Origin of the sequence: Leptolyngbya sp. GGD (assembly GCF_026735145.1) — a bacterium.
Classification (GTDB): domain Bacteria; phylum Cyanobacteriota; class Cyanobacteriia; order Leptolyngbyales; family Leptolyngbyaceae; genus Leptolyngbya; species Leptolyngbya boryana.
Map to the genome: position 1 here is coordinate 228,342 of NZ_JAPQKE010000001.1, position 115,343 is coordinate 343,684.

Below are 115,343 nucleotides of genomic sequence, written 5' to 3' on the forward strand. Positions count from 1 at the left end.
CGGTTTGCTCGATCGCAGACAACGCTTTTCTGCGTGCAGCTTCGATCTGATCGCCAGTCCGAGCAATTTCTCTGGTAAATGTTCCAAACTGATCGGTGTTGAAATCAGGTGGAACGATGATTTTGAGATCGAATTCAGATTCTAAGATGGGCGCGATCGCTTGTTCTTTGCAGTGCATTGTGGCAAGGACAGCCGTTCGACCTTTGAATAAATCCATAGCTCATTCATCTGCTTTTAGCGTTCATATGGTTGTTCGGTTACAAGCCCCGGAACAACTCGGTAATCTTAACTCTCTGCCTACTGCTCTCGCGTTTCAGCTTCAGCCCGCAGCTTTCGGACGTAAGTTTGGCTATCAATGATATCAGGTCGCGAATTAATGACTCCTTCACGCTGCCAGTAAGCAACTAATTCTGCACCTGTTTTAGGTAGGTTTTCTGGTACTTGCCTTGTTGTAAGAATACGCAGAACATACTCAGTTAGGGGCAAGTTTAACCGCGAAGCTTCCGTACAGAGTTCGTGCTCTAGTTCTAGTGGTAGGTAAGGTTGAGAGGCATTTTTGCGCTCCTGAGTGGGCTTTGCTTCTACATTGATAGTAGCTTGAGCAGAAGACGGAAATCTTTACAAAATCAGCCAGTCGCGATCACACAAGCAGCTATCGGAGACAAAATCGCAGGTTTTTGAATTGGGCTTTGCCTTAGAAGGTTCCTATAATTGAGGCAAGACTTTTCTGGATGGAGCGGCTCATGCCTAGCCTAGTGGTCAAATCGGAACAGATGCCATTACCGATCGATCTTTCTTCGCTCACATCAATGCCAAAGCTGAGTGATCAGCAGTTCTATAATTTTTGCCGAACCAATCCAGACCTAAGAATTGAGCGCAATGCGAATGGAGAGATTATTGTAATGCCGCCAGCTTTTTCCGATACAGGAAACCGCAACGGTAGAGTTTTTGGACAGCTTTTTGTTTGGTCTGAAGCAGATGGAACTGGCGAAGCCTTTGATTCTAGTGCTGGCTTTACTTTACCGAATGGTGCAGTGCGATCGCCTGATGCATCCTGGATTTTGTCTGAACGTTGGAATGCGTTACTTCCAGAAAAACAGGCATCTTTTGCAGAGATTGTGCCTGAACTTTGTTGTGGAATTGCGATCGAGCAGCGCTACGTTGGCGAGTCTGCAAGAAAAGCTGGAGGAATATATTGCCAATAGGGTGCGGTTGGGGTTGTTAATCGATCGTAAGAATCGTCAAGTTCATGTTTATCGATCGAATCGAGAACCAGAAATTTTAGATCATCCCGATTCTGTTAGCTGTGAACCCGAAATGCCAGGATTTGCGCTGAAAATGGCAAAGATTTGGTAAGAGTAGGTTCAATTTGTTCAGTTTAGGTTATTCAAGCTAGTTTTCAAGTGTAGACAATTTTCTTTCCTGCTAGCTCTAATTTCATTGCATCAGCTACCTCCACAATTAACAATACAACATCCATAAGAATGCGTACAAAAAGATATTCAATTAGAATAAACAATGCTCCAAGCTCTTTCCATTTTAGATAAACAGCACGTTTCTCCTCGTTGGTATGTGCAATATCTCCATAGACGAAGGTATCAAAAATATTTCGGTTGGTTAGTTCTTTGCCATCCCAAACGCCTTGTATTTCTCCAAAACTATCTAGATAAACATTTAGCTCTTTACGTCTCTCGTTAAAAAAGGCTATGAATGTCTGCGATAGACTGGGATCACTCAATAAACTAGCAATCTTTCTGAATGAGATGCGATCGTTATCTTGATAAAACATTCGCACTGTCACAACCACAGATTCTATAAATTCGCGATCAGAGATGTTATGCTTGATTTGGCGAGGCGAACCAAATTGAATATTAAGATTCAAGCCGTTTGCAATACTATTTTTCACAAACGTTTTCTCTTCAAGTAGGTTGGCTTTTTCTATAAATAATTCAAAGGTTTCACGAGTTTTATCTTTCATAATCAGTCATCCTGAATAAATATCCTAGCTATTACGTCTTCTACTTGGTTAATCGAATAAGTTTATTGTTCGGTTTATTCTTGAGCAATCGTCTCAAAATTGCCATAGCTATAAATTCAGAATCTTGAGTAAGTTGACTGTGTCCTGCAAGAGCGGGGAAATTTTTCTTACAGCGGGAACGTACCAATTTCTGTAGTGCAAGATTAAGCAATCCTTGTCGAGGAGAAAGGTTAGTCAATTAAAAATCTTGAATTAGAGCGTCATCTGGGTTCAGCGTAATTTGCATAGCGACTCAAAAAGTAGCCTTGAAATTTGTCCTCATTATAGCGATTACCCAAAATTAATCGTCAAAAATCGCTTGCCTCAGCGATCTCTAACCGTACTAAGTCATTTTTGAATCTTAAGTTCATCCATTACTAACTTGCCTTGTCGCTTGCCGACTGTGGCATCGATTCAATGAGCGCTCTCAATACTTTATTCACTGATTCTGGCGTTGTAAAAACTTGAGCCACATCTTCATCCAAAACAACAACCGTTCGCCTTTGATTTGCAGCAAATCGGTTGGGTTTCGCCTGCTTGTAATCAAATTCATATTCAGGCAGAAGCTCGTCTTCAGAATCTTGTGGATGGTCAGAGGGCATTTTGCTCATAATCCTCACGCTCCTTGCGAGTAGCTAGGCGGGCACTGATGATACGAATATTACTTGATCGTTCAGTAAAAGCGATTAACAGCAATCGATTTCGCTGAGAATGACCAATGATGATTTCTCTCTGCTCATCAATAGAATGAATCTCATCATCAAAGATCACTGCCAAAGGATTATCGAATACGGTCTTGGCTTCTTCAAAACTAACACCGTGTTTCTTGAAATTGGCAGATGCTTTTGACGAATCCCATTCAAATTCCATATTTAAATCATAAGCCCAAAATTAATCGTCAAAAATCGCTCTAGGCGGATTAGCATAGAGGAGTGATAGATTTTAACTTGCCTCAACGATCGCTAAATCAAGGGCACTGGTTCAAACTTATCTGTGGAGCCAGTTTCCAACATCTGCCCGCCATTCGCACCTTGTCACTGGTCTATGCGCTTGCGGGGGCGGATTGTGTCGATGTCGCTGCCGACCCAGCCATTGTTTCAACAGCAAGAGAAGCATTTGCAATTGCTCATCAACTCGCACCAGAAGCCATCCAGCGCGGATTCACCCCCTCAAATCCCTGGCTCATGGTTAGCCTCAACGATGGCGAAGATCCGCATTTTCGCAAAGCAGAATTTAACCCAGAACTTTGTCCTCCAGACTGTTCAAGACCTTGTGAATTGATTTGTCCAGCCGATGCGATCGATCAGACAGGCGTAATCGACGAGCGCTGTTATGGCTGTGGGCGATGCGTGCCCATTTGTCCCATCAACCAGATTGTGACTCGATCGTATGTCTATACTCCCGAAGTGATCGCGCCAATGTTGTTGCGATCGGGCATCGATGCGATCGAAATCCATACTCAGGTTGGTCGATACGATGACTTTAAACGAGTGTGGAATGCCATCCAACCAGGACTCGATCGCTTGAAATTAATCGCGATTAGTTGTCCAGAAGGCGAAGACTTAATTGATTACTTATGGGCACTCTATGAATTAATTCATCCCCTACCCTGTGCCTTAATCTGGCAAACTGATGGTCGTCCGATGAGTGGGGATATTGGCGATGGCGCAACCCGCGCCTGTGTGAAATTGGGTGAAAAAGTTCTCGCTACAGACATACCCGGATATATTCAGCTCGCAGGAGGAACAAATCGGCACACTGTACCAAAGTTAGAAGCATCAGGGATGTTGCACAATAGAGATAGTACACCCGCTTCAAGGTGGGTTTCTGGAATCGCATATGGCAGCTATGCCCGCAGTTTACTTTCACCCGTTCTCACTCAACTAGAAGCAAAGGAGATGATGCCCCTGAGCGATTGCTCGAACCTTTCCCCAGGCGCGATAGAAACCTTTCCTGATTTACTCTGGCAAGCCGTTGAACTTGCATCTGAACTTGTCCACCAAATCAAATCCCCAAATCGAGTTCTGCAAGTGATTTAGCATACACAGAGATAGATCAAGATCCCGTACTCTAAACACCAGATAGGTCTTTTTTCCTATCGTTTTCTCCCATTCTTAGAACACATGGTAGAACAAAGTTTCGTCCCTTTCGAGTCCAATGCCAGTCAGTCTTCTGACCCCGTGACCATGACCGCTTCAGAACATAATCGGATGCAAACAACTGACGACTTAACCAAACTTTTAGACATTCTGCCGACTCACTTGCGCGATCGTTTAATCGAACATCCTGAACTCGATCGCTTAGTAGAAGTGGTGATGGATTTAGGACGATTCCCCGAAGCCCGTTTTCCAGGTAAAGCGGAATACCTCTCGGATACACCGATTACCAAAGAAGACCTTGCAGAAAGTACGCAAAAAGTCGGTGATTTTGGTGGGGACAACCGGGCAGGAATCGAGAAAACCTTGCACCGAATTAGCGCAATTCGCAATCGGCGCGGTGAAGTGATTGGCTTGACTTGCCGAGTTGGACGAGCCATCTTTGGCACGATCGGGATGATTCGCGATTTGGTCGAAAGTGGTCGATCGATTCTCATGTTGGGTCGTCCTGGGGTGGGTAAAACGACAGCACTGCGAGAAATTGCACGTGTGCTAGCCGATGAACTCGATAAGCGTGTCGTGATCATCGATACGTCGAATGAGATTGCGGGCGACGGAGATGTGCCGCATCCTGCAATTGGTCGAGCAAGACGCATGCAAGTTGCACGCCCTGAATTGCAGCACCAAGTTATGATCGAAGCAGTGGAAAACCACATGCCAGAAGTGATTGTGATCGATGAGATTGGAACTGAGCTAGAAGCTTTAGCCGCTCGAACGATCGCGGAACGCGGTGTGCAATTAGTCGGCACAGCACACGGGAACAAGCTGGAAAACTTGATTAAAAACCCGACGCTTTCGGATCTCGTCGGTGGGATTCAATCCGTAACCTTAGGGGATGAAGAAGCTCGCAGACGAGGGTCGCAAAAGAGTGTTCTAGAACGCAAAGCACCGCCGACATTTGATATTGCAGTCGAAATGGCTGAGCGGCAAAAGTGGGTTGTGCATGAAGAAGTTTCAGACACGATCGATTTGTTACTCCGAGGCAGACAGCCTAGTCCTCAGACTCGTGCAACCGATGATGAAGGCAACATCACCATCACGCATGAGGCTCCGCAACCAGAGCCGGGAAAGACCCGCTTAAAAGCGCTTCCTGATAGTGGTGGCTATTCTGACTCAATGCAGGCGCGCGGTTGGCGATCGACGGGTCGAATGAAAGCAGTTGCCAGTTCGACGAATGTTCGCACCTTAACGCCCGAACAGCAATCGTTTGAACGGATGCTGGATGAATCGTTAGGACGCACTTTTGATTCGATGGAATCGGAATCTTTTCCGGGTCCGAATGGAGAAGAATTGCCCCTGCATGTTTATCCGTATGGCGTGAGTCGGCAACAGCTCGATCAAGTGATTCGGACGTTGAATTTGCCGATTCATTTGACGAAGGATATGGAGGGAGCAGATGCGGTTTTAGCCCTGCGATCGCATGTGAAAAACCATGCAAAACTGCGTCATTTGGCGAAGACTCGTCAGATTCCGATTCATACTGTCAAATCGAACAATGTGCCTCAAATTGCGATCGCGCTGAGACGATTGTTGAACATGGAGGAGCCAGGTTTGCCGAGCGAAGCAGAATTGAGCCTGATTGTGCGCGGGGACAATGAGGACGAGATGGAAGCTTTAGAAGAAGCACGGCTAGCAGTCGAGCAGATTGTGATTCCGAAAGGGCAGCCTGTCGAGCTACTTCCGCGATCGTCTACGGTGCGGAAGATGCAGCATGAGTTGGTCGAGCATTATCGCTTGACTTCTAGAAGTTTTGGCGAGGAGCCAAATCGCAGGTTGCGGATTTATCCTGCATAGACTGTTTGATTGACGAAACGATCCGAACTCTGAGAAGTGACAGGCTCAGAGTTCGGATCGTTTTACTATGCACCTTCTCGAAGTTTCTCCAACACACTGCGATCTTCTAGCGTCGAAGTATCGCCTGAAATCTCAACGCCTGCCGCGAGATCTCGGAGCAATCGGCGCATGATTTTGCCCGATCGTGTTTTCGGCAAGGCATCTGCAAAGCGGATTTCACCGGGACGAGCGATCGCACCAATCTCACCGACGACATGCTTCTTCAACTCTTTCGCTAGGTCTTCGCTCGGCTGATAGGTTCCTTCTAGCGTCACAAAGGCGACAATGTCTTGTCCTTTAATTTCGTCAGGCTTGCCGACGACTGCGGCTTCTGCAACAGCCGGGTGAGAAACCAATGCAGATTCGACTTCCATTGTGCCTAAACGATGTCCGGCAACGTTGATCACATCATCAACGCGACCCATGACCCAGAAATAGCCATCTTCGTCTCGACGTGCGCCATCTCCAGCAAAGTAAATGTACTGGCCATCTTGGGGTGGAATGTGTTCCCAGTAGGTTTTGCGGAAGCGATCGGGGTCTTTATAAACCGTCCGCATCATGCCCGGCCAAGGATAACGAACGGCAAGATAGCCTCCTTCATTGACTCCAGCAGAATTGCCATCCAGATCGACGATATCTGCCAAAATTCCAGGGAAAGGCAAGGTGGCTGATCCGGGCTTGGTTGGAATTGCACCCGGTAGAGCCGTAATCATAATGCCGCCCGTTTCGGTTTGCCACCAGGTATCCACGATCGGGCATTTTTCCTTACCAATAATCGTGTGATACCACATCCAAGCTTCAGGATTGATCGGTTCTCCAACTGTTCCCAGTAAGCGCAGAGAAGAGAGGTCGCGCGAGTTGGGATGCTCATCGCCCATTTTGATAAAGGCACGAATCGCAGTCGGAGCGGTATAGAAAATAGAAACTTTATGCTTCTCGATCACATCCCAGAAGCAGCCCGGATTGGAGGCACGCGGCGCACCTTCATACATTACAGTCGTCGCACCGTTGGACAGAGGCCCATAAACAACATAGCTATGTCCTGTAATCCAACCTACGTCAGCCGTACACCAGTAGACATCATTCTCTTGCAGATCAAAGATCCACTGAGCCGTCATGTGAGCGTAGAGGTTATAACCGCCAGTGGTGTGAACCACGCCTTTTGGCTTGCCTGTACTGCCAGAGGTGTAGAGAATGAACAGCATATCTTCACTGTCCATCGGTTCAGCTGGGCAATCAGCGGAAGCGTCTTGGATCAAATCGTGCCACCAGAGATCGCGATCGCTCATGGCGATGTCTTGAGCGGTTCGCTTGACGACGACGACTTTCTCAACTGAAGTCGTGCCTTCTGCCAACGCTTTATCGACTTGGGGTTTGAGGGGCACGATCGCATCTTTGCGCCATCCGCCGTCAGCAGTGACGACAACTTTGACTTCGGCATCGACTAAGCGATCGCGTAAAGCCTCTGCACTAAATCCTCCAAATACAACCGAGTGAGGCGCACCGATGCGGGCACAAGCGAGCATCGCGATCGCGGCTTCGGGAACCATCGGCATGTAGATGCCAACCCCATCGCCTTTTTTCACGCCTAAACTTTTTAGAACATTGGCAAATTTACAAACTTCTTGATGGAGTTCTGCATAGGTTAACGTTTTAGAATCGCCCGGTTCTCCTTCCCAAACAATTGCGGGTTTGTTGCGGCGATCGCTGTCTAAATGACGATCGAGGCAATTGTAAGAAAGGTTAATTTTTCCATTAACAAACCACTTGGCGAAGGGTGGATTGCTCCAGTCGAGCACGGTGTCCCACTTTTGGAACCAGTGCAGTTCTTGTTCTGCCAATTCTGACCAAAATTTTAGAGGGTCAGCTTTAGCGCGATCGTAAAGCGATTTATACTCTTCCAGACTCTTGATGCGAGCTTGCGCGGAAAACTCCGCAGTCGGGGGAAAGAGGCGTTCTTCTTGTAGGATAGATTCGATCGTCGGTTGTGACATCGCAGTATTTCAAAGTAGCTGAGACAAATTGAGAGATTGATCCCTCATACAAAACGATACTGGCTTCTCGCAATGGATCGGTAAATTTGTGAATTTATTAAACTCTTTTTAGATTTTCTACGTCGATTTAATGGTGTTCTTCTAATTTTGCTATGGCTGTCGATATTTTGATTTTGTCGAATGCACCCGGAGAGTTGGCAACTTGGGTAAAGCCAGTTGTGCGAGAATTACGCGCTCAGCTTGGTGATGAACCGAGAATTTCTGTGATGCTCTCGCCTTGCCCGAATGCGAGTGGACAAGAAGCAGAGATCGCGCTGAGTTATCCGGAGGTCGATCGCGTTCAAGCCGCAGAACATTTTTTCTCGTTTCTCTTGTGGGGCAAGACGGCAGACGATTGGGATTGGCACGATCGAGGAGTTGTGATTTTTCTCGGTGGCGATCAGTTTTTCCCCGTTGTGATTGGCAAACGATTGGGATATCGAACCGTTATTTATGCGGAATGGGAAGCGCGCTGGCATCGCTGGATCGATCGCTTTGGGGTGATGAAATCAGAAATTCTCGATCGCGCTCCGGCTCAGTTCGCGCACAAAATCACGGTTGTCGGAGATTTGATGGCAGAAGTTCAAACCCAACAGGTTGCCAGTGCAACTGAAGAATTGATTGGCATTTTGCCTGGGTCGAAGCCTGCAAAATTAATGCAAGGTGTACCGTTGATGATCGCGATCGCAGATCAGATCAAACTCCATCGTCCTCAGACTCGATTTGTCATTCCCGTTGCACCGACTTTAGATTTACCGGATTTAGCCAAGTATGCTGATCCAAAACAGAATTCGCTTGTGCCCTTGCTAGGGAATGTTTCAGCTCAGTTAGTGGGCGATCGCTTAGAAACACCAAATGGTTTGTCAGTCGAGCTTTGGCAATCCAAAACTGAGCGAGTTCCGATGTATGAAGTACTCTCACAATGTTGCTTCTGTTTGACAACCGTGGGTGCAAATACTGCTGAACTCGGTTCTTTAGGGATTCCGATGGTGGTTATCGTTCCGACTCAGCAAATGGATGCAATGCGGGCTTGGGATGGCATTCCAGGATTGCTTGCCAATCTTCCTGGAGTGGGGGGATGGTTTGCGAAACAGATTAACTCCGCGATGTTAAAGCGGTTAGGATTACTCGCTTGGCCGAACATCTGGGCAAAAGAAATGATTGTTCCAGAGTTAGTCGGTGAGCTAGACCCCAAAGAAGTTGCTAAGTTTATGATTGATTATCTGGATCATCCAGAAAAATTAGCAGCAATGCGCGATCGCTTACGTCAAGTGCGCGGAGAACCTGGAGCCGCAAAGAAATTAGTTGAGATCGTGGCAGAGGAACTCAACCTAATTTCCGGGTAAAAGGCTCCACAGCGATCGCACAATTTGCTCGACTTCAGCAAGAATTTTGTCGGAGCCGATTCCAAAAAATTGTAGAGCAAACACGATCGCAGCAATCAAAAGTGCAGTTTTTAGCGTTGCTTTGAGAACCCGTACTAGCCAGAGAAAGACTAAAACGGTGATGACGATTGAGCCGATTAGCAGAAAGAGATTCATGATGCTGAGCGGAAATTGAGCAAATCTTACTTTAGCGCACTGGCTCCAATGGATTTAGAAAAATCAGTATTTCGTAAATCCGCGTATGCAAAGCGCGCATGTGTTAATTCTGCACCTCGGAATGATGTGCCGATCGCATGTTGTAATTCATACACAATCCAATTGAGTGATACAAACGTCAATCCTAAATACATCAATGTAATGATACTAAAGACAATGCCAAGCGAAAAGTTTGAATTACCAAAATAAGCATTTGCGATCGTACTCCAGAAAAATGTCGCAACATGGCTTGCGATCGCGCCTAACAGACTCACACCCACTTTGAAGCTCGTTCGATACTGAAAGCGCGACAAAAATAACATCATTACACTGGTCAGGACAGTCAGCCCTACTGCAATCTGGATATGATGTTCATCCAAAGACAACAACAGTTGATGCAGCCATTCTGAAGTACTTGGGATGAATACATTCGGTGGAAAGATCAGAGTTTGAATCAGACCCGGATAAAAGAATCCCACTCCAAATCCCACGATCGCGCTAACCAGTACCGCTGTTACGCTCGTTAAAAAATCTCCTAGCTCTGATTTTCGATTGACAGCCGCGATCGCAGAACTGACTCCCGCTAAACTTGTAGCAGCATAGAAAATCGGAACATAAATCGTCCGCGAATCCAGAGGAGATTGTCCGATCGTATTAAAGAGCAATCGCACCATCACATCGCCTACAAATAGCGAAACGAAGATGACGAAGCCACCTAGATAAAATCTTTGCCGCAGCGATAGCCCTGCTTTTGTATCTGAGAAATCTGCTCCACTCAAGATCGCGCCTGTGAAATCGCACCCCCGAATATCTGCGCCTCGGAAATTCATGAATGCCAAATTCTTCCTGCGAAATGAGCGATTCCGGAGATCGTGATTAATATAGTGAGTCATAGGGCGTGAAGAATGACGCACATCTAATTTAATCGGTATGACACAGCGCGATCGCTATAATTTCGGAAAAATTCTTAGCGTTTTTATTCTTTTACTCCTGACGATTCCAATTTTGATCTATGGAGTGCGGCAAAATTCTCGCCCACCGCGGATCGATGAAACGCGATCGCTCTTTCCTGGAATTGCCTACGAACGGCAAGCGCTGTCCAGTCCGCGCCCGATCATGGTGCACAAAATCTCGATCGATCTGACGACTCCAGGCATTCGTCCTTTTGTTAATCCAGGCATTACTTCTAATGATGCAAAAAATTCTCCTAGAAATCGCGAAACAATCGCACGAACCGTAACAGAATTCGTTGACGAATTTGATCTTCAACTTGGGATCAATGCAAATTTCTTCCATCCATTTCGCGAAGAAACTCCTTGGGATTTTTATCCTCATGCAGGGGATGTGGTGAATGCTTTAGGACAAGTGACCTCTAACGGAAAAACCTATTCGGCTGCTGAAGAAGGTTGGTCTGCAATCTGCTTCTTGGCTAAAAATCGAGTTGTAATCGATGAGAAAGGAATTTGTCCAGCAGGCACAGAACAAGCGGTTGCGGGCAATGATCTGCTAGTCAAGAAGGGTCAGCCTTTAGCACCCCCAGATTACGAAGCTGTGAAAGATAAGCCTTATCCTCGGACAGTCATTGCGATCGACAAAACTGGAAAAAAACTCTGGCTTGTCCTGATCGATGGCAAACAGTTCCAATACAGCGAAGGAATGACCCTAGCCGAGACATCCGCTTATCTACAAAAACTAGGTGCAGAAACCGCACTGAATTTAGACGGCGGCGGCTCTGTCACGATCGCAGCCCAAACTCCCAAAGGTGCAAAAGTTCTCAACGCCCCCATTCAAACGCGCATTCCCCGACGCGAACGCCCTGTTGCAGTTCAGCTCGGCTTTTTTGCCCAAAGATCCTGAACTCCCCACTCCCCACATGCCAAAAATTGCTGCTAAATTGGGATCTCAATCGCCATCATTCTCCAGATTGAACTTAAATTTTTGCCCAAAGCCCTACCTTCACTGTGATTCACAAGCCCACGAAAGCAGAAATCGCTGCTGCATATCGTCAAACTCTTCCTGATGTCATCGCGCCCGATTTGAACATTCTCTTTAGCGGAATCAATCCCAGTCTTTACAGTGCAGCTGTTGGACATCATTTTGCCCGCCCTGGAAATCGATTCTGGAAGGCAATTCATTTAGCTGGGTTTACAGAGCGATTGTTGTCCCCGTTTGAAGATCGGACGTTACTCGATCGCGGATTCGGTCTAACGAATTTGGCGGAACCTGCCACCGCAAGAGCCGATGAACTGACTTCTGAAGATTTCATTGCAGGTCATGAGAAACTTGCCCAAAAGCTCCAGCAATACAAACCAAAGTATTTAGCGGTTTTAGGTGTGAGTGCATATCGGATCGCATTTAATCAGCCAAAAGCTCAGATGGGACGACAACCAGAGCCTTTGTTTGACACCACAATTTGGGTCTTGCCGAATCCCAGTGGACTCAACGCGCACTATCAAGTCGATGGGCTGGCGCAGATGTACAAACTTTTACATATGGCAGCCCTAAATCAATTGTGATCTGGGGTGTGAGATGGTGTTGCCTGACTAGCCCCCACTCTCCACTCTTTTTAGCCTCTGAAACTCAAACAGATTGCTACCTTTTCGTAACACAATCTTAATATCTGTCATCTAAGCTTTATGAAGTTTTATGATGAAGGTGGCAGCTATGGCATTAGCCCAATCGTTCAAGCCTAGATTGAATAACGCTTTCAAGCAGTTGATGTCTGTTCACTGGTGGATGAGTGGTGCGTATCTTGTCTTGTTTGTGACGGGCACATTTATGTCACAACTCGATCGTTCTGTGGCTTATCGAGGTTCACTTTACGATTTTCATAAATCGATCGGTGTTATATCGATGGCATTGCTGACTTGGCGAATCTTTCTACTGCTGCAAGTTTGGTGGAAGAAATACACCAAGCGATCGCCCAAATTTACAACTGCTTGGTTTAAGACAGTTGCACTCCATAGCAGTTTATATCTGTTGATGTGGGCAGTTCCGATCGCTGGATTTTTGCTGTCAAATTCATTTCGCCCGAACAACGTAAAATTCTTTGGGATTGTTCTTCCTGATCTCTTTCCGCAGAATGAAGCGATGGTAGAGATTGGTCGAAGTGCGCATTTCTGGCTGGCTTACACGTTCTTAGCGTTGATTGTTCTGCATCTGGTTGCACAATGGAAAGTCGTGCGTGCAAATTGGCGACGATTGAGCAACTTACTAAAACCCAGAACCGCATGAAGAAACTGATTGGGAGTACGGCATTATTTTTACTTGTGGGCTGTACTCCGGTTTCGCAAGTCGATGGCGCGCAGTCAGGCATTCGCATCATGCCGCTGGGAGATTCGATTACTCAAGGCGATCGCAATCACAATAGCTATCGGCGATCGCTCTGGCTGAAACTGCGGCAAGCTGGATATGACATCAATTTTGTCGGTTCAACGCGATCTCACTATCTGGGCAATCCGCCAAATTCTGATTTTGACCTTGATCATGAGGGACATTGGGGTTGGCAAGCCGATGAGGTTTTAGCGCAAATTGATGGCTGGACAGAACAAGCTAATCCTGACATTGTGCTGATTCATTTAGGCACGAATGACATTCTGAGAGGACAGAGTTTTGCAAGTACGATCGCGGAATTACGATCGCTGATTCAAACAATGCGAAAACGCAATCCTAATCTGAAAATTCTGCTGGCTCAATTGATTCCTTCTCAAGGAGGAGAAACACTGACGCAGCAATTTAATCAGCAGATTTTTGTGCTAGCTCGATCGCTAAATTCCAACACTAGCCCGGTCATTTTGGTCGATCAATTTAGTGGATTTAATGTCAGTCAAGATACTTACGATGGCTTGCATCCAAACGAATCAGGCGAACAGAAAATGGCAAGTCGTTGGTTTCAAGCCTTACAGACTGTAATCTCGAAAAAGCCCTAGCGATTCCAGGCATCTCTGAAGAGAACATGTCCTAAAACGAACAATGTAATGCCTACACCTAGAAATAGAAATTGTAGAAAACTTCCGACTCGAAAGCTTAAGCCAACGGGAATAAAAGCCGAGCCGAGCATCCATAATACGTAGGTAAAACTGCGGCGTGTTCGCGATTCATAATCCATAGGTTTATACCCCAATTTAGTGATTCGATTGTGAACATTTCGCTGATTTTCTGCCTCTCCCTTCTGTTAGAAATGCAAGCTTGATTTTTTGTTCCTCGTCCATAAGAATGATCAACAGAATGCTGAATTGTGGAGAAATGGCATGGCTTCTGAACCACTCGTTTCCGTTGTAATTGCCGCTTACAACGCAGAAGCATTCATCTCAGACACAATCAAATCTCTGCAAGCACAGACCTATCGAAACTTTGAAGCCATCATTGTCGATGATGGTTCACAGGATCGCACCGCAGAAATTGTGCGATCGTTTGCTCGAAATGACGATCGCATTAAACTGATTCAGCAACCTAATGCTGGAGTTCCAACGGCTCGCAATCTTGCCATTCAGCATTCTTCTGGCGAATATATTGCTCCAATTGATGCTGATGACATTTGGTATCCAGAACGCTTAGCAAAGCATGTTCACTGCTTAGAAACGGCTGATGCGACTGTGGGACTGGTTTACTCTTGGTCGGTTTATCTCAACGAAAAAGGCGAAATCAAAGGCTATTCTCCGTTTGGACAGCTTGGAGCCGTTGAAGGGAATGTGCTTCCGATGCTGGTGTTTTATAACTTTCTCGATAATGCGTGTTCGACGACCTTTCGGCGAGAATGTCTCGATCGAGTCGGTTACTATAATTGTGAATTTGAAACCTGTGAAGATTGGGATCTCTATCTGCGGATTGCAGAATCCTATCAGTTTCGGATTGTGCCAGAGTATCTGATTGGCTATCGGCAATACAGTGGCAGCATGTCTACAAAATGCGTCACGATGTCGAAATTTTATGAATTGATCATGTCTCGCGTTTATCAACGCCACCCAGAATTGCCTCAATATGTGCGGCATTGGGCAAATACAGCGTTCTATAACAATCTGTTGAGTAAGAGCTATTTAGCAGGGGATTATCGATTGATGTTTCGCTGGATGTTTTGCAGCTTGAGAAATGATTATGCGCTGTTGCTGCGTCCAGGAATTTATAAAGTGACTTTGATCGCGATCGTGAAAACGCTGCTCAAACCCTTCTTGATGTCATCAAAATCGACTGCGATCGGGTCTCGAAGTGCCATTGATCAGAATCAGCCCGATTCATCTCCTGAACCGAATTTTTGGAAACCTTATGATCTCGTAATCCAACGCCGCTGGCAGCACGTACTCAAAACGACTCAGATTTAACATCAAACTTTAGGGACGGAGAGGGGGGGATTCGAACCCCCGTTGAGTTGCCCCAAAACGCATTTCGAGTGCGCCGCATTCAACCACTCTGCCACCTCTCCCGATGACATGCCTACCTAATATACTACAGGAACGAACCGTCTGACTCATCAACTTCTAAACTTGTTTGAAACCCTTGATTTTTCGTCCATTGCAGCGCTCCATCTGCCTCGGTTTGATAAATCTGGACACGATTTTGCTGCAACTGCGTCAGGGTTTCGGGATGAATGGTTTTAGAATAAGCGATCGCGGTTTTCGGCTGCAATTTCTCAATCAGCTTAGGGTGCAATTGCCGCCCAGACCACCAAAGAATTTCATTTCCGACTAATGCACTTCCCAATGCCTGGGACTGCGAAACGTTCGGCGCATCTCTGAGCCATAACCATCGCTGCTGCGCGATCGCAATCTGCACGATCGTTGGTTCAACGCTTAAGAATTGCATCTTGATCGTCCCAGATTCAATCTTCTGCCCAGGCGTAATGGAGACATACTTGCCACTGCGCTGCGCTAATTGCTCGACCACGTTCAACGAAATCACCTGCTGCTTTTTCCCAGAAAAATCATAGAGTGCGCGAATCGGCATCGCTTCTAAAAGCGCCTTCCAACCGTCTGACATCGAGGGAGAAGCCGCGATCGCCCAATCGATGTGATTGATGCCTTCTTTGCGCAAAAACGGCAAAACTGTGAATTTTACGGCTTCGGCTTGACCGCTATTGATGAGTCCCACTCGTCCGTGATCTTGCACTACGATTACAGGCTTTGCACCCGCAGAAAGCGCCGTAATTTGAAGTAAGTTCGATCGCGTATACCAAGCTGGAATAAACACTAAATTCATTCCAACTAGCAAAAAAGCCCACCATTGCCGCCGAAACTTAGGAAACAACCAAGGCGTACAAATCAGCGCATATAAAGTAATCAGCAACCCGGTCGAGATGGTTCCAACGGCAATCGAGTTTCCGGGCAGTTGGCAGAAAAACTTGACTAGCTCAATCAACCAGTGAGTTGGATAGTAGAGAATTGGAGACGCGAACTTCGTGATCGCTGGAAGCACAAAGCTCACCCCCGCGCTGACAATCCCACCCAAACTAATAAACGAGATCAATACAGTGGTGAGCAGATTCGCCAGAATGCAGTACGGCGAAACGATTCCGAATGAAAAAAGCTGAAGTGGCAGCGTCCAAAGTAAAGCCGAAATTGGAACTGCGATCGCGGGAACAATCACTGTCGGCAACCAATCTAATCGTTTTGACAAGGCTGGAACTGTAATCAATAAACCTAACGTGGCGAGAAAGCTAAATTGAAAACTTAAACTCCAGATCCATAATGGATTCCAGATTAATAAAATGATTGCAACGATTAATAGCGATTGTAATGGCTTAACTTTTCTCTCAAACGCTAAACTAATCAAGATTGCAAATCCCATCAAAACTGCTCGCATCACTGAAGGTTGCAGTCCTGTTAATCCCGCAAAACAGATCAAACCTGCTCCGCAACAGCTAATTTGTATCACTTTCGGCAATCGTCGCGTCAAAGCGAGTAACACACCTAAAATTAGCGTCACTTGAAATCCAGATGCAGCAAGCGCGTGAGAAAGCCCAATTTTAGAAAAAGCTTCTTTGACATCAAAAGGAATATCGACAACTTGTCCGCCAATCACCATTGCAGCAACAATCGCACCTTCTGCTTGTCCAAGTTGTTCAGTTTGCGATCGCACAATCTGTTTCTGCACCATCCACCAACCCCATTCTGGTTTCTGATTCAGATCAAGTAATCGAATCGATTTGCCACTCAATCCTGCAAAACTACCTTCTTGTGCCAAGTACTTCTGAAAATCAAATCCACCCGGATTCATCTTGGGCTTTGGTTTGTAGAGATTGCCCGTAATGGCGATCGCTTGTCCTGGAAATAAGTCTTTTCCTTCGATTTCCGGCAATGTGACATAAAGCTTCCCCTCTGCTTTCTGCTCCCCGACTGCTGCTACATCGAACCAGACTTGTAACTTCCCACTCTGCGTCAGTTTCGGCAATGCTGCTACTTTTCCAGAGACAGTAACTTCCTGCTTTTCTTTGGGAATAAAGCGACTAACATCAATCTGATTCGGCTGAGGTGTCCGAAACTGGAGATAAATCCCTGCAAGTAAGCCGACGCATCCAGCGATCGCAAAAATTCGCGCATACTTTCGGCTCTTTTTCAGCGCAACGATCGCACTGATGACTCCGCAGCCCAATACGATCGCTCCTCCCATCGGAATTGCTGTAAGCAACAATCCCACAATGTAAGCCAAGCCCCAAACCACCACAGGCTGCATATTTCCTCTCTATCCGTTACCATGCTCCCTAGAATTCCCAACTCCCCTACGCACAAACTGATCTGCCCTCTCTTCCAAGCAGATGCACGCTTCTCAATCTTTTCCAACAGATTTGTACGCCACTGCATAATCGTGAAAACCGCAACGTGTCATTGATTAGCGCGATGAGCTACTCAACTCAAACTCGCCATCATCCAACTTCATCATTCAGGAAAATGACACCATGCCTCAAATCACGACCACCATCTCAGAAGAAACGGTCAAAGAGCTTAATGCTCGACTCAGTGCTAAAAATAGCCCCTATCAAATTTTGGTTCAGCAATATCCAGGTATCGAATATAGCACTGACATGCAAGTTGAAACCCCAATTCAACAGCCTCAGCCCTTTATCGTTGGCGAAGTGATTCATACGAACGATTCTGCAATCAATCAAAGCTTTACCGATGTGGTCAGCCAATCGTATGAAGTGGCTCAAACCTTCTCAATTACCGCAGGCTTGAAGTCTAGCTTTTCTATCAAAGGAAAGACTGATTTTTTGATATTAGGCGCAGAAACAACAGCCTCAGTTGAACTGTCCCTCACGGCTGGATTCACTCACAGTACAAAAGAGACTATCACTCTCCAAAAAAGCATTCCGCTAATCGCTCCGCCCCATAGCAAAGTGACGATGCAAGTGATTGGACAAATCTCGAAGGTTAGTAATGTCCCCTTCACGATTGATGTCACAGTTGGCAATGGCAATTGGAAGATTTACACCACTGACATGTTGCCCGTCTATCGAAAATTTGCCAGAGGGAATCATTTCTATACGACGACTCCGCAAGAAGGAGAAGTGCATGGCTATGTGAATGAAGGAATTTTGGGCTTCGTTTATGTGACTCAGCAACCAGGAACAGTTCCGGTCTATCGCAAATTTGGCGGTGGCGATCACTTCTACACGACTAATCTACAAGAAGGTAAGGATCAAGGCTATCAAGATGAGGGCATTTTAGGCTACGTTTACCCCAAACAAGTAGATAAAACGATTCCGGTCTATCGCAAATACAATGGGAAAGACCATTTCTACACGACTAATCTACAAGAAGGTAAGGATCAAGGCTATCAAGATGAGGGCATTTTAGGCTACATCTATCCGCAGACTGGACTCAATCAATCCCTAGATAGCATCTTGTCTGAAAGCGATCGTACTTTTCGTTCAACGGGCATCTTCAATGGAACGCTGATCAATCAGAAAACTGAAATTGCTATCAAGCAAGAAGAGCGCCCCCCTGTAAAAATTCCAGCCCATGCGGCAATCTCATCTCAAGGCAATTCTCTGGTTTCGACGGAAAGGACACCAGCTGCTTTGCTATCTACCTCAAACATCATTGAGGTGAGTCGAGTCAGGTAATTCTGAAAATCTAGTTGTTAACCGCATGAATTTTGCGAAGTGGGGATTTGCGAAGTGGGGAGATGGGGAGAAGCCAGATTTAGATTGATCTCTATCTCCCTATTCGATTGATTGTGGGCAATGACTAGCGATGTCAAGCATGTGCGATTTGAGCTAAAAAAGCGGGATAGAATCACCCCGCTTTTTCTCATGATTTGGGCGTGAGTTAAATGGACAGACCCAACTTCAGTCCAAACACTCCATGCAGAATCAAAATTCCTGCGATCGCAGTTCCTAAATAAGCATGGAACAAGCGTAATCCAGGTTTGTTGCCTGCAAAATTGAACAACGAAATTGCGCCATTCAAATACAGCAGCGCTAACACCGCATTCGCCGTCCAAAAATGCGGACTCTCCAAAATGGGCTTGTGCTGCATCACCAGCGATAGCACGCCGCCTGTGTATCCCATTGTCAAAAACACCACGACCCAAGGCATAATCTTGCGATGATCTGCCCGACTCTTCTCGGCGACTTCCTTATCTTGCGCGATTCGGCTCTGCCAGCCCGCCCAAGCACCATAGCCTCCCATCACCAACACCACAATACTCATCATGGCTGGATGACCCCAATGCACGATCGGTTCCGGCACATTCAGCGATCGAAAAAACGCAGCGATCGGCTCTAGCATCTCCGTCAAGCTCATTTCTCGCTCTCCCGTAAAGAAATATGAACATATTGTACGGAAAGTAACGACACGAAATGAATAAATTCTTCAGCAAAGTGTCAGGGTAAGCAGATTAAAGAATCAATCCGCCTCGCACCCTTGTACCTGAAACAAAGTGCCCATTCTACGAGATACTTTTGTGAGGGCAAACGCGATTTATCCCGCCGAGTCCGCAATTCGTTTAATAAAGAGAGAGATAGAGAGAGTCCAATGGACGAAGACAGCATGGAAAACATGGATGCTCCCACCGTAACCCTGACGGATGACGCAGGCTTAACGCTGACCTGCTATGTCGAGCATTCTTTAGACGTGGAAGACCAAGAATACGTGCTGCTGCTTCCCGTTGACTCGCCGATCGAGATTTTCGCTTGGCAAGAAAATGGCGAAGAAGATGAAGCCGTATTAGTCGAAGATCAGGAAACTATAAACCTCGTTTTTCCGATCGCCAAAGCTGTTCTAGAAGAACAGAATCTAGCGCTCAAGCAAACCGCAGTTGTTTTAACGGTTGAAGGCGACTTGCCAGATCTCGACGACGAAGAAAGCTGGGAAGGCGTGGAATCTGACGGTGAGGATGACCAAGAAGAACTGCAACTCCTCGCGAGCTTCTGGCATGAAGAACAAGAATATGCCATTTATACCCCGCTCGATCCCTACTTCATCTTGGCGCGGCTGGATGACAACGGAAATCCGCATCTCCTTTCCCAAGAAGAACTGAAAAAAATCGAGCCAATGCTACCCATGATCGAAGATCAGCTATTCGATGAAATGGAGTAATTACCCGGACAGTTGGGAACGGGGGATTGATTTGATCCGAATCATCCCCGCCCACTTTCTGAAGTTAAGAAAAAAGTTTTTCCTGATCTGAAATAAAGGCTAAAATTACTGATTGGGTTTGATCCCCCGGCATCAAATTTGTTAAAAATCTTGCTATAAAACTTTATTCAAAGCGGTTGACAGGTTGACAAACTGAATTAATATTTGTTCTGAACGAAGGCATCAGCTGCAGTTCTCCGCATCTCACATTCATTTACTGATGAAAATCGCTAAAAGCTTTGCAAGATTTTCGTTTTTCCTAGCTCTCGTCGGGGTTGCACTTGGACTCTCTGCATGGCGCGCTCAAGCCTGGTGGAGTTTTGCGAGTTCGCCTATGACCCCGCAAGCGACAGCAGACCAAGGAAAACGAATCCTGATCCAAATTCCCCAAGGAACTTCGGCTCAACAAATTGGACAAGAACTCGAAGCTGCTGGGCTGATTCGTTCAGCGAAGGCTTGGGATGTTCTGGCACGCTGGATGATGTGGCAAGACCCAGATGGCGGATTCCAGGCTGGAAATTACGAACTCTCGACCGGAGATTCTCTGCAATCGATCGCGAACACGATCTGGAACGGGCAAGTTGCACAGCGCAGCTTCACCATTCCTGAGGGTTGGTCGATGAAGCAGATGGCAAATTATTTTGAGAAACAAGGCTATTTCAAAGCGAAAGACTTTCTAGCAGCCGCGAGCGAAATCCCGAATTCTGATTATCCTTGGCTGCCTGCGAATCTGCCATTTCTGGAAGGATTTTTGTATCCAGATACCTATCAGATCGAAGCGGGGAGCGCGATTACCCCAAAACAAGTGATTCGCCAAATGCTGAATCGCTTTGAGCAAGTGGCGCTACCGCTCTACAACAAAAACCGAGCCAATACTAATTTGTCTCTGCTGCAATGGGTCACGCTCGCTAGCATTGTTGAGAAAGAAGCCGTGATTCCGTCTGAGCGGGGAATTATTTCTGGAGTCTTTCACAATCGGTTGAAGAAGAATATGACCTTAGGCTCAGACCCCACGGTAGAGTATGCGCTTGGTGTTCAACAAACGCCTGAAAATCCGCTGACCTACGCTCAAGTTGCGACTCCTTCTCCGTATAATACTTACGTCACGCCAGGCTTGCCTCCGACCCCGATCGCGGCTCCTGGGGTTGCAAGTTTAAAGGCAACCTTAAATCCTGAAGCGACCGACTATCTCTATTTCGTGGCGCGATACGATGGATCACATGTGTTTAGTCGAACGTTAGCAGAGCATGAATCTGCGCAGGGTAAGATCCGCGATCGCGTCGATGCCCAAGCGCAGAAAGAACAGCAAAAAACTCCGCAAAAAACGGGAAATTAACGCAGCTTCACAATTCGATCCGTGGTCTTCAGGTATGAGATTATAGCTGCAACGTTCTAGACTAGAACCTAGAGCGTTGTTTAATAAACTGACAAAATGCGCAAGAATGTAATTGATTCTACGAATTGCAGCACTTACGCGAGTCGTCAGTATTTTTTCACTTTGTTCTGTCCAATCTCACCCGATAACCTGCTATGACTTGGGGCAAACTCCTTCAACCCGATCTTCTTCTCGATACCACGATTTTAGGTTTGACACCTGAAATGCTATCTGAGCGCAATTTGCGTGGTCTTGTGTTAGATGTCGATGAGACGCTGGTTCCAATTACGACCGCGCAGATTTCAACCGAGTTATTGCCTTGGGTTGAGCAGGTGCGCCAAGTGACAGAGATTTGGCTTGCAAGTAACAATATTAGCGAGAATCGCATTAAGCGCATTGCGGATATTTTGGGCGTTCCTTATATTATCGGAGCAGGCAAGCCTTCTCGACGTAAGCTGAGACGAGCTGTAGAAGCGATGAATTTGCCACCGGAGCAGGTGGGCATGGTAGGCGATCGCTTATTTACAGATGTGTTAGCAGGCAATCGGTTGGGAATGTGTACGATCTTGGTACAGCCGATGGTCGATCCGGCGGCTGAAGTGGCGCGAAAATATCCAGTTCATGCGCTCGAAGTTTGGCTCTCTCAAGCCTTAGGTGCGACTTTGACTCCTTACAAGCCGTAAATCTGTAGAAAAGATTATGAAACTCGAGGGTCAAGAAAATTGCTGGCATTCTAGATAAAGATCAAATGGAGCCAGCCAATTTAAAGGCTCTAAAGTATAAATCTCAGTGAATACTAGCGAAGTGCCGTTCCGAAAGGAGTCGGCACTTCGTTTATGTGAGGCTTTTCAATTGACAGAATTTGCTAGCAGGATGCAAGGGCTGAGCTAAGCCCAATTTGTTTGGAGATTGCTAATCTAGATTTCGCCCGGTCAACTCTACAAAAATATCTTCTAGATTCGATGGGCGCACCATCATGCCTGTTTTATCGGGCTGTTGATCCAAAAAATGATTCGCATCTTCGACGGTTGGAAAAAACTTGTAATCCCAAGAATCGCTTGCCTGCTTCATCACAATGCCTTTGCCATGCTGCTGCCGCAATTCTTCTAACGTGCCGAGTGAAATCAGTTTGCCGCTGTCCATGATGCCAATGCGATCGCACAAATATTCCACTTCATCCATGTAGTGCGTGGTCAGGAGGATGGTCATTCCTTGCTTGTTCAAATCGCGAATAATTTCCCACAAGCGGCGACGCGTTTGTGGATCAAGTCCAACGGTCGGTTCATCCAGGAAAAGAATTTCAGGTCGATGTAATAAGGCGCGTGCAATTTGGAGACGGCGCTTCATCCCGCCAGAAAGCGTCTTCGCAGGGTCATTTCTGCGATCGTTGAGTTCCACATATTCCAATGCCTGATCAATCTCTTGCTGGCGGACTGGATTGGGAATGTGATGTAAGCGCCCGTGGTATTCCATGTTTTCCCAGACAGTCAGATCGCTGTCGATGCTGATTTGCTGAAGGACGACTCCAATGCGGGACTTTACAAGCGATCGCTGACGAGCCACATCATATCCAGCAACTTGAATCTGGCCATCTGAAGGCTTGGTCAACGTGGTTAACATCCGAATTGTGGTTGATTTTCCTGCACCGTTCGGTCCGAGCAATCCAAACATCTCTCCTGCTTGAATTTCAAACGAAAGCCCATTCACGACTGGAACTTTGTTGTAAAGCTTATGCACATTTTGAAGCGAGACAGCAGCAATCATTGATCTTAGCGTTTTAGAAATATTAGTTAACAATATCGTATGGAGTCGGAAGGTGGGGAGTGGGGAGTAGAGAGGGGTTTTCTGATGAATGGTTGTGAACTACCTGTAAATCTGGAAACTTGCCGTCAAATTCGACTCGTAATCTTACGAAAGGTATCGAATTGTGACTAGAAGGGGATGCCTGCTCATTTCCTCATCAATTCCTCAATTTTGAGGCATAGTGTTGAACTTAATACCTCTGCTGACCCTATTTCTCATTCCGACAGAATTCCGATTCTATACCCGAGATAAAAAATGTCTAATTGTCCTTGCTGCTCAGATCGACTTCTCCGCCATATTCGACGCGGATCTTTGTATTGGTTCTGTCGCTCCTGCTGGGCAGAAATGCCTAACCTTGAGATGGATGATCCTGTGACCACAGTCTCTTCTCCTATACTAGAACCTGCTGGATTAAAACCTTTTGTGATTCACTCTGGGCGAAGTGCAGCGCTTCAGCCGATCTCTCATTTTGCAAAAGTCATTCAACATCATCGTTCTGACAAGCCGAATCATCTTCTAGTGAGTTGATCTTCTGATGGTTGATCGCTTTTTTTGACAGCACAAACGAGGAAAATAGAAGATGGAGAACCTGTCTCTCGTTTAGAAACTTCAAGCACATGAGAAAACGCATCTTAGTCGTGGATAACGAAGAGTACATTCAAGAAGTGACAAAGATCTGCCTTGAAACTGTTGCAGGTTGGGATGTGCTGACCGCAAGTTCTGGCTTAGAAGGGATTCAAACCGCGGAACTTGAGCAGCCGGATGCGATTTTGCTCGATGTGATGATGCCAGATATGGATGGTATTGCAACATTTAATCGGCTGCGGGAAAATCCTGCTACTCAGCACATTCCAGTTATGTTCTTCACAGCTAAAGCTCAAGTGAGCGACTATCAGTACTACGAAGAACTCGGAATTAAAGCTGCGATCGCAAAACCATTCGAGCCGATGGTACTTGCGAAGCAAGTCGCTCAGGCTTTGGGCTGGAACTTTGTCCCTTGCTAGACTGCGCTTAGGTATGGATCAGATAGTTCAATTCGGTGGTTAACCATTCATTGAACATACGATCGAGGATTTCTTGCTGACGCTCAGGAGTAAACTCGGCTGGAATGAACTCTTCGACGAGCAGTAAATGACTGGCTTGATCCATCTCGATCGGACCAATCACCTGTCCTGGAGTCGCACTAAAGACGCGTGCAGAAAGTTCGGGTTTGAGGTTCCACCGATAGAGCTTGCCTTCATACCCACATTGAAATCGACGCTGATCATCTGAATCATACAGATGGGCAGCTTCATAAAAGCTGATTTCGTCTTCTTGGATTTGATAGGCAATCTCTTGAGCAAGTTGCTGATACGGAACCACAATCCGGTAAAGCAGCACTTGATCGAATTCGCGCTGATTTTCTGTGAAAAAGCGATCGGCTTCTTTTGCAAATAAAGTTTGAGCGAGTTTTTTAGTCAGCAAGCGATCGCGAATGCCTGCTTCCCATTCTTCAGGCGTCACGAGTTGATCATTGAGCCACGCGAAGGTATCAGCCGAGCGGAAGAGCCGATTTTCATAGCGAATGTGGTCTGCTTCCGCTTGGATTTCTTCAGGAGTGACGGTGATCTCACGCGACTCGATCGCTTGATCAATGATTTTCTGGTAAGAGATGTTGCGGCAAATTTCTTTCAGTTGCAAAGTTTTTTTTAGCGTTGCAATGATGGTTTCTGAGTGAATCGTTTCCCCCTTAAAGCTAGTCATTTTCTTAGTCCTTTGCGCGTATTACCAAAAAATTTGTCCGTCCCCAAATTGGTTGATCACAATGAAGATAGGCATCGAAATATTGGTTGAAATTGCAGTATTGCCGATGGAATTGCCACCGAGATTGGCAATGGTAGCTGAGGCTGCAGGATTGATATTTAGGGATTGTAGAAGGGGTTGAAATAACGAGAAGAGAGAGAGATTACTTTGTCGTTTTTTGCGACGGCGACCTCCTTGAATCGTGGTGGAATGTTCTGCGATCGCGTCTTCTGTATAGTCGATATCTGCAATGATCATAAAATCGCTCCTTGGCTAGAGATAGAGGGAGTTAGAACTCCGATCTCTTCAAAGAAATCGGAGTTCGAGAGTTTGGGAGCATAGAGTTTCACAAGTTCACATCAGGCAAGGGTGTGAACTTATTGGGCAGTCAATTAAAGACCTAGAACAATCCCGCCAAAGCCGGACGTATCAATTTGCAAGCTACCACCGGTTGCAAAGGAAGTACTTCCGCCAGGACCAGATGTGGAACCTGTTTGCATCAAAGTTGTGTGTTGTTGAAATTGAGTGTAGTTCAGAGAGAAGTCAACTCCGCCTTCGAGTTCGTTAGCTTCGGTTGCGATTTCTTGATAGGTCAATTCGTTGATAATCATGATGGTCTCCGTTGTGGTTGAATGTTTTTTTTGAGAGTAGCAACTGCTGTTTGAGTTGCTATGTATATAAGGTATCTGCTGAATTTCTGGGATGGGGGAATTCTTGCTGTATATGTAGCCAATTTGGCGGACTTATTTTTGGGTTGAAAAAGGCCCCCGAAGTTGTCAAAATTTCGGGGGCCTCAGAACACGATTAAAAGCGGAGAATTTCTCGATCGTAGCCTTCACTCAGCGGCTCAGTCTCCCAGACAATGCCTTCTCCGGGGTCTAGCGCGACCTTGATCGAGAGCGATTCAACGCTTGTTTGCGCGATCGCTTCATTGCCTTCAAAGCTCTGCAAATCTTCTGTGAGTAAACGCAGCTTAAAGCCACCTGGAACCATTCCACCGGGTGAAAGATTGTGCAGTTCAAATCGCCAAGTCTGATCTGCTTGTGGAATGACCTGCAACTCATATTGCTGTCCTGCAATCTCTAGCACACGAGACAGAACATTCGTTGGTGCTGTCAGATCTGCACTTCGGGCTGCTGCATAGCCGGGTTGGAGTTCGAGCCGTTCCCAGTTGAAGAGTTGAGAAACCCCCGACTGTAACCATTCGAGAATCGAGGGTTGAGTGATTCCTTGGCGCGATTGATATAAGCGTTGTCGCCAGCCACCATGCTCGATCAATGCTCCCCACGTCTGAAAGGGAAGTGCTAAGCGTGGAGAAAGTAACTCAGGATTGCTCAGCCGAGTAATGAGATTGTTCGCTTGTTCGATCGACAATGCAGGTAGTGCTGCAAGCTCGGCTCGAAGTTGGGGCTGACAAAGTTCTGAAGTTAGCCAAATCAGTTCAGGATTGGCAAGTTGATCTGAGGTGAGGCAATAAGTACGATCGTTGAAATCTAAGTGTCCTTGCGTTTTAACAGTATGGTGAGTCGCATAGCCCCAAACGCTGACGCGCCCTTCGTCTGGTTCAACTTGTGCTGCTAAATAGTAATCGCCTGCCCAAGTGGGTAGATCAATCCATTCTTGAGGAATGCGAAGTTCATCATGGTCGATCGATTCAGTGGGAATCACAACGAATCGCAATCCGTTGACGGTGAAAGCTGTTCCATTTACGAATTCCCAAAAGCTAGAAAGTGCGTTGGTGTTGACCCAGGTTCTAGCACTGGGCGTTTCGGATTGAAACCAGGGAAGTAGAGCACTCAAACAAAGTTGATTGAGATAGGCTGTCCAATTGGGTTGCCAGAGTTGGGTCGGATCAGTTTCGAGAAAAAGGTCGAGAGACATGGCTAGTTCTCCAGGTTTTTGTAGTGGGTTTGTAGCCAGTCTTCAAGGACGGCACTCATGCTTTGAAGTAGGGCAGGGGTGAGGGAAATATGCAGTGTTTCTTGACTCCAGGTAGCAAGGCTCTTGAGGAGGAGTTCTTTGGCTTTGGTGAGGCGACGAGAAATCGTGTATTGCTTGATGTTCAGACGAGTTGCCATTTGCTGCTGAGTACAATTTTCGGCATAGTACAAGCGCAAAATTGAGCGCAGTTCTTCGTCTAGCTGTGCGATCGCGGTTTCTAAGACTTGGTTGAGGTTCGATCGTTGGGCTTGACGTTCTTGTATTTCCTCTTCTGCAATCAAATCTGCGATCAGAGATTCTCTTGGACTTTCAGGCACATCGTCGAGGAGTTCCCCGGAGTCATATCCAGGTTTCGGTGTATTGATAGAAACTAAAGTGGGATTCAGATAATTTCGGGCAGCATTCGCACAAGTGATGAGCCATTTCTCGATCAGAGTGGGAGTTGCTTCGAGTAGAGCTTCGCGATTTTTGTTGTACTGGTGTGCGATCGTTGTCCAGGTCTGATCATCGGGTCGAGGTAATTTTCGCGTACCTGTGGCTTGAGTCGGAACATACAAGGTTTTGAAACAGTTCCACGCAAGGACATAAGATGCGATCGTTTCTGCGCTCAATCCAGCATTTTCCAGCGATTCGACTAAACGCTTTTGGCTGACTTTCCGAAGCAGTGCCCAGTTCGTGCAGATATCAACTTCTTGCCGCTGACGTAAGGTATCGCGAATCGTACTGGAAAAAATTGCACTGGCGTAGTTTTGTAAGTTGAAGCCTTGTTGGGCGTTGAAGTTTTGGAGAATTTTCTCAACTTTGACGATCGCGACTTGGAAGCAATCTGGCAATGTATATTGCACTGCTGCGAAATTCAGCAGCATCTTATGAGCCGACCAATAGCAGGTTTCTTGCAAATAAGCGGTCAAATGATCAACTGCACCGCGATCGCTCTTTTCCTGCCAAATTTTCAACCAATAGAGCGACCAAAAATTGAGGGAGCCAGAGGCAGATTCTAAGCATTTCTGCATTCTGCGGCGCAATCGGGCATCGGTTGCCCAGGTGGAAGCGCGATCGCCTTCAAATTGCAGGAAAGTGGAAAAGGTTTCTAATGGGTCTTGGCGCGATCGCATAAATCAAAGAAGTGATTCCTATTGAATCAGTGTGATGACTTCTCAATTTTTTAACTCAGATTGAGGCTTCTGATTCAGTTCTCAAAAGGAAATCGACATGAAACGTAAACTAATTGCTTTGATAATCGGTGCTGTTGCCTTGATTCCCGGTACGGTGAAAGCTCAAGAGTATGGCATTCCGCACAGTATGCTTGACTCTTTTTCAGATGATGCAGATAGCCAAATTGTGATTCGAGTCAGGAAACCGGGCGATCGTTCAAATCTTTGTGGCAGAAGAATGGGAATGATTGACGATGGCTATACTTTCCCGCGTCCGGGAAGTGCTGCTAATAATTACGATTATCCGCGTCCAGGCGGCTCGAACTATTTTCAATTGCCGACAGGGGCGCGTAATCCTGACATTATTGGCTGTGTCGATCTGTCGCGAAATATCTTGTTTATCAATATTTTTAAGGTTGTCGAACAGGTGCAACCGACATCTGAACCTACGCCTTATAATCCGAATCAGATGCCCATTTATGCACCGAAACGTTAATAGTTATGCAACTCACCCAATTTTTACATGCTGCGATCGTGGTTTCTGACTTGGAGAAATCAAAGCAGTTTTATGGAACCGTGTTGGGGTTGAAAAAGATCGATCGAGTGTTGAAGTTTCCGGGGGCTTGGTACGAGATTGGAGCGTTTCAAATTCATTTGATTGCAGATTCGGCTCCTGTTTCGGAAACTCTCGCTGAAAAGTGGGGTAGGAATCGGCATTTGGCGTTTTCGGTCGAGAACATTGAAACTGCTAAAGCAACATTGATTCAGGCAGGATGTGAGATTCAAATGAGTGCTTCGGGGCGACCTGCTTTATTCGTTAAAGATCCGGATGGAAATATGATTGAATTAGGAGAAGCATAACCGCATGGTGATTGCTTATCTCTACTCTGATCCATTGCTAGAAGAATCGTCAGAGTTAGTATTTTCGGAATACAACGTTGATCGCATTTATCAAGATTTCACAACGCGAAGAACTCAATTACAGCAACTCATCGACGATCATCAAAATGAACCCGTTCAATTACTAATTCGACAAGTCGAGGATCTCGGAGAATCGATCGCTGAAATCCAAACCCGACTTGCTCAACTCGAAACTCTGAATATCGAACTGATTACGCTTGAATCTGAAACACTCTCTGCGACGACACTCGAACAATTACAGAACTTACAGTACAACCAACGCAGCCGCAAAATTCGGCAAGGTCACGCCCAAAATCGAGTCAAAACCCTCGCTCCACCCGGAAAAGCCCCTTACGGCTATCGGCGCAGTCGAAATCGCTATATTCTCGATCGCACAACTGCCCCAGTCGTGAAAGAATTCTTCGATCGCTTTCTCCTCTACGGTTCTCTACGCGATGCTGTCCGATTTTTAGAAAAGAAATACGGCAAAAAAATTTCAGTCTCGACCGGACAACGCTGGCTCACTAGCCCTGTTTACCGAGGGGATTTGGAGTATCAAACTGGCGAAACGATTCCCGACACTCATCCTGCTATTTTGTCGCGTGATGAAGCCGCACAAATCGATCGCTTACTGCGCCGCAATCGTCGCTTACCTGCTCGGACTGCTAGCGCACCCCGATCGCTTGCAGGTCTCGTCACTTGTCATGAGTGTCAATCGGGAATGACGGTGACACGCGTGACATCTCGAAAGAAAGGACAAAAAGAGTACTTATATCTTCGTCCGATGCAATGTCCGAAACAATGCAAAGCGATCGCATATGATGACATTCTTCAATCCACGATCGAGAGAATTTGCGAAGATCTTCCGCGTGCTGTTTCAGAAGCGGGAATTCCTGATCTTGATGCCATCAAGCAAAGAATTAACGGTGCGATCGCCCAAAAGCAATCAATTCTTGAACAAATTCCACCTTTGATTGAAACTGGAATTTTAGACTCAGAAACAGCAGATTTGCGATCGTACAAATTGCGAAGTGAAATCGCTCAATTACAAGCGCAACTGTCTCAACTGCCTCCGGTGAATTTGAAAGCGATCGCTCAAACGGTTTCGATTCCTCAATTCTGGTTGGATCTTTCAGAAGCAGAACGCCGATTTTATTTTCGAGAATTCATTCGACAAATTGAACTGATTCGCACAGAAACAGGCTGGCAGTTAAAACTGAACTTTATTTTCTGAACCGATTATCAATCTGTAACGCGATCGTGATCATCTGAAAAAACTGCATCTAAGATACTGACATCTCTTGTGTTAGGAGCAGTTTACTGTGTCGCGTCCTCGTCAGTTTGTCCAACCCCCACTTGAATTTATCCCGCCCGACCTGAACATGAGCATCCTGCGCGGAATGCGATCGATTCTCCCGTTCTGGATGCGACACAGAACTGCGATTTCCCGAATCGAAGCGATCCAGGTCGAAAAACTTGTTGATCTGTACGAACAATTTCAATCCGGCAAAATCCGCTTACTCATGGCTTTTCGGCATCCGAGTTCGGATGATCCGTTTTGCCTAATGTATTTGATGCACTATCTGCTGCCTCGGACTGCTCGTCGCCAAGGCATTCGGCTCAGATTACCGACTCACTCTCACTTCATGTACGATCGCGGCATTCCGTTATGGGCAGGGTCTAGAGTTGGCTGGATTTACTCGAAACTGGGCGGAACTCCGATTCATCGCGGCAAGCTCGATCGCGTTGGATTGCGCTCAGCCCGCGACCTTTTAGCCAATGGACAATTCCCGCTGATGGCTGCCCCTGAAGGCGCAACCAATGGACATAACGAAATTGTCAGCCCGCTGGAACCCGGAATCGCACAGATGGGTTTTTGGTGCGTCGAAGACTTACAAAAAGCAAATCGCAATGAAGAAGTGATCATTGTTCCGATCGGAATTCAATATCACTATGTCAAACGCGATTGGACTCCGGTTGATCAACTGTTAGGTGAATTAGAAACCGATACAGGAATCACACCGAAAAATCCTGATCGCTATGCAAGACTGTATACGATCGCAGAACATATGCTAACGGTGATGGAATCGTTTTACAAGAAGTTTTATCATCAAGATCTACCCTCAGTCGAACATGCTGAACCGAATGCGAGACTGGCACTGCGGCTGCAAGTCCTAATGGATTCAGCTTTGACTGTTGCAGAACAGTATTTTGATATTCAACCGAAAGGAAGCGTCATCGATCGCTGTCGCCGCTTAGAGCAAGCAGCCTGGGATTTAATTTTCCGAGAAGATCTGAAATTAGGCGAACTCTCTCCGGTCGATCGAGGACTTGCCGATCGCGTTGCTGAAGAAGCCAGTCTGAGAATTTGGCATATGCGACTCGTCGAGAGTTTTGTTGCGGTCACCGGAAGATATGTGATCGAAAAACCTTCGCTCGATCGCTTTGCGGAAACGACTTTACTCTTATGGGATATGATTACCCGCATCAAAGGCGGTGATGCATTCAAACGTCCCAAACTCGGGAAACAATCGGTCTTAATCACCGTGGGCGATCCGATTTCAGTCAGCGATCGTGCGGCGGCTACCAAAGGCGATCGACGTGCTACAAAACAAGCCGTTGCAGATCTCACTCAGGACTTGCAGACTGCAATGGAGAAAATGATCTTGTAGTGCTGAATGATCGGGTAGGTGCTTAAATAAGTGAAGCCAATTTTGCCGTATTTAATGTGACTGAAACACAACCCAAACCGAAACGCTCTCTTGCAGGAATCGCAGGAATCGTTGCGATCGCAACTCTTATCAGCAAAGTCGTTGGACTGGTCAGACAACTCGCGATCGCCTTTGCATTTGGAGTCGGTACGGCAAAAGCCGCTTATGATATTTCTGCCATTATTCCGAGCTTTTTCCTCATTCTGCTTGGCGGAATTAATGGGCCTTTCCATAGTGGTATGGTGAGCGCTCTAGCCAAGCGGAAAAAAGAAGACTCTGCTCCTTTAGTAGAAGCAATTTCAACCTTAATTGGCAGTATTTTTCTCGTTGTTGCGATCGTCGTTTTTATCTTTGCACCGTTCTTTATTGATCTACTTGCCAGTGGATTGCAGCAAACGGCACAGGGACTTGAGACGAGAGCGATCGCCATTCAACAATTGCGAATCATGGCTCCGATCGCTTGGTTCGCTGGAATGATTGGCATCGGATTTGGCACATTAAATGCTGCTGATCAGTACTGGCTGCCGTCGATTAGTCCTTTGCTGTCAAGCCTGACGCTAATTGCGGGCATTGGAATTTTTATCCTAACTGCGGGATCTGCAAGTACCAATCCGAATTATGCATTGATTGGAGGAATAGTACTGGCACTCGGAACGCTGATTGGAACAGTTCTGCAATGGTTAGCTCAGTTCTGGGCACAGCGCCAATCGGGATTAGGACGATTCCGAATGCGATTTGTCTGGAATGATCCGGGCGTTCAAGAAGTGCTGCGAGTGATGGGTCCCGCTTTATTCTCGTCTGGAATGCTGCAAATTAATGTGATTACAGACTTAACGTTTGCGGCATTTTTACCGAATGCTGTTGCCGCGATCGCGAGTTTGGATTATGCCAATCTGCTCGTTCAAACGCCGTTGGGGATTCTCTCGAATATGATCCTCGTCCCGCTGTTACCGACATTTTCTAGATTGGCTGATCCGAGTCAGGCTGACCAATTAAAACAGCGGATTCGCCAAGGGATACTTGGAACTGCGGTTGTGATGCTGCCGCTAAGTGCATTGATGATTTCACTCGCAACTCCGATCGTGCGAGTGGTTTACGAAAGAGGTGCATTCAAACCTGAAGCATCTCAGCTTGTTGCGTCTGTCTTAATGGCATATGCGGTTGGGATGTTTGTATATCTCAGTCGGGATGTTCTTGTGCGGGTGTTCTATGGCTTGGGAGATGGCGACACCCCGTTCAAAATTAGTATGGTCAATATCTTTCTCAATGCCTTGTTCGATTTTCTGTTTTACAAACCGTTTGGCATTGTTGGGATCGTACTAGCAACCGTGAGCGTGAATATTCTCTCAGTTTTCGTACTGCTCTATTTTCTAAACCGTAGATTGGGAGGCTTACCGTTGTTCCAATGGGGGTATTCGATCCTAGGCTTAGCGAGTAGTAGCATTCTTGCTGGAACTGCAAGCTGGTTTATTTCTAACGCGATCGCCAATTTATCCGGGTTTAAGGGATTCTTCTTAGCGCTGGCTCAAACGACGATCGCGGGCAGTATCGGTCTTGTCGTCTTCGCGCTCTTAGCGACTCAGCTAAAATTAGAGGAAGTCGATCAATTTGTCGATCGTATTCGCCAACGTTTTAGCCGATGAAACCTTACACCGTCATTTACGATGGGCAATGTAATCTTTGCTCGAATCTCGTTCAAGTTCTTGAACAAATTGATCAAGGCAAGCTCTTTCAATATCTCCCCATGCAAGACGAAGCTGGATTAGCTCAGTTCAATGTCACGGCTAAAGATTGCGAAATGGGAATGATTGTGATCGATAACAACCAGCCCGATCAACGCTGGCAAGGCAGTGATGCCGCAGAAGAGATTGGCAGACTCTTACCGACAGGTAATGTATTTGTAACGGCGTATCGAAATTTGCCGGGAATGAAATGGGTTGGCGATCGCGTCTATGCCCAAGTTCGAGATAATCGATATGCGCTGTTTGGTCGGCGATCCGAGACGTATCAAACCGCTTATCCTGCTTGCGACTGTAACTTTCCCCAATGATTTCTCGAATTCAACAGGCTCAACGCTTGATTACAAGCTTTCAGCATTGGACAGGTAAACCGTTAATCGAAACGCCTGAAGCATTGTTTGAAGCGCCCTTTGTCGTGGTTTCGCATGGAACCGAATCTGATCCCATTTTTAACTATGCGAATCGGCAAGCGTTAGACCTCTGGGAAATGGACTGGGACACCTTTACACAATTGCCATCGAGATATTCCGCAGAACCGATCAGCCAAGAAGAGCGATCGCGTCTGCTCGCGCAAGCAAAAGCCCAAGGCTATATCAGTGACTATCGGGGCGTTCGGATTTCTAGCACCGGGAAACGATTCTGGATTGAAAACGTCATCCTCTGGACGGTTTTGGATGAACTCGATCAACCTTGTGGACAGGCTGCAACCTTCTCAAGTTGGAAATTTATTTGACGATCCCTAATTCTGTGGTTAGTGTGGGTTATTGTTTTTGCCCCGTTAACCGAGACTAAGGAGCGGATCGACATGCGGAATGTTACTCTTCACGCTTTCAATTGGCGGTATACCGAGATTATTGAAAACCTCGATGCGATTCGTGCGGCAGGTTATGGAGCAATATTAATCCCGCCCCCTCTTTACTCTGATCCCAAAGGCGATCAATGGTGGCAACGCTATCAGCCAAAAGATTATCGGGTCTTGTTGTCTCATCTGGGAGGCAAGCGAGATCTAGAAAATCTGCTTGAAGCTTGTCATAGTGGAAGTTCTAGAATTCAGGTCTATGCAGATTTAGTCATCAATCACATGGCAAATGAAGCGCGCGCGGATCATCTTAACTTTCCAGGAGAAGCCGAGCTTGAGCGCTACAAAGCGGAACCTGCTTTATTCGCAGAAAATCGATTGTATGGGGATTTGAATGAGGGCTTGTTTTCGCCGTGGGATTTTAACCAGGCTGGAGAAATTGAGGGGCACGAATGGGGCGATCGCGGAACTGTTCAGTCTCAAAATCTGTCCGGGTTGCCGGATCTCAAAGATTCTGATTGGGTCTTAAAACAGCAGTATTTAATGGTCGAAGCGCTGGTCGAGATGGGATTTGATGGGTTTCGAGTTGATGCAATCAAGCATATTACAGAACATATGATTGATAATCTTGCAGATGCTCCAGCGTTTCACGATCGCTTCTGGTTTGGTGAGGTGTTAACCGGGAGTGAGAACGACGAAAAGGTGTTTCTCGAACCCTTTCTGCGAGAAACCTGGATGTCTGCCTATGATTTCCCGCTGTTTCAAACGATCCGCGAAGCCTTTGGATTTGGTGGTTCATTGCGGGCTTTAGCCAATCCTCAAGATCAAGGCAATGCTTTACCTTGGAATCGAGCTGTTACCTTTGTCGTGAACCATGATATTCCTCACAATGATGGCTTTCGCTTCTGGCTGCTCGATCCGCAAGATGAACATTTAGCTCATGCTTATATTTTGGGTCGAGATGGCGGTGTGCCGCTGATTTACTCGGATCATAATGAGTCAAAACATGATGTCGATCGCGATCGCTGGCTCGACTTCTACAAGCGTCCCGATATTGTTGCGATGATTGCTTTCCACAATGCAGTTCAGGGAGAATTGATGCACATTCTCTACGAAAGCGATGTTTTGCTCGTCTTCCGAAGAGGAGAACAGGGAATGGTTGCGATTAACAAGAGTGGTACAGAGCAACGAGTAGATTTGAGCACTTGGGGCTTAAAGAATCCGGGTCAGTATCGCGAGCTGATTCAGGGGCAAACGATGACACTTTCAGGCAATCAGTTCTCCCTGAGTGTGCCAGCTCGATCGGCTCAAATGTGGTTGCTAGGCTGAATCGCGTTCAATAGTTTACTGAGTCTGTTGAGACGGAATTGAGGTAGCGGGGAGATTTTCGAGTCCCCATTTGATCATCGATCGTAGAACAGGCTGCAAACTTTTCCCTTTTTCGGTCAGTTGATAGTCCATTCGACGGGAATGACTACTGTAAGGTTGCTTTTCAATTAATTCGGCTTCTTCAAGTTTGCGAAGTCGATCGCTCAAAATATTGGTAGAAATTCCTTCCGGCGATTCGAGAAATTCATCGAATCGTCGTTTTTTCATATAAAGCATGTCGCGAATGATGAGAAGTGTCCAACGATCGCCAATGAGATCTAACGTTGAGGCGATCGGACAATGCGATCGAGCAGTCATAATTGATTTCCTCCGATTACTTGCATTTTACAAGTCAATTTGTTACTTTTAACTTGCAATTTACAAGTAATGAGTCATGCTCGAACCCAAAACCGGAGAAAACTTTGCAGTAGTTGATTTAGGTAACTTAGAGAATTTAGATCAATTCAAATTTGAAGCGCCCAAACTCCAAGTAGACGGAAAAATCTTTTTAAAAGATCTCCTTCAGCTGACGGGAGCAGAACTCTCATTCAATAAGTTGCCGGTAGGGAAATCCGTGCCCTTTTATCACAAGCATCAGCAGAATGAAGAAATTTATATTTTTATCAAGGGGAAAGGCGAATTTCAGATCGATGGTGAGATTTTCCCGGTTCAAGAAGGTTCGATCGTGCGAGTTGATCCAGCAGGAGAACGGTGTTGGCGCAATTGCGGAGATACTGACCTCTATTGCGTTGTGATTCAGACTCGATCAGGTTCTTATCAAGGCGCAACAATTCAAGACGGAGTTGGGGTGAAGAAGCAGGTTACATGGAGTCAGGATTGAGAAAACTCTATCATCGGCTAGGTGTAATTTCGCGATCGAAGTTCTATAACGAAATTAAGTAGTTGTGGCTTGATGGCGTTGGGTTGGAATTCTTTTAGTGGTTTTTAGATAGTCCATCGAGTCGCGAGTCAGAATCGATCGAACTCTAGGTACTCGATGGATAGTTCTATGCAACAGTTAATTGAAGCAGTTTTACATCATGCTGATGAGCAAGCAGTTTTACAGCAGTTGATTCAAACCCTGAGTCGCTCTAATCAACGGTATTTCCTGAAAAATGAGATCATTCATGCGTTTGCTGATTACTGTCATGAAGCCCGCAAACCGGCTCATTTTTTCCACTCTTCACACCTCGGAACGTTGATTCAATACAGCCATGAGTTGCTGTTAGAAGAAGATTGTATTTGGTTGCTGCTACGCCCTTGGATTGGAGGACAGCAAATTTGGTGTCTCGATTCAGAACTAACTAAAGCTCAGGTCATGCCACCGAAAGCTTTACTCGAAGCGCGCGATCGCTTTGTGGGCCGGGCGCAAGATCAACTGTTTGAAATCGATGTCACACCGTTTTATGAGCATACGCCGAAGGTTGACGATCCCCGCAATATTGGTCAAGGCTTAGCGTTTCTCAATCGATATCTATCCAGCCAGGTTCTCAACGATCGCTCCTATTGGCTCGAAACCTTATTTGATGTGCTGCATCGGCATCACTATGACGGAATTCCGCTGCTGATTAATGATCAAATTGAATCGGGAGAACAGTTAGCCGAGCAGATTCGGCAAGCCATTCAAATTCTGAAATCGAAAGCTTCAGACGAATCATATCAAAGCGTACATGCAGAATTACAGCCTTTAGGATTCGAGCCAGGATGGGGAAATACGGTTGAGCGCGTTCGCGGAATGATGGAACTCGTCGATCAAATGGTGAACATGCCGCAGCCTGCGATCTTAGAGGCATTTGTTGCGAGATTTCCATCTGTGTTTCGAGTTGCGCTCTGTTCCATTCATGGCTGGGTGGGACAAGACTACTTAGGGCGATCGGAAACGTTGGGACAGGTTGCCTATGTGTTAGATCAAGCCCGAAGTCTCGATCGCAAACTCCAAGAAGAGATTCATCTAGCTGGATTAGACATGCTGAATATCCAGCCGCAAGTGGTGATTTTGACACGACTCATTCCCAATTGCGAAGGTACGCAATGCGATTTACCGCTTGAAAAAGTAGATGATACGAACAATACTTGGATTCTGCGAGTTCCGTTTCGAGAATTTAATTCTAAAATTACCGATAACTGGATTTCTAAATTTGAGATTTGGGGATATTTAGAAACTTTCGCGATCGATGCTCAGTCTCGTCTCTTAGAACAATTAAACGGAAAACCAGACTTAATTATTGGCAATTACAGCGATGGCAATTTAGTTGCTTCATTGATCGCACGTCAGCTTAACGTGACGCATTGTAACATCGCCCATTCGCTCGAAAAGCCGAAACATTTATTTAGTAATTTATATTGGCAAGAGTTAGAGCCGCAGTATCATTTTTCCGCGCAATTTACCGCAGATTTAATCAGCATGAATGCGGCAGATTTTATTGTCACTTCATCGTATCAAGAGATTGTTGGTTCCCCAGATACGTTCGGACAGTATGAATCATACAAATGCTTTACGATGCCGCAGCTTTACCATGTGATCAATGGAATTGAGCTTTTTAGCCCCAAATTTAATCGCATTCCACCTGGAGTCGATGAACGGGTATTTTTCCCGTATTCGGAAGCACGATCGTCAGAACACCGCGATCGCTTGACTTATCTCTTATTCGAGCAAGAAGCGTCTCATATTCTCGGCAAACTCGCAGATCCAAGCCTCACGCCTATTCTGGCGATCTCGCCCTTAACAGCCGTGAAAAATCTTTCTGGGCTAGTTGAATGTTTTGGGCGGAGTCCAGAATTGCAGCAGCGTTGTAATTTAATTCTCGTCACTAGCAAACTCAGTGTTGATGCTGCAATTAACGCGGATGAAGCCGAAGAGATTGAAAAAATCCATCGCCTGATTGATTATTATCAACTGCATGAGCATGTGCGCTGGATTGGTGAACGCCTGTCTAATCCTGCTCTCGGAGAAATGTATCGTAGCATTGCCGATCGCAGAGGTATTTTTGTACATTTTGCTCGCTTTGAAGCATTTGGACGAGTATTACTCGAAGCAATGGTTTCTGGATTACCCTCTTTTGCCACCGAATTCGGCGGAACGACCGAAATCATTGAAGACGACAAACACGGATTCTTGATCAATCCGACGGATCTCGACGGTTCAACGCGCAAGATTTTAGATTTTCTCGATCGCGCTTACGCTGATCCCAACTATTGGGAGCAAATCTCTGCGAAAAGTATTCAGCGCATTCATGATGAATACAACTGGCAACATCACACCCGACAGCTTTTACTGCTCACCAAACTATATAGTTTCTGGAACTATGTTCACCGAGAAAGTCGCGAGTCTTTGTTACACTATCTCGACGCTCTATTTCACCTGCTGTATAAGCCTAGAGCTGAATCAATTTTAGAAGAACACCAGAAAATTTGATCTTCCCGATTTCCCGGAGTACCTGCATCATGACTCAAATCGACCGCTCGCCTTTGGTCTACACAGATTGGACAGTCATCGAAACGGAATTTGTCCCCGAATTGCTCAATTCGCGCGAAACCGTTTTTACGATCGGCAATGGCTATCTTGGAACCCGTGGCAGTTTTGAAGAGGGCTATGCTCAATCTCAGCCTGCTACGTTAATTCATGGGGTGTATGATGACGTTCCGATTGTCTATACCGAACTGGTCAATTGTCCGGATTGGCTGCCACTGCTGATTATTGTCGATGGCGATCGCTTTCGTTTAGATCAAGGCGAAGTTCTGAGTTACGAGCGTCAATTAGATGTGCGCCGAGCCGTTTTGAGTCGAACGATTCACTGGCGCAGTCCGAGTGGCAGAACCATCCGGCTGCATTTTGAGCGATTTGCTAGTCTTGCCGATGAGCATGTGGTCGGGTTGCGCTGCCAAATCACTGCGTTAGAAGCAGATGCGATCGTGGAAGTGCAAGCGAGTATCAATGGCTATCCAGAAAACCAAGGCTTCAACCATTGGGAACAGCTAGGACAGGGGAAAACCGAGCATGGCGTTTGGTTGCAAGTCCGCACGCGAACGTCTCATATTGAACTAGCAATGGCATCGAGTTTGTCATTGAGTGGCGCACAGGGAAATGTGCAAGTCACGAATGTTCCGGGCTATCCCACGTTGACGACGACCTTTACGGCTCCGGCTGAGCAAACGATTACGATCGAGAATTTGATCACAATCTACACTTCTCGCGAGGTGGAAGCTCCGGTTCAATCGGCTCAAAGTAAGCTCGCCGCTTTGACCAACTATCAAGACTTGTTTGATGCTCACGAACAAAGCTGGGCAGAAGCGTGGCAGCAAAGCGACATTGTGATTGAAGGCGATCTCCGCGCTCAGTTGGCGGTGCGATATAACCTATTTCAGTTGTTGATTGCCGCTGCGCGCCATGACGATCGAGTGAGCATCCCCGCGAAAACCCTTTCAGGCTTTGGCTATCGCGGTCACGTTTTCTGGGACACCGAGATTTTTATTCTGCCGTTCTTTACCTTCACTCAGCCGCATCTTGCTCGCAATCTATTGACCTACCGCTATCGAACCATTCAAGGGGCGCGTCGGAAAGCGACTTACTACGGCTACAAAGGCGCAATGTACTCTTGGGAAAGCGCGGATACAGGTGATGAAGTCACCCCACGTTGGGCATTGCCAAAAGATCCTTATGGCGAAGATATTCGGATTTGGTGTCGCGATCGCGAAATTCATATCAGCGCAGACATTGCCTATGCGTCCTGGTACTACTGGCAAGCGACTCAAGATGATGAATGGATGCGCGACTATGGCGCAGAAATCATTCTCGATACTGCTGTGTTTTGGATGAGCCGTGTTGAGTGGAGTACTCGCTATGAACGCTATGAAATTCGGGAAGTAATTGGTGCAGATGAGTACCATGAGCACGTGAATAACAATACATTCACGAATCGCATGGCGCAATGGCATCTGGAAAAAGCGATTTATATTTATGATTGGCTGAAACAGACGCAACCTGAGAAATTAGGCGAATTGTGCGATCGCTTAAAAATTACCTCCGAACGGCGATCGCGCTGGCAAGACATTGCAACGAATATGTTTATTCACAGCCATCCCTCGGGCTTGATCGAGCAATGCGATGGCTTTTTTGATCTCGAAGATATTAATCTGGAGGACTACGAGCCGCGCACGAAATCGATGCAGGAAATTTTAACGATCGCGGGAGCCGACAAAGCTCAAGTGCTCAAACAACCGGATGTCTTGATGCTGCTGTACTTAATGCGGCAATCTCAAGAGTCTCCTTATTCTCTCGAAGCGCTAGAGAAAAATTGGAACTACTATGCGCCTCGCACCGATATTACTTACGGCTCATCTTTGGGTCCTGCGATTCATGCCATCCTTGCGTCGGATTTGAATAATACGGTTGAAGCCTACGATCGATTTATGCAAGCTGTGATGGTCGATCTTGAAGATACTCGCGGCAATGCGGACGATGGCATTCACGGCGCGTCGGCAGGCGGAATCTGGCAAGCTGTTGTTCTCGGTTTTGGAGGCGTGCAATTTGGCGAAGAACCCTTTGCTCATCCTCACTTACCTCCGGGCTGGACACGGTTGAAATTCCGCATTCACTGGCGCGATCAATGGCATGAATTTGATTTGAGAGCAGATCCTACAACCCCCAAAAGAACTATGACTTCTTCTGACATTCAAGGCGTGATTTTTGATCTCGATGGTGTTTTGACCGATACGGCTGAGTATCACTATCGAGCTTGGCAACGATTAGCGGATGAAGAGGGCTTGCCTTTCGATCGCGAAGCCAATGAGGCGTTGCGAGGCATTTCACGCCGGGCTTCTTTGATGAAGATTATCGGCGATCGTGTTTACAGTGAAGCTCAGATCGAAGACATGATGGAGCGCAAAAACCAGTACTATGTTGACTCGATCGACGCAATCTCACCGACTGATTTACTCCCCGGGGTTTTAGATTTCTTGAAAGAGATCAAACAAGCTGGAGTCAAAACTGCGTTAGGCTCTGCGAGTAAAAATGCGCGTCCGGTGATTGAGAAGCTCGGAATTGCAGAATACATTGATGTGATTGGCGATGGACATAGTGTAGAGCGTCCCAAACCTGCACCGGATTTATTTTTATTTGGGGCAAACGAGTTAGGAGTTGATCCTGCGGCTTGCGTTGTGTTTGAAGATGCGGCAGCAGGCATCGAAGCAGCGCTGGCAGCAGGCATGTGGGCAGTCGGACTCGGACCCGTTGAGCGGGTCGGTGAGGCTCATGTTGTTTTATCGAGTTTGGAAAATGTGCATTGGGCGGATCTGCGGGGAAAGTTGCAGCAGCTTGCAAAGGCGGAGCGGACGGCTGAATTGATTCGATAGCACACCCGAAATATGAGTGTTCAATTTGCCTAGAGAACTAAAAAAGCGCGATCGACACATCTGTCGATCGCGCTTTTTAACTCAATTTCTCAAATCTACTTGTTCGCGTAAGACTTGAACGATTGATAAGCCTCTTCAGGATGATACAGATGACATTGATCTGTGATCTCCTTCATCAATCCCCAAGAGAACTGATATCGTCTCAACTTCGATCCCCAAATCTTCATCAAACTGCTGTCTGCCAATCGCAAATTGTAAGAAGGAATCGCAGTGGAAAGATGATGCGGGATATGCACATTGATGTCGTGGCAGAGAAACTCAACCCACTTCGGATAATCACAATGCACGGTTCCAAATAGTTGCGCCTGAGCTGCATCCCATTCTTCTGGCTCTTTGAATTGGATATCTGGCAAAGTATGGTGAACCAGTGTGAACGTACTCATCCAGAAGTGATAGACCAACCAAGGCATCAACCAGAATTTCACAAAGCCCCAAACGCCAACCGTGAGGAATAAAGTTGGGAACACGATCGCTGCAAATGCAACCACAACCGCGATCGACAATTTCACTTTGCCGTGGTCGCGAGTTTTATAGTTCGACAGCTTAAAGTGAACCAAAGCCCAATGCAGAATCGAAGCGAGCCACCATAAGCGTCCGCGCGTCGTGGTGTAGGCGGTCTTCGTAATCGGATCAAGGTTGTCATAAACCTCTGTCCGCCAAGGCTGCCACGCATTATCCACATCCATTTTGTTGGTGTGATTGTGATGCTGGTTGTGCCCAATCCGCCAGCAGTGGAAGGGATAGATCAACGGAGCCATAAAAATGTGACCGACGAGATCATTGACCCATTTGCGCTGTGCAAACGATCGATGTCCACAGTCATGCCCAATCACAAAAAATCCGGTCAACGCAGTTCCTGTAAAAATCCACGCGATCGGCAAAAGAAACCAAGGGGAAGCAGCAATACTCCAATACCCCAGACCAACCATCAAAACATTGACCACAACGGCAGTCCAAGCTTTCCGCATATCTTTCTGAAAGCATTCGCGGGGCAAAGTTTTGATAATGTCTTTTAGGCGAAGTTTCGTGTCGGGACTGGTGAGGGTCGTGTAATCGGGCGTGAGCGATACCGTCATGAGCGATTCTTCTCTCCGGGAGGACTGTAATAACCACAATAAGTAGGGCAAGTTTCGACCGAAATTTGCCACTAAAAATCAGGCTGAAATCCCCAGCCCGACTTACTCTGTGAGTCAGTGTTGTTTTCTGTAAAGAAACCTTAATTGTTATATCACGATTCTGGGATCGAGGAGGAGTGATCTCAAGCCGCGATCACTAGGATTCGGGAGGAAATTTGTGCGCTCGTACCTCTTCCCCAAACTCTTGCACCGCTTGCGTAATCAACGCATTCAGATCCAAATAGGTCTTGGCAAACTTCGGTTTCCAAGTTCCTAATCCCAAAACATCTGAGGTCACTAGCACTTGTCCATCGCAATGAATGCCTGCGCCGATTCCAATCGTAGGAATCGTTAGACTCTCCGTAATCGTTTTGGCTAAATCCGCTGGAACATGCTCGATCACAACCGCAAAAGCCCCTGCCTGCTCCAGCGCGATCGCTTCGGCTACGATCTTTTCTCCCGCCTCGTGCGATTTACCTTGCTGACGAAATCCCGTCTGTCTGACTGATTGCGGTGTTAATCCTACATGTCCCATGACAGGAATGCCCGCTTGAACTAATCGAGCGACAGTTTCCGCGATCGCGGGATAGCCGCCTTCTAATTTGACTGCACCTGCATTCGTCTCTTTCAGAATTCGCCCTGCTGAATGCATCGCCTGCTGCCAGCTTTCCTGATACGTCAGAAACGGTAAATCGACGACTAACAAGGCTTCCTTCACGCCGCGCCGCACTGCTTTTGCATGATGAATCACTTCATCCAGCGTTAACGGCAAAGTTGTCTCATGCCCAAGTGCCACCATGGAGAGCGAATCCCCGACCAGAATCACTTCGATTCCAGCGCGATCGAGAATTGAAGCGATCGCATAATCCCAAGCTGTGAGAACTGCGATCGCTCTATTTTGCTGTTTCCACTGAATCAAATGCTGCGGCGTAATGAGCATCAGAACTCCGAAAGAATGAAGAGAGTTGAAGATCTATCTTAATTCTAGGAGTTCCTCTTCAACGCTGCGACTGGACATTATTCTGAGGGGTTCTCTTCAACACTGCGACTGAACATCAAATGCGGCTTTGTTTGATAAGTGGTCATACTGACCCAAGCCAAACCCTCGGTTGTTCCGACCCACAATTTATTGCCCGTGTCAGGCGCGAGAGACATGACTTGATTCGAGGGAAGATGAGGAACTTGACCGATAATTGCGCCATTGTAAGGATTGACCCGAAAGAGTCCAGCGCTTGTGCCGACCCAAATGCTTCCAACCCCGTCAAATCCTGCTGAGACAATATCGCGTCCTCTGAGTTGAGTTACTGATCGTAAGCGGCGGCGCTGCAACGGATCGATTTTTACCAGTCCGCTGGTGGTTCCTGCCCACAGTGAACCATGTCGATCGAGTGCTAAAGACTGTGCTGTTCCTTCCTCTAAACTCATCCGGTGCAAAATTTTCGCACTTGCTGTATCGACCTGAACCAAGCCGTCCAACGTCCCGACCCAGAGCTGACCTTCAGGATCAAGACTTAAAGCATTAGCGCTAATCCCAGGCAGATTTTGTAGCGTCGTCATTTTTAAGCCTTGATCCGGACTAATCAGGGCAAGTCCAGAATCGGTGCCGACCCAGAGAAAGCCACGACGATCAACTAATAAGGACAACACCCGGTTCGAGGGCAGCGTCAGAGTTTGTGCTGTGACCGTATTGGTTTTTGGATCGATGCGAAACAGCCCTTCTGCTGTACCCACCCAAATGCGTCCGACTTTATCTTGCGCCAATGCCGAGATCGACAGATTCGGCAATTTCGTCTGAGAGATTACCCGTCCTGTGTTGGGATTAATCCGGCTCACGCCCTGCGGAGTCGCTAACCAGAGATTGCCTTGAAAATCGCGTTGTAGCGCAGAAATCCGGAAATCAGGTTGAACGAAATTCTCTTTCAGCGGGGGAGCAACGGGAGGTGGAGCCGTTGGCACAAATGTAGAGGGTGTAGAAGAAACTGGGTTTGCGATCGATTTTGGCATCGATACCAATAACCCCAATATCAGCGAAGCAAACCCCAGATGGCGGAACACGGAAGACATAGCCAATCTCACTAAAATCTGGCTTATTGTGCCTCAGAAAATTGCGATCGCAACGCGAGGAAACTCGGAAATGCCATCTCCGACCGAGGGCAAAACTTGCTAGAGTGATGAATTGAGCAAATCACATGCCACTTTGTCAATGCAAACTGATCCGATCGTGCAATGCCCGAATTACTTTTGTCAGGCGCTCAACCCCGTCACTCAGGAGTTTTGCCATCACTGCCAAACTCGGATTCCCAAACGCTATCTCTGGGTCATGGGGGTAAAAGCAGGTCAGCCTGGTGAACGGCTCGACGATCGCTATTTGCTCAAATCATCCCAAATTGTTCTAGATACCAAACCCGGAATTCCACCGAATCCAGTCGAGGTTCCTCCCCAACTCGAACCCTATTTGCATTTGATGGCAGAGCGCCCTACGATTCCTCAGCCTTATGCTGTTTTGTCTGATCTGATTCTGCTCGAATCGGCTCCGATTACCACAGATGGGCAACTCATGCCTGCTTTAACTCAAGTGTGGAATGCAAGTTCTGGATTTCGCCAATTACATTTTCTTGAGCAAATTGCGCGACTCTGGCAACGATTGAGTGTTGAAAACGTTGCTTCAACTTTGCTTGATCCGAATCAACTGTTTGCCGACGGCGACACCCTGAGACTGTTGGAATTGCGATTTGATCGGCAATCTCCCGCTCTGACGCAGTTAGGAGAATTGTGGACAACTTGGCAGCCGCACTCTGCGATCGCGGATTTCTTTCAGCAAATCTGCCAGAACTTAGTTGACGGAGAGATTTCGAGTATTGAGTCGTTAATTTCAGTCTTGGATCAAGCGATCGCCCATCAAGCCCAATATCAAACTCGCCAGATTCACATTGCAACGGCGACCGATCAAGGACCGAGCCGTCAAAGTAACGAAGATGCGTGCTATCCACCGAGTGCAACGAAGGCAAAGACGAATCTCGTGATCGTCTGTGATGGGATTGGTGGGCATGAGGGTGGAGAGGTTGCCTCACATTTAGCGATCGAGACGATCGCGCGCCAAGTTCAAGCGATTCAATCGGATGAGATTGAGCAGGAATTAGAAGCCGCAGTGTGCGAGGCGAATGATGCGATCTCCGAACAGAACGATGCGGAACGGCGGCAAGAACGGCAGCGCATGGGCACGACTGTGGTCATGGGATTAGTTCGAGGGCATGAATTCTATCTCACGCATGTGGGGGATAGTCGCGCCTATCGCATTACTCGCAAGGGCTGCTATCAAGTCACTTTAGATGATGATGTCGCGTCGCGTGAGGCTCGCTTGGGATATTCCTTATACCGAGATGCGTTACAGCGTTCTTCTGCGGGATCATTAGTGCAAGCTTTGGGGATGGGGAGTTCGAGCTATTTGCGCCCCACCGTACAGCGATTGATTCTCGATGAGGATTGTGTCTATCTGTTGTGTTCAGACGGATTGAGTGACAACGATCGGGTCGAAGAAGTTTGGCAAACCGAAATTGCTCCGATTCTAGACGGGAAGATTGATGTGGCTGTAGCCGCACAGCAATTAATCAATATCGCAAACACGCGCAACGGGCACGATAATGTCACGGTTGGCTTGATTCATTGTCAAACGAAAGAATCGCGGCGATCGCAGAATGCTCAAACGATTTCGCCTGCTTTAGCTCAGCCCACTCAGATGCTGGCTGCTCGCGAAGTGTCTCAATTGAGAACTCAGATTGCAGAACCCCGTCGGATCAATTGGTTCAAAGTTTTGTTCATCGTATTGGCATTATTGGGCATTGCAGGTGCGATCGCGACCCTGCTTGCTCCAGAATTGATTGCCCGTTTTACTAATCGAATGCCTGTGCCTTCTGCGACAGTACCGCCAGTTCCCGCTTCTCCGACTGTGACTCCGCTGACTTCCGGTTCATTTATCCAAATTCAGACCGCAGATCAAACAGCAGGTCTGCCGCTGTTCAAAAATGCTGCGCAATCGACTGAGACGGCAAATGAGATTCTGGGTCGCATGTCTTCTGGAACCGTTCTGCAAGTTGTCGGACAACAGCGATCGACTTCAGATCAATCGAATTGGTTGAGATTGAAAGTGTGTACTCTGCCGACTGAGGGGAAACTGGTGAACTCAGTTAGGCTAGGAAATATGGGGTGGCAAAGAGAAAGTGCGATCGCGAATTTCACCCGCATCTCCCCCAAACCTGACCAGATTGGAGCTTGTGCTGAGTCTGCTGCTGAGTCTGCAAAAGAGAACCCATCGGCTACGCCATAGATTAATTACCGGATAGCCTTTAAGATTAAAGTTCCGGAGTGTTAACCCAGCCTTTGCCGATTCATGTCACCGTCTGACCTTCCTTGCCTAAGTTTAGCGATCGCACGATTACGCGCCTCTCAAGCTGAACATTTTGCAATTCATGTGATCGAAGCCCCTTACCGAGGCGGCTATCTCTTACGCGATTGTCTGTGGACGGCTGAACTGAAACAACATTGGCGATCGTGGCAAGAAATGTTTTCGACGCGCGGGGTTCCGGATGTGCCGCATATCTCCCAGGTGAGTACTCCTCCCATCGAGGTAGCCGAAACACCTGTGGGACAGCCAATTTCGCGAGGTGCGCGGTTGATGCAGAATCTGGGCATCAATTTGTGGCAATGGCTGTTTGATGGCGTGATTGAAAGTAGCCTTAACCGCAGTCAAGGGATCGCTCAAGGGCAAGGAAAAGCGCTGAGATTGCGTTTAGAAGTGCGCGATCCGGATCTGATTTCACTGCCGTGGGAGATTATGCAGCCTGATGCCGGAAAGCAGGCAATTTCGTTGAGTCAGCAGCTTTTATTTAGCCGCACGACGAGCGATGTGGATGCTTTGCCCGTGTTGCGATCGGAGTCGAGTCTCAATGTTTTACTGGTTTTAGGACAAGATGCGGCTCCCGACCTGTCTCAAAGCGGCGACGAATTAAAACGACTCAAACTTGAGCAAGAAGCACAAGCGCTGACCCGAATTCTCAAGGAGCGACAGGGAATCAATCGCCTAGCTGCGCCTTGTTTTGTCGATACGTTGTTACAGCCAACTTCGGGGGAATTAATCGATCGCTTGGAAAGCGGTCAATATAATGTGCTGTTTTATGCAGGTCACGGGGTTCCGGCTCCAGATGGCGGCTTGTTATTCCTTCGTCCGAATCTGCCGATGAATGGGACAGAATTGGCGCAGGTTCTGACTCGTTGTCATGTGAAACTGGCAGTTTTTAATGCCTGCTGGGGCGCACAACCCGAGCAGCAAGGGGCAGAAACGATTCCCCGGAGCAGTTTGGCGGAAGTTTTGCTGCATCATGGGGTTCCAGCAGTTTTGGCGATGCGGGATTCGATTACGGATCAAGAGGCGCTAAGTTTTATCGCGACTTTTGCTCAGGCGTTGTCAGAACGGATGCCGATCGATCAAGCTGTCGCTGTTGCACGTCAACATTTGCTGACTTTATTTCGGTTTAATCATCAAGCTTGGACGCTGCCTGTTTTGTACATGCACCCTGAATTTGATGGCGAATTAATTAAGCCGATCGCAGAAGGACTCACGCAAATTCCGCATACGCCGAGCCAGTTAGGAATGCAGAATCCGGTCGCCTCGATTCGATCGCTAGAAAATGCCAAAGTTTGGACGATTCGGGGCGGCTTAATGCGCGTCGGAATGAGTGCTGAGAATGATTTAGTCTTGGCGAATGAACCTGGAGTGTCCCGGAAACATGCGGAAATTTTCTACCGCAGTGCCAACCCAGACACGCTGCAACCCAGTTATTTTCTGCGCGATTTTTCCCGGTATGGAACCTGGGTTTCTACCTCAAAAGGGTGGCAGAAAGTCCATAATTATGAAGTGCCACTACAATCTGGGGCACAAATTAAGTTTGGTGGCTCGCAGAATTCGGTTTTAGAATTTTTGGTTTCGCCTGCGGACGGACGGAATTAGGGAGGTCTCCCTACTCCCCACCCCCCACTCTTCTCTCCTAAGAACTTTGAAATTTTAGGAGAATTCGCGTAAATTGTGAGGTCAGTTACGGAACTGGTAACGATCGGCTTGAAGTCATAGCCATCAAACATACCCACCCTTAGTTCACTCGATGCGGAATATTGTCATGGCACACGAAGCAAGTCCCTCTAACTCTCTCGAACTCCAACTTCGGCAGGCACTCGCAGCAGCGTTGCTTGACTCGGAAGCCGTGACAGTGCGGTGGAATGAGCCAGGCAATGTTGAGACGGTCGAAGTTGAAATTGCGGAAGTCTCTCAAAGTAAGATTGCCTATCCGTGGAATCCAGCCGATGCGGAGGCGGAATCTTTCTTTAATGCTTTAGATCAAAAGTTCTCGCTCGATGCGCTGCCAGAATCCGAACTCAACGATCGTGCCGATGCGTTCTTCTCTCATTTAGATACCTTGTTCGCAGCTCCAACTCTGGAAGCTTCTTTGGCTCAGAAGTTTGCAACTGTGCCGCAGGCGATTCTGAATACGATCGCGCGTCAGGCTGAGAAGTTGGCAAACTCTTCAGCAAGTCTGGCGGATCAGTTGGTGCTTTGTGTACAAGAAGCATTGCCGCAGTGGGCAGAAGATGATTTACACGTGCTGGCGCGTCCTTTGGCTTATTCGATGCGCGGCGAAGAACAGAGCGTAAAATCGACCGATTGGGCGAAATTGTCAGAAACCGAGCAGGCGCGGTTAACTTTGGCGATCGCGCAATATGCCTTGAAAGAAATTCAAGACTAATCGTTCCCCACTCCTAAATTGAACTGAACGAAAAAGCCGCGATCGTATTTGAAAGCGATCGCGGCTTTTTGCTGGAAATCAATCCAAAATCACCTGAATAGGATAAGATAATACACGTCCCTTGGAGAGGTGGCAGAGTGGTCGAATGCGTTCGACTTGAAATCGAATGAACCGAAAGGTTCCGTGGGTTCGAATCCCACCCTCTCCGTTCCTACAGACGAGCCTCAATCAGAGGTTGTCCCGTCAGACTGAACGATCTTACTTCGGTAATTCTCACTTTGACGGTTTGACCTCTGAGTTCGTCGATAGAGCCTGCAAAGAACGTCAACCGATTTCCGCGCGTCCGCCCCATCACCTGCGTTGGATCTTTCGGATTCTGAGCTTCTACCAGTACTTCTTCAATTCGTCCTGCATATCGCTGCGATCGCTCTGAGGCGCTTTGCGACACCAAATGATTCAATCGTTGTAAGCGATCGGCTTTGACTTCTTCAGATAACTGATTCTCCCAAACTGCCGCAGGAGTTCCGGGACGTGGAGAATATGCCGCTGTATTGATCAAATCAAATCCGATATCGCGCACCAAACTTAAGGTGTTCTCAAATTGGGCTTCAGTCTCACCTGGGAATCCAACGATCGCATCGGCACTGATCGACGCATCTGGCATATATTCGCGAATCGTGTCAATGATTCGACGATATCGTTCGTGCGTATACCCGCGTGACATTGCCTTCAAGACATCGTTATCGCCGGATTGGAAGGGGATATGGAAATGCTCACACACTTTCGGCAATTCCGCACAAGCTCGAATCAAACGCTCTGTGAAATAGCGTGGATGACTGGTTGCGAATCGAATGCGATCGATACCCGGTACATCATGCACAAAGTACAACAAATCTGTGAACGTATGCAGATGTCGCCCTTCTGGAGTGGCTCCCGGCAAATCTCGCCCATACGCATCAATGTTCTGACCCAATAAGGTGATTTCTTTGTACCCTTGGGCTGCAAGCTGTTCAATTTCCGCTCGAATCGCTTCCGGTGTCCGAGATTGTTCGACTCCACGAACGCCTGGAACGACACAATACGTACAGCGCTCATTACAGCCATAAATCACATTTACCCAAGCCGTGACATCGCTATTGCGTCGCGGTTTTGTAATGTCTTCGACAATATGAATGGGATCAGTCGCAACGACTTGCTGACCACTAAAAACCTGTTCCAACAAATCTTCGAGCTGGTTGGCATATTGCGGTCCCATGACTAAATCGAGTTCGGGCACTCGTCGCAGTAAGGCTTCACCTTCTTGCTGTGCGACGCATCCAGCCATGACGATCGTCAAATTCGGATTTTCTTGTTTCCGCTGTGCCTGCCGTCCGAGATAGGAATAAACTTTTTGCTCTGCATTATCCCGAATCGTGCAGGTGTTGTAGAGAATCAGATCGGCTTCGTTGGCTTCTTCTGACCATTCAAAGCCCATTGTTTCTAGAATTCCAGCCATACGCTCGGAATCTGCCTTGTTCATCTGGCAGCCAAACGTCGTGATGTGATAGCGGCGAGCAGCAGTCATGGGCGTTCTCGAAATCTTTGACAGATACCCATTCTAGCTGAATACGACAGAAGCCTCGCATCCCGAAGCTTCTGCCTCATCTAAACTTCTTCACTATCTAATTGCGCGAATACAATTGCACATCCCACAAATGCGATTAATAAAGGCATCGGAGACGCGATCGCAAATCCTAAAGCTGCGGCAAGACCCGTTCCCACCAATGCACTTAAGCTCCAGAATCGTTCGTCCTGGCTCAAGCCTTTTTCAGCTTTAATGGCGTGTAAAACTGAGCTGGGGATCGGAACAGGCATGACAGAATTGGGCGGAAATGCCCAATAGCTGGAGCGTTCTCTAAACCAGTCTGTCCAGCCATTTGTTTGACACCAATCGGCAATCCATTGTTCGCAGTAAGGGTTCATCTCTAAAAATCGGGTGGGGTTCAAAAGTCAAAAATAGAGCTGTCGATCGTTCAAGATCAGCAACTTCTTCAAATCGCGGTCATGAATCAGATTTTGTGAGAGAGCCGCACGTGGCTCGCTAACACTCACGAAAACGGAATAGTTAAAAAGGGTCAGAAAACTTCGATGCCTTAGATCTTTAGGAACTGTGAGAGTAACAACTCCTTGATCTGTATCGTGAGAATAACAAACTCATGCTTGCCTTTCTAGCGTAAGAAATTAAAGTTTACTTTGGAACTAAGCAGCAATTATCTGTAACATTCACAACAGAAATTAAGTTTTTTGATGAGTCTAATTACTCATTTTGGGTGGCGAGAATTCTAGGCGATATCGATACAATGCGACGGGTGTATTTCCTGCATTGAAATAGTCAGGATCTTGCGGCGAAAGATAGATGGCAGTAATTTGATCTGCTCCAATTTTTCCATCGACAAACTGATAGGCAGTCGTGGTTTCAACCTGGTTTAAGTAGGGTTGAGATGTACTTCTAAAGACTTGTTGAAAAATCTCGCTCGTAATGAATTGTTTGGGATCAGGAGTCTCGATCGCTCGACCTGTAATCGTTGAAGTCAGAATGCGATCGTCTCTCAAAACGGTAATTTGTTTATTCGGAGAATTCGGATCAACTTTGACGGAAAGCACAGCGCGATCGCCCAAATATGCCCGCGCAATATTCAATCCGTTAAAAGCGCGATCGGCAATGATTTGAGTTGGATTGGGCTTGAATCGCACATCAAATTCGATCGGCTGATTCACATATTGCCGATTACTCTCGAATCCTGGCGTGACAATTTTAGGAGCGAGGGGAGCAACGAGATCGATTAAGGTGCTTTTCACATGCCAAGTTCCAGCGATCCAATCGGGGTAGATCAGATCGCCTGTTGCTTGAGAAACGGGCGGTTTATTGTGCCAATCCGGGTAAGCAGAAACGCGATCGGACAATGCACCTGCCCATACTGGAGTCGTGTAAAAGCAGGTGAAAAGCCAAATCAAGCTACACAGCAGAATTTTATAAAGATTTAGGAAGCTGCATCGAACCGATTTCATGCTGGAACAGCCGCTTTCAATTCAAAAATTCGCTCAATAATGTCTGCAACAACTTTATCGGGAGTCGAAGCGCCAGAAGTAATACCTACAACGATTTCGCCTTCAGGTAGCCAATGCTCAGCGATTTCCAAATCTTTGTGCAGTGGCTTATGCTCAATGCGATCGCGGGACACAATCCGTTCCACGCTATCGATGTGATAAGACGGGATCTTGTAGTCGATCGCAATTTCCTGCAAATGTGTTGTATTCGAGGAATTGTAACCTCCGATCACAATCATCATATCCAGCTTCTCTTTGACGAGATCGAACATGGCATCTTGCCGCTCTTGAGTCGCATCGCAGATCGTATTAAAACTCAAGAAATGCTGATTCAATTCATTCGGCGGATACTTCTTCAGCATCGTGTGTTCAAACAATTTGCCGATTTGCTCAGTTTCGCCTTTGAGCATCGTGGTTTGATTCGCGATGCCGATTTGAACTAAATCACGATCGGGATCAAATCCGGCAGAAGTTGCTTTCTTGAATTTGGTCAGAAATTCTTCGCGATCGCCCCCGTTCAAAATGTAATCAGCAACGTATTGCGCCTCAGCGAGGTTCAATACAATCAAATACTTTCCAGCAAACGAACTGGTTGCAACCGTCTCTTCGTGATTGTATTTGCCGTGAATGATCGAGGTGTAATCACCTTTTTTGTGCTTCTCAACGGTGTTCCAAACTTTAGAAACCCAAGGACAAGTGGTATCGACGATCGTACAACCGCGATCGTTTAATAACTGCATTTCCTGCACGCTTGCCCCAAATGCAGGCAAGATTACGACATCCCCTTTTGCAACCTCTGAGAAATCTTTCTGCCCAGCCACAACAGGCGTAAACAAGACGTTCATTTCTCTCAATCGCTGATTCACCGAGGGATTGTGAATAATCTCATTGGTAATCCAGATCCGTTCGGTTGGGAAATGCTGGCGGGTTTCATAAGCCATTGCGACAGCGCGTTCAACGCCCCAGCAGAAGCCAAACGCTTGCGCCAGTCGAATCGTCACATCGCCTCGTTTGAGCGTATAAGCTTGCTCACGAATTTCCTGAATCAAGTTGCTCTGATATTCGGACTGCATTGTATCTGCAACTTCCGCATCATGTCCGAATCCTTTGCGGTGATAATTTTCAGAACTATTGAGCGATCGCTTAAACGCCTTGGTATCCATTTCACAACTTCCTCGCGCCTACGATCCGATCATAAAACACTAACGCAGCGCCAATTGATTGAAAGTTTGAATTGCTGATCGCCAAACTAAATATCCTTGGGTGCTGAGATGCAAGCCATCGGTGGTTAAGTCCGATCGCAAGAACCCTTCTTTGTCTGCAAAAAGCGGCTGCAAATCTAGAAATTCAACTTTAGTTTGATCAGCTAATGCGGCTAAACGGCGATTAAATTGGTAAATTCGAGCATTTGACAGGGCTTCAACCTGAGTTGCATTGGCAGTGGTAATTTCTTCTTTTGCACGAGGCAGCAACGACTGAAGAACAATTTTTGATTTGGGATGAGATTTCTGCAATTGAGCAATGATGTCGGCTTGGGCATCGAGAATCTCTTGCTCAGAATTGCCTTTGAGCAAATCATTAATTCCGACCATGACGAAGATAGCTTCGGGTTGCGTTTGATCAAACAATTTCAAGCGTTTTGCTAAGCCCGACGCGGTTTCACCAGAAATGCCTTGATTGAGCCAAGTGCGATCGCTTGGTAGCAGATCTTGAGGAAACCAAAGCGTCAGCGAATCTCCTGCCATCACGATTAAGCGATCGGGTTTTCGTTTGATCATGGCTTTCGCTTCTTTTTCAAGCAGATCGACCCAATCCTGATACGTCAAAGATCGACCCAACGGCATCGAAGCAGCTTGCGCGACAATCTCTGGGGTTTCAACTGCTTTTGCAACGGTTGCAGTCCGAGCGGCGGGGGGATAGAGCAACGTTTCAGTGAAATAGCGATCGCCTAAGAACCACAATCCCAACGTTGTGCCGAATACGACATTGGTGACAACAGATAGATAAACCCAACCTGGAACGGTTTTAGAAATCGGAGACACTGCCACGATGATTCGCTTTGTATAAAAAACACTGTCGGATCTTATAGCCCAAAATCCGCCTGTTAATAAAGAAATTTAGAAGATACTAAAATGGAAGAAATTTTGTAGGCAAGCGACCTATGCGCTATCAAGACATTATTACCATCGAGCCTGGGAAGCGCGGTGGCAAGCCTTGTATCCGGGGAATGCGAATCACCGTTTATGATGTTTTGTCCTACTTGGCTTCAGGGATGACTTATGAAGAAATCCTAGACGATTTCCCATATTTGACCCATGAAGATATTCTGGCTTGCTTAAGTTATGCCGCTGAGCGTGAACGTCAAACGCTGGCAATTCAAGCATGAAATTGTTGTTTGATCAAAATCTCTCGCCTCGATTAGTTCAACGGCTTGCTGATTTGTATCCTGACTCTCAGCACGTTTCATTCCTGGGACTGGATCAAGCAGACGATCGCATCCTCTGGCAATATGCGGAGCAGAATCATTTCACAGTTGTCACTAGAGACTCAGATTTCAGTGAGTTGATTACCTTGCAAGGATTTCCACCTAAGGTAATTTGGATTCGACGAGGAAATTGCCCAACTCACCAAATTGAAGAGATTTTGCGATCGCACTACGAAGACATGATTCAGTTCAGCGCAGATCCCAATCTTGGAATACTAACGCTGTACTAAGTTCACTCGCTTCAACCCTACCGCCAACGCAGTTCTAAATATCCCCGTTCCGGTTGGCTCAATTCTTGCTCTGTTAACCAATCGACGAGTTTATAAGTTCCAAATACATGATCCCACCAATCGACAGCTAAGCCAAAGTTGTGATGCCACATGCCATATTTGTGATGCACATAATGCACAGGCATCTTCATCCAAAAACATTTCGTCGGATTCTCATGCTGGAGTTGATGCGCGTAAGAAGAAAACGCAGCGTAAACTAATCCGCCTAAGAACCAGCCGATGCCAGCCTCGATCGACACAAAAAACAACAATCCCATAATCAGAATCGTGCCTTTGAGATAATCAAAAAACTCCCAAATCACGCCTTGCCCTTCATTGCGGCGATGATGATCGCGATGCCGTTCGCCCAATTTGTAAGGCTTGTGCATGAGTCGGTGCACCCAGTACTCGACCAGACTCGCGAGAACAAACGCGATCGCAAAACACGCAACGCCAATAGCAATTTTCCCGATCACGACAAGCTCCTGATTTCCTCACAACATTTGCTATTGTGCCGAAGAAATCCGGAGTATGTCAAAATCCAGAAAACTGATTTGCAACCTTAATGCTGAAATTCATTGCCATTCTCTTAAGTGCTGTTTTACTTTTTTCCTCGCCAGCTTGGGCAGACAATTCACCTGCACAGTTATTTGAGCTTCAATGTGCAGGCTGTCATGTAAATGGCGGCAACATTATTCGACGCGGAAAAACGTTGAAGCTCAAAGCCTTAGAAAAGAATGGATACGGGACAGTCGAAACGATCGTAGCAATTATCACCAATGGAAAAGGAAATATGTCTGCCTACAAAGATCGCTTGAGCGAATCGGAAATTCAATCCGTCGCCGAATATGTTCTCGATCGCGCCCATCAAAACTGGAACTGAAACTGAAATCTTGATGTATCGTGTTGAACACAGGATTACATAAGGATACAGAGATGTCGCAACAAGTTGTTGGCTGGCTGCAAGAAATTAAAGACCTACAGCAACAAGTCAAGGCAGCCCAAGCGTCAGAGCAGGCTGCTCATGCGAGTGCTGATAATTGGCGCAGACGCTATGAGATTGAAGCAGAACAACGCCGTTCTGAGGTATTAGCACTACAAGATGCGATCGCTCAATTGTACGCAGAACTCGATCGCGTCAAAACTGCCTCGTACGCATCCGAAACTGAAGTAGAATCCGAAATTTTTGAGATGCAGACGGTTTCAGAACTTCAGGCAAAACTAATTGAAGTGTGGAGCGATCGCAATCAACTCGCCCAAGATCTGCAAGCTGAACAACTCAGCCACAGCGAAACTCGCAAAAGCCTAACCACTGCATTAGGAGATGCAGTCGAAATGCTCTCAAATTTGAAAGCAGGACAAGGTTAGGACGGATCGCCGCATTCGGTGAAGCCGAAACTCAACACTTGCGATGGATTCGGCTTTGCACTCTACTGCTGCGGCTTCCGTTGTTCTGGATTGCCCTTCGGCGGCATCGGTTTGGGTGGAGCAACTTGTTGTGGTTGCGGCTGATTGATTTGCAACTGTGCCCGACCATTGCGGACAATTCTTAGCATCTCTGTCATCTGCGATTCCATGTCGCGCAGCACCTTATCAGCGTACTCATCCGCCCCATTCTGCACGTCTTCGCTTTCCTCGATCGCCATCCGTCGCATCTCTTCTAAATCTTGCTGAGCTTGGCGACGCATCTGCTCAATTTGAGCGATCGTTTGCTGCTGTACTGCTTCACACTCTTGCTGTACCGAGAGGCGAATCTGCTGCGCTTCTTGCTCTGCCCGTTGAATAATGCCGGACTCATTCATCAATTGAGCCGCTCGCCGTTCTGCTTCTTCGACAATCTCTTGAGCGTACTGTTCTGCCTGATCGAGAATCTCATCTCGATGACGGGCAATTTCGACCGCTTCATGAAATGCTTCGGGCAAGCTCAACCGGACGAGATCTAACTGATCGAGAAACTGCTCTTCATCAATCAGCGTGCGACGCGATAACGGAATTCTGGGGCTGTCGAGAATCATCTCCTCCAGCCGATTCAACTCTCTTTGAATATCGAGACTTCCTACTCTTTGCACGTCTCTTGCACCATTGTTGCGGCGTTCGGGAGCGGTGAATCCGTCAGGGCTGATACTGGGTGATTCTTGGCGTAGCATCGGTAAATATCTTCGGCGACATGGGTAGGAACAAGATGGTCGATCGAACCACCAAATCTGGCGATTTCTCGAACAACACTACTGCTCAGAAAACTGTGCTCGTTCGAGGTGGCAAGAAATACCGTCTCGATTTGAGTCGATAATGTTTTATTGGTGTGTGCCATTTGTAACTCCATCTCAAAGTCGGAAACGGCTCGTAATCCTCGTAAGAGGGCAGATGCGCCTCGCAGTTGAGCGTAAGTTACAGTCAAGCCCTCAAAACTATCGGCTTCCACATTGGGAATGTGCTGGACTGCGATCCGGATCTGCTCTAAACGCTGTTGAACAGTAAAGAGCGGAGTTTTGTTAGGGTTTCGCAGAACGGCGACGATCACTCGATCGAACAACAGCGCACCTCGCTTAATTAAGTCGAGATGTCCGTATGTAATCGGGTCAAAACTGCCAGGATAGATCGCAATCACAGAAAAAATTCAGTGCCTGCACTGAGGGCAATAAAACAGAATCTCCTTACTTTACCCTGTCCGAAAAAGTTTGCACGTTTAAATTTGCAGAAATTTCTAATTTCGTTTCGATGTTTACGGATGGATGAGGAGCGTCGATCGAGAAATTCTTCTATTGTTGCGATAGACGTTTCACGGTTTCGCCTCCCAGCAGTTGATCAGCCTCACGCAGAACGTCGAGAATGCGATCGCGAAACGGACTTTTTTCTAGAACAGATCGCAATGCTTCTAGATCAATTTCACTGACGCGCGCGCCCGGAAACCAATGGCTGGCTTGACCTAACAGGTTGTAGCGCATCTTCGCATAATCGACTAAATCGTAAGCGATCGCTAAATTTCTCAACCAGATCACTGTATGAAGATTTAAGCGTCCAGGAGTTTCATCGACCGAGGGTAAGCCAACGTGCCACCGCTTAAACCAATCTTCTCCCAATCGCTCGATCGCGGCTTGCTCTAGACGGTGAATGATTGGAGGCAGAATTTCATCTGCGCGATCTATCCACGCCAATGTTTTCAAATGCTCATCGAAATCAGTCGGTTTCGCGGCTCCAATACTCAAGGTATGAACCTGAGAATGACTGAGGCAGAACAAATCATTAAACACAACTGGAGAAAGCGGCGCACAAAGTTCTCTTAGCCTAGCTGGAGGCTCGTGCAGATTGCCGCCTTTGTTTGTCGGACTGATGATAAAAACGCCCATATCGTGAGCGGTTGCGGCTGCGATCGCGCTCCAATTCAGTTGATTGATGTAGTACCAATGCAGATTGACGTAATCGAATTGATTCGTCTCGATCGCTTTGATAATAATTTCTGTGGAACCATGTGTCGAAAATCCGACATGGCGAACTTTGCCTTGTTCTTGCAGCGATCTCACTACATCTAAACAGCGAAGCGCATCTTCAAATGTTTCCGTGTCATTAATGCCGTGCAGTCCGAGCAGGTCAACATAGTCGAGTTTTAAATAGCTCAGCGAAGTCTCAAACGTTTTTCTAAATTCGTTTGGGTCTGCCACAGGTGCAACTTTGGTTTGAGCAATCAGTTTCTCGCGGGGCAATTTTGGCAGAATTTTGCCCAATTGCATTTCAGAAGAACCATAGCCGCGAGCCGTTTCGATGTGATACATCCCTAATTCAAATGATCGTCGAATTGTCGCTTCTAAGTTTGCCTGCTGATCGTTGGGGACTTCATCCGGCGCAACATCTTGCCATTTGAACTGATATCGCATTCCTCCGCAGGAAAAAACGGGCATTTGCAGTTCGGTGCGTCCAAAACGTCGATATAGCATTCGTCGATCGCCTAAAAGTTCAGACCCTATGTTAACGGATACCGCTTGTGTAGAAAGGCTTCAGCTTGTGAACGATCGCTAATCTCTCCGTCAAGCGTTGCTGCTAGCAAGTCGTCTAACATTTGCTTAAACTGCTTTCCAGGTTTGTATCCCAAGGCTTTGAGATCTGTTCCATCAATTGGTGCTTTGACCAATGACCAGCGCGAGAAATACGTCCAGATCAATCGCCGGATGGTTCTTGAACTTCTGACGGCAACTAATATCAGTGTTTCCGAGCTAAACAGTTTGAGCAATTGCACCATCTGGCTGGTCTTTTCACAGTGCGGCAATTGCTCTAACTGGCGTTCAATTTCTGCTAAATTTGCCAGCCGCTCGATCGCATCTGCGGGAAGCTGTAAGGCTTGAGCAACGTTTGCTCGATCGTCAATTTTCGCAATCAACACTTCGAGCAAAATTTGCCAATGCGGAATGGTCATGTCACATCGCTGTAACCAATCTGCAAGTCTCATTTGTCGCCAGAGGGCTGCATCTAGCTTGAGCGTGGGGTGAATACAAGTCAGCGCATCCAGATCAGCGAGTTTGCGAATGGCTGCCCTCCAGTACGGGGCTTGCAAAATGTATTTCAATTCTGCTTTTAGTCGAGTTTGCAATGCTGGAACAATGCGATCGCGCTGTTCATACACACCACTGTCGATCGCATGTCGAATATAGCCCTCGGTCTGGGGTTCAAGGACAAATCCCAATCGCACAGCAAACCGAACGGCGCGATAGATTCGAGTTGGATCTTCAATGAAACTATTCGCATGTAGCACTCGGATTTGCCGCGCTCGCAAATCCAACACTCCCCCAAAGAAATCAAGCAACTCACTCGATCGCGGATTGGTCAATCTCAAAGCCAAAGCATTGACGGTAAAATCGCGTCGATACAAATCCTGCCGAATCGAACTAGCTTCAACTTCCGGATTCGCCGCTGGATAAGGATAAAACTCAGTTCGTGCCGTTGCAATATCAATCCATAGTGAATCGAGTTCTGCATCGTTATGCCAAAGGAGTGCCGCCGTTTGAAACTTGCCGTGGATTTCTAATCGAGCTTGAGGATAGAGAGCTTGTAGCGATCGAGCAAGTTCGACTCCTGCTCCAACTGTTGCCGCTTGATGAAAACCATCCACGACTAAATCAATATCACTGAGCGCGACGGGTTCAGACGGATCAGCCAGTAACAGATCTCGTACAGCTCCGCCGACTAAATAAAGATGCCAACCCCGTTCTGCTGCCGCTTCAGCCGCGATCGTCAAAAGCTTCTGAAACGGTTCTGCAAATCGCTCCAATCTCAAGAGATACCGGAGTGGAAACAAATCTTTTTCAGGCTCTTTTTTACCCTGATGCAATTGCCGCAACACATCCGTGCGCGTGACAATGCCAACTAAGTTTCCCTGTTCTAAAACTGGAAGCCTGCCAATGTCATACGTCACCATCAACGCTTCGATCTCTGGGAGTGAAGTCTCTGGTGTAATTGTCTTCAAATTTGAAGCCATATAGCCCTTCACTGGCGCATGGCTAAACCCATGATGCAGCGCGATGTCTAAATCTCGACGGGAAATCACGCCAACGAGTTGATCCTCTTGATTCACGATCGACAATCCCGAATGCCCATACCGCAACAAAATCCGCTGTGCATCCTCGATCGTCGTTTCAGGTCGGATCGTCCGCACAGGTGAAGACATCAATTCGCGCGCACTCAAAGGCTTGGGAATCTGCGCCTTGAATTGTTCAATTAAGTGATCGAGAAATGCCTCCGCATCGACATCTCGCACACTCAGCGAAGCGGCTTTTGCATGTCCCCCGCCTTGGGGTTGAAAGAGGTCATTCAGATTCGTCCCGTCAATATTAGATCTTCCAATTACGGTTAAGGCTTCTCCTGTCCCTCTGGAATAGCGATGCCCAAGTAAAAGCGCATCGCTTTCGGTCAACTCCATCAAGCTCGAAGCTAAGCTCGACAATCCAGGCACAAATTCCTCTGTTTCGAGCATTACCCAGGCGAGCGTATTCCCTTCAATCTCCTGAGTGTGTAAATGCTCCATGGCTGTGCTCAAAAGTGCCTGCAACTGTGGAGATAACCCTGGATCGACATATTGCGCGATCGCTTTTAAGCTTGCACCTTGCTGCATCAACCAACCGAGCGCGAGCGCATCTCTCGCCGTCGCATGATCAAATGTCAACGACCCCGTATCGACATGAATTCCCAATGCCATAACGGTTGCTTCGATCGGTGTAATTGAAATTTCTTCCGCTTGCAACTGTTCGACCACGATCGTAGTAGTCGCGCCAACCGCATCAAAAAATGTTTGCTCAGCCGAAATATCCCGATCGACTTCAACGTGATGGTCGTATAGAGTAATTTCCACCTGCGGCAAATCGAGCCATGCAGCCGTACTCCCTAAGCGATCGCGCATTTGAGCATCCACGACCGTAATCGATCGAATCGATTCGGGTTTGACCGACCGCCGTTCAATCATCGGATACTCATCTCGATGCAGCGCCAAAAAATCTCGAACTGGAGGATGCGCTCCTCCCGACAAAACGATGCGAGACTGCGGACGTAACCGACTCACCCCAACAGCTGCGCCGAGGGTATCAAAATCCGCTGTTGTATGGCATAGAATCACGTCCATGTTTTCTGATAACGTACTAATCAGGACTTTTCGATCGCGTCTCGGTTATTTATAAAAAGAAATTGAGACACTCACAAACGCTGTTTTAGGGAGAGAAAAATGACATTCATTTTCCAACTCGCATTGTTGGCACTCGTTTTATTTTCGTTCATCATGGTCGTTGGCGTACCTGTCGCTTACGCTTCCCCCCAAAACTGGGACACCTCCAAGCGCTTACTCTATCTTGGCTCCGGAATCTGGTTTGCTTTGGTGATTGTGGTCGGGCTTTTAAACTATCTCGTGATCTAAATTCATGCGTATACTGGGGAGGAACTTGGGGTTCGTCCCCAGTTTTTTGAGTTTACTTGAAGATCTCTCAGTGTTAGTACGGAGAAGAAACTCTAAAATCTGTGGACTCAAATGTAAAATCTAAATAAATAGAGCGATCAGCACTATTCAAAGCCTAAGTTCCCAAGTTAAATTTAAGTGAATCCTCGGAGAAACTCTCTTTGGGGAAAACTGGTAGCTATTGAAGTGTTGATACTCAGATTCAAACGATGACAATTTTTGAAGGAACGTTCTCTCAGACCGAATCTCTGCGGTTTGCGATCGTGGTTGGGCGATTTAACGACCTCGTGACCACCCGCTTGTTAGAAGCTTGTCAAGATTGCCTAAAGCGCCACGGAATCAATGTTGATCCGCATGGCACACAGGTTGATTACGCCTGGGTTCCAGGTGCATTTGAACTCCCTCTAGTGGCACGCCAATTTGCGCTGTCAGGGCGATATGATGCCGTCATTTGTTTGGGGGCTGTGATCAAGGGACAAACTCCTCACTTTGATCATGTGTCTTCAGAAGTCTCGAAAGGGATTGCTGCGGCAGGTTTTCAGACTGGCGTACCTGTCATTTTTGGAGTCTTGACGACTGATACGATGCAGCAAGCTTTAGAGCGCGCTGGCATCAAGAGCAATCTAGGCTGGGAATATGGTATGAGCGCGCTGGAGATGGCAAGTCTTATGCGACAAGTCAAGGGCAGTGTGAACAATCAGCAGTTCAATCCTTCTCTCTCTTCGTCTCTCCCGCATACGCTGCCTGTGTCTCATTCCGAATCCACGGGCAACAATGTCCATTAAGTTTTAGGTTTGTGGTTGAATGTTTTCAAGACATCTCTTTCGGGGATGTCTTTTTTTTTGCGATTCCTTTAACCAATCGATCGCGGGATTATGTTATAAAACTACAGTAATCTTATCAAGAAAGTGGGAATTCCCTTTCGAGGTCAATGCCGTGGGTATCGTAGTACAGGACGTTTCTAAGCGATTTGGCAGTTTCCAGGCCGTAGATCAGGTCAGTTTGGAAATCAAAAGTGGCTCGTTGGTGGCACTTCTAGGGCCATCAGGTTCAGGTAAATCGACGCTGCTGCGGCTGATCTCAGGATTGGAAAGCCCAGATTCAGGACGAATTTTTCTCACGGGCGAAGATGCGACCGATCGCAGTGTTCAGGATCGCAATATCGGCTTTGTGTTTCAGCACTATGCTTTATTTAAGCATCTCACCGTGCGGCGCAATATTGCATTCGGCATGGACATTCGCAAAATGAGTGCTGAAAAGGTCAAACGTCGTGTGGACGAGCTTTTAGAACTAGTGCAGTTGACGGGGTTGGGCGATCGCTATCCGTCTCAACTCTCCGGAGGACAGCGGCAGCGGGTCGCATTGGCGCGAGCATTAGCAGTAGAGCCGAAAGTTTTGTTATTAGATGAGCCATTTGGAGCTTTAGATGCGAAAGTGCGCAAAGATCTGCGGGCTTGGCTGCGGCGACTCCATGATGAGGTACATGTGACGACCGTGTTTGTGACGCACGACCAGGAAGAGGCGATGGAAGTCTCGGACGAAATCGTAGTGATGAATAAGGGCAAAGTCGAACAAATCGGTACGCCTGCCGATGTGTATGATCATCCGGCGAGCGCATTTGTGATGAGTTTTATTGGCCCAGTGAACGTGCTGCCCAGTTCGTCTAGAATTTTTCAAAATAATGGCTTTGATTCGGCGCATCCGGAGATGTTCTTGCGACCACATGATGTATTAGTCGAAACCTCTCCAAATGGTTCGACGGTTGCTGCGCGAGTGACGCGATTGATTCACTTAGGTTGGGAAATTCAGGCGGAACTGACGCTGGATGATGGACAAGTCGTGTCGGCACATCTGACCCGCGATCGCTTTGATGAGTTGAATCTTGTTCCTGATCAACGGGTGTATGTCAGACCCAAAGACGCAAAATCTTTCCCGCTCTATTATTCGATTTAATCAAGATTTGATTCAATCGATATTTAACTCTATCAATATCGATTGAATCAATCATTCAATGAGTAAAAGTCAATCAGCAAAAGTGGAGCTGACGGGAGTCGAACCCGTGTCCAAACTGGGTATTAGCTCTATCAATCATTCACAGGTTTAGCTTCTCTAATCCTCGAAGCGGGAACTGTCCTTTATCCCGGACAATAGGATGCTTTGGTATTGTCTTAGCTAGAATGCCGACCAAAGGCGAAATTCTAGAGCAACCGTTGGGGTTGTGCTTACTATCTTTAACGGTGTCAGACGGTAAGCGCTCGAACCTGAATTAGAGGTGTTTTATGCTGCAACAGGTGCAGTTTTACGAGCGAAAGGTACGATGTTGTTTGCATCTATTTTTTTGAGCCTAGATTTACGAGAGTGGACTCCCTCTCGACCTGCATCTCGATGGAACGTTCGCCAACCTGTCGAAACCGTTACAGCCCCGTGATGTTTTCCTAGTATAGCGCGCATTTTTTGGAATGCGATCGCTCACCTTCAAGAACACCCCATTCAAGAACATCCTATTGTCCGACTTCCCGCCAATTGACAGCCTGTCTTCATCAGTGAGTTGAGATCAAGGTTCCAAATCTTCAAGCCATACTGGTTGCCGACACTGGACAAGGATTGGTCATTGGCGGTGAATGTTAGTTGCTCGATTGGATCTTTAGCGCCGAGGAGGGTTTTGAGGAAAGTTCCATCCTGCATATTCCAGAGACGAATCGTGCGATCGCGTCCGCCGGATGCCAAAATTTGTCCACTAGCATTAAAGCTTAAACTGGTGACTTCCTCTTCATGCCCGGTCAGCGTTTGCGTGGGAATGGCTTCGCGTTCGGTCGTTGCTGAGCCAACATTCCAAAGTCGAATTGTTTTATCAACTCCAGCGGATGCGATCGTTTTGCCGTCCGGTGTGAAAGCCAAATCGTTGATGCCTTGCCCGACTGCTGTGCGGTCGTGACTGCCGAGGAGAACCGGATTTTGACTATCGGGATACCAGAGATGGATGGTGTTCGTTGTGGTTCCAGCCGCGAGGATGCGACCATCAGGACTGAATCGAATCACACTCGCGACTGCATTATGTCCTTTAAAGGTGTCGAGGATGCGGCCATTTGAGATGCCCCAGAGTTTGATCGTCTGATCGGCACTGCCCGATGCGAGAACTTCACCGTCGGAGCGGAAGCTGAGGGCTGTGACAGCTTGAGTATGGGCAGCTAAAGTTTGAATCAGAATGCCTTTTTCGACATCCCAAATTTTGATCGTCTTATCTGCACTTGATGAAGCAAGGCGTTTTCCATCTGGACTGAAGATGAGTTTGGCGATCGCAGCTTTGTGTCCACTCAATTCTGTTTCACGTTGTTGAAGTTGAGCGTCGTTCTGTCGCCAAATCTGAATCGTGTTCTTGCGCGTTGAAACGGCAAAAGTTTTTTGATCAGGACTGAGAGTGGCATTGGCAAATCCAGCACCGATTGGTGTTGAGCTACCTTCAGCCATCGAGACAGCTTGTTGAAGCGTGGCGATCGCGCTCAATTTCAAACTCTCTGGCACAAAATTCCAGGGACGATCGACGCTTTGCAACATTTGCCCCGCTTTGAGGGCGGTTGCTAAGGCTTGGCTGTCTTGATTCGACTGCATTTGCGTTGTTGCAGTGCTGGAGAGGGTTTGAACCTGATGAATCCGATCGTTTCGGTACATATAGGCTCCAATGCCTGCCATGCTAAGCGTAACGACTCCTAGCGTTTTGAGCGCCGTTGTTGCCAGTTGGCGAGTTTCAGGGGCTTGTGTACGCTCAGCCGCTTTGCTCCAGGCAGTATTCGCAGTTTGATGGAGGTTGCGGGTGGAGCGATCGAGATTTTGAACCGCATCAGTGGCGATGTGATTCGCTTCAGCCACACTTTGACGATAAAGAGTTTGACCAGAATTTGCGGCTTGGCGGGTCGCCTGGCTCAGCGAACCGATCTTTTTCGAGAGTGAGTTGCGAAGGAGGGACACTTGCTGTTTCGCCTGCGTTTGTTGGGATGTTGCAAAGTTCCCGACCGATTGGGTGGCTCCGCGAACTGTTCCATTAAACGCGATCGCTGCCGAATTCCAGCGTTTTTTTATCACGCGCTGGAAGCGCTGAACCTGCCGTTGAGTGTCAGGGCGTGTTCGAGGGGGTTTAACAGGCGCGATCGAGTCTGCAACTTCAGGCAAAGCGTGTTGAGATTCAACTGAGTGAGAGCCGAGTGCGATCGAGTCTGCGAGGTCGGAAGCGGCGGCTTCGTGTTCTGGTTCGATCTCGTTTGGTGGACTTGGTTCTTGCGTCAGTGGAGCCGACTCTACCCATTCGAGGGAAACTTCCGAAACGGCAGGGGCGATTGCGATTGGCTCGACCACTTCTAACCGTGGTTCTTCGATAGGACTCGGTGCGAAGGAAATCGGAGAATCTGCAACGGGTTGTTGAATCGAGCTAAGGTCTGAGCTAGGTTCCGGTGCAGCGGAAACGTTGGCTTCTGGTTGTGTTTCCTGAAGTGAAATTGGTTCTGGGATTTCTGGTCGCGCCAGCTCGATCTCATCAATTGCTGGCTCAATGGGTGGAGTCGGTTCGACCGGAATCTCTTCGACTTCTGGAGCTTCAATTAATGGGGTTGGCAGGTTTGCGTCGAGAACAGAAGGCTCAACGAATTCCGAAACAGGCTCTTGCGCTTTTGGCAGGACTGGCTCGATCGAGATTACTTCTGGGATTGGTTCAGGAGCAGGTTGTTCAGGAACAATCTTTTGGAAGGGTGGAATCGTTGGCTCGATCGTGGTTGGTTTCTCGATCGGGGGTGGAATGAGGTTTTGCGCATCAAGCGTTGGCTTGCGTCTCGAGGCAGATCGAGCAAGCGGTGGTTCAATATCAGGTGCTTTGATCTCTGGAAATAGATACTCTAATGGATCTTTGGGGCGAATGCCGATTGGGAGTTGCAGTTGGGCATTACCGAATCGAGCAGGTTTTTGCACGATGGCTTTGGAAGAACGATTTTCTCCATCTCGGTGCAGCCATTCCAACTGCTGATTCGTGCGATCGATGTATTGAATCATGCGATCGTGAACGTAATTTCCCAAAACAGAAGCTGTGACGATGCCTTGAGGATTTGCGGCTCCTCCGCGCAATCCTTCAATCAAGAAATGGCTAAAAATGCTGTGACCCAATTCGGGAAATTTCCAGGACTGTTGCTTGTGATCGCAAGACAGTAACGCTTGAAATCCGGGATTCTGAGATGCGCGTTGCCGAAACATCTCGCTCAATTGCCAGGTTGGATTATCTAAAATTTCAGGTGTATCAGTTTGCAGCGTCATTCCATTTGCATGACATGCATCGATCCAGAGGATTTGCTGTTTTGCCGCGCAGTTTCCAAGTGATCCCAAGAGACTAATCGCGCTTAATCCCGTTTGCAGCATGGCATCTTTCTGCGTGTCAGCTAAGCAGAATACGACTTGCTGCATTCGCGAGTCGAGTGCCCCATGTCCAGCAAAATAGAACAGAACCGTATCGTCTGGCTTGGCATGTTCCACAATGTCTTGCAGGCTCGATCGCACTTCGCTCAGGGTCGGGGGTAGCGCGTTATCGTGATGCAGTTTCAGGCTGGTATCAGGAAATTCCTGAATGACTTCTGTGAAGGCATCTGCCAGCCGCTGAGTATCGACTGTGGAGTATTGCAGGATCGGAAATCGCTGATCGTGGTACTGGCTAACTCCCACAAGGAGAATCCAGAGTTTCGCTTGACCAGTTTTGAGCGCGAGTTGGGCGTGACTCATGGCAAAGGAATTATTGACGCTAATTCAGAATTCGCAACAAGAAACGACGCACCCGGTAAGTTCTGCTAGTTGAAATAGTCCGAATTATGTCCGATTGTGGCGTATCAGCTTCGGGTGAGTCAAATTCTAGGTTAAGAACTTCCGACGGAAAAAAGCGGCAAAAGTTCGGATCAGGCGAAAAAATTTATGGAATTGGGGGTTGCGTGAAGTGATCGTAAATTTACGGAGAGGGGGGGAGTAGGGAGAAAAAACATGCCCCACTCCCTACTCCCTACTTCGTCGGTGTAATCCGCCCCTCTTTCACCAGTGCTTGATAGATCAGCGCTGCCGCATCTGCTCGCGTTGCAGTGCGAGTTGGAGTGAGTTCTTGAGGACTGGGATATCCTGTGATGAGTCCTGAGTCGATCGCGGCTGCAACTTTCTCTTGTGACCATTTTGGCAACTGGGCTGCATCTTTAAAGTTTGTCAACGTTTGCGCTACAGGCGTTTGAGGTTGAAGTTTTAACCCTGCGGCAAGTGCGACTTGAAGCTGATATAACGGGATTTGCTGATCGGGACGGAAATCGCCTTCCGAATATCCACTCATAAATCCAGTCTGAATCGCATCATCGATCGCGGATTTTGCCCAATAATTTGCAGGCACATCTTGAAATTCAACGCTTTGTCGCTGTTTCGGTTTCCCAAATGCTTTGCCTAATAAGGAAGCAAATTGTGCGCGGGTGAGCGATTCATTTGGCTTAAAGACTCCACCGTCAAATCCGCTAATAATTCCACGACGTGACAATTCCCCAATATAAGCTCCTGCCCAAAAATCGCTGGGCACATCTGAAAATCCAGTGACTGGCTTCGCAACTCCTGGCGATGCAGGAGTATTCGGCGACGGAACCAGATTCGGCAACGCAGGATTGGGAGCCGGAACAGTTGCGATCGGCGTTTGAATACTGGGAACCATCGTTTGCACATTAGGCTGTGGTGCATCTGTCGCCTCAATTTGCGGAACAGCTAATGTCGCTTGCGGTAGAGGTGATGCGGGTGCTGTTCCGACGATCGCATTCGGTGCAGCCGTTCCACTCGGTAAAGGCGGAGAAGAAGCCGTAGGTTTTGGTGAACCTATCAGGGAGCCGAGATCAAAGCCGGAGTCTTGCTGACCCAGTGCCCAGAAGAAGATGCCCCCAATGCTAAGGAACGCCACAAACATCGCGATGAGCTCATCGGACGTGAGACGATGACGAGGATCTGGAGAAGAAGTCATTTCAGTAGGAATATTACTTTACGGAGCTTTATTCACACCCAAATCCTAAAGCAATTTTCCAACCAGCGATAGAGGGAAACGCAAAGATTGGTGAACCTTAGTTAGGATGGGCTTAAGTCGTGAGAGATTTTGCAATATTTCTGGGTCGGTCAACATCTATCCCGCGTAGGGTTGCTAAGTGGTAAGCCAACAGTTGCAAAGCCACAACTGCAAGGAATGGACTGAACAATTCGGGGACTGATTTTGCGGTTATCTCGATCACATGATTTCCATGAGCACGAATCCGATCGATTGTTTTTTGTATACGAGAATCATCTTCTGTCACGATCGCTAATGTCGGAATTTCTGCATCGAGCAATGCGATCGGACCATGAAGAAATTCTCCGGCAGCATACCCTTCTGCATGTGTGTAAGTTGCTTCTTTGAGTTTCAATGCGCCTTCTAATGCAATCGCAGTATTAATTCCCGAGCCTAAAATGATCAGATCGCGCGTTTCTTTTAGAGTTTGAGCAAGTTCAACGATTGTATTCTCATTTAGCAATTTCTCCATTTGTTGTGGGATTTGCTTGAGTGATTCAAGATGTGATGCAAATTCTCGATCGCTGAGTTTTTGATTCTCATGTGCAATTTGAAATGCTAACTTGTAAAAAAGTACAATCTGTGATGTAAATGTTTTAGTTGCAGCAACGCTTTTCTCTTCACCTGCATTTGTATAAATTGTGTGATCAGCAAATCGAGTAATTGTGCTGTCAATTCCATTGGTAATGGCAACTCGCTTCGATTGAACTTGTTGAAGTGCAGCAATTGTATCGGCTGTTTCACCAGATTGTGTAATCGCGATCGTAATTGTATTTGGAGTTTCCAGCAGTGGGGCTGAAAGAGATTCAGACGACGATCGCACTTGAGTAGGAATTTGAGCAATCTGCTCAAATAGAAATTGCCCAATCAAACCTGCGTTCAGGCTAGTTCCACATGCCAGAATGTTGATGCGATCGGGAATTCCAATTGAAATTGTCCGATCGAGTTGATGACGAATCACGTCTGGCTGTTGGTGAATCTCTTTGAGCATGAAATGAGGAACATTCATCGTTCAACCCACTTTAGAAACTGCATACGGATCTTTTCCATACCCCAAGGCGAATCGAAATGAATCAGCAACGCTCTTACTCGATAACGTCATAAACACAATCAAACCAGCAAACGCCACACAAGCCGCAACGAGATACAAACTGCGATAGCCGACAATATTAGAAACGAGACCCAGAATCGGACCTGCCAACGCAATTCCTAAATCGAAACCCCCGACAAATAATCCAAAAATTCGTCCCCGCTCAAAAGGCTGACAGCGATCGGCAACTAATGCAATCATAATCGGCAAAAATGTGCCGCCTCCAAATCCTTCGAGCGCTCCGGCTAAGAGAAATTGATTGGCATCGGTTGCTTGCCACAGAACCAGCATTGAGATGGCATAGCCCAACAGACCAGCCGTAATAAATCGACCTCGCCCATAGCGATCGCTGGCTTTTCCTGCGACAAACCGGGTTAAAAAGCTTGTGATTGCTGCTGCTGTGTAGAACAGTCCTGGATTGAGTCCAACTCCTGAATCTTTGATATAAAGCGGTACGAATGTTGCGATCGCACCAAATGCGATGCCGACGAGCAGCATGGTAATCGTTGGAACTCGAATGCGATCGCTGATCAACAACTGCCAGAACTGATCTTTTTCTTTTTGGTCTTGAGGAGCATACATGACAGGCGGAGCTTTCACAAACATCGCACAAGTCATGCTAATCAAGCCAAGAATTGAACTCATCACAAACACAGGTGCATAAGTCGTCAACTCTTGCAGATATCCGCCAAGCGCTGGTCCTAATGCCATTCCAATCGGATTGACCAAGCTCATGTAACCGATCAACTCCCCGCGATTTTCTGGCGGTGCAAGATCAACGACCAGTGAACTATAAGCGGTTGTGAAAGCTGCAATACTCAGTCCATGAAATGCTCGAATCAGCATCAGTACTGGAATCGATTGGGTCAGTAAATGACAGACTGGAGCAAGGGTTGCGGCTGAAATTCCAATCAGTAGCACAATCTTTCGTCCCTGCTGATCGGCTGTCTGACCAGCTTGAGGACGAAAGAGTAATAACCCGATCGCAAATGCTCCCATCACCATACCAAGTTGATCATCGGGCGCGCCGATCGATTTGACATAGAGGGGCAAGGTGGGAAGCAGGCTTGCTAGACTTGCCCAAAATAGCAATCCTGCCGTAAATAGCACCCCTAAATTCCGCTGCGTCCGAGGGGTCAACTTGGCAAACGTACTCAAAATCCTGTCCTGTGCGATGAAGAGATCCTAGGATAGCAAACTGTTTAGCCTCCTGCGAGCAGTGCAGGCATCAACACACCCTCGATCGCATGAATTACGCCATTTTCTGCCAAGATATCGGCTTGTGCGATCGCCAGATCATTCACTTTGATGCCGCCTTGATGATCGACTGCAATCACTGAGCCTTCTAAAGTAGGTGCTTCTTCAATCTCAGTCAAATCCTCAAACCTCACATCTCCTGGCAAAACGTGATAGCTCAAGACTCTCCGTAGTTTGGGCAAGTCTTGTAGCAATTCATCTAGCATTCCCACTGGTAATTTTTCAAAGGCTGCATCGGTGGGAGCGAGCAGTGTAAAAGACCCATCGAGATTTTCTAATTCGGGTGCGATTCCGGCTTTGTCGATCGCGCTCAACAACGTCTTAAATGATCCGACTTCAGCCGCTGTTTGCAAAAGATTCGTCATTGTTTTCGTGTCCTGTACTATTGCTCTTTCTCTAAGGAAAGAACATTGCCCGCCTAACTCGCATCGAACGTAAGAGAGAACTCATTTCTTACAAGCGTCTATAAACGATCGAAAGAATCTCTGATGCGCTGGATCTTGCATGGACAATTCTGGATGCCATTGCAACGCGATCGCCCAAGGATGCTCTGAATGCTCTAACGCCTCGATTAATCCATCGTTGGAGCGAGCCGCCAACTTCCACACATCCGAATGAAACTCAACTGCCTGATGATGCCAAGACACAATATTCATCTGAGTCTTGCCTAATAGCTCCGACAATCGGCTCTCAGCTAGTACTTCAATCTCATGGGGAATCGGACGACGCGGATTATCTAACCGATGATCAATGCTATCTCCAAAGACTTCGGGCACATGCGGAATCAATCCGCCTCCCGTTGCCACCGTCAAAACCTGCATTCCCCGGCAAATCCCCAGTACTGGAATTTCCCGCATCAATGCTAACTTTGCTAGCGTAATCTCAAACGTATCGCGATCGTCATCTATCCCGTAAATCTCAGGATGATCTTCGCCATTGTAATGAATCGGATGAATATCCCCGCCTCCGGAGAGAATCAACCCATCGATCGCATCGAGCAACGATTCAAGATGACTTTGAGTGGGAGGAAGCAAAATTGGATTGCCGCCAACCGATTGCACTGCATCTACATAAGTTCCAGGTAGCACAACTTCATTGGTCGCATTGCGGCTGTGGGTCGTAATTCCGATCAAGGGCGCACGAGTCATAGTCTGAGTGAGAGAACAATGACAATAGCTTAACCAGTTCTGCTCGATTGGATCGAGTACATTCGCTACTAACTAGATGCACTGGTGTAGAATCTCAGCGCAAATCGCCAAAAACTGTGTGCAACAAATAAAAGTGCGATCGCTAAACCTCCTGCTCCAAGCATCCATCCAAACTCGACTCGTCCTAACATGGCTTCGGCTGGAATGGTCGTGAGAAAAGCAACGGGAACAATAAACGTAAAAAAGAATTGATACGCGATCGGATAAGCTGCCATTGGATACCGTCCTGCTTCAATCAATCCCCGCAATACTTCCGTCACATTGTAGATTTTGACAAACCAAATGCTTGTCGCCCCCAATATGAACCACAAGCTATAGAGAATTGCTAATCCGAAAACTAATGGAATCAGACTGAGCAGATACGCATTCACACCAATCCCTAATCGAGTGCCCGCATAAAAAATGACGATCGCGCCAAAAATAATATCGGGAATTCCCCAAGGTGAGATGGTATGCCCAGACAACCAAAACTGAGAACTAATCGGTTTTAGCAACACAAAATCCAAGGTTCCTTCCTGCACATGCCGCACAATTCGGTTCAGATTGGGTGCGAGAAAGGTACTGGAAAAGCCTTCTAGTAATGTGAATACTCCCACAACGATCAATGCTTCTTCCCATCTCCATCCAGCGAAGGTGTAGCCTGTTCGATAAAAGAGAAATAATCCAAACAAACTTCCGACTAATCCGCCTAAGCTTGTCAGTGCTGCGATTAGGAAGTTAATGCGATACTCTAGTTCAGCAGCGATCGCAGTACTCCAGAACAATCGCAGCACTTGAAAATACCGTCTCATGCTCCCATCCCCGAATATTGTTTCAAGCCTTGCCGCCATAACCAACGATTGAGCGCGAGAAATCCGACAATCCAACCTGCCATCACTAAAAATCCTTGCGCTGGATTCGTTGGTAATCCAACCAGCAAGCTCGCTGGAAAATTGACTAAATAAGGGAACGGCGTAAACAAAGCGAGTGTTTTCACGACAGGCGGAAAGACTTCAAGCGGTGCAATCACCCCAGACAAAAATAGATACAGCAAAAACCAGAATTCTTGCAATGAACTTGCCCGCTCTGTCCAAAACGCACAGAGTGCCAAAGTGTACTGAATCAGAAAGTTTAGCGAGAAAGCTAATACGATCGACACCACAAACAGTAACACTGTTCCAACGCTCGGAACCCAGATTGCAGTTGGGTAAAGGAGAAAGAATAAGACAATTAGTAGTATCGCAAATGGAATCCGGGCAAACCGTTCTGAGACATGCGAAAACACATGATGCCAAGCCGGATCAAGCGGTTGTAACAATCTGAGTGAAAGCTTCCCCTCAACAACTTCCCGTTCAAACTCCCAAATCACCCACACAACCGTCAATTGCCGCACTAAAAACACGGCTAAAAAGTAGCGTGCAAAATCGGTCGGAGACAGTCCAAAATTACTTTGCTGAGAAGCTTGTATCCACACTCCCATCAAAATAATGGGCAATGATCCTGAAAGCACCCACAGAATTAACTCTGCTCGATATTCCACCATATAGGCGTAATACACCAGCAATAAGGTTTTGAACACACGAAAGAGTCGTTTCATTTCTATCTAGATATGGGATGGCATTTACGATCGCGCAAGTCATTTCATTTTTCTTGAAGCGTTTTCATGAAGGCATCGACTGCGTCGTATTGGTCTGCCATGCGAGAATGAAACTCTAGCGATCGCAGATCTAATTCTGGCAGCAACTCACTCTGACGCACCAATTCATAGCCTGTCGATCTTAGACAATAAACTGAAATCACACCATCTTCCCAGAACCACACTTCCTGAACTCCAATCCGGCGATAGATTTCCAGCACATCAATGCCACCACTCGTGACGATGATCTCGATCGCAATATCTGGAATCGGTTTCCGTTCTCCTAAACAGTAAGATTCATCGGGTTCTTTACGCGCACCCAAGGCTTTCATCCCAATCGTTGCACTCCCCGCAGCATAAAAGCGAATTTTCTTCACTCTCATATAGGCTTCTAAGAGTTGAGCGCATGTTTTCTTAGGGGTTTCATGAGCTTCGGACAAAGGGGTCATAATCTCCAACCATCCGTCAAGATAAATGAGACGTGCCCCTGTCCCTGCCATATCTGCATCAAGTTTTTCCAGGGTGTCCCATGTGACATTAGAGAGCAATGCGCTACTCGTTTTAGACGTTGTAACGACCATTTCATTTACCTTGGAGCGTTATTTCTTCATCATACAGGGTCTCCCGATCGCGTCAAGACTAAGTTGAAAGTGCTGATTTACGATCGCTCAATCTCTCATCGTCTATATAATTAGTTTGCTGTTCTCTCTGCTTCCCAACTTTCCCCTAAATGTTGTTCACACTGAGATTGCTCGGTTTTCTGGTTGGGATCGTCGAGTATGTAAGGCTTTAGGTGTTGGCAGGCGCGGCGCAGGAGGCTGTCGAGGCTGAGATCAATACGATACAGTTTGACAATCGACGGTTCAGAATTGGGGAATGGTATGCCAAAGAAGGAAGGATTTTCAACGATCGCGATGGTTTTCCAGTCTGGACTAATCGCTGCTGGAAAACCGCCTTCAAACTGCCCAATCTGATTGCCATTTTTATTCCAGAGTTTAATGCTGCCATTGCCTGCTACTGTAGCAATTTGTGTGCTATCAGGACTAAATGCTAAACCAAAAACAATTCCTCGTTGAGCAGCTTTATCATGATTAATTGTAGTGATGGGAAGACCATCCCTGTTCCAAAGCTGAGTAATACCATCTCTTCCACTAACAGCAATCAGGTTACCATTAGGGCTAAAGGCTACCTCCAGAAGTGCGCCTAAACGATCGTTAACTGTGGTAAGGTGCTTGCCAGACTTGTCCCAGAATTTCACACTACCATCAAATCCAGCTGTCATAATACGAGTCCCGTCTGGACTGAATGCAACACTTGATACTCTTTTTTGCTGACCATCAAGAGTCGCGATATTTTTGCCCTCTTTGTCCCAAAGCTTAGTACTACCATCGTTTCCACCTGTAGCGATGCGACTTTCATCAGGACTAAACGCCAAGCTCGACACGTTGTGCTGGTCGCTCGTGATTGTGACCAGACTATTCCCAGTCATATCCCATATTTTAGTAATACTGCTCATTGCTGCGGTGGCACCAGAGTATTCAGTCGTAGAGATACGGCTGCCATCAGGACTAAAGATTACACGTGACACTCTACCTTGATTACTTTTTAGTGTCGTAATGAGATTACCTTCTTTGTGCCAAATTTGGGCAATTCCATTGTTCTTTCCTACGGCAATATGATTACTATCAGGGCTAAAAGCTATGCTTGCAATACCCATCTCATCAATATTGAGAGCAACAATGCTTTTACCAGCTTTGTCCCAAAGTTTGATGCTGCCATCACTTCCACCTGTGATAATGCGGTTGCCATCAGGGCTAAATGCTAAACTGTAGATGCCACCCTGATTTGTCTCAATCGTAGCGATATTCTTTCCGTTCTTCTCCCAAAATGTGATACCACTACTTCCGCCTGTAACAATAAATTTGCCATCAGGACTAAATGCTAAACCTCGAATCGTGCCTAGACCACCGTTAAGGGAACTCGTATTTTTACTCTCTCTGTTCCAGAGTGTAACACTGCCGTCAGAGTAGCCAATAACAACAAGCTTGCCATCAGGGCTGAATGCTAAACTATAGACGTTGCCGCTACCTTGGCGGCCCCTAATTGTAGCAATGTTCTTTCCCTCCATATTCCAAAGTTTTACGCTCCCGTCGGCTTCACCTGTGGCAATCCACTTGCTATCAGGGCTAAACGCCAAACTATAGACACTGTTGGGACTCTCTGCGATACCACTAATTGCTACAAGATTGCTGTCACCTGCGACAGGGCTAAGTGACCTACCATTAATTGTCACCATGTTCTTTCCCTCTATATTCCACAGTTTGGCGCTGCCATCATATCCTCCTGTGGCAATTAGCTTACCATCAGGACTGAAAGCAACACTTCTGATGTCGCCTTGATTGCCGTTGATTGTAATAACATTCTTACCATCAATACTCCATAATCTAGTACTACCATCTTCTCCACCTGTAGCAATCAACTTACTATCGGGGCTGAAAGCAACACTTCTGATATCGCCTTGATTGCCGTTGATTGTAATAACATTCTTACCATCAATACTCCACAATCTAGTACTACCATCTTCTCCACCTGTAGCAATCAACTTGCCATCGGGGCTGAAAGCAGCACTGTAAATAAAACCTAGCTGACCTGGAAATTTTGTTTCTCGGATTCTTTCTAAGTTGAACTGTAATGCTAAAACTGGGCTAAAAGCAGGATATTGATCGAGGCGCTTGTTATGTACCCAGTTTTGCAACTCAAAGCCTGCTTGCATTGCTAATCGTAGTCCTTCTGGTTGGTCAGATTCAAATTGTCTCAAGGCTTCAGCTCCTAAACGCTCAATTTTTGCTGCTGCTTTTGCTTGATCAATTATTCTCCATGCCCAATGAGCAGCGATTACTGCTCCAAATAATGTCGTCAGTAACACCCCAGAACCAACCTGCACCATGTGCCTTGCCCGTTGTCCCGCCTTGAGCAAAATCGCGGCTTCTTTTTCACTCGTCTGACTTGCGCTAATATACTCGCGCTGAAGTTCCGTCGGTTTCGGTTGCTTCTGTTCTGCCTGCACCAGCCAAGCTTGCGATCGCACTAAATCCTCTCCTCGCAGCACAAAACTCGGATTACGTCCCTCTCGCTCCCACTCGATCGCTTTCACTTCTAACCGCGTATGCGATCGCACATGCTCCAAGTCCGTCCCAATCACCGTAACTAATTCGGCAAACGTTGTTTCAAACGGGTCTTGCTCCCGAAAGAACAACCAATTTAATTTCTGAAGTGCTTCATGGACTAGATCCACTGCAACTTCTCGATAGACCACCGGAACCAATCGCTTATTGTGCTTCACCGCATGATCAATCTCATCCCGGCAAATATCTGACGAGATCGAATCTGGCGAAAGCACAAACACAAACGTATTCGCCCCTTCAATTCCCCGCTCGATCGCTCGCCACCATTCCTCTGTTTTCTGAATCGAGTCCCAATCTACCCAGGTTTCTTGATTCTGCGATCGCAATGCTTCATGTAACTTCTGGACAAACGCCTTATCTTTGCGAGAGTAGGAAATAAAAACGTCACTCATGAATTCATTCTGGGCTTTTCATCTCACCATCAGAATACAAGCCCTATGAATTGATTTCAGTAGAAGTACAGGATTTTGTTAGGAAGCGATCACACTTCTTTTCCTCCGTGGTGATCGCTTCTCGAGTCTTCTCAATCCGCTCATGAGAGAGACAGGAAGCAGTCCTGTAATTTCTCCATGTCTCTCTCTAACTTGCCTCTGATTTCAACAAGCGATCGAGTAACGAAGCCGGACGCTGAGCATACTGCCACGCAAACGCATGACGAAACGCCGCATCCTGACAAGCCTGCAACTCTTCAAACCCAATTACATCCTGTGTCAGAAGCGTTTCATACTCAAAAGGCAACCGCACATCATTCAAACCCGCATTATCTGTACAGATCGCAATATCAACGCCTGCGTCAAAGCATTGATCAAACACCTGTTTGAGTTGGCGAATCTCCTGAAGCGTTCCCGTTTTCAGATAAGTCGTCGGACAAACCTCCAAACATTGCTTCCGTTGCGCGACTTCTTTCAACAGATGCGGATACCGAAGCGGAATCTGAATCCCATGCCCGATGCGATTCAAAAATGGCAGCAATTCCGGATAATGTCCTTCCGTTTCATACAAATGGCAAGTCGCTTTGATATTGAGCGATCGAGCATATTCAAACAACTCGATAAACTCTTCCATTCGCTCCCCATAGTAAGCATCACCGCCTGCCAAATCGATCGCGCAAATATTCTCCGGCATCTGCGCCGCCAAATCTACGATCGCTCGATTCACCTCATACGGCAGCTTCGAGTGCATACACAGGATTTGACTGCTGACGATTGGATACTCCTTCAATCGACTTGATCGCCCCACAATCTGAGCAATCTCAGTCATTTGCTCAATCCGACGCGATTGATCCAAATTCGGATTCGTTCGCAAATAAGGCGTATAGCGAAGCTCCAAATACGCCAAATTCTCGAAAATATAAGCTCCGCGCATCAAACGATAAATGAAATAGGGCAACGCTTCCGCCGTTTGCACCCCTTCCACGATCGTATGCAATTCCAAGTACTCATCCAACGTATTGCGAGGTCGGGTATAAAAATCCTCAAACTCCGGATAATCGGAAAACCGATCAATTAAATCTGATTCACTTCGTTCTAAATAACGCCAGAGAATCCGAGGCACAACCGATCCACCCAAGTGACGATGCAATTCTGCGTATAAAGCCACAAGCACCTCTTCTATGATTCTGATGATTTGTTCTCTATTCTGACGTGTTCTTTTAAACTTGTCTGGGTCTTTGCAATACCAAAATCCAAACTTCATTACGACACTCGGTAAAACTCGGAACGCCCCTTCGCCTTATACAATTGAGAGACACTGTAAACTTCGATTAATCCCCGTAAGGAAACAACAATGGATTTGGTTGCACTCCAAGGCGTTTTAGATAATCTGTCATTTGCTGTGTTATTCGCCACAATGCTGATCTATTGGGTTGGTGCAGCCTTTCCCCAGGTGCCTTACGCATCGACTCTGGGGACGGCAGGAATGGCGATCGCAAATCTCTCTACGGCTGCACTCCTTGCTGCTCGCTGGATCGAAGCAGGCTATTTCCCCCTCAGCAATCTTTACGAATCGCTCTTTTTCCTGGTCTGGGGCATTACCACGATGCACTTGATCGCTGAAAATATGAGCAAAAGCAATCTCGTCGGCATTGTCACAGCGCCCGTTGCAATGGCAATCACGGCTTTTGCCGCTCTGACGCTACCCGATACGATGCAGGCTTCTGCGCCATTGGTTCCTGCCTTGAAATCCAATTGGCTGATGATGCATGTCAGCGTCATGATGCTCAGTTATGCAACTTTGATGGTGGGATCGCTTTTGGCGATCGCGTTTTTAGTCGTCACTCGCGGACAGAATATTGAACTTCGAGGCAGTTCTGTCGGAACAGGCAGCTACCGTGAAAAATCCTATCAGCTTCACCGTTCAGAAGAAGTGAGTGTCAATGCAGGTGGAACCGCAGTTTTAGAAAAGACAACCCTTTCTCCGCAACGTCTAACTCTTGCAGATACCCTGGACAATATTAGCTATCGCGTGATTGGACTCGGCTTTCCGCTTTTGACGATCGGCATTATTGCAGGAGGCGTTTGGGCGAATGAAGCCTGGGGCTCTTATTGGAGTTGGGATCCTAAAGAAACGTGGGCATTGATCACATGGCTGGTTTTTGCGGCTTATCTACATGCGCGCATCACCAAAGGCTGGCAAGGTCGTCGTCCTGCGATCCTTGCAGCAGTGGGATTTGTCGTCGTTTGGGTCTGTTATTTAGGGGTGAATCTTTTGGGTAAAGGACTCCATAGCTACGGATGGTTCTTATAATGCACAAGAGAACGCGATCGACGAGGATTGAGAATGGATAACGGATTTACCCCAATGAATGATGATGAAGTCTTGTTCGTTGATCGCGGTCGCGTGTTGATGACCAATCCGACGTTCAAGGTGAGTGAATTCCTTGACCAGTTGGCGCAAGCGGTCAGCGATCGAGAAGGGGAATGGACAGAAGATAACGAAGCCTGGTTTGAGGATGGTTTAGAGTGTGAAGCACTGCGCTTCAATTCAGGCACAGGCTGGCAACGTGGCAGAGTCAGAATTCGCTTAGAATTTGCGCCGTTGCGACCGCAGGAACGCTTACCAGAGCGATCTTCTGCCCGCCAACCAGATGTGATTCAGCCAGAACCGCTCACGGATCGCTTGCGTCCGCGCAACATCGACGATATTTATTCTGGCGACGATTATTAAATTGACCTAAGCCTAATTGGTGTAGAACCTAGACAGAATTGGGCTTAATGATCTCCAAGCTACACTTTTCAATTGCTTGGAGTGATTTGAATGTCTTCTAATGAACTAAGTTTGAGAGATGCGATCGCAAATCTTGTTAATCGCGATCGCAATACGCCATCGCAGATCGAACAAGTGGGAGATTTGATCCAGACGATTACACAAGCAGTTGTCGGAAAAGCTGATTCATCTGATGTGAATGCTACTGAAGTATTCGATGCGTTGTCTCAAGCTGTACACGCAGGTCAGACTGATGTCCTACGTGAATTAGTGGCAGTCGAAGCTCAAACGCGGCAGAAAAACCAGCCAACGCTTTTAATGTCAGCAGTCATGGCAGAACGGACGGATATTGTTCGTGCATTGGTTGAAGTCGGTGCTGATGTCAACGTTCGCATCAATCAATTTTTCGACTTTGATGCGATGGAATTTGCTCTTGAGCGTGAATCTCTAGAAATTGTCAAAATCTTGATTGCAGCAGGCGCAGATTTAAATTGGAATCCTCCTATGTTGCGCCCTGTAACTAAAGCAATCAACAAAGGCAATTTAGATCTTCTGAAAATTCTTCTAGAAGCTGGAGCGGAAGTCGTATTTGAGACTGGCTACAATCTTCTTGCTGAAGCTGCCTCGAAAACGAACAAACCGGAAATTGTTCAACGATTGCTTGGAGCTGGTTGTCCAGTCAATTCTCAGAACTCCATGGGAGACACTGCACTGGTTGACGCTTGCCTACATGGCAATGATGGAATTGTGCAAGTTCTTCTAGACGCTGGAGCAGATCCAGATTTGCCGAGACAAGATGGCTTATCTCCATTGATTGCTGTTTTCTCTGCACCTGAAATGGCTAAAGCTTTATCAGGATGGGGCTTGAATGAGGATGAGACAGAACTCCCTGCCCGGATGGTTGCAATTTTACGATCGCTGGTCAAGGCTGGAGCAAATCTCGATATTCGGGATTATCAGGGCAGAACGGCTTTGATGGTAGCAGCAACACAAGGAAACCTCGATTTCGTGAATATTTTACTGGCGGGTGGAGCAGATCCCAGCACAATCGAAGATCCTTCCAGGGCAATTATTCATGTTCTAATGCAAGGTCTGGAATCCGAGATCATAAAACGCTCAGAACTCAGATCGGCTCTGCATTATGCCGCGGATCACGGGCATACAGATGTTGTTCAGGCACTTTTGGCAGCAGGGGCAGATGTTACGATTTTGGACAAGAAGGGACGCACTGCAAGAGATATTGCAATTCAGCAAGGATATACCGAGATCGTTCGTTTACTCAAACAAGCAGGCACCCCTATTCCTGCGGGCACTGAAGAGTTTTCGGAAGCTTTTTTACTGGGTGCAGCGAAGCAAGGCAATTTAGAAGATTTACGATCGGCACTACGAGCAGGCATCAATCCTAATGCCAGTGAACCGCAAGAACGGCGAAGTCCGCGTCACAAAACTGCTTTGATGTTTGCGGCAGAACGGGGGCATCTAGAAGCAGTACAGATTCTTATCGAAACTGGAGCCGAAGTCAATTTAAGCGATCGACCTGGGAAAAAGCTCGGTAAAACTCCATTGATGTATGCTGCTGAGTCTGATCATGCTGAGATTATTCAGTTTCTCATCAAGTCTGGTGCAACCGTAGATGCTCAAGATAAGCGAGGTGAAACAGCTTTATTTTTGGCAGTTCAGGAAAAATCTGTTGAAGCGGTCAGAGTCCTTTTAGAATTTGGAGCCGATCCACATAAGAAAAATTGGGATGGGACACCTTTTGAGAGTGCAACCTATGCAGGGAAAGAGATTTCGACTCTGATGACTTCCGCCACTCAGGGCAAAAATGATGCTGTCAGTAATGCGGCGCGTGAGGAAATGTTGCGCTCTGCTGCATTTAATGGCAATGCAGGCTTGGTCAAAACTTTGATTCAAGAGGGTGTCAATATCGATATACCTGAATCAAGGGATGGTTGGACAGCATTAATGTATGCTGCGGCAAAAGGTGAAACGACGATCGTACAACTTTTAATCGCCGCAGGGGCTAATGTTAACCACAAGTCTCGTGAGGGTAAAACGGCGATGTCTGAGGCTCGCTACTGGGGGCATCATGAAGTCATCGACCTTCTCCGTTCTGCTGGAGCAGAGCAGCGATCGCATTAGAACTCATCGTTCTGCGATCGCGTAAATGCTACATCAGGCTTGCTAGGAGTGGGGAATCAAATCAACCTGCTCCAGCAATTCATCGGTCACCTCTAAATCCCAGGTAGGAATGTAGATACCTTCCTCGATAAAGCGATCGTTGATAAAGCGACACATCGTATCCCACTCGCTGGTTTCAAAATCATCAAATTCCGGCTCCTCTCGCAGTTCAGACTCAAAATATAGTTCGTCGCACCATTCCATTCGCTCAAGTAATCTGCCTTGGGAAAAGAGCGAATACCCGATCGCCCCAGAAGTATCTTCTTCACTAATCTCCATCACATCAGTATTCAAGTGAGAAGAGATCTCTTGGCACATCTCTGCGATATCTTGCCAATAACCCATGCCCCAGTAAACTACCGTCCATTCATTCTCGCTGGGCTGAATGACAGGTAAACAGTATTGGCTGTCTTTTTTTCTCAGATTCCAAATTGCTACTGGTTCTTGAATATCTTTTTCCCAGGCGCTTGCCTTGCAGTATTGCGCAACTAACTCAGAAACTTGAGCAATCGGAGCTTTGACTGCAAAAATTGCATACTCAGGATGTCCTTCGTACATCTGTTTCTGAAAATCTGCCATCCCTAATGTTTTTGCAGGCAGCACGAGCAAATCGACTCGCTCAACTTCCTCTGATGACCAGTTCAGATTGGGCGCAGGAATGTAAACGTTCTGCTTTCCTAACAACTCTGCAAAGGTGTTGTCTAGCGGCTCTTGTAAGGTTGCTTCATCACCCTCATAAAGTTCCTCGAATTGTTCAACCCATCGATCTATGTTTCTAAGAGAAGATTCCAGAAAAGGTGGATCACCGCCTGGCATTCTTTCGCATTCTTCCTGTTTTTCCCCGTCTTGCCAAACCACCCACTCGACTAATCCAGAGGTGTTTTCCCATAGTTGGATAATTTTTCCATCCAGCGCTTGAGACATCCGACGACAATCTTGCTTGATATTTAACGGGCGTTGCAAATTCCAATACACGATCGACCAAGGACTGCCTTTCAGTTTCACGATCGGTACACCTTGCAAATCAGCGAATGTGCCTGTGTGCTCAATATTCTGTTGCCACTGCTCAACTTTGAACACCTTCATCAATTCATCTGCAATGGTCTCAACCGGAGCTTCTACGGCAAAAATGCTGTACTTCAACTGTTTTTCTCGCATCCAGTCGCGAAATACTGAAAATCCAAAAGTCTCTGAACTCATGACCTGTTCCTCCTAGCTGAGATCAATTTGCTCAGCTAAAAGTATTCCCAAGCAGACTCAAGCAAAAAAGAGAAGGACTCGCACTGGTAGACTTGTAAAATTCAAAAAGTTCTGAAATCGTTGAATTTAAGCGAATTTCACGATCGTACTCACTTTGTTCTAAATATGGCGAGTTCTTGGACACCTCTCCACGCCAAAATTCATCGCACCCTTCGTAGTCGATCGCTACTGCCAAAACACGAATCGATTCTAATTGCGCTCTCTGGTGGTCAGGATTCTCTCTGTCTCGCTCAACTTTTAATCGATTTACGCGATCGTTGGAATTGGCATCTCGCGATTGCTCATTGTGATCATCGCTGGCGCGCCGACTCCCAAGCCAACGCTGATCACATTGCGACTCTCGCTCAATCCTGGAATCTCCCCTTCTATCTCAAAACTGCCGATTCTCCTCCCCCCAACGAAGCGTCCGCAAGAGAATGGCGATACGCTCAACTGCAATCGATCGAAGGATTTCACACCATCGTCACCGGGCACACTGCCAGCGATCGCGCTGAAACTCTTTTATTTAATCTAATCCGAGGCAGCGGAGCAGATGGGTTAAGCTCACTCAATTGGACACGTCAACTGACTCCAACAGTCAAACTGGTACGACCCTTGCTCGAAATCATGCGATCGCAGACGGCTGAATTCTGCCACGATCGCAACCTTCCCATCTGGCAAGACAGCACAAACAATGATCTAGCCTATGCGCGCAATCGCATTCGCCAAGAGTTGCTTCCTTCCCTCAAGCATAATTTCAATGCTCAAGTCGAATCCCATCTCGCCCAAACGATGGAACTCTTATCCGCTGAAGTGGAATATTTAGAAACAGTCGCTTCAGAATTCTATGAAACCGCGATCGACATAACTTCTCAAAGTCTCGATCGCACCATTCTTCGTAAAATTCCTCTCGCGATTCAGCGCAGAGTCATTCGTCAATTTCTGATGCGATCGCTCAATTTCAACCCAAACTTCGAGCAAGTCGAAAAATGCGTTGGATTGATTACGGCTCCAAATCGATCGCGCACTGATCCGTTCATCGAAAAAACGATCGCAGAAGTCAACGCAGATCAGATTCAACTCAAGTCCCTCGACTAACCTCACTCAAAGAATTCCAAGCTCAGAGTGACGAAATTCTCACCACTCTTTAAAGTCCTCTAAGTTTTGGAATCGAGGGAGATTTAACTCCCTCCAATCGAAGCAAGAAACATCGATTAAGCCATCGCAAATTCCGGCTTTCGAGTCAATTCTGTAATCGCCCGCTTCATGTCTTCGATCGCAGAGTGCTGTCCACCTGACTGTGCAATCACTTCCAGATGTTGACGCATTGTTGTAATCGAATCCTGAATCGGTTGCAGCATTTCTTGATACAGGGCAACTCGTCCTGCCAGTTCTGCTGCTGAAACTCGCTGAGATTGCAATGCTTCCTCAAGTTGCTTCAACTCATTCCGCTTTGCTTCTTGCTCACCCGATTGTGAATTCACGTAATCCTGAGCCTGTTGAATCGCAGATTCAATCTCTCGAATCCGTGCCTCAACTTGTTGCAACTCTTCCGACTGCTTTTGACGTTGAGTTTCAATCTGAGCAAATACGACTGACAAATCCAATTCGCTGTCTTGATCCGACTCCGCCCCACCTCGACGAATCAGAACGGATTTATGCTGACGAAGTTGCAATTCTTTCTCTCTCAAACTCCGGCGCTGACCAACCAAGGTCTGATTGAGAAATTCGTAAGCATCCTGCTCATCCGTCAATTCGTTTTCGAGACTCATGCGATCGAACTCACTCGCCTGAGCAATTCTATTTTTAAGTTCTTGAATCTCTTTCTCTTTCAAGCGAAGTTCTTCTTCTTGCCCATGTACAAATTGAGAAGACTGGTCAAACTCGCCCTGTAAGCTCTGGACAATTGATTTAAGTTCCTCGATCGGCAAATTCTCCAGTTCTTGAATATCAACCTGTACCTCTCCACCTCCACCTGCGATCGCGGTTTGCAGATGTTGATGTAACTCAGAATGATATTGAATCTGTGCAGTCAGCGATTGTGCAATTTCTTGCTGGCTCTTTAAGACCGACTGCTGCGACTTGATCTCAATTTTGGCATTTTCGAGCGACTCTTGTGCTTGGTTCCAAATATGCCACTGCTCAGCAACGTAATCTGCTTTCTGACCGACTTCTTGGCGCATTTGCTCGGTTAACTGCCGTTGTTCTTCTAATATTTGCCAATGATGGCTGAGCAGATTTTGCTGGTAGTCTACGAGTTCATTGCACTGCCGAACCGTTTCGGGAAGAGTTGCTGATTCAGTGAAGCGATCAAGCATGTGACACAGTTCTTGCGCCTTCGCCTCATCTAACACACAAGCACCGAGTAATTCCTCTTTGCGTTCTTCTAGCTGTTGTCTTTGCCCTTGCAACTGCTCCCAAGCGCCAGCCATTTCTTGACGATTGCGTTCTAGCTCTTCTTGCTGACGCATCACCTCTTCACGAACAGCTTGAAACTCTTGGCGTTGTTGCTCCATTTGTTGGCATTCAATTTCCAACTGCTGCAACTCTTCTTGCCGAGCTTCCATTTCCATTTCGCGGCGAGTTAACTCCTGACTTTGATAAGTCAGCGACTCATTCCATTGCTCAATTTCCTCTTCTTTCGTGCGAATTTTTTCTTGCAGTCGCGAAAAAGTCTGCAAAATGTTCGCAATCGGGCGACCTGCTTCCTGAACGCGCTGTACCTGCTTGTTGCCCGTTAAATCAACCAGTAAAAGTGACCCAGGACTAAATTTATTCGCTTCTTCTGAGGGAATCACTTCTTCTGCGGTAATCGTGCTCCAATTCTGTTCACCTCGCTGACAAGCCAGTAACTTCAGTTCAGACTTGCCACCGCCCATGATTCCGCCTTTCTTCTGAATCACTTCTGCTAGATACAGCACAACTAAAAGCTCTCCTATTCGATGCCCAATGCTTCGCTTAATGTGCCCGAATTGTTTGCGTTCTACCCAACTCACTGAAAAAAACTATCATGCTACGAAATCTCACCTTGCGAAAAATCCGGTTCACCTGAGCATTAATAGATACAATGTGTGGACAATTCACGTAGCTCTCATTCTGGGGTCTCCGTGAATGCCGAATTGTCTCTATAGCACAACTCTATGCAAGGTCAACTCAGCGAAATTGACATTAGGAGTATCCTGCAACTGATCGAACTGGGTCAGCGCACAGGAGAATTGTTCGTTGAAGCGTACTCACCTTCTGGTGTCGTGCATCGTCGATCGCGCAATCACCCCTCTTGGTTTGTCTTTTTCCTGAATGGTCAAATTGTCTATGCAGGGGAAACCGAATCAGATCTGTCTCGCTTAAGAGATTACTTGCATCGGTATCGGGCTGAAACTACGATCGACCAAATTCCTGCTTCGTCGATCGCGACTTTCAATACGCCAGAATACGGCTGCTTGTGGGCGTTACTCGAAAATCATCTCGTGACACCCGCTCAAGGACGCAGCATTATTCAAGGCATGGTGCGTGAGACATTATTTGATCTGCTGAGTTTACATCAAGGCTCTTTTATTTTTGAGCTAGGAAACGCCCTGACTCCGCAGCTATTGACGATGGAAATTGCACCCTTGGCGAGAAATGCGTTGAAGCAAGTCCAAGAGTGGAAACAGCTTCATCCGTATTTACATACTCCCGACCAATGTCCCATCATTGTTGATCGAGAGCAGTTATCCGCAGCTTTACCGAAAGCCACTTATCAACTGCTCGATCGCTATACCGATGGACAAACCTCAATTCGGCAGATCGCGCGTTATTTAAACCGTGATATTTCTGCTGTCGCGAGGGCAATCTATCCGTATGTTCAGCGCGGTTGGCTACAACTCAACGCCGTTCATCCTTCGGTGCATTCTACTTCTCGCACTCCTTTAGAATTGGGACTCAATGCTAAGGCTCCAAAAGTCCTTTGTATTGATGACAGTTCAACTGTGTGCAAGGCAGTAGAATTAATGCTGGATCGCAATGGGTACGATGTCAGTACGATCGAGAATCCACTGACTGCACTGAGTCTTGTCTTTCAAATCAAACCGGATTTGATCCTCTGCGATATTGCGATGCCAGAACTCGATGGCTACGAACTTTGTGCCATGTTGCGACAATCCACAGCATTTCGGCAGACTCCAATTTTGATGCTGACTGGGAAAGATGGATTCATCGATCGTGTCCGAGCACGCATGGTTGGAGCTACAGACTATTTAACGAAACCTTTTGGAGAGCATGAGATTTTGATGTTATTAGAAAAATATGTTGGGGTTGGACATCCTGAAATCCTGACAACCACACAGCAAGTTTTAGATGCTTTAGAGGCGGAATTAAATTTAAATGCCTCGTAAAAATACTTGATTTTTGAATGGTATCAGATTAATTCAGTATTTGCGGGTACTTTGTTAGTAATGATTCAAGGTCAACAGGGGCGAGTTTCTCCCGTCATCGGTTTAGCCAAGCTCACAGGTAGGGGGTTATGAGTACAGTTTTAGTCGTGGAAGATAGTGTCACCCAAAGAGAGATGATCACTGATCTGCTTAAGGGAAGTGGCATTGAGGTGACGATCGCGACCGATGGCGTTGAAGCCTTGGAACACATTCAAGGGCATTGTCCTGATCTTGTGGTTTTGGATATTGTCATGCCTCGAATGAATGGCTATGAGGTTTGCCGTCGGCTCAAAGCCGATCCCAAAACTCAGAAAGTGCCAGTCGTGATGTGTTCGTCCAAAGGAGAAGAGTTCGATCGCTATTGGGGCATGAAGCAGGGGGCAGATGCCTATATTGCTAAACCCTTTCAGCCCACTGAACTCGTCGGTACAGTCAAACAATTGTTGCGCGGTTAGGAACAGTCGTAATGGTGGGAAGTCCAGATTTCTTAACAGGAAGAGGGCAGGATCAAGCGCCCGAATTTCAGGAGTTAGAAAGCCCCGAAGGTGAGTTGCATTTGCGATTTTACACACCCTCTGGAGCTGAGTTTGCGTTACCTGCCACTGGAATTCGAGAAGTCCTTTCTCCATCCCCAGACCGGATTACGCCTGTTCCAAACGTTTCGCCGCTTCTGCTTGGCACACTCAATGTTCGAGGGCGTGTTGTTTGGGTGGCAGATTTGGGTCAATTCTTGGGCGATGCGGCTTCCCTCAACACCGATCGCCCAGAGATTTCGGTGATTGCGATTGAAGATCAAGACATTATGTTAGGGCTAGCGGTTGATCGGATTCTAGGAATGGAATGGCTCGATATCGAGAATGTCCAAGCGACGACGGCGGCTCCCGATAGTGTTGCACCCTTCTTGCGCGGAGAGTGGGTACTCGGTCAAGATGGGAGCCAATGTTTGCGCCTGCTCGATCAGGTGGCGATTTTGCGATCAGCGAGGTGGGCAGCATGAAACAATGCCTAATTGATTCTTCACATTATTCAGATCAATTTGTAGATTCTGTAAAGGAACAGGGGAACTATTTTGCAAAGGAAAGTTCCCTGAACGGTAAAGATTTATTTGCTGAGGGGGGAGGCGAAAACTTGAAATTTTTTTCGGTACATTTCGCCATACTAGGTCGCAGCATGTATTATTCTCACTTTACCCTAACTGCTCCTATTTTCAAATCCCGTTTTCAGAGCAGCACGTACTTGCAGGAGGAGGCATATGGCACGAGGAAATGAATTCGCTCAAGAATATCAGCAGGCAGAGCGCGCCTATATGCAGGGCAAGTATGAGGAAGCGGCTGGCATCGTCGATCGCTTAGTTGATAATTATCCTCAAGATCCTAGTGCTCGACTCTTACGGGGTCACATCTACTGCTATGGCTTACAAAAGTATGATGTGGCGCAAGAGCAATACCAGTCTGTTCTCGATCTCACCTCTGATCCAGAATTTGTTGATTACGCGAATAGTGGTCTGGCTTATGCGGGTCAATTTTCAGATAGCTCTGCCGATAGCTTTGCAGATACCAGTCTAGAAACAGATTATTCAGGATTTGACGAATCTGCTTATCTATCACAAGAATCTGCAAATTCACTGGATGACTTCGCATTCGATGACGATTTCAAAGCAACTACAGAAGAATCGTCGTCTTTTGGAAATCCCTTTGGCGCACAGCACAACGGTGATGGTTCAAAAGTTGGAGCTTCGATCGGGTTAGATGATCCGTTTGCAGTTTCAGCTTCATCGGATGCGCCGTTCTCAATGCAGGACGAATCCGTAGTGAGCCAAGACTTCTCGAATGCACTGGATGATTTTGATCAAGTCTTTGCCTCAGATGATGAGCCTTCGCACGGCAGCATGTCTACAGTTTCAACTGATCCAGGCATGTCCCAGGGAGACATGGCTGTTCCAATCAGTCGCGTTACAAGTCGGGATACCAGTGAAGAAACTTTGTTTATGGCGGCTCCGGGCTTCTATGATGAGCAAGCTGCAGCTGCATTCGAGATGCCAACTGAGCAGAACAAATTTGCGCCGATCTACGATGAGCCGCAAAACGGCAGTCGAAATCATCCGGTCTCAACGCCAGGCAATCAAAGCAATGTTGATTTCCTAGACGATTTTGAAGACTTTGATGATCTGGGAAATCTTTCAGATTTTGATCTATCTGAGGATTCAGCCGGATTTACCAGTCCTTCGATTGGAAGTGCGTTTGGATTCAATTCAAATATGTCCGCTGCTTCGGACAGCGCTGAAGTTGATTTTGGGCAAGGTTCGGATTTTGCACCTTCTAATAGAGATGGTTCAGCCTTCCAGGATGATGAACTTTTCAGCATGTCCAGCACAACTGAACAGGTCCCAAGTTTTACGACTCAATTAGATGTTCCAAGTTCAGAACCGACCCCGACTGTTGAACAAGGTTGGTTAGCTCCACTTGAGAATGCTTCATTCGCAACTAAGCAGTTGATTGCTGCTGGAGCTGCTGGGATTGTCTCAGCAGTAGCGGTTGCAGTGGTTAGCTTTGTCGCTTCCAATCAGGCGGCTCAAAACAATAATGGAGCTGTTGTTTCTCAGCTGCGCACAACTGGGATTGTGATGGCTCTGGCGAGTGGTGTTTGCGGTGGTGGTGCAGCATTTGCGGTCGGTCAAATGACTGCTCGGCATATGAAGCGATCGACCGATGACCTCAAAGCCCAATTTGATTCGGTCTGTCAGGGCAATCTTCAAGCACGGGCTACTGTTTTTGCAGAAGATGAGCTTGGTCAACTCTCGACCAACTTTAACCAAATGACTCGTGTGATTCTGACTACGACCAGCGAGGCGCAACGTAAGGCAGAAGAACAAGAGCAAGCGAAAGAAGATTTACAGCGCCAGGTGATTCGCTTACTCGATGATGTAGAAGGTGCGGCTCGCGGTGATTTGACGGTACAAGCAGAGGTTACTGCTGACGTCCTTGGAGCGGTTGCTGACTCATTCAACTTAACCATTCAGAACCTGCGTGAAATCGTTCAACAGGTAAAACAAGCTGCACGTCAGGTCAGTAAGGGTTCCACGGAAAATGAGATGTTCGCTCGCAGTTTGTCTTCTGACGCATTGCGTCAAGCTGAAGAACTCGCGGTAACCCTGAACTCTGTACAGGTGATGACCAACTCAATTCAGCGTGTAGCAGAGAGCGCTCGTGAAGCCGAAGAAGTCGCAAGAACTGCGTCTTCGACTGCCTTGAAGGGCGGTGAAGCGGTAGAACGTACTGTGGCTGGTATTCTCGAAATTCGAGAAACAGTGGCAGAAACGACGCGTAAAGTTAAACGACTCGCGGAATCTTCGCAAGAGATTTCTAAGATTGTTGCCTTAATTTCGCAGATTGCGTCTCGAACCAATCTTCTTGCATTGAACGCCAGTATTGAGGCAGCAAGAGCAGGAGAAGCAGGACGAGGATTTGCAATCGTTGCAGATGAAGTTCGACAGTTAGCAGACCGAGCCGCAAAAGCGTCGAAAGAGATTGAACAAATCGTATTACAGATTCAAGGTGAAACTGGATCAGTAATGACCGCGATGGAAGAAGGAACTCAACAAGTTATCGAGGGAACCCGGCTCGCTGAACAAGCGAAGCGCTCACTCGAAGACATTATTCAAGTATCGAGCGTCATTGACACACTTGTGAGATCAATTACCGCCGATACGGTTGAGCAGACCGAAACTTCACGGAATGTCGCTCAAGTGATGCAATCCGTGGAATTGACTGCACAAGAGACTTCGCAAGAAGCTCAACGCGTGTCAGGGTCACTGCAAAACCTAGTAGGGGTTGCGCGTGACTTGCTAACGTCGGTAGAACGATTCCGGGTAGAAACTGTTGATCGGAAGTAAAAACGATTTTGCTCAATCATTTTTGTGCCAGATCGAATAACTTCCAGTACAGTAAAGCCAATTGTACGGAGTGTTCTCACCTTGGTGGAACGCCACCCCAACTGAGATGACTTTTTCATTCTCATTGGTCATTTTCATCCCAGAGGCTCAACCAGTCTCAACGGAGATTACTCATCTACAGAAAGGACAGTGTGATGCAGCCGGAACAACAGCAGCGAATCATGGGCTACTTTATTGAGGAGGCAAAAGACCATCTCAATACGATCGAGCAGGGTTTGCTGAATCTGCAAGACACCATGACAGACCCAGAAATGGTAAATGAGGTCTTCCGAGCGGCACACTCGGTGAAAGGTGGTGCGGCGATGTTGGGCTTGAACAGCATTCAGAAGACCGCCCATCGGTTGGAGGATTACTTCAAAACCTTGAAGGAAACGCCCACAATTCAGTCTGATCAAAAGCTAGAGACGCTCTTGTTAAAGGTGTTTGATACGCTAAAAGAGCATTTAGAACAACTGCAAATGCCGACTGGGTTGGATGAGGATGAGGCACAAGCAGCGCTGGTCACGTTGGAACCTGTCTTTTCGGAAGTTGAATCACATCTCGCGCAATTAGAACGCAAGGCATCGGCAGGTTCGAGTAAGGGAACGGTGATTCAAGCTGAGAGTGTTTTGCAAGATAATGCTCTACTGTTGATTTTCCAAAACGATGTTCCAGCGCAATTGCGGGAAATGCTGCAAATCTTCCGGCAAGCAGAGACAAATCTGGATGCACGAGTTCGCTTACAGGAAATTTGTGCGGGCTTGAAAGGACTTGGAGAAGCATTTGGATTGGTGAGCTGGAGTCAGCTGATTGAAACAGCCAGTCAAGCGATCGGTAATTCTCAGAATGCATACCGAGACCTGGCACCACTTGTGATTACTGAGATCAAGTTGGCACAGGGACTGGTGTTAGCAGGACGAGAAAAAGAGATTGCACCGAGCCATGCTTTACAGGCAATGGCTCCGGCTCCGGCTGAAACGGCTGAAACAGATCTAGAATTGGCAGACTTCTTTGCGATCGCCAACACAGAGAGTTCAGAAGAGCTAGACTTCTCTGGCTTAGATTTTGCAACAACCTCTACGGATGCTGCGGATGATCTGAGCTTGGATGATATGTTTGCTGCATCAGATGCGGAAACAGATGACTTGAGCGCATCGAATCTGGATGAAATGTTCGATCTAGCAGTATCTGATAGTGTAAGTGCCTCGGATGATCTGAAGTTAGATGGCATATTGGATTTATCAGCGTTAGATGATCTCCCATCTGAAGAAGTTCTTTCTTTCGATGGCAATGGCGCTGATATGGGAATGGACGAACTCAATAGTCTTGCTGACCTATTTGAAGGTGAAACGCCGGATCTGGGAGCAACTTGGCAGCAGGAAGAAGTCATTGATCTAGAAGTAACTTCTTTTGAGGCGAATCATTCGGAAAGTCATAGTTTTGGCAGTATGTTCTCTGAGGCATCTGAAGAGTTCGGTTCAGATGATTTAGCAGAACTGTTGAGTGGAGAAGCGTCAGATTTAGGAAGTGCTCTATCATCTGAGGCGGCTGATGAGTTTGAATTGCCTGATTTTTCTGACGATATTACTGAATTTGGAGTGCCTCCTACGCCGATCGAAGATCAAGCCATCGATAATCTAGGTTTGGATGAGCTAGACAGCTTGGATTTAGTAGCAGAGAGTAATTTACCTGTGAGTGGGTTTGAAGAAGCTGAAGGCTCTTTAGACAACCTAGGTGAGCTATTTGCAGGACTAGATGATAATGATTTAGGATTGGCTGCTGCAGGCGAATCTGCTGTAGAAGAAGCGCTTACATTCGATTCTGCTGATTTAGAAAATATCTTTGAAGAAAATCCGTCTGATGGACTGAATCTTAACGAATTTGAGATTGAACCTGCTGAAGAAGATGTCTCAACGAATACACCTGCTGAATCTCTGGAAGTAGGTTCAGCAGCAGTGCTATCACCTAATACGTGGGATAGTTTGGATCTAGAGATAAATTCCGACGATTTTCTGGTTGAAACCGAAATTCTCAATGGTCAAGCTAATGCAGAGCAGCTTTTCGATGAGAACGAGTTGGAACTAGGTGGGCTTGAAAATTTAGAACTTGAAGATCTGAATTTGGGACTAGATGACTCAGAAAATCTCAATGGTCAAGCTGATGCAGAGCAGCTTTTCGATGACTCAGATTTCGGGCTTGATGGCTTTGAAGATGCGGGATTAGAAGATTTAGAATTGGGACTAGATGCTTCGGAAGACGCTGTTCTTAATTCTCTCTTTTCTGAAGAATCAGCAGAGGGAGACTCGATCAAGGATTTGGCACTCGAATCACAGTCATCTCTGTCTGAAGATTTACAGTTGGGTGAATTGCTCAGTGAATCAGACTTCAACCAAAACGGTTCAGCTGCTTCTAAATTGGATGAGTTAGGTTTTGAGCATGAGGGCGATCTGAATCTTGATGGATTGGATCAGCTTGGCATTGAAGAAGATAGTCTCTTTGAAGCAACGAACAACTTTTCTGCACCCAACGATGTACTTGCAGATCTCTTGGATTTCTCTTCAGATGAGGCTGAGCTAGAAGCGGAACTTAATCTTGAGAGTTCATCGTCGATCGATGCAGAGGATGCTCTTGCCGATTTGTTAAATTTCTCAAGCACAGAGCCAGATTTTGATGAAGAATTAGGACTTGCCGATGAAGCCCCAGCAACATCAGCAGATCCTCTTTCTGATCTGCTTGACTTCGATGCTGGGCTAGAAAATCTCAACGGCGTAGCGGCAAGAGATGAGGTGGAACTGCTTGACTTTGCAACAGATGATTTATCTCTAGAGTCTGAATCAGAAGAGTCTGAATCAGAGTTACACAACGGTTCCATTTCAGATGCAGACGATGCAGTTGCAGATTTACTTGACTTTTCATTTGAAACTGGTGCTGAAGAACCTTCTGCATCTGCTGATGAAAATCTGTTTGATTTGGATACACTGATTGGTTCTGACTTCTCTGAATTCGCTGACGAATCTTCAGCAGTCGAATTAGAGAGCACTTCAGATTTTGACTTGGGATTTAGTGAAGATTTAGAGGCATTCGCTGATGAATCTCCGGCAGTCGAGTTAGAAAATATTTCGGACTTTGACTTGGGATTTAGTGAAGCTTTAGTGACTGAGCCTCAAGATGATTTTGCCGACCTCAGTTTGGATTTATTCGGGGCAGAGGTACAGGGTCAAGCAGCAGAGGAAATTCAGCCAAGTCTGACAGATAATCTGGAGATGGGCGATTTTGAGTCTGGAGATGGAATTGAGCCTGATGATCTAGATGCATTGTTGAACGAAACAGAGAGCGATGCAGATGCTGACTTAAATTCGCTGTTGGGAGTTGGAATTGGAACCGCCGCGATCGCAACAGGGTTAGGGGTTGGCATGGCTGCGATGAACTCTCAGCCCGAAACGCCAGCATCACAAGACGAATTAGATGAACTTGATAGTCTGTTAGACTCAGATGATGAGCTGGATGCGTTGTTAGGTGAAACATCGAATGAGCTTGATGATCTTGACTCGCTCTTAGATGAGCCTTTATCGAACGAAGCTGCAGCAGGAGAGAATTTTGATGATCTCGAATCTCTACTCGCAGATGCACCAGAAGTGACCTCTCCGCAAACTAGCGTTGTTGCAAGTCATGCAGATGATGCAGAATTCGGCGACTTGGAGAAAATGCTTGAAGAAGCTGACCAAACGATGGGCGGTTCTCCAGCGAATCGGGCAGCAGTAACTCCAGGGCGGCGTTCTCCTCGTGCTGCGAAAGGCTTTAGTGAGCAAACGATGCGGGTTCCGATCAAGCATCTCGATAACCTGAGCAATTTGGTTGGGGAACTCGTTGTTAATCGAAACAGCTTGGAGCAAGACCAAGAACGTTTGCGGCAATCGCTGGATAATTTGTTGTACCAGGTGCAGCAATTAAGTGATGTTGGTCAACGGATGCAGGACTTGTATGAGCGATCGCTGCTTGAGAGTTCACTGCTTGCAAGTCGTCAAAATCATCGCGTTCCCTTTGGTGGTTCAGAACGCAATGGCGGCAATGGACATTCGACAGGGGTTGAGTATGACCCATTAGAAATGGATCGCTTCACCGGATTTCACTCGCTCTCGCAAGAGATGATTGAGTTAATCGTGAGAGTTCGAGAGTCTTCTTCTGACATCGAGTTTATTGTCGATGAAGCAGATCAAGTGACTCGAATGTTCCGGCAGGTGACGACCCAGTTACAAGAAGGATTAACACGATCGCGAATGGTTCCGTTTGCTCAAACGGCGGATCGGTTGCCTCGTGCGGTTCGAGATATCGCGATGAAGTGTGGAAAGCAAGCTGAGCTTGTAATTGAAGGGCGCGATACCTTGATTGACAAAATGATTCTGGAGCATTTATATGACCCAATGACTCATTTGGTGAACAACGCAATCACCCACGGTATCGAAGATCCTGAAGTTCGTCGTGCAGCAGGAAAGTCGCCGACAGGCCGGATTACGATTCGGGCATTCCACCAAGGAAATCAGACGGTGATTTCTGTGTCTGATGACGGAGCAGGGGTAGACGTGGAACGGGTCAGATCGAAAGCGATCGAGAAAGGTTTGATCACTGCCGCAGAAGCGAAGAATGCTTCTCGTTTGGACATCTATGATCTGCTCTTCCATCCAGGCTTTAGTACGAAAGATCAAGCAGATGATTTCTCAGGTCGCGGTGTTGGCATGGACGTGGTTCGTACCAGTCTCAGTGAGATTCGGGGTGCGATCAGTACAGATTCGGGGCAAGGCAAAGGCACGACCTTTACGATTCGCTTACCGCTGACGCTGAGTATTTCTAAAGCGCTTTGTTGTATTAGCGATCGCGCTCGGATTGCATTCCCAATGGATGGGGTCGAAGATATGCTCGATCTCCCGAAAGAGCGGCTTCAAACGGACGCAGAAGGGAATCCCTGTATCAGCTGGCGTGATACATTGCTGCCGGTAAGACCCTTGAAAGATTTGCTGGGATATAACCGTCATCTTAGCCGTGGTAATGTATACGGCGGAAATCAGGAAGACGATATGGTTTCGATCGTCATTTTGAGAAGTGCCGGAAATTATTTGGCACTGCAAGTCGATCAGGTGTTGGGTGAGCAAGAAATTGTAATCAAGCAGCTTGAAGGTCCTGTCCCCAAACCAATTGGAGTTGCGGGTGCGACTGTGCTTGGGGATGGGCGGATTATGCCGATTGCGGATGTCTTGGAACTGATTGACTTATCTGTAGGTCGAATTCGTCGCGATGCTGGCTCCATGTGGGAGCAGGGAGCGGGTCAGCCTGTTGTTGAGACAGTTGCGAAGACTGAGCCGATGGTGCTGATTGTCGATGACTCGATTACGGTACGTGAGTTATTGTCGATGACATTTAATAAAGTCGGATATCGGGTGGAACAAGCCCGCGACGGTCAGGAAGCGTGGGAAAAACTCAGATCAGGGTTGCCGTGCGATATTGTATTCTGCGATATCGAAATGCCGCGAATGGACGGATTAGAGTTGCTGTCTCGGATTCAAAAAGATCCGAACTTGGCGAATTTGCCAATCGCAATGCTCACCTCGCGTGGTGCAGACCGACATCGCCAAATGGCAGCATCTCTGGGCGCAAGTGGCTATTTTACAAAGCCTTACCTGGAAGAAGCACTGCTGGATGCGGCGCAGCGGATGTTAAAAGGAGAAGTTTTAATTTCTGCTAATCATTCTGGGAACAGTTAGGACAAATTTGCTTCTAAATCTTCAAGGCGGAACCGCAAGTTCCGCTATTTTTATGAAGTTTTAGAATTTTCTTAAAAAAAGCGGAAATCTATCGATCGGTAGAGCCTTTTTTGCGATAACCTACAAATCTGAGCCTAAATCTATAGATTTCATGTAGATTTCCTCGCGTAGATACTTCCCTACAAAACTTTACATATTTTAACTTTTGGTAGGAAAAGTGACATACATGCTCATTTTCAACAAGCGTGAATTGCATGGATAAAGTGCAAGATTTCGTAATGTCCGAACACCGAAGTAACAAGCGATTGTGGAAGTGACTACAAGCCTTCTGTAGCGTCATATAGAGATAGATCAAGAATAGGCTAGGAATTAGACGGAACTGGCAATTCCAGAACTGCAAAAATGCCAGTTTCAGTAAGTACAAATGCTGAGAGCATCTCGTAGTATTCACGTAGTGTTTTCGTGAGTGAGGTGGTATTTCTCACGCTGTCAAGTCGAAATGCCCGTCTTGGCAAATTGCGAAATTTACATTAAATCTGACTTAGCTCTCCTAGGAAGCAAGAAAAGAGAGTCTCTGCTAAAGGTGTGAGGCGACTAAATTGTTTGACCTTGTAGGAGGTTTTGTATGCGGATTGCTCAAGTTACCCCGTTGTGGGAGCGTGTTCCTCCCCCAGCGTACGGTGGCATTGAATTAGTCGTGAGCCTGTTGACGGATGAGTTAGTACGTCGCGGTCACGAAGTCACATTATTCGCCACAGGGGACTCGATCACCTTGGCGCAGTTAGAATCGGTGCATCCTCGTGCGATTCGGAATGATCCGACGGTGAAGGAATACCAAATCTACGAAACAATGCAACTGGGGAACGTTTATCAACGTGCACATGAGTTTGATATTATTCATTCTCACATGGGTTGCCCAGCTTTACCCTACGCACAATTAGTGAAAACGCCAACGGTTCATACGCTACATGGCACATTTACTTCGGATACGTCAAAGGCTTATGCGTATGCTCGATCGCAGCCTTATGTGAGTATCTCAGATGCTCAGCGCGAACCTAGCCTGAATATGAACTGTGTTGCAACGGTTTATAACGGAATTGATGTCGATAGTTACAAGTTTTATGCTGAACCGAATGATCCGCCTTATTTAGCGTTTCTGGGTCGCTTGTCGCCCGAAAAGGGGCCGCATCATGCGATCGAGATTGCGAAGCGCACCGGAATGCGGTTAAAAATGGCTGGAAAGGTTGATATCGTCGATCAAGAGTTTTACGAAGAGGTGCTTTTACCGCAGATTGATGGTGAGCAGATTCAATATCTGGGTGAGGCGAATCACGTTCAGAAGAATATTCTCATGGGTGAGGCCGTGGCTACGCTCTTCCCAATCACTTGGAGAGAGCCGTTTGGGTTAGTGATGGTCGAGTCGATGGCGGCTGGAACTCCAGTGATCGCAATGCGATTGGGTTCGGCTCCAGAAGTGATTCGAGATGGAAAGACGGGATTTTTGTGTGAGACAGTGGATGAGTGTGTTGCGGCTTTGGATCGGGTAGCAGAGATCGATCGAGCGGTGTGTCGTCAGCATGTGATTGAGAATTTCAGCGTCCAGCGGATGACGGATGGATACGAAGCGGTATACCGCCAGTTGCTAGGAGAGCGGCTGTTTCAGGTTAATGGCAAAGTGTTGAGCAAGTTCAAGTAGCAAAATTGCGAATCTGAAAGGGAAGGGGTTTTAAGGTAGGGACGAGGAAGTAGGGGGCTAGAGAAAAGTGTTTCTTCCCATCTCCTCACTTCTTACCTTCTCACTCCCCTCGCTTGTGCTGTTTAAATTTGTTGAGGTGGAATTTATGGTTATCAGTCCTGAGAAAAATGTAAAGTCTTCGATCCAGAAGGCCCCAAGACAATCGATCGCTTTAATTTCAGAACATGGTGATCCGGCGGCTGAGATTGGTCGGGAAGAAGCGGGTGGTCAGAACGTCTATGTTCGCCAGGTGGGAGAGGCCCTGTCTCGCTTGGGGTGGCAGGTGGATATGTTTACTCGCAAGGCAAATCCGGATGATGCGACCATCGTGCAGCATAATCCGCATTGTCGAACCATTCGCTTGAAAGCGGGTGCAGAAGAGTTTGTGCCGCGGGATCAATTGTTTGAGTTCATGCCGGAATTTGTCGAGTCGTTTCTCCAGTACCAGGCAAAGCAGAATTATCCGTTGATTCATACGAATTATTGGATGTCGGCTTGGGTGGGGTTAGAAGTTCAAAAAACACATAATGTTGAGCTTATTCACACCTATCATTCGTTAGGTGCAGTGAAATATCAGTCGGTTCCGAATCGCCCGACGATCGCGGAAACCCGCTTAGCAGTTGAGAAACAAATTTTAGAACAGGCTCGGTGTATCGTTGCGACGAGTCCGCAAGAAGAAATGATGCTGCGATCGCTCGTGTCTGATGCAGGGCGGATTGAAGTCATTCCTTGTGGGACGGACTTAAAGCGATTTCATGTGATTCCGAAGTTGGATGCTCGCAAGGAATTGGGATTAAAGCCGACTGATGAAGTGGTGCTGTATGTCGGACGATTTGATCCGAGGAAGGGAATTGAAACCTTAGTTAGAGCGTTTGCCTTGATTCATCATAGTTCGGCTGATCCGTCGAATTTAAGGCTGGTTATTGTTGGAGGAAGCGCAGCAGATAAGCTGGATGGAGACGAACGCCAACGGATTGAACAACTCGTGGCTGACTTGGGAATTGCTGAAAATGTGATTTTTGCGGGACGTGTGGGTCACGATCGCTTGCCGCTTTATTACACGGCGGCGGATGTGTGTGCGATTCCGAGCCATTATGAGCCGTTTGGATTGGTCGCGATCGAGGCGATGGCGTGCGGGACTCCTGTCGTGGCTTCGGATGTTGGCGGGTTGAAGTTTACGGTGGTTCCGGGTGAGACAGGCTTGCTCGTTCCGCCTCAAGATACGGCGGCATTTGCGGAAGCGATCGGTCGGATTTTGGATGATGAACTGTGGGCGAGAAAATTACGCAAACGGGCTTCGGAACGGGTGCAGCAGAATTTTAGCTGGACTGGGGTTTCGGCACAGTTGAGTGATTTATATCGTCGGTCGTTGGCAGAGTCGATTATGGGAGATGGAGTGATTTTAGCTCCTCGCAAAGTCGCTTATTCCAGAGTCAATACGATTCCAGCGAAGAGTTTGACGAATTTGACGAAGGTGTCGTAGAGGTATTTAGCTCGATTAAAGTGAGCATCTGGCAATCTTCAGTTCTACCGATTAAAACATTGAGGATGAGATCGAATTCGGCGGAATGAAGATTGTCTGATAGTTCAAATCAGGTAATAGCAATTTGGTATATAGCAACTTGGTATGTCGCGACAGTCATCAGCCCTGCTATTCCAGTCGATCGATAATTGTCGTGACAACTACAATCGAAACTCATCTGCGATCGCTTGTCGCAGAGCAGGGCTGATGACTGTTCTACCGCCAATGTGACTATCGTTGAATAGATCTGATTTCAACTCACCGAAACATTCAAGTTGAACATCGCGGTGATACATCACTGAACTTCAGTTCAATTGATAGGCTTAATTCAAAGCAAAAGCAGCGACTTGATCAGGTGGCAGAATCGCGTCTTGAACTTTGACTGGTTTCGGAATCAGCTTGAGTTGGTAGTAGGTATCTGCAACTCTCTGTTGCTCAGCAATGATATCGTTGGTTACTGCAGTGAGTCCAAACACTCTGCGCTGTGTTGCTTTCTTGACAGCTTCTGCATCTAGCTTCAGTGCATCAGTGAGCACAGTTGCAACTTCATCACGATTCTTGTCAGACCAATTTTCTAGATTCCGAACTTCCTCTAAAATTGCTTTCAAGATTTTAGGTTGCTCGGCGGCAAACTTACGTGATGCAATATAGTAGCCGCCTAACTTATTGACATCTGTCCCATCTGCGAGCACGCGAGAATTTGTTCCTACTTCAGCTGCTGCGAAAAAAGGATCCCAAATTACCCAGGCATCTGCATCTCCTTTGACGAATGCTGCGCGAGCATCTGCTGGGGTTAAGTAGATAGGCTCGATATCGCTAAATTTTAATCCTGCCTTTTCTAGTAGTTGCACAATCAAGAAATTTGCACTTGATCCTTTAGCAAACACTACTTTTTTACCTTTGAGATCGGCAACACTCTGAATTGGTGAATCTTTAAGGACAAGTACACCATTACCTTTTGGATTCGGAGCAATCGCGGCTGCGTAAGTTAATGCGGCTCCTGCGGCTTGAGCAAAAATAGGGGGTGATTCTCCGACTGGACCAATATCGATCGCTCCTGCATTGAGCGCTTCAAGCATTGGCGGGCCTGCAGGGAATTCTGTCCATTCCACCTTCACACCCTCTGAAGCTAAGCGCTTATCAATATCGCCTTTTGTTTTGAGCAAGATCGTTGCCTTCTGAATTCCAAAGCGCACCACATTACTTGCAGGTGCGTTTGTCGCAACTGGAGAAGCGTTTGGACTATTCGAGGCGGTCGGTGTTGTGGGAGAGCAAGCTGCGATCGCAATACTCAAACCAAACCCCAGTAAAGCAAAGCGCAGCCAAACCGGGATAGCTAACGTGCTATCCCTAAGACTAAAGGATCGACCCACAACAGATCGTAAAACAATGAAAATTCGATTGAGCATAGCTGGTTACAATGCAAAAACTAACGGTAAACTTTGGTGTGGTCAGACTGTTGTTGGACAAATGATGAAAATCCGTCAAGTTAAATCTACGTAAAATTGGTAGAGATACTGTAGATTTAACTTGACCGATAATGTCACATCCGCCTTGCAAAATCAAGATCTCTGTTGAGCGATTGCAGCCAATTGAATCGAGCTTTCAGCCATATTTTGTATCGATCTGACTTGACATTTTTGGTCAATCTGCCTGTGTGCAGTATGACGAGAATCTAGAATTTCTTTACGACTTATTCTTGACTAAATCGGTAGATATAACGGAGAATTGCTCAGTTAGTTCGTCTAACAATTCGCTCGACTCGATGCAAAGCGAAGTACAAGACTCTGGAGACTTTTAAGCAATGACAACAACGACAAGTCTAAAAGTTCAACCGATCGCTGGACGGATTGGGGCTGAAATCGGCAAAATTGATTTGCGTGACGCTCTTACGAATGAAACGATTGGTGAGATTCGCAAAGCACTCGTACACTATAAAGTCATTTTCTTTCGCAACCAGAGCTTAGATGCTGATGGACAGGTTGCATTTGCGCGTCGGTTTGGTGAGGTCACAACGGCTCATCCCACAGTGCCATCGCTTGAAGGACAGCCAGAAGTTTTAGATTTGGACTACGATCGCACGGTGGCTCGCGCAAATCATTGGCATACTGATGTGACGTTTGTCGATCGCCCACCGCTCGGATCAGTTCTCAGAGCAGTAACCATTCCTCCAGTTGGTGGTGATACTGTTTGGGCAAATTCGGTCACTGCTTATCAAGATCTGCCTGAATCTCTTAGAAATCTAGCCGATCAACTTTGGGCGGTTCATAGTAATGCTTATGACTATGCGGCTCCTGCTCTAGATTTATCGGAAGAATTTAGAGCTTACCGGGAAGTGTTTACTTCAACGGTCTACGAAACAGTTCACCCGGTTGTCAGAGTGCATCCTGAGTCAGGAGAGCGGGGACTTTTTATTGGTGGATTTGTGCGGCGTTTGCAAGGGCTATCTCAAACAGAGTCCAATGATCTGATTCGATTGCTACAGTCTTATGTCACTCGCTTAGAGAATACAGTCCGCTGGCGCTGGCAAGCAGGAGATGTCGCATTTTGGGACAACCGAGCGACTCAGCACTATGCGATCGCAGACTATGGCAATCAGTCTCGCCGGATGCAGCGAGTTACTATCTCAGGAGATCTTCCGCTCAGTGTTGATGGTAAGCATAGTCAAGCCCTGAAGGGAGATTCATCTTCTTATACACCGCAAGAACCTGTCATAGCTTAATGTCAATTTGTCCCAAAGATGGGAATCGATCGTTGAATGAGGTTGAGTCACAAGCATTCACCCGCCCCAAAATGGAATTCGGGACGAAAAGATAACGTGAGCGCAGTAAAACATCCGCTTAGGATTGCTTCGCTCATCGAATTATTTTGGATGTAAAAAGACGAGAAGTACTGTCATCAAGAATAGAAACTGCATAATAATTTTCGCCTAAAAAGCTAAGGCGTTTCGGCGAAAATATGAGTGGTTTTTGATTTTTAATGACTTTCCTACTTTTGGGCTTTATAATTCAACAAATTAAGTACAGTTGTAAAAATAGAAGCAAGCTTCAACAGGTAGTTTGCTTCTATTTTCTTGCGTTATTGAGTAAATTGCTTCTACAATGCTTCTATCAATTTTAATAAGCGAAACTCAATTATTAATAATTTTAATTGATGAACTAATCGAAAAAGCTAGAGGATTCTGAGAGCAAATCTTTAAGTTTTGAAAAGTGCTTTTTGGGGATAAAACGCCGACTTGGCGAGCAATCTGCTGAATTAACCTTGTGGTTTGTATACGTGATAACTTAACTGCTTTTTATTATTAATAATTGAATAAGGATTTAATCAGTTCTAAAAATACTCCTCTTTTTTATGAGGTTTAGCTGACTTATTTGCTCAATATTTTTTAACAAAAATAGGCATAACACTGTTGTAAAAACTAATTTGTAGGGGATAAATGCAGTTTGAAATTCTTCCGAACTGTTCTCGTTATTTCTAATAGAAGAATTAGAAATAATAGGCTAATTTCCACTTGATGTTTTTCAGGATTTTAGGAAATATAGTATTCCCTTCTATGACTTGAGTTTTAGACTCAAATTTTCGTCAACGTTGCAATTAGGAGAAGGCAATAATGGTACAAGATGCGTTTACAAAAGTGATTTCTCAGGCAGATGCTCGCGGTGACTATCTGAATCCGGGTCAGCTTGATGCTTTGCTCGGTTTGGTGCGGGATGGCAATAAGCGCATTGATGTCGTCAACCGAATTTCCGGTAGTGCATCTGCGATCGTTGCAAATGCTGCTCGCAGTCTGTTTGAAGAACAACCTCAACTGATTGCTCCAGGTGGAAATGCTTATACCAACCGTCGGGCTGCTGCTTGCTTGCGCGACTTGGAAATCATCTTGCGCTATGTCACTTATTCAATTTTCACGGGTGATGTCAGCATTTTGGAAGACCGAGCATTGAACGGCTTGCGAGAAACTTATTTGGCTTTAGGCGTTCCGGGTGCATCGGTTGCGGCTGGAATTCAAAAGCTGAAAGAAGCATCGCTTGCGATCGCAGGTGATCCCAATGGTGTTACGCAAGGAGATTGCAGCAGTCTTCTAGCGGAAGTTGCCACCTACTTCGATCGAGCAGCAGCAGCAGTTGGCTAATCAATTGCACATTTCTCTGTTTTATCTATTCATGTACACATTTAGGAGAATCTTGATCAATGTCCAAAACTCCATTAACTGAAGCGGTGAGCGCTGCTGATTCCCAAGGACGCTTTTTGAGCAGCACTGAATTTCAAGTTGCTTTTGGTCGGTTCCGCCAAGCCGCAAGCTCATTGGAAGCAGCGAAACAACTGTCGAGCAAAGCTCCGAGTTTAGCTGAAGCTGCTGCAAACGCGGTTTACCAAAAGTTCCCCTACACCACACAGTTGCAAGGTCCAAACTATGCTTCTGATGCACGCGGCAAGTCGAAGTGCGTCCGCGACATTGGCTACTACTTGCGGATTATCAGCTATGCTTTGGTTGCTGGAGGGACGGGTCCTATCGATGATTATCTGATTGGGGGTTTGTCTGAAATCAACCGTACATTCGAGCTTTCTCCAAGCTGGTACATCGAAGCTCTCAAACACATCAAATCCAATCACGGTTTGACAGGTGATCCTGCTGTGGAATTGAACTCCTACATTGATTATGTTGTCAATGCTCTGAGTTAGCAGTCTATCTCCGATACAAGTTAAAAGCGTCTAGCCCTTCATGTAGCTTAGTTGAGTTAGCTACATGAAGGTTTTCTTTTTAAGATGAGAAATGAATGTTCTGCAGCAATTTACAGAATGCTGGCTTTCAAGAGACAGATTTGCCTCAAGCTTTTGTGAATATCACGCTTCACGCAATTAGAAAGCTTAAACTCTATTTCAACCTGTTGCCTATAGCGAGTGATGCTCTGATTGCGGCTTGGAAAGATTTACCTCAATGCAAAATTATTTATTTAGAATATCTAACAGTTTGTTTTTCGTATAGTAAGATAACAGAAGATCGATCCCTGAAACTTATTCTAGGTATCAATCTTGTTGGTTTTATCAGTGGAAGCAAATTGTTAGGTTATGGCAAATTTGTATCAGCGATTCAGCAAGCAAGTGCGGTTCAAACTTCACCTGCCTGCATTTCGATCTCGTAACTTTCGACTTTATTTTTTAGGGCAAACTTTTTCTCTATCGGGAACCTTTATGACTCAAGTCGCGGTTCCTTGGTTGATTTATGATTTGACTCATTCGCCTTGGTTACTGGGTCTAGCAGGCTTTCTAGGATTTCTACCTACACTCATTCTCTTGCCTTTAGCAGGCGTATTGTCTGATCGCTGGAGTCGGCATTATATCCTAACGATCGTGCAACTCCTGGGTATGGTTGTTTCGGGTACTTTGACTGCGCTTGTCTTTACTGGGATGGCGAACTTCCAGTCTCTGCTGTTGCTGAGTGTTTTATTGGGGATGGTGAAAGGGTTAGATATGCCAATTCGTCATGCTTTTGTCAGCGAGATGGTCACAGAGCGTGAGGATCTGGCAAACGCGATCGCGCTCAATTCGATTATGCTCAGTAGTTCTCGATTGTTTGGACCTGCACTCGGTGGTATCTTGCTTGCAACGGTTGGAGCAGTCTTTTGCTTTCTATTTGATACGCTGAGCTATCTTGCAGCAATCTGGGCGCTAGCATCAATGCGGTTGAATCGCCCAGCCATCTCAAAATCGAAGGTCAGTGCTTGGAAATCGTTGAAAGAAGGATTTAACTATGTTCAGAATTTTCTGCCTGTTCGTATGATTATCTTGCTTTTGGCAATTCAAGGCGTGTTTGGTATTTCTTATACGGCTTTATTGCCTGTGTTTGCAGCAGATATTCTTCGAGGCGGAGCGAGTTCGCTCGGATTTCTGAGTGCATCAGGAGCCGTGGGATCGGTGCTGGCTTGTGTTTATCTTAGTCAGCGTCGAGGCATTGCTGGATTAGAACGAACGATTGGGTTGTGTCCTGCGGCAATTGGGATCGGGTTGATGGCATTCTCAGCATCACGATCATTTTTACTTTCTCTTGTGATTTTAGTATTTGTAGGGGCTGCGGGAACACTGCAAGTTGCATGTAGTAATACTGTGGTTCAATCGATCGTGGAGGATAGTAAACGCGGCAGAGTGATGAGCATTTATGCGATGTCTCTCGTAGGAATGATGCCGTTTAGTAACTTGATAGGAGGAACGCTGGCTCACTATCTGGGAGCACCTCAAGCCTTGATGGTCTGCGCGATCGTTTGTTTCCTCGGCTCGATTTGGTATGGGCAAAAATTGCCTGATCTGACGCGATCAATTCACACTGTGACTGCATCGCGTCAGATCATCAACCTTTAGCAACTCACTCTAGAAACTAAAGTTTGTGCGAACTGTTCCCACCAAAATCGAATCATTATTACGATTTTGCTCAGGATTGGTAATTAGAAAAACACCAGGAGTAATGCTGACGTTGTTGTTCACTTTGAATGTGTAGAACGCTTCTAGATGTAGCGAAGTATCTGAGTCAACGCGGCGAGCGGCTGTGGGGGTCGGGCGGAAATTGTTACTCGTTGCTTTGGGAGGAATCCCAACAATGATCCCGCCGAGATTTCCTTTCTTGAATAGATCGGGAAATGCAACCGATATTGCTCCGTTCAGGATGGTTGCTTCGTTGTCTGCTCCCTTGACCTGGAAAGCGCGAGTATAGCCAAACCATCCTCCAATTTGCAGCGTAGGGCTTGTTTTCCAGAGAAATTGCAGCCCAAAATTATCGGAAACGGTTGCATTTTGCTGGAATGGGTTTCTCGCAAAAGCGCTTCCTGTTCCTCCTGTTAGGTTGAAACCAGTGTTGGACCCAAAGTACTTGCGTCCATAGCTAAACGCCACATCAAAATTGCGGCTCGGCGTAAAAGTGAGCTGACTATAAAGCAGATTATTGCCGCTAAAAATTCCTCGTCCTGCATTAGGATTTGGAGCTTGAGTATCATCGGTTAAGTAACCTAAACCGAATCTAAGCTGCGGACTAAACTGATGAGATACCCCAACACCCGCACCATCAAAACCAGGTCGATAGATAGTTGGATTGTGAGTTGCAAATCGAGAAATGGCACCATTTGCACCTCCGATCAATGGATTGAGATTCGGTGCAAATACAACAGGCTGAAGCTGACGAGTTCCGACCCAAACTGTGGTCTGATTTCCGAGCGGAAATCGGTAGTGAAGAGAGTCGAGATACAAGGAACTCTCTGGAAAACTGCCTCTGTCGATCGTTAAACGAGTTTCAGCTGTTCCCGTTGACGTTTGTAGATTGGGAACGTTATTGGCAGCAAGACGAGTAAAGAGCAAATCTTTACCCGTGAAGCTCGTCAAGAGAGACAGCCTCACCCGATAGGCAAAGAAAGCTTGAGTGTCATCTTTGGTATCGTTTGCAGCAGTATTGTTTGCGCGATCCCCAAACGTATCAGCCGCAATGAAGATTGCATCCCCTTGCAGTTTTGTTGTGGTCGAAAATTGTTGTTTTTCTAACGTCGTGGTTCGTGCTTCTAACTTATCGACCCGCCCCCGCAAGGTTGCTAATTCTGTCGCAAACTGTTCTTGTAATTTTTGTAGGGTTGTTAAATCTTCTTTCTTAACTAAATCTGCTGTCGCTGCTGCAATCAGTTCATTGACCCGATCGAGACAAGCATTCAGTCCGGCTGCAAACTCATAGCGAGTCAATGCACGATTGCCGCGATAAGTGCGATCGGGATATCCGGCAATGCACCCATAGCGTTCGACCAAAGACTGTAGTGCTTGAAAAGCCCAATCGGTTGGTCGAACATCCGAAAGCTGAGAAACCGAGGTGACTTGATTCGACAGTCGATTGATGGGCTGCACAGTTGAGTCAAGAGATTGCTCGATTTGAGAAACGCTTGGAGTAGGTAGATTTGAGCGAGTCTGCTCAATCGGTAACGGAGTGACCTCTGAAGCCGCTGCTTTCGTGGCATGACTGGTTGATGCCAGCAAAATACCAGTACTTAGAAACAGTGACCAAGAGAATCGAGAATTCCATGAAATTTTCAACATTCAATAACCTCACATCCAAATTTGCAAACATCGCTAAGGACAAGGGCAAGTACGATTCAAAGCAAGAATGATTTGATCTCACTGCTGAAATTCGGCAGCAAGAGATCCGCTTTGTGGTAGGACAGTACTTTGGTCGAAGGCGCACTTCAAGCGGCGTAGAAGCACCCCTTCAATTGATGCGATCGACACGAGTAATGCGATTAACCGAGTCTTAAAACTGCTGTAAATCTATAGGTATTAAGTAGTTTTATTCGTTCAGAGTATCGTTTCATAAGCTTTTCTATAAATCAAGCTAAATTGAATACATTTTCCCGGAGAGACTTGTTTCAAGCTCGAACAACCGTAACTATTCCGGAGATAAATTGTGACAGTGATCGCAATTATTCATAAAGGAAGGGTTGATTTATTCATGAAAATGGGTTCATAATACTACGTAATCTCTATCGGCTCGTCGTAGTAAAAGAGCAAGGAAAAATTCTTAAACCTCTCCTGGACGGAGTGTGTGGACTAGTCGCCAATTAGCTTCATGTGCATCCCGTGATTCGGAGATTGGAATTCTTGTTTCATGAAAAATCCCTATCGCTTTGCGACATCTTTGGGGGATGTTCCAGAGCGATAGGGAACCGTTGATTGAGTTTTGTTTGAAGGGACTTCAAGAGTGATGTGATGAAGAATCGAAAGCTAGTCGCTGATCCGAGGTTCAGCCAGATTGAGTTCGATCGCTCGAATGTATGCTGGGTTGTTCAGTGCATCAGAGGAAACCTGATTTGCTTGAACTCCAGCTTTGACGATATCGTGAGCCGTGATGCGTCCTGTTGCAAGTTCCCAAGAGAGTTGGCTACCGCTAGGAATGCCCTCAAGGTAGCCACTGCGGGCGAGATTGGACAGGTTAAAGGCACTTGCGCCTGCGACGTTGCTAGGAATATTGGGAGTCACGATCGCAACTGATTTTTCAGATGCACCTACTTTTGTAATTGGAGCCAACGCAAAACAGAGCGACAGCACAGTTATGCCGCCAGCAAATTTTTTGTATCTCATGGAAAAGTCTCCTAACTAATAGATGGACTAGTCGCCAACTCGAACTATCGTTACATCTCTATTCTTCACTAGATCTCTAGAGAAGAAATGTTTTTGGCGCGATGTTTTGCGGCGAATCGGGTCTTGAGTATTAGTTGTGTGCATTGATCTGTGAGCTTTGATATTGAGATAAATGTTGTCTCAATATCAGACTTTCCAAGGGTTTCAGCTTTTTTGCGATCGATATCAGACTGATATGAAGCTGTAAATTCATCGAGAGAAAGTAATGCCAGAAAGTAAATCTACTAATAATTCTTATAGTTAATTGTGCTGCTATGGACAGCTTTTAACTATCCCGCTTTACTGTAGTTTCTTTACTATTAGGCTTACTTTTAACTATCCCGCTTTACTGTAGTTTCTTTGTGATTCAGGAGTTTTTTTATGGTGCTTACTCCTTCAATAATGCTGACTTTAGGAGCATTAGCAGCCGATTTTCAACTTCCCGATGTTTTGACGGGTCAGACGGTTACTCTTGCTGATTTTGCTGACCAGAAAGCTTTGCTTGTTTTATTTATTAGTCGTCACTGCCCGTATGTACAACATATTAAATACGAACTTGCCCAATTGGGACAAGACACGCGCGATCGAGGTCTTGGAATTGTTGCGATTAGTTCCAATGACGCGATCACTCATCCTGATGATGCACCCGATTCCTTAAAGGAGTTTGCTGAGGAACTCAACTTATCTTTTCCGCTTTTGTTCGATGAAAGTCAGCAGACAGCGAAAGACTATTTTGCAGCTTGCACTCCCGACATTTTTCTATTTGATCAAGGTCGTCGCTTAGTTTACCGTGGGCAATTAGATGATAGTCGTCCAAGAAATGATATTCCGGTAACGGGCAAAGATTTAAGAGCCGCGATCGCAGCAGTGCTCTCTGACCTGCCTGTTGCTTATGACCAGAAGCCGAGCATCGGATGCAACATCAAATGGAAGCCAGGAAATGAGCCAGTTTATTTCAAAGTGGCGGTCAGCACTCCTGTTTCTTAGGTGCTCTGAAGATTGATGGACGAATGACGAGTGAACTCAGTTAACCTCTCTCTGTAAAGTAAGGATCAACGCGAAACTATGGCAATTGAATTGAACTTGGCTGGAAAATCTGCGATCGTCACTGGAGGAAGTGCAGGAATTGGGTTAGCGATCGCAAAAGCTCTCTATCATGAAGGCGTGAATGTGGCGATCGTGGCTCGTGATGCTCAGCGACTCGAAAGCGCGGTTTCAGAGATTCTTGAACTCCCAGAGCAAGGCAATCGAGCGATTTCGATTCGCGCAGATTTGACCCAAGCAGAAAGCATTGAGAAAGTTGTTTCTCAAGCGATCGCAGAATTTGGGCAAATTGACATTTTGATCAACAATGCGGGATCAGCACGAGCGGGATCATTGCTCGATTTTGAAGATGAGGCATTTATTGATGCCTGGAACTTAAAATTGCTCGGTTATATTCGCCTAGTCAAAGCAGTCATTCCTGATTTCATTAGTCGTCGTGATGGACGCATCGTGAATATTATTGGTGGTGCTGGCAGAACGCCTCGTGCTAATTTCCTTCCGGGTGGAACGACAAACGCTGCGTTACTCAACTTTACGAGAGGCATTGCGAAAGAACTCGCTGCATATAACGTGAGAATCAATGCAATCTCACCGGGATTTACTGCAACTGAACGAGCCGATCGATTAGCAGCACAAACTGCTCGCGATCGCGGTATCACGGTCGCAGAAGCCAAAGCAGAAACGATCAAGGCAATTCCTCTCGGAAGAATTGTACAGCCTGACGAAATTGCTGCGTTAGCACTGTTTCTCGTCTCCGATCGCGCTGCTTCAATTACAGGCAGCGAAATTTTGGTGGATGGCGGTCAAACGCCTGGGGTCTAGAACGAAATGGTTTCAGCTCCTTACGTTGGTAACCCAATTCTTAGTCTTTTATTCGATTTATGCAAGGACTCTATGACTCAAACTCAATGGACAGCGGTTGATGACTATATTACGGATCTCCTAGTACCGCCTGATCCGGCACTGGAAGCAGTTCTACAATCGACGATCGATGCTGATCTCCCCAAAATCAATGTTGCACCTAATCAAGGAAAATTTCTGCACATCCTAGCTCAAATTCAAGGCGCACGCAGAATTCTAGAACTAGGGACATTAGCGGGCTACAGCACGATTTGGCTAGCGCGATCGCTGCCTGCGGATGGCAAACTGATTACCTTAGAAGCCAATGCTAAACATGCTGAAGTGGCTCAGGAAAACATCGATCGGGCTGGACTCACAAGTGTCGTTGAAATTCGGGTTGGAGAAGCTCTCAAAACTTTACCCAAGCTCGCGACTGAAGGGCAAGCTCCCTTTGATCTAGTATTTATCGATGCGGACAAAGCTAATATTCCACAGTATTTCCAGTGGGCGCTGAAACTGACTCAGCCCGGTAGTGTGATCATTGTCGATAATGTTGTCCGCAATGGTGTGGTTATTGATGCCAATAGCACCGACGAGAATATCCAGGGTGTTCGCCAGTTTAATACGCTCTTAGCAGCAGAACCACGAGTCAAGGCAACCACGATTCAGACGGTGGGAAGTAAGGGCTATGACGGACTCGCGATCGCACGCGTGATTTCGGACTAAAAAGGAGCGCTATGCCTTACAGTATTTTCCCGACCGGAGTTACTATTTACGATCCGGAGAGAGCTTGGAATGGGTATGTCCTTTTCGGTTCACCCGATGGTAGGAGCCATTTAATTGATAATAATGGGAATGAAGTTCGCACTTGGTCGTATCTAGGATTTCCCAGTGAAATCCTGAATCCAAATGTGATTGATGGCAAAAGGGGACACATTCTAGTGCAACTCTCTAGCACCGAACCAGGACCCTGGAGCAGTATTTTTAATAACAAAACCATTGGTGAACTCGACTGGGAAGGCAACATCGTCTGGCAATGGGGAGAACAAGCACCTGGTGGCGCAGCTCGACAGCATCACGACTGGACACGACTTCCCAACGGGAATACTCTGATTTTGAGTTCCGTAGAGCAGCCGATTTCAGGAATCAGTACGGAACCCATTACCGATCAGGCAATTTTTGAGATTACGCCTGCTGGAGAGATCGTCTGGAAATGGACATTGGGCGAACATCTTCACGAGTTGGGGATCGCACCAGAAGGGTTTGCCTATCTGCAAAAGTTTGTTGTGCAGAACAAAGCCCGTACTGGCGGATTTGCGACGTTCAATAACATGGATGTACTCGGAAACAATCACTGGTTTGCAGCGGGAGACGATCGCTTCCATCCAGACAACATCATTGTGGATGCGCGTGAAGGGAATTTCATTGCGATTATCGAAAAAGCAACGGGCAAGATTGTTTGGCAATTGGGACCCAATTTCCCCGATCGCTACGATGTCCCCCACGGACGCATTCAAAATCCCACGATTCCTCGTCCAGTGGATCAAATTAGTGGACAACACGATGCTCACCTGATTCCAGAAGGGCTGCCGGGTGCAGGAAACTTACTTGTGTTTGATAATCAGGGGAGTGCTGGATTTCCACCTGCCGCGCTTGGGATGTTTTCTGGGTCGCGAGTGCTAGAGATTAATCCCATTACCAAAGAAATTATGTGGCAATACACCGGGGAAAATTCTGGTCGCCCCGTTTGGTCGTTCCATAGTTCTTTTATTAGCAGTGCGAGAAGATTGCCTAATGGCAACACGCTGATTGATGAAGGAATGTATGGACGCATCTTTCAAGTGACACCGGATGGAGAGATTGTTTGGGAGTATGTGAGTCCGCATTTTGGGCAACTTGTCCTGCCGACTGGTAAAATCCTCTCATCCAACTGGGTCTATCGGGCACAATCTGTTCCCTACGATTGGGTTCCGGGGGGGACTGCTCGATCGCAGCACCCGATCGCAGCTGTCGATCTAACTACATTTCGGATTCCCGTTGCTTCT

At 46.8% G+C, this 115,343-nt stretch carries 105 protein-coding genes, 2 tRNA genes and 1 other RNA gene (2 of these 108 cut by a window edge); 58 read left to right on the plus strand and 50 right to left on the minus strand.

The features are described 5' to 3' along the window. A protein-coding gene (locus OU814_RS01125) for a DUF6671 family protein (protein ID WP_268179804.1) crosses the window boundary here: on the minus strand, positions 1 to 217 show its beginning. The gene continues 599 nt to the left of window position 1, outside the view; the window shows 217 of its 816 coding nt (coding positions 1-217); it begins with the start codon at positions 215 to 217; its stop codon lies off the left edge, out of view. Positions 218 to 297: 80 nt separating this feature from the next. Then, positions 298 to 486: a hypothetical protein gene (locus tag OU814_RS01130; protein ID WP_268179805.1), complete on the minus strand. Its 189-nt coding sequence runs from the start codon at positions 484 to 486 to the stop codon at positions 298 to 300. A gap of 257 nt (positions 487 to 743) precedes the next feature. On the opposite strand from OU814_RS01130, the gene OU814_RS01135 reads away from it, so the two are divergent. Both OU814_RS01135 and OU814_RS31305 read left to right on the plus strand, forming a co-directional pair. After that, positions 744 to 1,205 carry a Uma2 family endonuclease gene (locus OU814_RS01135; RefSeq protein WP_326498267.1) on the plus strand — a complete coding sequence of 154 codons (462 nt, stop codon included), beginning with the start codon at positions 744 to 746 and terminating at the stop codon, positions 1,203 to 1,205. Next, positions 1,162 to 1,356 carry a Uma2 family endonuclease gene (locus OU814_RS31305; RefSeq protein ID WP_326498268.1) on the plus strand — a complete coding sequence of 65 codons (195 nt, stop codon included), beginning with the start codon at positions 1,162 to 1,164 and terminating at the stop codon, positions 1,354 to 1,356. The genes OU814_RS01135 and OU814_RS31305 overlap by 44 nt, the downstream gene beginning before the upstream one ends. 43 nt (positions 1,357 to 1,399) lie before the next feature. Here the strand turns inward: OU814_RS31305 and OU814_RS01140 are convergent, their stop codons facing one another. The 3 genes from OU814_RS01140 to OU814_RS01150 all read right to left on the minus strand — a co-directional run bounded on the left by OU814_RS01140 (position 1,400) and on the right by OU814_RS01150 (position 2,887). Next, entirely contained in the window at positions 1,400 to 1,978 is a 579-nt protein-coding gene (locus OU814_RS01140; RefSeq protein ID WP_268179806.1) for a hypothetical protein, read from the minus strand. Between the two features lie 416 nt (positions 1,979 to 2,394). Continuing rightward, on the minus strand, positions 2,395 to 2,619 hold the full coding sequence (locus tag OU814_RS01145; protein ID WP_268179807.1) for a hypothetical protein: 225 nt from the start codon (positions 2,617 to 2,619) through the stop codon (positions 2,395 to 2,397). Then, entirely contained in the window at positions 2,609 to 2,887 is a 279-nt protein-coding gene (locus tag OU814_RS01150; protein WP_268179808.1) for a BrnT family toxin, read from the minus strand. The genes OU814_RS01145 and OU814_RS01150 overlap by 11 nt, the downstream gene beginning before the upstream one ends. Positions 2,888 to 2,949: 62 nt before the next feature. On the opposite strand from OU814_RS01150, the gene ldpA reads away from it, so the two are divergent. Then, positions 2,950 to 4,056 carry a circadian clock protein LdpA gene (ldpA, locus tag OU814_RS01155; protein WP_268179809.1) on the plus strand — a complete coding sequence of 369 codons (1,107 nt, stop codon included), beginning with the start codon at positions 2,950 to 2,952 and terminating at the stop codon, positions 4,054 to 4,056. A gap of 84 nt (positions 4,057 to 4,140) precedes the next feature. Then, the gene (locus OU814_RS01160; protein ID WP_326498269.1) at positions 4,141 to 5,967 is read left to right on the plus strand and encodes a R3H domain-containing nucleic acid-binding protein; all 1,827 of its coding nucleotides are present in this window, start codon (positions 4,141 to 4,143) and stop codon (positions 5,965 to 5,967) included. Between the two features lie 65 nt (positions 5,968 to 6,032). On the opposite strand, the gene acs is transcribed toward OU814_RS01160, so the two are convergent. Then, positions 6,033 to 8,000: an acetate--CoA ligase gene (acs, locus tag OU814_RS01165; RefSeq protein WP_268179810.1), complete on the minus strand. Its 1,968-nt coding sequence runs from the start codon at positions 7,998 to 8,000 to the stop codon at positions 6,033 to 6,035. A 152-nt stretch (positions 8,001 to 8,152) separates the two neighbouring features. Here acs and OU814_RS01170 point away from each other — a divergent pair, with 152 nt between their 5' ends. After that, the gene (locus OU814_RS01170) at positions 8,153 to 9,385 is read left to right on the plus strand and encodes a lipid-A-disaccharide synthase (protein WP_268179811.1); all 1,233 of its coding nucleotides are present in this window, start codon (positions 8,153 to 8,155) and stop codon (positions 9,383 to 9,385) included. On the opposite strand, the gene OU814_RS01175 is transcribed toward OU814_RS01170, so the two are convergent. Together OU814_RS01175 and OU814_RS01180 are read right to left on the minus strand one after the other, a co-directional pair. Beyond that, entirely contained in the window at positions 9,371 to 9,580 is a 210-nt protein-coding gene (locus OU814_RS01175; protein ID WP_017290946.1) for a hypothetical protein, read from the minus strand. The genes OU814_RS01170 and OU814_RS01175 overlap by 15 nt on opposite strands. Before the next feature lie 26 nt (positions 9,581 to 9,606). Beyond that, the gene (locus OU814_RS01180) at positions 9,607 to 10,512 is read right to left on the minus strand and encodes a pentapeptide repeat-containing protein (protein ID WP_268179812.1); all 906 of its coding nucleotides are present in this window, start codon (positions 10,510 to 10,512) and stop codon (positions 9,607 to 9,609) included. Positions 10,513 to 10,549: 37 nt separating this feature from the next. Between OU814_RS01180 and OU814_RS01185 the strand changes: the two genes are divergently transcribed. The 4 genes from OU814_RS01185 to OU814_RS01200 all read left to right on the plus strand — a co-directional run bounded on the left by OU814_RS01185 (position 10,550) and on the right by OU814_RS01200 (position 13,548). After that, positions 10,550 to 11,476, plus strand: coding sequence for a phosphodiester glycosidase family protein (locus tag OU814_RS01185; protein ID WP_268179813.1), 927 nt, complete (start codon positions 10,550 to 10,552; stop codon positions 11,474 to 11,476). A 104-nt stretch (positions 11,477 to 11,580) separates the two neighbouring features. Next, positions 11,581 to 12,135, plus strand: a complete 555-nt coding sequence (mug, locus tag OU814_RS01190; RefSeq protein ID WP_268179814.1) for a G/U mismatch-specific DNA glycosylase — start codon at positions 11,581 to 11,583, stop codon at positions 12,133 to 12,135. A gap of 130 nt (positions 12,136 to 12,265) precedes the next feature. Continuing rightward, a complete protein-coding gene (locus tag OU814_RS01195; protein WP_017290942.1) occupies positions 12,266 to 12,853 on the plus strand; it encodes a cytochrome b in 588 nt (195 codons plus the stop codon). Further along, complete coding sequence (locus OU814_RS01200; protein WP_268179816.1) at positions 12,850 to 13,548, plus strand: SGNH/GDSL hydrolase family protein; 699 nt, start codon at positions 12,850 to 12,852, stop codon at positions 13,546 to 13,548. Before OU814_RS01195 ends, OU814_RS01200 begins: the two co-directional genes overlap by 4 nt. Here OU814_RS01200 and OU814_RS01205 read toward each other — a convergent pair. Further along, positions 13,545 to 13,727: a hypothetical protein gene (locus OU814_RS01205; RefSeq protein WP_017290940.1), complete on the minus strand. Its 183-nt coding sequence runs from the start codon at positions 13,725 to 13,727 to the stop codon at positions 13,545 to 13,547. The genes OU814_RS01200 and OU814_RS01205 overlap by 4 nt on opposite strands. Positions 13,728 to 13,869: 142 nt before the next feature. On the opposite strand from OU814_RS01205, the gene OU814_RS01210 reads away from it, so the two are divergent. Next, positions 13,870 to 14,937: a glycosyltransferase family 2 protein gene (locus tag OU814_RS01210; protein WP_268179819.1), complete on the plus strand. Its 1,068-nt coding sequence runs from the start codon at positions 13,870 to 13,872 to the stop codon at positions 14,935 to 14,937. A gap of 16 nt (positions 14,938 to 14,953) precedes the next feature. Here OU814_RS01210 and OU814_RS01215 read toward each other — a convergent pair. Together OU814_RS01215 and OU814_RS01220 are read right to left on the minus strand one after the other, a co-directional pair. Then, positions 14,954 to 15,038 (minus strand) — tRNA-Ser (locus OU814_RS01215). A gap of 23 nt (positions 15,039 to 15,061) precedes the next feature. Continuing rightward, the gene (locus OU814_RS01220; RefSeq protein WP_268179821.1) at positions 15,062 to 17,284 is read right to left on the minus strand and encodes a ComEC/Rec2 family competence protein; all 2,223 of its coding nucleotides are present in this window, start codon (positions 17,282 to 17,284) and stop codon (positions 15,062 to 15,064) included. A 223-nt stretch (positions 17,285 to 17,507) separates the two neighbouring features. Here OU814_RS01220 and OU814_RS01225 point away from each other — a divergent pair, with 223 nt between their 5' ends. Continuing rightward, the gene (locus tag OU814_RS01225) at positions 17,508 to 18,674 is read left to right on the plus strand and encodes an ETX/MTX2 family pore-forming toxin (RefSeq protein ID WP_268179823.1); all 1,167 of its coding nucleotides are present in this window, start codon (positions 17,508 to 17,510) and stop codon (positions 18,672 to 18,674) included. Between the two features lie 205 nt (positions 18,675 to 18,879). On the opposite strand, the gene OU814_RS01230 is transcribed toward OU814_RS01225, so the two are convergent. Further along, the gene (locus OU814_RS01230) at positions 18,880 to 19,356 is read right to left on the minus strand and encodes a DUF4079 domain-containing protein (protein ID WP_268179825.1); all 477 of its coding nucleotides are present in this window, start codon (positions 19,354 to 19,356) and stop codon (positions 18,880 to 18,882) included. 231 nt (positions 19,357 to 19,587) lie between these two features. Between OU814_RS01230 and OU814_RS01235 the strand changes: the two genes are divergently transcribed. The 3 genes from OU814_RS01235 (at position 19,588) to OU814_RS01245 (ending at position 22,248) form a co-directional block, all read left to right on the plus strand. Continuing rightward, complete coding sequence (locus OU814_RS01235; protein WP_017290935.1) at positions 19,588 to 20,151, plus strand: DUF3727 domain-containing protein; 564 nt, start codon at positions 19,588 to 19,590, stop codon at positions 20,149 to 20,151. 259 nt (positions 20,152 to 20,410) lie between these two features. Further along, positions 20,411 to 21,526, plus strand: a complete 1,116-nt coding sequence (mltG, locus tag OU814_RS01240) for an endolytic transglycosylase MltG (RefSeq protein ID WP_017290934.1) — start codon at positions 20,411 to 20,413, stop codon at positions 21,524 to 21,526. A 194-nt stretch (positions 21,527 to 21,720) separates the two neighbouring features. Further along, the gene (locus OU814_RS01245; protein ID WP_268179828.1) at positions 21,721 to 22,248 is read left to right on the plus strand and encodes a YqeG family HAD IIIA-type phosphatase; all 528 of its coding nucleotides are present in this window, start codon (positions 21,721 to 21,723) and stop codon (positions 22,246 to 22,248) included. Between the two features lie 229 nt (positions 22,249 to 22,477). On the opposite strand, the gene ccmA is transcribed toward OU814_RS01245, so the two are convergent. Then, positions 22,478 to 23,329, minus strand: coding sequence for a heme ABC exporter ATP-binding protein CcmA (gene ccmA / locus OU814_RS01250; protein ID WP_268179830.1), 852 nt, complete (start codon positions 23,327 to 23,329; stop codon positions 22,478 to 22,480). Between the two features lie 294 nt (positions 23,330 to 23,623). Here ccmA and OU814_RS01255 point away from each other — a divergent pair, with 294 nt between their 5' ends. Together OU814_RS01255 and OU814_RS01260 are read left to right on the plus strand one after the other, a co-directional pair. Next, positions 23,624 to 23,896: a hypothetical protein gene (locus OU814_RS01255; RefSeq protein ID WP_268179832.1), complete on the plus strand. Its 273-nt coding sequence runs from the start codon at positions 23,624 to 23,626 to the stop codon at positions 23,894 to 23,896. A gap of 89 nt (positions 23,897 to 23,985) precedes the next feature. Beyond that, positions 23,986 to 24,372, plus strand: a complete 387-nt coding sequence (locus OU814_RS01260; protein WP_017290930.1) for a response regulator — start codon at positions 23,986 to 23,988, stop codon at positions 24,370 to 24,372. A gap of 7 nt (positions 24,373 to 24,379) precedes the next feature. On the opposite strand, the gene OU814_RS01265 is transcribed toward OU814_RS01260, so the two are convergent. From OU814_RS01265 to OU814_RS01285, 5 genes are all read right to left on the minus strand, one after another. Further along, on the minus strand, positions 24,380 to 25,111 hold the full coding sequence (locus tag OU814_RS01265; RefSeq protein ID WP_268179835.1) for a peptidylprolyl isomerase: 732 nt from the start codon (positions 25,109 to 25,111) through the stop codon (positions 24,380 to 24,382). A 21-nt stretch (positions 25,112 to 25,132) separates the two neighbouring features. After that, positions 25,133 to 25,408, minus strand: coding sequence for a hypothetical protein (locus tag OU814_RS01270; RefSeq protein WP_268179836.1), 276 nt, complete (start codon positions 25,406 to 25,408; stop codon positions 25,133 to 25,135). Positions 25,409 to 25,542: 134 nt separating this feature from the next. Further along, on the minus strand, positions 25,543 to 25,761 hold the full coding sequence (locus tag OU814_RS01275) for a CTB family bacteriocin (protein WP_017290927.1): 219 nt from the start codon (positions 25,759 to 25,761) through the stop codon (positions 25,543 to 25,545). Between the two features lie 193 nt (positions 25,762 to 25,954). Next, the gene (locus tag OU814_RS01280) at positions 25,955 to 27,031 is read right to left on the minus strand and encodes a DUF1822 family protein (RefSeq protein ID WP_268179839.1); all 1,077 of its coding nucleotides are present in this window, start codon (positions 27,029 to 27,031) and stop codon (positions 25,955 to 25,957) included. A 2-nt stretch (positions 27,032 to 27,033) separates the two neighbouring features. Next, complete coding sequence (locus tag OU814_RS01285; protein WP_268179841.1) at positions 27,034 to 28,206, minus strand: sigma-70 family RNA polymerase sigma factor; 1,173 nt, start codon at positions 28,204 to 28,206, stop codon at positions 27,034 to 27,036. 97 nt (positions 28,207 to 28,303) lie between these two features. Between OU814_RS01285 and OU814_RS01290 the strand changes: the two genes are divergently transcribed. From OU814_RS01290 to OU814_RS01325, 8 genes are all read left to right on the plus strand, one after another. Further along, positions 28,304 to 28,741, plus strand: coding sequence for a hypothetical protein (locus tag OU814_RS01290; protein WP_268179843.1), 438 nt, complete (start codon positions 28,304 to 28,306; stop codon positions 28,739 to 28,741). Positions 28,742 to 28,746: 5 nt separating this feature from the next. Further along, a complete protein-coding gene (locus OU814_RS01295) occupies positions 28,747 to 29,106 on the plus strand; it encodes a VOC family protein (protein WP_268179845.1) in 360 nt (119 codons plus the stop codon). A 4-nt stretch (positions 29,107 to 29,110) separates the two neighbouring features. Next, the gene (locus OU814_RS01300; RefSeq protein WP_268179847.1) at positions 29,111 to 30,379 is read left to right on the plus strand and encodes a recombinase family protein; all 1,269 of its coding nucleotides are present in this window, start codon (positions 29,111 to 29,113) and stop codon (positions 30,377 to 30,379) included. Between the two features lie 88 nt (positions 30,380 to 30,467). Then, entirely contained in the window at positions 30,468 to 31,817 is a 1,350-nt protein-coding gene (locus OU814_RS01305; protein WP_026148980.1) for a 1-acyl-sn-glycerol-3-phosphate acyltransferase, read from the plus strand. Positions 31,818 to 31,873: 56 nt separating this feature from the next. Further along, positions 31,874 to 33,499, plus strand: a complete 1,626-nt coding sequence (murJ, locus tag OU814_RS01310; RefSeq protein ID WP_268179850.1) for a murein biosynthesis integral membrane protein MurJ — start codon at positions 31,874 to 31,876, stop codon at positions 33,497 to 33,499. Beyond that, entirely contained in the window at positions 33,496 to 33,906 is a 411-nt protein-coding gene (locus OU814_RS01315; protein WP_268179852.1) for a thiol-disulfide oxidoreductase DCC family protein, read from the plus strand. Before murJ ends, OU814_RS01315 begins: the two co-directional genes overlap by 4 nt. Next, positions 33,903 to 34,328: an MEKHLA domain-containing protein gene (locus OU814_RS01320; RefSeq protein WP_017290918.1), complete on the plus strand. Its 426-nt coding sequence runs from the start codon at positions 33,903 to 33,905 to the stop codon at positions 34,326 to 34,328. The genes OU814_RS01315 and OU814_RS01320 overlap by 4 nt, the downstream gene beginning before the upstream one ends. A gap of 72 nt (positions 34,329 to 34,400) precedes the next feature. Then, entirely contained in the window at positions 34,401 to 35,723 is a 1,323-nt protein-coding gene (locus OU814_RS01325; protein WP_268179855.1) for an alpha-amylase family glycosyl hydrolase, read from the plus strand. Between the two features lie 15 nt (positions 35,724 to 35,738). Here OU814_RS01325 and OU814_RS01330 read toward each other — a convergent pair whose 3' ends face one another. Beyond that, complete coding sequence (locus OU814_RS01330; RefSeq protein WP_017290916.1) at positions 35,739 to 36,080, minus strand: winged helix-turn-helix transcriptional regulator; 342 nt, start codon at positions 36,078 to 36,080, stop codon at positions 35,739 to 35,741. 76 nt (positions 36,081 to 36,156) lie between these two features. Here OU814_RS01330 and OU814_RS01335 point away from each other — a divergent pair, with 76 nt between their 5' ends. From OU814_RS01335 to pgmB, 3 genes are all read left to right on the plus strand, one after another. Then, positions 36,157 to 36,603, plus strand: a complete 447-nt coding sequence (locus OU814_RS01335; protein ID WP_268179857.1) for a cupin domain-containing protein — start codon at positions 36,157 to 36,159, stop codon at positions 36,601 to 36,603. A 168-nt stretch (positions 36,604 to 36,771) separates the two neighbouring features. Next, entirely contained in the window at positions 36,772 to 39,177 is a 2,406-nt protein-coding gene (locus OU814_RS01340; RefSeq protein ID WP_268179859.1) for a sucrose synthase, read from the plus strand. A gap of 29 nt (positions 39,178 to 39,206) precedes the next feature. Then, positions 39,207 to 42,113, plus strand: coding sequence for a beta-phosphoglucomutase (pgmB, locus tag OU814_RS01345; RefSeq protein WP_268179861.1), 2,907 nt, complete (start codon positions 39,207 to 39,209; stop codon positions 42,111 to 42,113). A gap of 95 nt (positions 42,114 to 42,208) precedes the next feature. Here pgmB and OU814_RS01350 read toward each other — a convergent pair whose 3' ends face one another. The 3 genes from OU814_RS01350 to OU814_RS01360 all read right to left on the minus strand — a co-directional run bounded on the left by OU814_RS01350 (position 42,209) and on the right by OU814_RS01360 (position 45,352). After that, complete coding sequence (locus OU814_RS01350; RefSeq protein ID WP_268179863.1) at positions 42,209 to 43,249, minus strand: fatty acid desaturase; 1,041 nt, start codon at positions 43,247 to 43,249, stop codon at positions 42,209 to 42,211. 196 nt (positions 43,250 to 43,445) lie between these two features. Continuing rightward, positions 43,446 to 44,228 carry a 3-methyl-2-oxobutanoate hydroxymethyltransferase gene (gene panB / locus OU814_RS01355; protein ID WP_268179865.1) on the minus strand — a complete coding sequence of 261 codons (783 nt, stop codon included), beginning with the start codon at positions 44,226 to 44,228 and terminating at the stop codon, positions 43,446 to 43,448. Positions 44,229 to 44,305: 77 nt separating this feature from the next. Continuing rightward, positions 44,306 to 45,352 (minus strand): ligand-binding sensor domain-containing protein, encoded by a 1,047-nt coding sequence (locus OU814_RS01360; RefSeq protein ID WP_268179866.1) that lies wholly within the window; start codon positions 45,350 to 45,352, stop codon positions 44,306 to 44,308. Between the two features lie 139 nt (positions 45,353 to 45,491). Between OU814_RS01360 and OU814_RS01365 the strand changes: the two genes are divergently transcribed. The 4 genes from OU814_RS01365 to OU814_RS01380 all read left to right on the plus strand — a co-directional run bounded on the left by OU814_RS01365 (position 45,492) and on the right by OU814_RS01380 (position 50,290). Further along, on the plus strand, positions 45,492 to 47,612 hold the full coding sequence (locus tag OU814_RS01365) for a PP2C family protein-serine/threonine phosphatase (protein ID WP_268179868.1): 2,121 nt from the start codon (positions 45,492 to 45,494) through the stop codon (positions 47,610 to 47,612). A gap of 63 nt (positions 47,613 to 47,675) precedes the next feature. Continuing rightward, positions 47,676 to 49,292, plus strand: a complete 1,617-nt coding sequence (locus OU814_RS01370; RefSeq protein ID WP_017290908.1) for a CHAT domain-containing protein — start codon at positions 47,676 to 47,678, stop codon at positions 49,290 to 49,292. A 166-nt stretch (positions 49,293 to 49,458) separates the two neighbouring features. After that, positions 49,459 to 50,082 carry a hypothetical protein gene (locus OU814_RS01375; protein WP_268179871.1) on the plus strand — a complete coding sequence of 208 codons (624 nt, stop codon included), beginning with the start codon at positions 49,459 to 49,461 and terminating at the stop codon, positions 50,080 to 50,082. Positions 50,083 to 50,205: 123 nt separating this feature from the next. Then, a tRNA-Ser gene (locus OU814_RS01380) sits at positions 50,206 to 50,290 on the plus strand. Positions 50,291 to 50,293: 3 nt separating this feature from the next. Here the strand turns inward: OU814_RS01380 and miaB are convergent. From miaB to OU814_RS01405, 5 genes are all read right to left on the minus strand, one after another. After that, the gene (gene miaB, locus OU814_RS01385; protein ID WP_017290906.1) at positions 50,294 to 51,646 is read right to left on the minus strand and encodes a tRNA (N6-isopentenyl adenosine(37)-C2)-methylthiotransferase MiaB; all 1,353 of its coding nucleotides are present in this window, start codon (positions 51,644 to 51,646) and stop codon (positions 50,294 to 50,296) included. A gap of 80 nt (positions 51,647 to 51,726) precedes the next feature. After that, the gene (locus OU814_RS01390; protein WP_017290905.1) at positions 51,727 to 52,044 is read right to left on the minus strand and encodes a hypothetical protein; all 318 of its coding nucleotides are present in this window, start codon (positions 52,042 to 52,044) and stop codon (positions 51,727 to 51,729) included. A 330-nt stretch (positions 52,045 to 52,374) separates the two neighbouring features. Beyond that, the gene (locus OU814_RS01395; RefSeq protein WP_268179875.1) at positions 52,375 to 53,130 is read right to left on the minus strand and encodes a DUF6816 family protein; all 756 of its coding nucleotides are present in this window, start codon (positions 53,128 to 53,130) and stop codon (positions 52,375 to 52,377) included. Next, a complete protein-coding gene (locus OU814_RS01400; protein ID WP_268179877.1) occupies positions 53,127 to 54,332 on the minus strand; it encodes a 4-hydroxy-3-methylbut-2-enyl diphosphate reductase in 1,206 nt (401 codons plus the stop codon). The genes OU814_RS01395 and OU814_RS01400 overlap by 4 nt, the downstream gene beginning before the upstream one ends. A 39-nt stretch (positions 54,333 to 54,371) precedes the next feature. Beyond that, positions 54,372 to 55,217, minus strand: a complete 846-nt coding sequence (locus OU814_RS01405) for a GDSL-type esterase/lipase family protein (protein ID WP_017290902.1) — start codon at positions 55,215 to 55,217, stop codon at positions 54,372 to 54,374. Between the two features lie 113 nt (positions 55,218 to 55,330). Here OU814_RS01405 and OU814_RS01410 point away from each other — a divergent pair, with 113 nt between their 5' ends. Then, positions 55,331 to 55,555, plus strand: coding sequence for a DUF433 domain-containing protein (locus tag OU814_RS01410; protein WP_017290901.1), 225 nt, complete (start codon positions 55,331 to 55,333; stop codon positions 55,553 to 55,555). Continuing rightward, on the plus strand, positions 55,552 to 55,884 hold the full coding sequence (locus tag OU814_RS01415) for a DUF5615 family PIN-like protein (protein ID WP_017290900.1): 333 nt from the start codon (positions 55,552 to 55,554) through the stop codon (positions 55,882 to 55,884). Before OU814_RS01410 ends, OU814_RS01415 begins: the two co-directional genes overlap by 4 nt. Positions 55,885 to 55,901: 17 nt before the next feature. Here the strand turns inward: OU814_RS01415 and OU814_RS01420 are convergent, their stop codons facing one another. Further along, a complete protein-coding gene (locus OU814_RS01420; RefSeq protein ID WP_017290899.1) occupies positions 55,902 to 56,399 on the minus strand; it encodes a sterol desaturase family protein in 498 nt (165 codons plus the stop codon). A gap of 89 nt (positions 56,400 to 56,488) precedes the next feature. Here OU814_RS01420 and OU814_RS01425 point away from each other — a divergent pair, with 89 nt between their 5' ends. Both OU814_RS01425 and OU814_RS01430 read left to right on the plus strand, forming a co-directional pair. Beyond that, positions 56,489 to 56,806, plus strand: a complete 318-nt coding sequence (locus tag OU814_RS01425; RefSeq protein ID WP_190648496.1) for a c-type cytochrome — start codon at positions 56,489 to 56,491, stop codon at positions 56,804 to 56,806. 53 nt (positions 56,807 to 56,859) lie between these two features. Next, the gene (locus tag OU814_RS01430; RefSeq protein ID WP_268179883.1) at positions 56,860 to 57,291 is read left to right on the plus strand and encodes a hypothetical protein; all 432 of its coding nucleotides are present in this window, start codon (positions 56,860 to 56,862) and stop codon (positions 57,289 to 57,291) included. 62 nt (positions 57,292 to 57,353) lie between these two features. Here the strand turns inward: OU814_RS01430 and OU814_RS01435 are convergent, their stop codons facing one another. From OU814_RS01435 to OU814_RS01450, 4 genes are all read right to left on the minus strand, one after another. Further along, positions 57,354 to 58,070: an ATP synthase F0 subunit B gene (locus OU814_RS01435; RefSeq protein WP_268179885.1), complete on the minus strand. Its 717-nt coding sequence runs from the start codon at positions 58,068 to 58,070 to the stop codon at positions 57,354 to 57,356. Then, positions 57,980 to 58,531, minus strand: coding sequence for a pantetheine-phosphate adenylyltransferase (coaD, locus tag OU814_RS01440; RefSeq protein ID WP_190648490.1), 552 nt, complete (start codon positions 58,529 to 58,531; stop codon positions 57,980 to 57,982). The genes OU814_RS01435 and coaD overlap by 91 nt, the downstream gene beginning before the upstream one ends. Positions 58,532 to 58,682: 151 nt before the next feature. Next, entirely contained in the window at positions 58,683 to 59,855 is a 1,173-nt protein-coding gene (locus OU814_RS01445) for an aldo/keto reductase (RefSeq protein WP_268179888.1), read from the minus strand. Positions 59,856 to 59,881: 26 nt separating this feature from the next. Further along, positions 59,882 to 62,527, minus strand: coding sequence for a CBS domain-containing protein (locus tag OU814_RS01450; RefSeq protein WP_268179890.1), 2,646 nt, complete (start codon positions 62,525 to 62,527; stop codon positions 59,882 to 59,884). Positions 62,528 to 62,626: 99 nt separating this feature from the next. Here OU814_RS01450 and psbZ point away from each other — a divergent pair, with 99 nt between their 5' ends. From psbZ to OU814_RS01465, 3 genes are all read left to right on the plus strand, one after another. Next, positions 62,627 to 62,815, plus strand: a complete 189-nt coding sequence (psbZ, locus tag OU814_RS01455; RefSeq protein WP_017290892.1) for a photosystem II reaction center protein PsbZ — start codon at positions 62,627 to 62,629, stop codon at positions 62,813 to 62,815. 248 nt (positions 62,816 to 63,063) lie between these two features. Then, positions 63,064 to 63,639 (plus strand): 6,7-dimethyl-8-ribityllumazine synthase, encoded by a 576-nt coding sequence (gene ribH / locus OU814_RS01460; RefSeq protein ID WP_190648481.1) that lies wholly within the window; start codon positions 63,064 to 63,066, stop codon positions 63,637 to 63,639. A gap of 151 nt (positions 63,640 to 63,790) precedes the next feature. Beyond that, positions 63,791 to 64,807, plus strand: a complete 1,017-nt coding sequence (locus OU814_RS01465) for a sulfate/molybdate ABC transporter ATP-binding protein (protein ID WP_268179893.1) — start codon at positions 63,791 to 63,793, stop codon at positions 64,805 to 64,807. Positions 64,808 to 64,887: 80 nt separating this feature from the next. Here the strand turns inward: OU814_RS01465 and ssrA are convergent. The 12 genes from ssrA to OU814_RS01525 all read right to left on the minus strand — a co-directional run bounded on the left by ssrA (position 64,888) and on the right by OU814_RS01525 (position 79,892). Beyond that, positions 64,888 to 65,278, minus strand: a transfer-messenger RNA (tmRNA) gene (ssrA, locus tag OU814_RS01470). 66 nt (positions 65,279 to 65,344) lie between these two features. Next, entirely contained in the window at positions 65,345 to 68,608 is a 3,264-nt protein-coding gene (locus OU814_RS01475; RefSeq protein WP_268179895.1) for a caspase family protein, read from the minus strand. A 271-nt stretch (positions 68,609 to 68,879) separates the two neighbouring features. Continuing rightward, on the minus strand, positions 68,880 to 69,860 hold the full coding sequence (locus tag OU814_RS01480) for an S-layer homology domain-containing protein (RefSeq protein ID WP_268179897.1): 981 nt from the start codon (positions 69,858 to 69,860) through the stop codon (positions 68,880 to 68,882). A 112-nt stretch (positions 69,861 to 69,972) separates the two neighbouring features. Beyond that, positions 69,973 to 70,947, minus strand: a complete 975-nt coding sequence (locus tag OU814_RS01485) for an SIS domain-containing protein (protein WP_268179899.1) — start codon at positions 70,945 to 70,947, stop codon at positions 69,973 to 69,975. 3 nt (positions 70,948 to 70,950) lie between these two features. Further along, on the minus strand, positions 70,951 to 72,186 hold the full coding sequence (locus OU814_RS01490) for an MFS transporter (protein WP_268179901.1): 1,236 nt from the start codon (positions 72,184 to 72,186) through the stop codon (positions 70,951 to 70,953). Positions 72,187 to 72,230: 44 nt separating this feature from the next. Beyond that, positions 72,231 to 72,650: a fasciclin domain-containing protein gene (locus tag OU814_RS01495; RefSeq protein WP_017290881.1), complete on the minus strand. Its 420-nt coding sequence runs from the start codon at positions 72,648 to 72,650 to the stop codon at positions 72,231 to 72,233. 81 nt (positions 72,651 to 72,731) lie between these two features. After that, positions 72,732 to 73,433 (minus strand): gamma-glutamyl-gamma-aminobutyrate hydrolase family protein, encoded by a 702-nt coding sequence (locus tag OU814_RS01500; RefSeq protein WP_017290880.1) that lies wholly within the window; start codon positions 73,431 to 73,433, stop codon positions 72,732 to 72,734. 68 nt (positions 73,434 to 73,501) lie between these two features. Continuing rightward, a complete protein-coding gene (locus OU814_RS01505) occupies positions 73,502 to 74,284 on the minus strand; it encodes an ABC transporter permease (RefSeq protein ID WP_268179904.1) in 783 nt (260 codons plus the stop codon). Continuing rightward, positions 74,281 to 75,069, minus strand: a complete 789-nt coding sequence (locus tag OU814_RS01510; protein WP_268179906.1) for an ABC transporter permease — start codon at positions 75,067 to 75,069, stop codon at positions 74,281 to 74,283. The genes OU814_RS01505 and OU814_RS01510 overlap by 4 nt, the downstream gene beginning before the upstream one ends. Positions 75,070 to 75,113: 44 nt before the next feature. After that, on the minus strand, positions 75,114 to 75,689 hold the full coding sequence (locus OU814_RS01515) for a Uma2 family endonuclease (protein WP_190648460.1): 576 nt from the start codon (positions 75,687 to 75,689) through the stop codon (positions 75,114 to 75,116). A 110-nt stretch (positions 75,690 to 75,799) separates the two neighbouring features. Then, on the minus strand, positions 75,800 to 78,685 hold the full coding sequence (locus tag OU814_RS01520; protein ID WP_268179908.1) for a toll/interleukin-1 receptor domain-containing protein: 2,886 nt from the start codon (positions 78,683 to 78,685) through the stop codon (positions 75,800 to 75,802). Positions 78,686 to 78,872: 187 nt separating this feature from the next. After that, complete coding sequence (locus OU814_RS01525; RefSeq protein WP_268179910.1) at positions 78,873 to 79,892, minus strand: adenosine deaminase; 1,020 nt, start codon at positions 79,890 to 79,892, stop codon at positions 78,873 to 78,875. A 186-nt stretch (positions 79,893 to 80,078) separates the two neighbouring features. On the opposite strand from OU814_RS01525, the gene ccsB reads away from it, so the two are divergent. The 3 genes from ccsB to OU814_RS01540 all read left to right on the plus strand — a co-directional run bounded on the left by ccsB (position 80,079) and on the right by OU814_RS01540 (position 83,639). Next, a complete protein-coding gene (ccsB, locus tag OU814_RS01530) occupies positions 80,079 to 81,038 on the plus strand; it encodes a c-type cytochrome biogenesis protein CcsB (RefSeq protein WP_268179912.1) in 960 nt (319 codons plus the stop codon). A 33-nt stretch (positions 81,039 to 81,071) separates the two neighbouring features. After that, positions 81,072 to 81,458: a KGK domain-containing protein gene (locus OU814_RS01535; protein WP_268179914.1), complete on the plus strand. Its 387-nt coding sequence runs from the start codon at positions 81,072 to 81,074 to the stop codon at positions 81,456 to 81,458. 90 nt (positions 81,459 to 81,548) lie between these two features. Continuing rightward, entirely contained in the window at positions 81,549 to 83,639 is a 2,091-nt protein-coding gene (locus OU814_RS01540; protein WP_268179916.1) for an ankyrin repeat domain-containing protein, read from the plus strand. Positions 83,640 to 83,681: 42 nt separating this feature from the next. On the opposite strand, the gene OU814_RS01545 is transcribed toward OU814_RS01540, so the two are convergent. Then, positions 83,682 to 84,878, minus strand: a complete 1,197-nt coding sequence (locus OU814_RS01545; RefSeq protein ID WP_268179918.1) for a hypothetical protein — start codon at positions 84,876 to 84,878, stop codon at positions 83,682 to 83,684. Between the two features lie 165 nt (positions 84,879 to 85,043). Between OU814_RS01545 and tilS the strand changes: the two genes are divergently transcribed. Next, the gene (tilS, locus tag OU814_RS01550; protein WP_268179920.1) at positions 85,044 to 86,015 is read left to right on the plus strand and encodes a tRNA lysidine(34) synthetase TilS; all 972 of its coding nucleotides are present in this window, start codon (positions 85,044 to 85,046) and stop codon (positions 86,013 to 86,015) included. A gap of 116 nt (positions 86,016 to 86,131) precedes the next feature. Here tilS and hmpF read toward each other — a convergent pair whose 3' ends face one another. After that, positions 86,132 to 87,913, minus strand: coding sequence for a pilus motility taxis protein HmpF (gene hmpF / locus OU814_RS01555; protein ID WP_268179922.1), 1,782 nt, complete (start codon positions 87,911 to 87,913; stop codon positions 86,132 to 86,134). 144 nt (positions 87,914 to 88,057) lie between these two features. Here hmpF and OU814_RS01560 point away from each other — a divergent pair, with 144 nt between their 5' ends. From OU814_RS01560 to OU814_RS01590, 7 genes are all read left to right on the plus strand, one after another. Continuing rightward, a complete protein-coding gene (locus tag OU814_RS01560) occupies positions 88,058 to 89,290 on the plus strand; it encodes a response regulator (protein WP_190648439.1) in 1,233 nt (410 codons plus the stop codon). A 128-nt stretch (positions 89,291 to 89,418) separates the two neighbouring features. Next, complete coding sequence (locus OU814_RS01565) at positions 89,419 to 89,784, plus strand: response regulator transcription factor (protein ID WP_017290869.1); 366 nt, start codon at positions 89,419 to 89,421, stop codon at positions 89,782 to 89,784. Between the two features lie 11 nt (positions 89,785 to 89,795). Then, positions 89,796 to 90,326, plus strand: a complete 531-nt coding sequence (locus OU814_RS01570; RefSeq protein WP_017290868.1) for a chemotaxis protein CheW — start codon at positions 89,796 to 89,798, stop codon at positions 90,324 to 90,326. Between the two features lie 255 nt (positions 90,327 to 90,581). Beyond that, positions 90,582 to 93,221: a methyl-accepting chemotaxis protein gene (locus OU814_RS01575; protein WP_017290866.1), complete on the plus strand. Its 2,640-nt coding sequence runs from the start codon at positions 90,582 to 90,584 to the stop codon at positions 93,219 to 93,221. Positions 93,222 to 93,415: 194 nt separating this feature from the next. Beyond that, positions 93,416 to 99,016 carry a hybrid sensor histidine kinase/response regulator gene (locus tag OU814_RS01580; RefSeq protein ID WP_268179928.1) on the plus strand — a complete coding sequence of 1,867 codons (5,601 nt, stop codon included), beginning with the start codon at positions 93,416 to 93,418 and terminating at the stop codon, positions 99,014 to 99,016. A gap of 625 nt (positions 99,017 to 99,641) precedes the next feature. After that, positions 99,642 to 100,712: a glycosyltransferase family 4 protein gene (locus OU814_RS01585; protein ID WP_017290864.1), complete on the plus strand. Its 1,071-nt coding sequence runs from the start codon at positions 99,642 to 99,644 to the stop codon at positions 100,710 to 100,712. 145 nt (positions 100,713 to 100,857) lie between these two features. After that, on the plus strand, positions 100,858 to 102,234 hold the full coding sequence (locus tag OU814_RS01590) for a glycosyltransferase family 4 protein (RefSeq protein WP_268179931.1): 1,377 nt from the start codon (positions 100,858 to 100,860) through the stop codon (positions 102,232 to 102,234). Positions 102,235 to 102,434: 200 nt separating this feature from the next. On the opposite strand, the gene OU814_RS01595 is transcribed toward OU814_RS01590, so the two are convergent. Together OU814_RS01595 and OU814_RS01600 are read right to left on the minus strand one after the other, a co-directional pair. Beyond that, complete coding sequence (locus tag OU814_RS01595; RefSeq protein ID WP_017290862.1) at positions 102,435 to 102,569, minus strand: hypothetical protein; 135 nt, start codon at positions 102,567 to 102,569, stop codon at positions 102,435 to 102,437. 27 nt (positions 102,570 to 102,596) lie between these two features. Beyond that, the gene (locus OU814_RS01600) at positions 102,597 to 103,682 is read right to left on the minus strand and encodes an aliphatic sulfonate ABC transporter substrate-binding protein (RefSeq protein ID WP_268179934.1); all 1,086 of its coding nucleotides are present in this window, start codon (positions 103,680 to 103,682) and stop codon (positions 102,597 to 102,599) included. Between the two features lie 395 nt (positions 103,683 to 104,077). Between OU814_RS01600 and OU814_RS01605 the strand changes: the two genes are divergently transcribed. From OU814_RS01605 to OU814_RS01625, 5 genes are all read left to right on the plus strand, one after another. Next, positions 104,078 to 104,995, plus strand: coding sequence for a TauD/TfdA dioxygenase family protein (locus OU814_RS01605; RefSeq protein ID WP_268179936.1), 918 nt, complete (start codon positions 104,078 to 104,080; stop codon positions 104,993 to 104,995). Between the two features lie 888 nt (positions 104,996 to 105,883). Further along, on the plus strand, positions 105,884 to 106,405 hold the full coding sequence (locus tag OU814_RS01610; protein ID WP_017290859.1) for a phycocyanin subunit beta: 522 nt from the start codon (positions 105,884 to 105,886) through the stop codon (positions 106,403 to 106,405). Between the two features lie 59 nt (positions 106,406 to 106,464). After that, positions 106,465 to 106,956, plus strand: a complete 492-nt coding sequence (gene cpcA / locus OU814_RS01615; protein WP_017290858.1) for a phycocyanin subunit alpha — start codon at positions 106,465 to 106,467, stop codon at positions 106,954 to 106,956. A 95-nt stretch (positions 106,957 to 107,051) separates the two neighbouring features. After that, a complete protein-coding gene (locus tag OU814_RS01620) occupies positions 107,052 to 107,417 on the plus strand; it encodes a hypothetical protein (RefSeq protein ID WP_268182117.1) in 366 nt (121 codons plus the stop codon). Then, complete coding sequence (locus tag OU814_RS01625) at positions 107,344 to 108,630, plus strand: MFS transporter (RefSeq protein WP_268179939.1); 1,287 nt, start codon at positions 107,344 to 107,346, stop codon at positions 108,628 to 108,630. Before OU814_RS01620 ends, OU814_RS01625 begins: the two co-directional genes overlap by 74 nt. A 9-nt stretch (positions 108,631 to 108,639) precedes the next feature. On the opposite strand, the gene OU814_RS01630 is transcribed toward OU814_RS01625, so the two are convergent. Next, positions 108,640 to 110,337: an iron uptake porin gene (locus OU814_RS01630; protein WP_268179941.1), complete on the minus strand. Its 1,698-nt coding sequence runs from the start codon at positions 110,335 to 110,337 to the stop codon at positions 108,640 to 108,642. A 681-nt stretch (positions 110,338 to 111,018) separates the two neighbouring features. Beyond that, the gene (locus tag OU814_RS01635; RefSeq protein WP_268179943.1) at positions 111,019 to 111,375 is read right to left on the minus strand and encodes a hypothetical protein; all 357 of its coding nucleotides are present in this window, start codon (positions 111,373 to 111,375) and stop codon (positions 111,019 to 111,021) included. Positions 111,376 to 111,795: 420 nt separating this feature from the next. On the opposite strand from OU814_RS01635, the gene OU814_RS01640 reads away from it, so the two are divergent. From OU814_RS01640 to OU814_RS01655, 4 genes are all read left to right on the plus strand, one after another. Beyond that, complete coding sequence (locus OU814_RS01640) at positions 111,796 to 112,401, plus strand: thioredoxin family protein (protein ID WP_268179945.1); 606 nt, start codon at positions 111,796 to 111,798, stop codon at positions 112,399 to 112,401. A 78-nt stretch (positions 112,402 to 112,479) separates the two neighbouring features. After that, a complete protein-coding gene (locus OU814_RS01645; RefSeq protein WP_268179947.1) occupies positions 112,480 to 113,280 on the plus strand; it encodes an SDR family oxidoreductase in 801 nt (266 codons plus the stop codon). Positions 113,281 to 113,352: 72 nt separating this feature from the next. Beyond that, positions 113,353 to 114,024 carry an O-methyltransferase gene (locus OU814_RS01650; RefSeq protein ID WP_268179949.1) on the plus strand — a complete coding sequence of 224 codons (672 nt, stop codon included), beginning with the start codon at positions 113,353 to 113,355 and terminating at the stop codon, positions 114,022 to 114,024. Between the two features lie 11 nt (positions 114,025 to 114,035). Further along, a protein-coding gene (locus OU814_RS01655) for an aryl-sulfate sulfotransferase (protein ID WP_268179951.1) crosses the window boundary here: on the plus strand, positions 114,036 to 115,343 show its 5' portion. Its footprint extends 12 nt past the window's final position; 1,308 of the gene's 1,320 nt are visible here — the first part of the coding sequence; it begins with the start codon at positions 114,036 to 114,038; its stop codon lies beyond the right edge, outside the window.

What these genes read in the sequence shown, in the direction of transcription:
- OU814_RS01475 (WP_268179895.1), bottom strand. Translation starts at nt 68,608, where the DNA reads ATGAGTCACGCCCAACTCGCGCTCAAAACTGGTCAAGCGAAACTCTGG.
- OU814_RS01360 (WP_268179866.1), bottom strand. Translation starts at nt 45,352, where the DNA reads ATGTCTTCCGTGTTCCGCCATCTGGGGTTTGCTTCGCTGATATTGGGG.
- OU814_RS01435 (WP_268179885.1), bottom strand. Translation starts at nt 58,070, where the DNA reads ATGCTACGCCAAGAATCACCCAGTATCAGCCCTGACGGATTCACCGCT.
- OU814_RS01415 (WP_017290900.1), top strand. Translation starts at nt 55,552, where the DNA reads ATGAAATTGTTGTTTGATCAAAATCTCTCGCCTCGATTAGTTCAACGG.
- OU814_RS01325 (WP_268179855.1), top strand. Translation starts at nt 34,401, where the DNA reads ATGCGGAATGTTACTCTTCACGCTTTCAATTGGCGGTATACCGAGATT.
- OU814_RS01500 (WP_017290880.1), bottom strand. Translation starts at nt 73,433, where the DNA reads ATGACTCGTGCGCCCTTGATCGGAATTACGACCCACAGCCGCAATGCG.
- pgmB (WP_268179861.1), top strand. Translation starts at nt 39,207, where the DNA reads ATGACTCAAATCGACCGCTCGCCTTTGGTCTACACAGATTGGACAGTC.
- OU814_RS01150 (WP_268179808.1), bottom strand. Translation starts at nt 2,887, where the DNA reads ATGGAATTTGAATGGGATTCGTCAAAAGCATCTGCCAATTTCAAGAAA.
- OU814_RS01170 (WP_268179811.1), top strand. Translation starts at nt 8,153, where the DNA reads ATGGCTGTCGATATTTTGATTTTGTCGAATGCACCCGGAGAGTTGGCA.
- OU814_RS01515 (WP_190648460.1), bottom strand. Translation starts at nt 75,689, where the DNA reads ATGGTCGTTACAACGTCTAAAACGAGTAGCGCATTGCTCTCTAATGTC.
- OU814_RS01565 (WP_017290869.1), top strand. Translation starts at nt 89,419, where the DNA reads ATGAGTACAGTTTTAGTCGTGGAAGATAGTGTCACCCAAAGAGAGATG.
- OU814_RS01505 (WP_268179904.1), bottom strand. Translation starts at nt 74,284, where the DNA reads ATGAGACGGTATTTTCAAGTGCTGCGATTGTTCTGGAGTACTGCGATC.
- OU814_RS01575 (WP_017290866.1), top strand. Translation starts at nt 90,582, where the DNA reads ATGGCACGAGGAAATGAATTCGCTCAAGAATATCAGCAGGCAGAGCGC.
- OU814_RS01635 (WP_268179943.1), bottom strand. Translation starts at nt 111,375, where the DNA reads ATGAGATACAAAAAATTTGCTGGCGGCATAACTGTGCTGTCGCTCTGT.
- OU814_RS01270 (WP_268179836.1), bottom strand. Translation starts at nt 25,408, where the DNA reads ATGATCATTGCAGATATCGACTATACAGAAGACGCGATCGCAGAACAT.
- OU814_RS01410 (WP_017290901.1), top strand. Translation starts at nt 55,331, where the DNA reads ATGCGCTATCAAGACATTATTACCATCGAGCCTGGGAAGCGCGGTGGC.
- OU814_RS01315 (WP_268179852.1), top strand. Translation starts at nt 33,496, where the DNA reads ATGAAACCTTACACCGTCATTTACGATGGGCAATGTAATCTTTGCTCG.
- OU814_RS01135 (WP_326498267.1), top strand. Translation starts at nt 744, where the DNA reads ATGCCTAGCCTAGTGGTCAAATCGGAACAGATGCCATTACCGATCGAT.
- OU814_RS01225 (WP_268179823.1), top strand. Translation starts at nt 17,508, where the DNA reads ATGCCTCAAATCACGACCACCATCTCAGAAGAAACGGTCAAAGAGCTT.
- OU814_RS01400 (WP_268179877.1), bottom strand. Translation starts at nt 54,332, where the DNA reads ATGGATACCAAGGCGTTTAAGCGATCGCTCAATAGTTCTGAAAATTAT.
- OU814_RS01320 (WP_017290918.1), top strand. Translation starts at nt 33,903, where the DNA reads ATGATTTCTCGAATTCAACAGGCTCAACGCTTGATTACAAGCTTTCAG.
- OU814_RS01580 (WP_268179928.1), top strand. Translation starts at nt 93,416, where the DNA reads ATGCAGCCGGAACAACAGCAGCGAATCATGGGCTACTTTATTGAGGAG.
- OU814_RS01450 (WP_268179890.1), bottom strand. Translation starts at nt 62,527, where the DNA reads ATGGACGTGATTCTATGCCATACAACAGCGGATTTTGATACCCTCGGC.
- OU814_RS01205 (WP_017290940.1), bottom strand. Translation starts at nt 13,727, where the DNA reads ATGGATTATGAATCGCGAACACGCCGCAGTTTTACCTACGTATTATGG.
- ribH (WP_190648481.1), top strand. Translation starts at nt 63,064, where the DNA reads ATGACAATTTTTGAAGGAACGTTCTCTCAGACCGAATCTCTGCGGTTT.
- OU814_RS01335 (WP_268179857.1), top strand. Translation starts at nt 36,157, where the DNA reads ATGCTCGAACCCAAAACCGGAGAAAACTTTGCAGTAGTTGATTTAGGT.
- OU814_RS01390 (WP_017290905.1), bottom strand. Translation starts at nt 52,044, where the DNA reads ATGAACCCTTACTGCGAACAATGGATTGCCGATTGGTGTCAAACAAAT.
- OU814_RS01395 (WP_268179875.1), bottom strand. Translation starts at nt 53,130, where the DNA reads ATGAAATCGGTTCGATGCAGCTTCCTAAATCTTTATAAAATTCTGCTG.
- tilS (WP_268179920.1), top strand. Translation starts at nt 85,044, where the DNA reads ATGGCGAGTTCTTGGACACCTCTCCACGCCAAAATTCATCGCACCCTT.
- OU814_RS01255 (WP_268179832.1), top strand. Translation starts at nt 23,624, where the DNA reads ATGTCTAATTGTCCTTGCTGCTCAGATCGACTTCTCCGCCATATTCGA.
- OU814_RS01340 (WP_268179859.1), top strand. Translation starts at nt 36,772, where the DNA reads ATGCAACAGTTAATTGAAGCAGTTTTACATCATGCTGATGAGCAAGCA.
- OU814_RS01560 (WP_190648439.1), top strand. Translation starts at nt 88,058, where the DNA reads ATGCAAGGTCAACTCAGCGAAATTGACATTAGGAGTATCCTGCAACTG.
- OU814_RS01520 (WP_268179908.1), bottom strand. Translation starts at nt 78,685, where the DNA reads ATGAGTGACGTTTTTATTTCCTACTCTCGCAAAGATAAGGCGTTTGTC.
- OU814_RS01590 (WP_268179931.1), top strand. Translation starts at nt 100,858, where the DNA reads ATGGTTATCAGTCCTGAGAAAAATGTAAAGTCTTCGATCCAGAAGGCC.
- OU814_RS01275 (WP_017290927.1), bottom strand. Translation starts at nt 25,761, where the DNA reads ATGATTATCAACGAATTGACCTATCAAGAAATCGCAACCGAAGCTAAC.
- OU814_RS01180 (WP_268179812.1), bottom strand. Translation starts at nt 10,512, where the DNA reads ATGACTCACTATATTAATCACGATCTCCGGAATCGCTCATTTCGCAGG.
- OU814_RS01145 (WP_268179807.1), bottom strand. Translation starts at nt 2,619, where the DNA reads ATGCCCTCTGACCATCCACAAGATTCTGAAGACGAGCTTCTGCCTGAA.
- OU814_RS01630 (WP_268179941.1), bottom strand. Translation starts at nt 110,337, where the DNA reads ATGTTGAAAATTTCATGGAATTCTCGATTCTCTTGGTCACTGTTTCTA.
- OU814_RS01620 (WP_268182117.1), top strand. Translation starts at nt 107,052, where the DNA reads ATGTTCTGCAGCAATTTACAGAATGCTGGCTTTCAAGAGACAGATTTG.
- OU814_RS01230 (WP_268179825.1), bottom strand. Translation starts at nt 19,356, where the DNA reads ATGAGCTTGACGGAGATGCTAGAGCCGATCGCTGCGTTTTTTCGATCG.
- cpcA (WP_017290858.1), top strand. Translation starts at nt 106,465, where the DNA reads ATGTCCAAAACTCCATTAACTGAAGCGGTGAGCGCTGCTGATTCCCAA.
- OU814_RS01220 (WP_268179821.1), bottom strand. Translation starts at nt 17,284, where the DNA reads ATGCAGCCTGTGGTGGTTTGGGGCTTGGCTTACATTGTGGGATTGTTG.
- OU814_RS01280 (WP_268179839.1), bottom strand. Translation starts at nt 27,031, where the DNA reads ATGTCTCTCGACCTTTTTCTCGAAACTGATCCGACCCAACTCTGGCAA.
- OU814_RS01430 (WP_268179883.1), top strand. Translation starts at nt 56,860, where the DNA reads ATGTCGCAACAAGTTGTTGGCTGGCTGCAAGAAATTAAAGACCTACAG.
- OU814_RS01210 (WP_268179819.1), top strand. Translation starts at nt 13,870, where the DNA reads ATGGCTTCTGAACCACTCGTTTCCGTTGTAATTGCCGCTTACAACGCA.
- OU814_RS01640 (WP_268179945.1), top strand. Translation starts at nt 111,796, where the DNA reads ATGGTGCTTACTCCTTCAATAATGCTGACTTTAGGAGCATTAGCAGCC.
- panB (WP_268179865.1), bottom strand. Translation starts at nt 44,228, where the DNA reads ATGCTCATTACGCCGCAGCATTTGATTCAGTGGAAACAGCAAAATAGA.
- OU814_RS01650 (WP_268179949.1), top strand. Translation starts at nt 113,353, where the DNA reads ATGACTCAAACTCAATGGACAGCGGTTGATGACTATATTACGGATCTC.
- OU814_RS01285 (WP_268179841.1), bottom strand. Translation starts at nt 28,206, where the DNA reads ATGCGATCGCGCCAAGACCCATTAGAAACCTTTTCCACTTTCCTGCAA.
- OU814_RS01295 (WP_268179845.1), top strand. Translation starts at nt 28,747, where the DNA reads ATGCAACTCACCCAATTTTTACATGCTGCGATCGTGGTTTCTGACTTG.
- OU814_RS01495 (WP_017290881.1), bottom strand. Translation starts at nt 72,650, where the DNA reads ATGACGAATCTTTTGCAAACAGCGGCTGAAGTCGGATCATTTAAGACG.
- OU814_RS01600 (WP_268179934.1), bottom strand. Translation starts at nt 103,682, where the DNA reads ATGCTCAATCGAATTTTCATTGTTTTACGATCTGTTGTGGGTCGATCC.
- OU814_RS01625 (WP_268179939.1), top strand. Translation starts at nt 107,344, where the DNA reads ATGGCAAATTTGTATCAGCGATTCAGCAAGCAAGTGCGGTTCAAACTT.
- ccmA (WP_268179830.1), bottom strand. Translation starts at nt 23,329, where the DNA reads ATGATTGCTGCTGTCTCGCTTCAAAATGTGCATAAGCTTTACAACAAA.
- OU814_RS01510 (WP_268179906.1), bottom strand. Translation starts at nt 75,069, where the DNA reads ATGAAACGACTCTTTCGTGTGTTCAAAACCTTATTGCTGGTGTATTAC.
- OU814_RS01350 (WP_268179863.1), bottom strand. Translation starts at nt 43,249, where the DNA reads ATGACGGTATCGCTCACGCCCGATTACACGACCCTCACCAGTCCCGAC.
- OU814_RS01290 (WP_268179843.1), top strand. Translation starts at nt 28,304, where the DNA reads ATGAAACGTAAACTAATTGCTTTGATAATCGGTGCTGTTGCCTTGATT.
- OU814_RS01160 (WP_326498269.1), top strand. Translation starts at nt 4,141, where the DNA reads ATGGTAGAACAAAGTTTCGTCCCTTTCGAGTCCAATGCCAGTCAGTCT.
- psbZ (WP_017290892.1), top strand. Translation starts at nt 62,627, where the DNA reads ATGACATTCATTTTCCAACTCGCATTGTTGGCACTCGTTTTATTTTCG.
- miaB (WP_017290906.1), bottom strand. Translation starts at nt 51,646, where the DNA reads ATGACTGCTGCTCGCCGCTATCACATCACGACGTTTGGCTGCCAGATG.
- mltG (WP_017290934.1), top strand. Translation starts at nt 20,411, where the DNA reads ATGAAAATCGCTAAAAGCTTTGCAAGATTTTCGTTTTTCCTAGCTCTC.
- OU814_RS01645 (WP_268179947.1), top strand. Translation starts at nt 112,480, where the DNA reads ATGGCAATTGAATTGAACTTGGCTGGAAAATCTGCGATCGTCACTGGA.
- OU814_RS01610 (WP_017290859.1), top strand. Translation starts at nt 105,884, where the DNA reads ATGGTACAAGATGCGTTTACAAAAGTGATTTCTCAGGCAGATGCTCGC.
- OU814_RS01140 (WP_268179806.1), bottom strand. Translation starts at nt 1,978, where the DNA reads ATGAAAGATAAAACTCGTGAAACCTTTGAATTATTTATAGAAAAAGCC.
- OU814_RS01235 (WP_017290935.1), top strand. Translation starts at nt 19,588, where the DNA reads ATGGACGAAGACAGCATGGAAAACATGGATGCTCCCACCGTAACCCTG.
- OU814_RS01540 (WP_268179916.1), top strand. Translation starts at nt 81,549, where the DNA reads ATGTCTTCTAATGAACTAAGTTTGAGAGATGCGATCGCAAATCTTGTT.
- OU814_RS01545 (WP_268179918.1), bottom strand. Translation starts at nt 84,878, where the DNA reads ATGAGTTCAGAGACTTTTGGATTTTCAGTATTTCGCGACTGGATGCGA.
- OU814_RS01245 (WP_268179828.1), top strand. Translation starts at nt 21,721, where the DNA reads ATGACTTGGGGCAAACTCCTTCAACCCGATCTTCTTCTCGATACCACG.
- OU814_RS01485 (WP_268179899.1), bottom strand. Translation starts at nt 70,947, where the DNA reads ATGAATGTTCCTCATTTCATGCTCAAAGAGATTCACCAACAGCCAGAC.
- OU814_RS01370 (WP_017290908.1), top strand. Translation starts at nt 47,676, where the DNA reads ATGTCACCGTCTGACCTTCCTTGCCTAAGTTTAGCGATCGCACGATTA.
- OU814_RS01595 (WP_017290862.1), bottom strand. Translation starts at nt 102,569, where the DNA reads ATGTATCACCGCGATGTTCAACTTGAATGTTTCGGTGAGTTGAAATCA.
- OU814_RS01195 (WP_017290942.1), top strand. Translation starts at nt 12,266, where the DNA reads ATGATGAAGGTGGCAGCTATGGCATTAGCCCAATCGTTCAAGCCTAGA.
- OU814_RS01570 (WP_017290868.1), top strand. Translation starts at nt 89,796, where the DNA reads ATGGTGGGAAGTCCAGATTTCTTAACAGGAAGAGGGCAGGATCAAGCG.
- OU814_RS01365 (WP_268179868.1), top strand. Translation starts at nt 45,492, where the DNA reads ATGCAAACTGATCCGATCGTGCAATGCCCGAATTACTTTTGTCAGGCG.
- OU814_RS01185 (WP_268179813.1), top strand. Translation starts at nt 10,550, where the DNA reads ATGACACAGCGCGATCGCTATAATTTCGGAAAAATTCTTAGCGTTTTT.
- ccsB (WP_268179912.1), top strand. Translation starts at nt 80,079, where the DNA reads ATGGATTTGGTTGCACTCCAAGGCGTTTTAGATAATCTGTCATTTGCT.
- OU814_RS01300 (WP_268179847.1), top strand. Translation starts at nt 29,111, where the DNA reads ATGGTGATTGCTTATCTCTACTCTGATCCATTGCTAGAAGAATCGTCA.
- OU814_RS01330 (WP_017290916.1), bottom strand. Translation starts at nt 36,080, where the DNA reads ATGACTGCTCGATCGCATTGTCCGATCGCCTCAACGTTAGATCTCATT.
- OU814_RS01425 (WP_190648496.1), top strand. Translation starts at nt 56,489, where the DNA reads ATGCTGAAATTCATTGCCATTCTCTTAAGTGCTGTTTTACTTTTTTCC.
- OU814_RS01480 (WP_268179897.1), bottom strand. Translation starts at nt 69,860, where the DNA reads ATGACTTCTTCTCCAGATCCTCGTCATCGTCTCACGTCCGATGAGCTC.
- OU814_RS01375 (WP_268179871.1), top strand. Translation starts at nt 49,459, where the DNA reads ATGGCACACGAAGCAAGTCCCTCTAACTCTCTCGAACTCCAACTTCGG.
- OU814_RS01605 (WP_268179936.1), top strand. Translation starts at nt 104,078, where the DNA reads ATGACAACAACGACAAGTCTAAAAGTTCAACCGATCGCTGGACGGATT.
- OU814_RS01585 (WP_017290864.1), top strand. Translation starts at nt 99,642, where the DNA reads ATGCGGATTGCTCAAGTTACCCCGTTGTGGGAGCGTGTTCCTCCCCCA.
- OU814_RS01265 (WP_268179835.1), bottom strand. Translation starts at nt 25,111, where the DNA reads ATGACTAGCTTTAAGGGGGAAACGATTCACTCAGAAACCATCATTGCA.
- OU814_RS01445 (WP_268179888.1), bottom strand. Translation starts at nt 59,855, where the DNA reads ATGCTATATCGACGTTTTGGACGCACCGAACTGCAAATGCCCGTTTTT.
- OU814_RS01200 (WP_268179816.1), top strand. Translation starts at nt 12,850, where the DNA reads ATGAAGAAACTGATTGGGAGTACGGCATTATTTTTACTTGTGGGCTGT.
- acs (WP_268179810.1), bottom strand. Translation starts at nt 8,000, where the DNA reads ATGTCACAACCGACGATCGAATCTATCCTACAAGAAGAACGCCTCTTT.
- OU814_RS01260 (WP_017290930.1), top strand. Translation starts at nt 23,986, where the DNA reads ATGAGAAAACGCATCTTAGTCGTGGATAACGAAGAGTACATTCAAGAA.
- OU814_RS01535 (WP_268179914.1), top strand. Translation starts at nt 81,072, where the DNA reads ATGGATAACGGATTTACCCCAATGAATGATGATGAAGTCTTGTTCGTT.
- OU814_RS01175 (WP_017290946.1), bottom strand. Translation starts at nt 9,580, where the DNA reads ATGAATCTCTTTCTGCTAATCGGCTCAATCGTCATCACCGTTTTAGTC.